This is a genomic window from Acidimicrobiales bacterium (genome assembly GCA_041394265.1).
Taxonomy (GTDB): domain Bacteria; phylum Actinomycetota; class Acidimicrobiia; order Acidimicrobiales; family SZUA-35; genus JBBQUN01.
In genome coordinates this window covers 342,603-457,945 of record JAWKIO010000005.1, presented here as the reverse complement: position 1 = coordinate 457,945, position 115,343 = coordinate 342,603, and the positions used below count along the sequence as shown (strand labels likewise).

102 protein-coding genes, 1 tRNA gene and 2 pseudogenes (2 of these 105 cut by a window edge) are annotated in these 115,343 nt (G+C 66.5%); 66 read left to right on the top strand and 39 right to left on the bottom strand.

Annotation, left to right across the window (positions count from 1 at the left end):
- The 6 genes from R2733_02265 to R2733_02240 all read left to right on the top strand — a co-directional run.
- On the top strand, positions 1–352 hold the 3' end of the coding sequence (locus R2733_02265) for a hypothetical protein (GenBank protein ID MEZ5375305.1). Its footprint begins 374 nt before the window's first position; 352 of the gene's 726 nt are visible here — the last part of the coding sequence; its start codon lies beyond the left edge, outside the window; it ends in the stop codon at positions 350–352.
- Between the two features lie 120 nt (positions 353–472).
- Entirely contained in the window at positions 473–958 is a 486-nt protein-coding gene (locus tag R2733_02260; GenBank protein ID MEZ5375304.1) for a hypothetical protein, read from the top strand.
- A 326-nt stretch (positions 959–1,284) separates the two neighbouring features.
- On the top strand, positions 1,285–4,452 hold the full coding sequence (gene mfd, locus R2733_02255; protein ID MEZ5375303.1) for a transcription-repair coupling factor: 3,168 nt from the start codon (positions 1,285–1,287) through the stop codon (positions 4,450–4,452).
- 89 nt (positions 4,453–4,541) lie between these two features.
- Entirely contained in the window at positions 4,542–5,777 is a 1,236-nt protein-coding gene (locus tag R2733_02250) for an acyl-CoA dehydrogenase family protein (GenBank protein ID MEZ5375302.1), read from the top strand.
- A gap of 2 nt (positions 5,778–5,779) precedes the next feature.
- Positions 5,780–7,300: an AMP-binding protein gene (locus R2733_02245; GenBank protein MEZ5375301.1), complete on the top strand. Its 1,521-nt coding sequence runs from the start codon at positions 5,780–5,782 to the stop codon at positions 7,298–7,300.
- Positions 7,297–8,136, top strand: a complete 840-nt coding sequence (locus R2733_02240; GenBank protein ID MEZ5375300.1) for an enoyl-CoA hydratase-related protein — start codon at positions 7,297–7,299, stop codon at positions 8,134–8,136. The genes R2733_02245 and R2733_02240 overlap by 4 nt, the downstream gene beginning before the upstream one ends.
- A 25-nt stretch (positions 8,137–8,161) precedes the next feature.
- Here the strand turns inward: R2733_02240 and R2733_02235 are convergent, their stop codons facing one another.
- On the bottom strand, positions 8,162–9,325 hold the full coding sequence (locus tag R2733_02235) for an ROK family protein (protein MEZ5375299.1): 1,164 nt from the start codon (positions 9,323–9,325) through the stop codon (positions 8,162–8,164).
- A 20-nt stretch (positions 9,326–9,345) separates the two neighbouring features.
- On the bottom strand, positions 9,346–10,518 hold the full coding sequence (locus R2733_02230) for an ROK family protein (protein ID MEZ5375298.1): 1,173 nt from the start codon (positions 10,516–10,518) through the stop codon (positions 9,346–9,348).
- 73 nt (positions 10,519–10,591) lie between these two features.
- On the opposite strand from R2733_02230, the gene R2733_02225 reads away from it, so the two are divergent.
- The 3 genes from R2733_02225 to R2733_02215 are packed head-to-tail and all read left to right on the top strand — an operon-like array spanning position 10,592 to position 14,227.
- Positions 10,592–11,689, top strand: coding sequence for a nitronate monooxygenase (locus R2733_02225; GenBank protein ID MEZ5375297.1), 1,098 nt, complete (start codon positions 10,592–10,594; stop codon positions 11,687–11,689).
- The gene (locus R2733_02220; protein MEZ5375296.1) at positions 11,689–12,981 is read left to right on the top strand and encodes a CoA transferase; all 1,293 of its coding nucleotides are present in this window, start codon (positions 11,689–11,691) and stop codon (positions 12,979–12,981) included. The genes R2733_02225 and R2733_02220 overlap by 1 nt, the downstream gene beginning before the upstream one ends.
- A gap of 34 nt (positions 12,982–13,015) precedes the next feature.
- Positions 13,016–14,227 carry an acyl-CoA dehydrogenase family protein gene (locus tag R2733_02215; GenBank protein ID MEZ5375295.1) on the top strand — a complete coding sequence of 404 codons (1,212 nt, stop codon included), beginning with the start codon at positions 13,016–13,018 and terminating at the stop codon, positions 14,225–14,227.
- 18 nt (positions 14,228–14,245) lie between these two features.
- Here R2733_02215 and R2733_02210 read toward each other — a convergent pair whose 3' ends face one another.
- Together R2733_02210 and R2733_02205 are read right to left on the bottom strand one after the other, a co-directional pair.
- Positions 14,246–15,055, bottom strand: coding sequence for a hypothetical protein (locus R2733_02210; protein ID MEZ5375294.1), 810 nt, complete (start codon positions 15,053–15,055; stop codon positions 14,246–14,248).
- Positions 15,056–15,059: 4 nt separating this feature from the next.
- Complete coding sequence (locus tag R2733_02205; protein MEZ5375293.1) at positions 15,060–15,500, bottom strand: hypothetical protein; 441 nt, start codon at positions 15,498–15,500, stop codon at positions 15,060–15,062.
- 75 nt (positions 15,501–15,575) lie between these two features.
- On the opposite strand from R2733_02205, the gene R2733_02200 reads away from it, so the two are divergent.
- Both R2733_02200 and R2733_02195 read left to right on the top strand, forming a co-directional pair.
- Positions 15,576–16,376 carry a DUF169 domain-containing protein gene (locus R2733_02200; protein MEZ5375292.1) on the top strand — a complete coding sequence of 267 codons (801 nt, stop codon included), beginning with the start codon at positions 15,576–15,578 and terminating at the stop codon, positions 16,374–16,376.
- Complete coding sequence (locus R2733_02195) at positions 16,369–17,208, top strand: glucose 1-dehydrogenase (protein MEZ5375291.1); 840 nt, start codon at positions 16,369–16,371, stop codon at positions 17,206–17,208. Before R2733_02200 ends, R2733_02195 begins: the two co-directional genes overlap by 8 nt.
- Before the next feature lie 65 nt (positions 17,209–17,273).
- Here the strand turns inward: R2733_02195 and R2733_02190 are convergent, their stop codons facing one another.
- Genes R2733_02190 through R2733_02180 form a run of 3 tightly spaced genes read right to left on the bottom strand, consistent with a single transcriptional unit; the run spans position 17,274 to position 19,874 of the window.
- On the bottom strand, positions 17,274–18,128 hold the full coding sequence (locus R2733_02190; GenBank protein MEZ5375290.1) for an SDR family NAD(P)-dependent oxidoreductase: 855 nt from the start codon (positions 18,126–18,128) through the stop codon (positions 17,274–17,276).
- A gap of 10 nt (positions 18,129–18,138) precedes the next feature.
- The gene (locus R2733_02185) at positions 18,139–18,780 is read right to left on the bottom strand and encodes a GNAT family N-acetyltransferase (protein ID MEZ5375289.1); all 642 of its coding nucleotides are present in this window, start codon (positions 18,778–18,780) and stop codon (positions 18,139–18,141) included.
- A gap of 5 nt (positions 18,781–18,785) precedes the next feature.
- Positions 18,786–19,874 carry a C45 family peptidase gene (locus R2733_02180; GenBank protein ID MEZ5375288.1) on the bottom strand — a complete coding sequence of 363 codons (1,089 nt, stop codon included), beginning with the start codon at positions 19,872–19,874 and terminating at the stop codon, positions 18,786–18,788.
- A gap of 93 nt (positions 19,875–19,967) precedes the next feature.
- Here R2733_02180 and R2733_02175 point away from each other — a divergent pair, with 93 nt between their 5' ends.
- Genes R2733_02175 through R2733_02160 form a run of 4 tightly spaced genes read left to right on the top strand, consistent with a single transcriptional unit; the run spans position 19,968 to position 23,040 of the window.
- Complete coding sequence (locus R2733_02175; protein ID MEZ5375287.1) at positions 19,968–21,140, top strand: chemotaxis protein CheB; 1,173 nt, start codon at positions 19,968–19,970, stop codon at positions 21,138–21,140.
- Entirely contained in the window at positions 21,133–22,188 is a 1,056-nt protein-coding gene (locus tag R2733_02170; GenBank protein MEZ5375286.1) for a CheR family methyltransferase, read from the top strand. Before R2733_02175 ends, R2733_02170 begins: the two co-directional genes overlap by 8 nt.
- 15 nt (positions 22,189–22,203) lie before the next feature.
- Entirely contained in the window at positions 22,204–22,563 is a 360-nt protein-coding gene (locus tag R2733_02165) for a response regulator (GenBank protein ID MEZ5375285.1), read from the top strand.
- Between the two features lie 30 nt (positions 22,564–22,593).
- Positions 22,594–23,040, top strand: a complete 447-nt coding sequence (locus R2733_02160; GenBank protein ID MEZ5375284.1) for a hypothetical protein — start codon at positions 22,594–22,596, stop codon at positions 23,038–23,040.
- Between the two features lie 67 nt (positions 23,041–23,107).
- Here the strand turns inward: R2733_02160 and R2733_02155 are convergent, their stop codons facing one another.
- The gene (locus tag R2733_02155) at positions 23,108–24,289 is read right to left on the bottom strand and encodes an HNH endonuclease signature motif containing protein (protein MEZ5375283.1); all 1,182 of its coding nucleotides are present in this window, start codon (positions 24,287–24,289) and stop codon (positions 23,108–23,110) included.
- Between the two features lie 270 nt (positions 24,290–24,559).
- Between R2733_02155 and R2733_02150 the strand changes: the two genes are divergently transcribed.
- Positions 24,560–25,177, top strand: coding sequence for an HAD family phosphatase (locus tag R2733_02150; GenBank protein ID MEZ5375282.1), 618 nt, complete (start codon positions 24,560–24,562; stop codon positions 25,175–25,177).
- A gap of 9 nt (positions 25,178–25,186) precedes the next feature.
- Here R2733_02150 and R2733_02145 read toward each other — a convergent pair whose 3' ends face one another.
- Positions 25,187–26,833 (bottom strand): PEP-utilizing enzyme, encoded by a 1,647-nt coding sequence (locus R2733_02145; GenBank protein ID MEZ5375281.1) that lies wholly within the window; start codon positions 26,831–26,833, stop codon positions 25,187–25,189.
- Positions 26,834–26,945: 112 nt separating this feature from the next.
- Between R2733_02145 and R2733_02140 the strand changes: the two genes are divergently transcribed.
- Complete coding sequence (locus R2733_02140; GenBank protein ID MEZ5375280.1) at positions 26,946–28,748, top strand: hypothetical protein; 1,803 nt, start codon at positions 26,946–26,948, stop codon at positions 28,746–28,748.
- Here R2733_02140 and R2733_02135 read toward each other — a convergent pair.
- Both R2733_02135 and R2733_02130 read right to left on the bottom strand, forming a co-directional pair.
- The gene (locus tag R2733_02135; protein ID MEZ5375279.1) at positions 28,702–29,463 is read right to left on the bottom strand and encodes a nitrilase-related carbon-nitrogen hydrolase; all 762 of its coding nucleotides are present in this window, start codon (positions 29,461–29,463) and stop codon (positions 28,702–28,704) included. The two genes, R2733_02140 and R2733_02135, sit on opposite strands and share 47 nt — an antisense overlap.
- A 59-nt stretch (positions 29,464–29,522) precedes the next feature.
- Positions 29,523–30,704, bottom strand: coding sequence for a pyridoxal phosphate-dependent aminotransferase (locus R2733_02130; protein MEZ5375278.1), 1,182 nt, complete (start codon positions 30,702–30,704; stop codon positions 29,523–29,525).
- A 63-nt stretch (positions 30,705–30,767) separates the two neighbouring features.
- Here R2733_02130 and R2733_02125 point away from each other — a divergent pair, with 63 nt between their 5' ends.
- From R2733_02125 to R2733_02105, 5 genes are all read left to right on the top strand, one after another.
- Entirely contained in the window at positions 30,768–31,232 is a 465-nt protein-coding gene (locus R2733_02125) for a GNAT family N-acetyltransferase (protein MEZ5375277.1), read from the top strand.
- 206 nt (positions 31,233–31,438) lie between these two features.
- Positions 31,439–33,343 carry a 2-oxoacid:acceptor oxidoreductase subunit alpha gene (locus R2733_02120; protein ID MEZ5375276.1) on the top strand — a complete coding sequence of 635 codons (1,905 nt, stop codon included), beginning with the start codon at positions 31,439–31,441 and terminating at the stop codon, positions 33,341–33,343.
- Positions 33,340–34,392, top strand: a complete 1,053-nt coding sequence (locus R2733_02115) for a 2-oxoacid:ferredoxin oxidoreductase subunit beta (protein ID MEZ5375275.1) — start codon at positions 33,340–33,342, stop codon at positions 34,390–34,392. Before R2733_02120 ends, R2733_02115 begins: the two co-directional genes overlap by 4 nt.
- A 536-nt stretch (positions 34,393–34,928) precedes the next feature.
- Positions 34,929–35,366, top strand: a complete 438-nt coding sequence (locus R2733_02110) for a peptidylprolyl isomerase (GenBank protein ID MEZ5375274.1) — start codon at positions 34,929–34,931, stop codon at positions 35,364–35,366.
- Positions 35,363–36,733: a MazG family protein gene (locus tag R2733_02105; GenBank protein MEZ5375273.1), complete on the top strand. Its 1,371-nt coding sequence runs from the start codon at positions 35,363–35,365 to the stop codon at positions 36,731–36,733. Before R2733_02110 ends, R2733_02105 begins: the two co-directional genes overlap by 4 nt.
- A gap of 18 nt (positions 36,734–36,751) precedes the next feature.
- Here R2733_02105 and R2733_02100 read toward each other — a convergent pair whose 3' ends face one another.
- Positions 36,752–38,575 (bottom strand): hypothetical protein, encoded by a 1,824-nt coding sequence (locus tag R2733_02100; protein MEZ5375272.1) that lies wholly within the window; start codon positions 38,573–38,575, stop codon positions 36,752–36,754.
- 173 nt (positions 38,576–38,748) lie between these two features.
- Here R2733_02100 and R2733_02095 point away from each other — a divergent pair, with 173 nt between their 5' ends.
- From R2733_02095 to R2733_02025, 15 genes are all read left to right on the top strand, one after another.
- A complete protein-coding gene (locus tag R2733_02095; protein ID MEZ5375271.1) occupies positions 38,749–41,844 on the top strand; it encodes a glycoside hydrolase family 2 TIM barrel-domain containing protein in 3,096 nt (1,031 codons plus the stop codon).
- 158 nt (positions 41,845–42,002) lie between these two features.
- Positions 42,003–44,429 (top strand): fibronectin type III domain-containing protein, encoded by a 2,427-nt coding sequence (locus tag R2733_02090; protein MEZ5375270.1) that lies wholly within the window; start codon positions 42,003–42,005, stop codon positions 44,427–44,429.
- A gap of 51 nt (positions 44,430–44,480) precedes the next feature.
- Positions 44,481–45,776, top strand: coding sequence for a phosphopyruvate hydratase (gene eno, locus R2733_02085; GenBank protein ID MEZ5375269.1), 1,296 nt, complete (start codon positions 44,481–44,483; stop codon positions 45,774–45,776).
- A 5-nt stretch (positions 45,777–45,781) separates the two neighbouring features.
- Positions 45,782–46,159 carry a septum formation initiator family protein gene (locus tag R2733_02080; GenBank protein ID MEZ5375268.1) on the top strand — a complete coding sequence of 126 codons (378 nt, stop codon included), beginning with the start codon at positions 45,782–45,784 and terminating at the stop codon, positions 46,157–46,159.
- A 239-nt stretch (positions 46,160–46,398) separates the two neighbouring features.
- Positions 46,399–46,860 carry a (2Fe-2S)-binding protein gene (locus R2733_02075; protein ID MEZ5375267.1) on the top strand — a complete coding sequence of 154 codons (462 nt, stop codon included), beginning with the start codon at positions 46,399–46,401 and terminating at the stop codon, positions 46,858–46,860.
- Positions 46,857–47,684, top strand: a complete 828-nt coding sequence (locus R2733_02070) for a xanthine dehydrogenase family protein subunit M (protein MEZ5375266.1) — start codon at positions 46,857–46,859, stop codon at positions 47,682–47,684. The genes R2733_02075 and R2733_02070 overlap by 4 nt, the downstream gene beginning before the upstream one ends.
- A gap of 44 nt (positions 47,685–47,728) precedes the next feature.
- On the top strand, positions 47,729–48,043 hold the full coding sequence (locus R2733_02065; GenBank protein ID MEZ5375265.1) for an XdhC family protein: 315 nt from the start codon (positions 47,729–47,731) through the stop codon (positions 48,041–48,043).
- Positions 48,044–48,046: 3 nt separating this feature from the next.
- On the top strand, positions 48,047–48,859 hold the full coding sequence (locus tag R2733_02060) for an XdhC/CoxI family protein (protein MEZ5375264.1): 813 nt from the start codon (positions 48,047–48,049) through the stop codon (positions 48,857–48,859).
- 97 nt (positions 48,860–48,956) lie between these two features.
- On the top strand, positions 48,957–51,395 hold the full coding sequence (locus tag R2733_02055; protein MEZ5375263.1) for an EAL domain-containing protein: 2,439 nt from the start codon (positions 48,957–48,959) through the stop codon (positions 51,393–51,395).
- A 360-nt stretch (positions 51,396–51,755) separates the two neighbouring features.
- On the top strand, positions 51,756–52,922 hold the full coding sequence (locus tag R2733_02050; GenBank protein MEZ5375262.1) for an acyl-CoA dehydrogenase family protein: 1,167 nt from the start codon (positions 51,756–51,758) through the stop codon (positions 52,920–52,922).
- A 28-nt stretch (positions 52,923–52,950) separates the two neighbouring features.
- A complete protein-coding gene (locus R2733_02045) occupies positions 52,951–53,508 on the top strand; it encodes a nucleotidyltransferase family protein (protein MEZ5375261.1) in 558 nt (185 codons plus the stop codon).
- The gene (locus tag R2733_02040) at positions 53,499–54,263 is read left to right on the top strand and encodes an SRPBCC family protein (protein MEZ5375260.1); all 765 of its coding nucleotides are present in this window, start codon (positions 53,499–53,501) and stop codon (positions 54,261–54,263) included. The genes R2733_02045 and R2733_02040 overlap by 10 nt, the downstream gene beginning before the upstream one ends.
- A gap of 21 nt (positions 54,264–54,284) precedes the next feature.
- A complete protein-coding gene (locus tag R2733_02035; protein ID MEZ5375259.1) occupies positions 54,285–54,791 on the top strand; it encodes a DUF501 domain-containing protein in 507 nt (168 codons plus the stop codon).
- Entirely contained in the window at positions 54,788–55,741 is a 954-nt protein-coding gene (locus tag R2733_02030; GenBank protein ID MEZ5375258.1) for a hypothetical protein, read from the top strand. Before R2733_02035 ends, R2733_02030 begins: the two co-directional genes overlap by 4 nt.
- On the top strand, positions 55,735–56,334 hold the full coding sequence (locus tag R2733_02025) for a GNAT family protein (protein ID MEZ5375257.1): 600 nt from the start codon (positions 55,735–55,737) through the stop codon (positions 56,332–56,334). Before R2733_02030 ends, R2733_02025 begins: the two co-directional genes overlap by 7 nt.
- Positions 56,335–56,337: 3 nt before the next feature.
- Here R2733_02025 and R2733_02020 read toward each other — a convergent pair whose 3' ends face one another.
- Positions 56,338–57,093, bottom strand: coding sequence for an enoyl-CoA hydratase (locus R2733_02020; GenBank protein MEZ5375256.1), 756 nt, complete (start codon positions 57,091–57,093; stop codon positions 56,338–56,340).
- Positions 57,094–57,208: 115 nt separating this feature from the next.
- Positions 57,209–57,742 (bottom strand): hypothetical protein, encoded by a 534-nt coding sequence (locus tag R2733_02015; protein MEZ5375255.1) that lies wholly within the window; start codon positions 57,740–57,742, stop codon positions 57,209–57,211.
- Between the two features lie 116 nt (positions 57,743–57,858).
- Between R2733_02015 and R2733_02010 the strand changes: the two genes are divergently transcribed.
- Both R2733_02010 and R2733_02005 read left to right on the top strand, forming a co-directional pair.
- Positions 57,859–58,476 (top strand): Maf family protein, encoded by a 618-nt coding sequence (locus tag R2733_02010; GenBank protein MEZ5375254.1) that lies wholly within the window; start codon positions 57,859–57,861, stop codon positions 58,474–58,476.
- Positions 58,476–59,552: a lysylphosphatidylglycerol synthase transmembrane domain-containing protein gene (locus R2733_02005; protein MEZ5375253.1), complete on the top strand. Its 1,077-nt coding sequence runs from the start codon at positions 58,476–58,478 to the stop codon at positions 59,550–59,552. Before R2733_02010 ends, R2733_02005 begins: the two co-directional genes overlap by 1 nt.
- A gap of 118 nt (positions 59,553–59,670) precedes the next feature.
- On the opposite strand, the gene R2733_02000 is transcribed toward R2733_02005, so the two are convergent.
- Positions 59,671–60,771, bottom strand: coding sequence for an IS5 family transposase (locus R2733_02000; protein ID MEZ5375252.1), 1,101 nt, complete (start codon positions 60,769–60,771; stop codon positions 59,671–59,673).
- 81 nt (positions 60,772–60,852) lie between these two features.
- Between R2733_02000 and R2733_01995 the strand changes: the two genes are divergently transcribed.
- The gene (locus tag R2733_01995; GenBank protein MEZ5375251.1) at positions 60,853–61,578 is read left to right on the top strand and encodes an MOSC N-terminal beta barrel domain-containing protein; all 726 of its coding nucleotides are present in this window, start codon (positions 60,853–60,855) and stop codon (positions 61,576–61,578) included.
- A 31-nt stretch (positions 61,579–61,609) separates the two neighbouring features.
- Positions 61,610–63,238, top strand: a complete 1,629-nt coding sequence (locus R2733_01990) for an AMP-binding protein (protein ID MEZ5375250.1) — start codon at positions 61,610–61,612, stop codon at positions 63,236–63,238.
- Between the two features lie 201 nt (positions 63,239–63,439).
- Here R2733_01990 and R2733_01985 read toward each other — a convergent pair whose 3' ends face one another.
- A complete protein-coding gene (locus R2733_01985; GenBank protein ID MEZ5375249.1) occupies positions 63,440–64,393 on the bottom strand; it encodes a PD-(D/E)XK nuclease family protein in 954 nt (317 codons plus the stop codon).
- Complete coding sequence (locus tag R2733_01980; GenBank protein MEZ5375248.1) at positions 64,390–65,217, bottom strand: gamma-glutamyl-gamma-aminobutyrate hydrolase family protein; 828 nt, start codon at positions 65,215–65,217, stop codon at positions 64,390–64,392. Before R2733_01980 ends, R2733_01985 begins: the two co-directional genes overlap by 4 nt.
- A gap of 33 nt (positions 65,218–65,250) precedes the next feature.
- On the opposite strand from R2733_01980, the gene R2733_01975 reads away from it, so the two are divergent.
- From R2733_01975 to purB, 5 genes are all read left to right on the top strand, one after another.
- A complete protein-coding gene (locus R2733_01975; protein ID MEZ5375247.1) occupies positions 65,251–66,000 on the top strand; it encodes an enoyl-CoA hydratase/isomerase family protein in 750 nt (249 codons plus the stop codon).
- Positions 66,001–66,211: 211 nt separating this feature from the next.
- On the top strand, positions 66,212–66,553 hold the full coding sequence (locus tag R2733_01970) for a hypothetical protein (GenBank protein MEZ5375246.1): 342 nt from the start codon (positions 66,212–66,214) through the stop codon (positions 66,551–66,553).
- Between the two features lie 23 nt (positions 66,554–66,576).
- Complete coding sequence (locus R2733_01965) at positions 66,577–66,810, top strand: hypothetical protein (GenBank protein ID MEZ5375245.1); 234 nt, start codon at positions 66,577–66,579, stop codon at positions 66,808–66,810.
- Complete coding sequence (locus R2733_01960) at positions 66,804–67,121, top strand: type II toxin-antitoxin system PemK/MazF family toxin (GenBank protein MEZ5375244.1); 318 nt, start codon at positions 66,804–66,806, stop codon at positions 67,119–67,121. The genes R2733_01965 and R2733_01960 overlap by 7 nt, the downstream gene beginning before the upstream one ends.
- An 85-nt stretch (positions 67,122–67,206) precedes the next feature.
- On the top strand, positions 67,207–68,592 hold the full coding sequence (purB, locus tag R2733_01955) for an adenylosuccinate lyase (protein MEZ5375243.1): 1,386 nt from the start codon (positions 67,207–67,209) through the stop codon (positions 68,590–68,592).
- A gap of 15 nt (positions 68,593–68,607) precedes the next feature.
- On the opposite strand, the gene R2733_01950 is transcribed toward purB, so the two are convergent.
- The 7 genes from R2733_01950 to R2733_01920 are packed head-to-tail and all read right to left on the bottom strand — an operon-like array spanning position 68,608 to position 76,166.
- Positions 68,608–69,354 carry a hypothetical protein gene (locus R2733_01950; GenBank protein MEZ5375242.1) on the bottom strand — a complete coding sequence of 249 codons (747 nt, stop codon included), beginning with the start codon at positions 69,352–69,354 and terminating at the stop codon, positions 68,608–68,610.
- On the bottom strand, positions 69,351–70,640 hold the full coding sequence (locus tag R2733_01945) for an FHA domain-containing protein (GenBank protein MEZ5375241.1): 1,290 nt from the start codon (positions 70,638–70,640) through the stop codon (positions 69,351–69,353). Before R2733_01945 ends, R2733_01950 begins: the two co-directional genes overlap by 4 nt.
- Complete coding sequence (locus tag R2733_01940) at positions 70,633–71,379, bottom strand: protein phosphatase 2C domain-containing protein (protein ID MEZ5375240.1); 747 nt, start codon at positions 71,377–71,379, stop codon at positions 70,633–70,635. The genes R2733_01945 and R2733_01940 overlap by 8 nt, the downstream gene beginning before the upstream one ends.
- Positions 71,376–71,726 (bottom strand): hypothetical protein, encoded by a 351-nt coding sequence (locus R2733_01935; GenBank protein ID MEZ5375239.1) that lies wholly within the window; start codon positions 71,724–71,726, stop codon positions 71,376–71,378. Before R2733_01935 ends, R2733_01940 begins: the two co-directional genes overlap by 4 nt.
- A 1-nt stretch (position 71,727) precedes the next feature.
- Positions 71,728–73,950, bottom strand: coding sequence for a transglutaminaseTgpA domain-containing protein (locus R2733_01930; GenBank protein ID MEZ5375238.1), 2,223 nt, complete (start codon positions 73,948–73,950; stop codon positions 71,728–71,730).
- Complete coding sequence (locus R2733_01925; GenBank protein ID MEZ5375237.1) at positions 73,950–75,131, bottom strand: DUF58 domain-containing protein; 1,182 nt, start codon at positions 75,129–75,131, stop codon at positions 73,950–73,952. Before R2733_01925 ends, R2733_01930 begins: the two co-directional genes overlap by 1 nt.
- Before the next feature lie 3 nt (positions 75,132–75,134).
- Positions 75,135–76,166, bottom strand: coding sequence for a MoxR family ATPase (locus tag R2733_01920; protein ID MEZ5375236.1), 1,032 nt, complete (start codon positions 76,164–76,166; stop codon positions 75,135–75,137).
- A gap of 59 nt (positions 76,167–76,225) precedes the next feature.
- Here R2733_01920 and R2733_01915 point away from each other — a divergent pair, with 59 nt between their 5' ends.
- Positions 76,226–76,693, top strand: a complete 468-nt coding sequence (locus R2733_01915) for a pyridoxamine 5'-phosphate oxidase family protein (protein ID MEZ5375235.1) — start codon at positions 76,226–76,228, stop codon at positions 76,691–76,693.
- Positions 76,694–76,805: 112 nt separating this feature from the next.
- On the opposite strand, the gene R2733_01910 is transcribed toward R2733_01915, so the two are convergent.
- The 4 genes from R2733_01910 to R2733_01895 all read right to left on the bottom strand — a co-directional run bounded on the left by R2733_01910 (position 76,806) and on the right by R2733_01895 (position 85,661).
- The gene (locus R2733_01910; protein MEZ5375234.1) at positions 76,806–77,150 is read right to left on the bottom strand and encodes an HNH endonuclease signature motif containing protein; all 345 of its coding nucleotides are present in this window, start codon (positions 77,148–77,150) and stop codon (positions 76,806–76,808) included.
- The gene (locus R2733_01905; GenBank protein ID MEZ5375233.1) at positions 77,036–78,559 is read right to left on the bottom strand and encodes a hypothetical protein; all 1,524 of its coding nucleotides are present in this window, start codon (positions 78,557–78,559) and stop codon (positions 77,036–77,038) included. The genes R2733_01910 and R2733_01905 overlap by 115 nt, the downstream gene beginning before the upstream one ends.
- Before the next feature lie 45 nt (positions 78,560–78,604).
- The gene (locus R2733_01900) at positions 78,605–79,351 is read right to left on the bottom strand and encodes an SDR family NAD(P)-dependent oxidoreductase (GenBank protein MEZ5375232.1); all 747 of its coding nucleotides are present in this window, start codon (positions 79,349–79,351) and stop codon (positions 78,605–78,607) included.
- Positions 79,352–79,430: 79 nt separating this feature from the next.
- Entirely contained in the window at positions 79,431–85,661 is a 6,231-nt protein-coding gene (locus R2733_01895; protein ID MEZ5375231.1) for an Ig-like domain-containing protein, read from the bottom strand.
- A gap of 89 nt (positions 85,662–85,750) precedes the next feature.
- On the opposite strand from R2733_01895, the gene R2733_01890 reads away from it, so the two are divergent.
- Entirely contained in the window at positions 85,751–87,148 is a 1,398-nt protein-coding gene (locus tag R2733_01890; GenBank protein MEZ5375230.1) for a serine/threonine-protein kinase, read from the top strand.
- A gap of 6 nt (positions 87,149–87,154) precedes the next feature.
- Here the strand turns inward: R2733_01890 and R2733_01885 are convergent, their stop codons facing one another.
- Entirely contained in the window at positions 87,155–88,831 is a 1,677-nt protein-coding gene (locus tag R2733_01885) for a thiamine pyrophosphate-binding protein (GenBank protein MEZ5375229.1), read from the bottom strand.
- Positions 88,832–88,922: 91 nt separating this feature from the next.
- Between R2733_01885 and R2733_01880 the strand changes: the two genes are divergently transcribed.
- Both R2733_01880 and R2733_01875 read left to right on the top strand, forming a co-directional pair.
- Positions 88,923–89,006: transfer RNA gene (locus tag R2733_01880), tRNA-Leu, on the top strand.
- Between the two features lie 94 nt (positions 89,007–89,100).
- The gene (locus R2733_01875) at positions 89,101–90,219 is read left to right on the top strand and encodes a site-specific integrase (GenBank protein ID MEZ5375228.1); all 1,119 of its coding nucleotides are present in this window, start codon (positions 89,101–89,103) and stop codon (positions 90,217–90,219) included.
- Here the strand turns inward: R2733_01875 and R2733_01870 are convergent.
- The 5 genes from R2733_01870 to R2733_01850 form a co-directional block, all read right to left on the bottom strand.
- Positions 90,198–90,455, bottom strand: a complete 258-nt coding sequence (locus R2733_01870) for a helix-turn-helix domain-containing protein (protein ID MEZ5375227.1) — start codon at positions 90,453–90,455, stop codon at positions 90,198–90,200. The two genes, R2733_01875 and R2733_01870, sit on opposite strands and share 22 nt — an antisense overlap.
- Positions 90,456–92,187: 1,732 nt before the next feature.
- A complete protein-coding gene (locus R2733_01865; GenBank protein ID MEZ5375226.1) occupies positions 92,188–92,664 on the bottom strand; it encodes a hypothetical protein in 477 nt (158 codons plus the stop codon).
- A gap of 12 nt (positions 92,665–92,676) precedes the next feature.
- Entirely contained in the window at positions 92,677–92,895 is a 219-nt protein-coding gene (locus R2733_01860) for a hypothetical protein (protein ID MEZ5375225.1), read from the bottom strand.
- A 260-nt stretch (positions 92,896–93,155) separates the two neighbouring features.
- Positions 93,156–93,605, bottom strand: coding sequence for a hypothetical protein (locus tag R2733_01855; protein MEZ5375224.1), 450 nt, complete (start codon positions 93,603–93,605; stop codon positions 93,156–93,158).
- Positions 93,606–93,759: 154 nt separating this feature from the next.
- Complete coding sequence (locus tag R2733_01850; GenBank protein ID MEZ5375223.1) at positions 93,760–94,281, bottom strand: hypothetical protein; 522 nt, start codon at positions 94,279–94,281, stop codon at positions 93,760–93,762.
- A gap of 666 nt (positions 94,282–94,947) precedes the next feature.
- Here R2733_01850 and R2733_01845 point away from each other — a divergent pair.
- The 9 genes and pseudogenes from R2733_01845 to R2733_01805 all read left to right on the top strand — a co-directional run bounded on the left by R2733_01845 (position 94,948) and on the right by R2733_01805 (position 101,515).
- A complete protein-coding gene (locus tag R2733_01845) occupies positions 94,948–95,184 on the top strand; it encodes a hypothetical protein (protein MEZ5375222.1) in 237 nt (78 codons plus the stop codon).
- 30 nt (positions 95,185–95,214) lie between these two features.
- Positions 95,215–96,243 (top strand): IS3 family transposase, encoded by a 1,029-nt coding sequence (locus R2733_01840; GenBank protein MEZ5375221.1) that lies wholly within the window; start codon positions 95,215–95,217, stop codon positions 96,241–96,243.
- Positions 96,244–96,314: 71 nt separating this feature from the next.
- Positions 96,315–97,400 carry a tyrosine-type recombinase/integrase gene (locus R2733_01835; protein MEZ5375220.1) on the top strand — a complete coding sequence of 362 codons (1,086 nt, stop codon included), beginning with the start codon at positions 96,315–96,317 and terminating at the stop codon, positions 97,398–97,400.
- Positions 97,366–98,034, top strand: a complete 669-nt coding sequence (locus R2733_01830; protein MEZ5375219.1) for a hypothetical protein — start codon at positions 97,366–97,368, stop codon at positions 98,032–98,034. Before R2733_01835 ends, R2733_01830 begins: the two co-directional genes overlap by 35 nt.
- On the top strand, positions 98,034–98,552 hold the full coding sequence (locus R2733_01825; protein ID MEZ5375218.1) for a hypothetical protein: 519 nt from the start codon (positions 98,034–98,036) through the stop codon (positions 98,550–98,552). The genes R2733_01830 and R2733_01825 overlap by 1 nt, the downstream gene beginning before the upstream one ends.
- Positions 98,545–99,303, top strand: coding sequence for a tyrosine-type recombinase/integrase (locus R2733_01820; protein MEZ5375217.1), 759 nt, complete (start codon positions 98,545–98,547; stop codon positions 99,301–99,303). Before R2733_01825 ends, R2733_01820 begins: the two co-directional genes overlap by 8 nt.
- Positions 99,300–99,605 (top strand): DUF6262 family protein, encoded by a 306-nt coding sequence (locus R2733_01815; GenBank protein ID MEZ5375216.1) that lies wholly within the window; start codon positions 99,300–99,302, stop codon positions 99,603–99,605. Before R2733_01820 ends, R2733_01815 begins: the two co-directional genes overlap by 4 nt.
- A gap of 171 nt (positions 99,606–99,776) precedes the next feature.
- A pseudogene (locus R2733_01810) lies at positions 99,777–101,072 on the top strand (IS1380 family transposase).
- A 236-nt stretch (positions 101,073–101,308) separates the two neighbouring features.
- Positions 101,309–101,515: pseudogene (locus R2733_01805) on the top strand (integrase core domain-containing protein).
- Between the two features lie 18 nt (positions 101,516–101,533).
- Here R2733_01805 and R2733_01800 read toward each other — a convergent pair.
- The 3 genes from R2733_01800 to R2733_01790 all read right to left on the bottom strand — a co-directional run bounded on the left by R2733_01800 (position 101,534) and on the right by R2733_01790 (position 104,500).
- Positions 101,534–102,232 carry a multicopper oxidase domain-containing protein gene (locus tag R2733_01800; protein MEZ5375215.1) on the bottom strand — a complete coding sequence of 233 codons (699 nt, stop codon included), beginning with the start codon at positions 102,230–102,232 and terminating at the stop codon, positions 101,534–101,536.
- 112 nt (positions 102,233–102,344) lie between these two features.
- The gene (locus R2733_01795; protein ID MEZ5375214.1) at positions 102,345–103,811 is read right to left on the bottom strand and encodes a hypothetical protein; all 1,467 of its coding nucleotides are present in this window, start codon (positions 103,809–103,811) and stop codon (positions 102,345–102,347) included.
- 8 nt (positions 103,812–103,819) lie between these two features.
- On the bottom strand, positions 103,820–104,500 hold the full coding sequence (locus tag R2733_01790; protein MEZ5375213.1) for an ABC transporter ATP-binding protein: 681 nt from the start codon (positions 104,498–104,500) through the stop codon (positions 103,820–103,822).
- Positions 104,501–104,628: 128 nt separating this feature from the next.
- Between R2733_01790 and R2733_01785 the strand changes: the two genes are divergently transcribed.
- On the top strand, positions 104,629–107,430 hold the full coding sequence (locus tag R2733_01785) for a heavy metal translocating P-type ATPase (protein MEZ5375212.1): 2,802 nt from the start codon (positions 104,629–104,631) through the stop codon (positions 107,428–107,430).
- Between the two features lie 14 nt (positions 107,431–107,444).
- On the top strand, positions 107,445–107,726 hold the full coding sequence (locus tag R2733_01780; GenBank protein MEZ5375211.1) for a metal-sensitive transcriptional regulator: 282 nt from the start codon (positions 107,445–107,447) through the stop codon (positions 107,724–107,726).
- Positions 107,727–107,792: 66 nt separating this feature from the next.
- Here R2733_01780 and R2733_01775 read toward each other — a convergent pair whose 3' ends face one another.
- A complete protein-coding gene (locus R2733_01775; protein MEZ5375210.1) occupies positions 107,793–108,347 on the bottom strand; it encodes a hypothetical protein in 555 nt (184 codons plus the stop codon).
- A gap of 505 nt (positions 108,348–108,852) precedes the next feature.
- Between R2733_01775 and lgt the strand changes: the two genes are divergently transcribed.
- From lgt to R2733_01750, 5 genes are all read left to right on the top strand, one after another.
- Positions 108,853–109,746, top strand: coding sequence for a prolipoprotein diacylglyceryl transferase (gene lgt, locus R2733_01770; GenBank protein ID MEZ5375209.1), 894 nt, complete (start codon positions 108,853–108,855; stop codon positions 109,744–109,746).
- 87 nt (positions 109,747–109,833) lie between these two features.
- On the top strand, positions 109,834–110,310 hold the full coding sequence (locus tag R2733_01765) for a rhodanese-like domain-containing protein (GenBank protein ID MEZ5375208.1): 477 nt from the start codon (positions 109,834–109,836) through the stop codon (positions 110,308–110,310).
- Between the two features lie 91 nt (positions 110,311–110,401).
- The gene (locus R2733_01760) at positions 110,402–111,028 is read left to right on the top strand and encodes a DUF305 domain-containing protein (GenBank protein MEZ5375207.1); all 627 of its coding nucleotides are present in this window, start codon (positions 110,402–110,404) and stop codon (positions 111,026–111,028) included.
- 5 nt (positions 111,029–111,033) lie between these two features.
- On the top strand, positions 111,034–113,091 hold the full coding sequence (locus R2733_01755) for a copper-translocating P-type ATPase (GenBank protein ID MEZ5375206.1): 2,058 nt from the start codon (positions 111,034–111,036) through the stop codon (positions 113,089–113,091).
- A 122-nt stretch (positions 113,092–113,213) separates the two neighbouring features.
- Positions 113,214–114,770, top strand: coding sequence for a CopD family protein (locus tag R2733_01750; GenBank protein MEZ5375205.1), 1,557 nt, complete (start codon positions 113,214–113,216; stop codon positions 114,768–114,770).
- Positions 114,771–114,790: 20 nt separating this feature from the next.
- On the opposite strand, the gene R2733_01745 is transcribed toward R2733_01750, so the two are convergent.
- Positions 114,791–115,343 carry the 3' portion of an alpha/beta fold hydrolase gene (locus tag R2733_01745; GenBank protein MEZ5375204.1) on the bottom strand. Its footprint extends 209 nt past the window's final position, so only the last 553 of its 762 coding nucleotides appear in the window; its start codon lies off the right edge, out of view; its stop codon occupies positions 114,791–114,793.

Genomic DNA, 115,343 nt, shown 5'->3' with positions numbered 1-115,343 from the left:
GAGCGGCCAGCAGCTCAGTGAGGCCCGCCAACTCATCGACCACGATCGCATCGTGCGCGAGCTCGCGTCGCTGCAGGCCGGCGCTGTTCCGCCCGAGGGTTCGGCACGGGCCCAGGCCGTCGCTGCGCTCCAATCGCAGCTTGCGACCGCTCGCCGCTTGGACGACACCATCGGGTCCACGCGAGCCCAGTTGTTGCTGCTCGATGCTCGCCTCGACGAGTTGGTGACCCGCTCGATCGAGCTGTCGGTCACCGGCGGTGACGCCGAATCGCTGGGCAGTGTCGAGCGTGATCTCCAAGACGTCGTCGATGAGCTCGAAGCCGTGCGCTTGGCGGTCGAGGAGACCGGCTGACCCGAGGACGCCGTCGAGCGAGGGCGAGGGAGGCCGGACGGCGGGCGCGGATGTGTGGGTCATGTGGAGATCCGGGTTGCCGAAGCTGTCCGCATGGCTCCTCGGAGTACCGTTTCGGATGTGTATCTGCGTCGTCACGCCACAGCGGTGATCGCAAAGCTTGCGGCTATTCCGTTCATGGTCGCGCTCACGCTGCTGCTGCTCAGCGATCGTGCACCGGGGCTGACCCGGAACGAAGTCCGCAAAGGCCTCCTCGTGGGGCGCAGGGTCGAAAGGCGCACCGGAATCGACATCATCGATCATGGCGATCTCCCCTTCAGCTGGGAGCAGCTCGGCCATGCCGGCCTGTGGGCGATTGCCATGGTGCTGGCCGCGGCCGTGTTCGCTCGCCGGGCGTCGATCGTGCAGATCGCCAGCGGAGTGATCGCCGCCTCGGCGTCGTTCGAACTCGCCCAGTTCTTCTTCACCGCGAGCCGGCACCTCGAGTTCGCCGATCTCGAGGCGAATGTCGTCGGTGTCGCCATTGGTGCCCTGGTGGCAGGAGTCCTGTCGATCGTCGGGGGCAGTCGCCGACGTCGGGGTTTCGCAGCGAGCGGGGAACGCTGACAGCTCGGAGCCGCGGCTGTGGCCCGTAGCATCACGGGGTGAGCTTCGCCGCACTGCCACGTCTGGTCGCCGACGATCCAGCGATCAACCGGATCATCGGACGCGCTTCCACGGTGCTGGCCGTCCCCGACCCCGCTCGCGCCATCGCGCTGGCGGCGATCGCAGTCGGCTCCGAGCGGCGTCCGTTGGTCGTCGCCGTGCCCACCTCGGCCGATGCCGACCGCCTGGTCAACGACCTCCGGGCGTTCGTCGGTGCCACCGACGTTCTGTACTTCCCGGCCTGGGAGACGCTTCCGTTCGAGCGGGTGAGCCCGTCGATCGAGGCGATGGGCCACCGGCTCCGCACACTGTGGTACCTCCGCCATCCCGAGCGCAGCCCACGGATCGTCGTCGCTCCGGTGCGCGCACTGGTGCAGCGGCTGTCACCGCACGTCGACGAGGTCGAGCCGGTCGTCATCGCGCCGGGCATGCAGCTCGATCCGCAGGACCTGGTCGAGCAGTTGGTCGGCGCCGGCTATCGACGCGAGGCCCAGGTGGAACACCGAGGCGAGGTCGCGATTCGCGGCTCGATCGTCGACGTCTTCCCCTCGACCGCCGACGGTCCCGTTCGTGTCGACCTGTGGGGCGACGAGGTCGAGCGCCTCAGCCGGTTCACCGTTGCCGACCAGCGTTCCACCGACGATCTCGAGCGGGTCGAGATCTTCCCGTGCCGCGAACTGCTCCTGACCGACGAGGTTCGCGCTCGGGCCGAGGAGCTGATCTCGTCGGAGCCGTGGGGCCGCGAGCAGTGGGAGCGCCTGTCCCAGGGCCTCGTCTTCGACGGCATGGAATCGTGGTTGCCGTGGCTCACCGACGACGACCGGGTGCTCCCCGATCTCCTCGACGGTGATGCGATGGTGGCGCTCGTCGAGCCTCGTCGCATGCGTGATCGAGGTGCGGACCTGCTCGCAGAAGAGGCCGACCTCGCCGACTCGCTCGCTCGGACCTGGGGCGCTCTCGATGCCGATGAGCACCACGACTTTCTTCGCCTCCATCTCGACTTCGATCGGATCCTGGCCAAGACGGCCGCGCCGGTCATCACCGTGACCGCCATCCCCGAGAGCCCCGAGGTGGCGGTGCTCGAGGCATCGGGGTGGGACGCACCCGGCGACGCCCTTGCCGGTCGACTGCACAAGGTGCTGAGCGACGGTGCCAGTGTGATCATGACCGCCGACGGCGCCGGTTCGGCTGATCGGCTCGTCGACCTCCTCGGCGGTTGGGGGTTGCATCCGAAGCGTCACGCCACGACCGACGAGCGTCCCCGATCCACGCCACTCGGTCCCGGCGGCCATCTGGTGATTGCGTCGCTCGAACGAGGGTTCTTCCTGCCGTCCGTCGGCCTCGGTGTCATCACCGAGAACGAACTCACCGGACGCCGTCGAGCGCACCGCAAAGCTCGACCCAAGAAGCGCCAGACGGATGGCTTCTTCGACGACCTGACCCCCGGCGACTACGTCGTTCACCACCAGCACGGGGTCGGTCGGTTCGCCGGCATGGTCAAGCGGGCCATCGGTGGGCACGAGCGTGACTACCTGCTGCTCGAGTACCGCGGCGACGACAAGCTCTACGTGCCCAGCGATCAGATCGATCTGATCCGTCACTACACCGGCGGTGATTCGCCGTCGCTGCACAAGTTGGGTGGCAGCGACTTCGCGAAGTCGAAGGCCAAGGTTCGGTCCGAGGTTGCCGAGATCGCCCAGGAGCTGGTGGTGCTCTACCAGCGCCGGATGGCGGCCGACGGCATCGTGAGCCAGCCCGACACCCCGTGGCAGGCCGAGCTGGCCGAGGCGTTCCCCTACGAGCTGACCCCGGACCAGGCCGCCGCCATCGCCGATGTCAAGGCCGACATGGAGCGGCCGGTTCCCATGGACCGCCTGGTCGTCGGTGACGTCGGCTTCGGCAAGACCGAGATCGCCATCCACGCCGCGTTCAAGGCCGTGCAGTCCGGGCACCAGGTAGCGGTGCTCGTGCCGACCACGTTGCTTGCACAGCAGCACTTCCAGACCTTCACCGAGCGCTATGCGCCGTACCCGGTCCGGGTCGAGGTGCTCAGCCGATTCCTCACCAACAAGCAGGCCAAGGAGGTCATGGCCGCCACCGCTGCCGGCGAGGTCGACGTGCTCATCGGCACCCATCGCATGCTGTCGTCAGAGCTGAAGATGCCCAAGCTCGGGCTTCTGATCGTCGATGAGGAACAGCGCTTCGGCGTGAACCACAAGGAGTCCATCAAGCAGCTCAAGACCGACGTCGATGTGCTCACGTTGTCGGCCACCCCGATCCCTCGAACGCTCGAGATGAGCCTCACTGGCATCCGCGACCTCTCACTGCTCAACACGCCCCCGGCCGATCGCCAACCGATCCTCACCTACGTCGGCGAGGAAGACGAGCGTGCGGTCACCGAGGCGATCCGGCGCGAGCTTCTCCGTGACGGCCAGGTGTTCTACGTCCACAACCGAGTGCAGAGCATCGAGAAGGTGGCGAACGACATTCGCAATCTGGTGCCCGAGGCTCGGGTGGCCGTGGCCCACGGACAGATGGACGAGGGAACACTCGAGAAAGTCGTCTACGACTTCTGGGAGAACCACTACGACGTCCTGGTCTGCACCACCATCATCGAGTCCGGCATCGACATGCCGACCGTCAACACACTGGTGGTCGATCGGGCCGAGCTGCTCGGTCTCGGCCAGCTGCACCAGCTTCGAGGCCGCGTCGGTCGGTCGGGCCAGCGGGCGTACGCCTACCTCTTCACCCGGCGAGATGCGTCGCTGTCCGAGGAGGCCTACGAACGGTTGAAGACGATCGGTGAGGCGACCGAGCTCGGCTCCGGCTTCAAGATTGCGATGCGCGATCTCGAGATTCGAGGCGCGGGCAACCTGCTCGGCAGCGGCCAGTCCGGCCATATCGCCGCAGTCGGGTACGACCTGTACTGCCAGCTGGTCACCGAAGCCGTCGCTGAGCTGAACGGAAACCCGGTGCAGGGCCCGGTCGAGATCAAGCTCGATCTGCCGATCGATGCCCACCTGCCGAACGAGTACGTCGCCAACGAAGCCCAGCGGCTCGAGGCGTATCGCAAGCTGGCCGCCGTCGGCGCCGAGACCGAGGTCGATGACATCCGCGCGGAATGGGAAGACCGGTATGGCCCCATCCCGCTGCCCGCCGAGCGGCTGCTCGACGTGGCCAACCTCCGCGCCGCCTGCCTGCGGGTCGGGGCGCGTGATGTCGTCGTCGTCAAGGGGCCCGGCTTCGGCGCGCCCGAGTGGATCGCCAAGCTCGGTCCGGTCCGACTCAAGGCGTCGCAGGAAGTCCGCTTCAAGCGGCTCTTCCCCAAGGGCACCTGGAAGCCGAACGAGTACGGCACCGATGGCGGTCAGCTGCAGGTCGGCCTGATGCGCAAGAACGACACCGCCACCGATCTGGTGACCTTCCTGGAGACGATGTTCCCCGTCGAAGCATGACTCGGTGCCGGTGCCGGTGCCGGTGCATGGCCGGCAGGGCTCGATCCGGGTGATTTGAAGACCCGTTTCACAACCCGTAGCGTGCGGTTGTGAGCGACTCAGCAGCGACCCAGACGCCAGCGACCGAGATCAGCGACCCTGCGGCCTTCCGCCAGGCGGTGCGCTCGTTCTTCGACACCACCGTGCCGGCGGTCCTCGACGGTGTCAGCGGCGACGTCGCCCGGGGCAAGGCGTATCGGGCGGCGTTGTTCGACGCCGGGCTCGCCGGGCTCGACTACCCGAAGGAGTTCGGCGGGCAGGGAGCGACGCCGGAGCAGCAGTCGATCTTCGCCGAGGAGAGCGAAGGGCGGGTGCCGACGGAGCACTCGGTCTTCGGGATCGGCACGGGCATGGCGCTGCCGGTGCTACGAGACCACGGCACCGACGAGGTGAAGCGACGGTTCCTGGCCCCCGGTCTGCGAGGCGACGAGATTTGGTGCCAGCTCTACTCCGAGCCGGGTGCCGGGTCCGACCTGGCGTCGCTGTCGACCAAGGCGATCCGCGACGGCGATGAATGGGTCGTCACCGGTCAGAAGGTGTGGACCTCCGGCGCCCAGAACGCCGACATCGCCATCATGCTCGTCCGCACCGATCCCACCGCTCCCAAGCACCGTGGCATCTCGATGCTCATCATGCCGATGCGTCAGGACGGCGTCACGGTTCGTCCGCTACGCCAGATGACCGGCCACGCCGAATTCAACGAGGTCTTCTTCGACGAGGCGCGGGTCCCGGCGGATTGGGTGGTGGGTGAGATCAACGATGGCTGGCGGATGGGTGTTGCGCTCCTGGCCCACGAGCGGGTGCAGACCGGCGTGGCGTCGATGAGCAACGCCGGAATGGAGCGACTGTGGTCACGGGTCCCGATTCCGGTCGTCCAACTCATCGACCTGGCTCGCCAACGCGGCCGACTCGCCGACCCTCTGGTGCGTCAGGAACTCACCCAACTCTGGATCAACGAACAGATCGTGGGCTTCCTGCGAGAACGCAACAACGATCCGGCAGTGGCCGTCAGCCCGTCCATCGGCAAGCTGTGGCGAACCATCCAGGGCCGGGCGGCGGCCGACTTCGCCGCCCGTATCGAGTTCCCGGCGTCGCCAGCCTGGGTCGACGGCGACGCCGATGCCGAGTTCTTCGCCTTCCAGTTCCTCAACTGCCGGGGAATGAGCCTGGGTGGCGGCACCGACGAGATCCAGAAGAACACCCTGGGCGAGCGGGTGCTGGGGCTGCCGCGAGAACCTCAGGTCGACAAGAACGTGCCCTTCAACGAGATGCTGAAGGGAATCTGACCATGCTGCAGCCCTTCGACGTGCTGCCGAGGACGACCGCAGAGCCCGATGCCGAGGCGATCTGGACCGACGACCGAACGCTGTCGTGGGCTGAGCTCGAGGAGCGGTCCCGCCGATTCGCACAGGGATTGCGCTCAGTGGGCGTGGACGCCGGCGACCATTGGGCGCTGTTGGCCCGCAATCGATTCGAATGGGCCGAGCTCTCCATCGGCAACGGCAGGGCTGGTGCTCGCTCCGTGCCGCTCAACTGGCACCTGACGGCGAGGGAGATCGCCGAACTGCTCGAGGATTCGGGGTCGAAGCTGTTGGTGGTGGCCGACGAGCTCGCCGACGTCGGCCGGGCAGCAGCGGCCATCGTCGGTCTCGACCAGATCCTCGTACTCGGTGACGACTATGAGGCGTGGCTCATGCGCCAATCGAGCGACCCGCTAGAGGACGGCCCGCTCGGTTCGCCGCTCCAGTACACCGGGGGCACCACCGGTCGCTCGAAAGGCGTGATCCGCTCGGACCAGGCGGGGCGTGCGTCATCGCTGGCCGAGACCTACAGCCGCTGGGGAACGCTCACCGGGATGCCCCGGGGTCAGCAGATGCTGTTGTGCACCCCGGCGTACCACGCACTCGGTGGTGCGGTGCTCCGCACGGCGCTCGCCCGAGGCTGCCCGGTGGCGATCCTGGATGCGTGGGATCCCGAGCGAACCCTCGCCGTCATCGCCGAGCGCCAAGTGGTCGGCACCGCCATGGTGCCGACCCAGTTCATCCGACTGTTGAAGCTCGAGGAGTCGATCCGCAATCGCTTCGACGTCTCGTCGCTTCGATGGGTGCTCCACACCGCGGCGCCGTGCCCGAAGTGGGTGAAGCAGGCGATGATCGAGTGGTTCGGCCCGGTCATCACCGAGCTGTACGGGTCGAGTGAAGGTGTCGGCCCGGTCATCGCCACCGCGCCGGAGTGGCTGGAGCGGCCGGGCACGGTCGGGCGAGCCACGGCCGTGCTCGAGCTGTCCATCCTCGATGACGACGGGGACGATCTGCCGCCCGGCGAGGTCGGGACGATCTATGCCCGCCGCACCGACGGCGCGCCGTCGTACCACGATGATCCCGACAAGACGGCGGCCATGGTGCGGCCTGACGGAAGGTTCACCGTCGGCGACGTCGGATGGCTCGATGCCGAGGGCTACCTCTATCTCGCCGATCGCCGGGTCGACCTGATCCTCGTGGCAGGCTCGAACATCTACCCCGCCGAGGTCGAAGCCGTGCTGAGCCAGCATCCCGGTGTCGCCGACGTCGCCGTGTTCGGCATCCCGCACCCCGACATGGGGCAGGAGGTGAAAGCCGTCGTCGAGCCGGCCCAAGGTGTCGAACTCGACGTCGACGACCTGCTCACCTTCGCTCGATCGCAGTTGGCGTCGTTCAAGGTGCCGAAGTCGGTCGACGTCGTCGACGCCTTGCCACGCGAAGCGAGCGGGAAGCTGAAGAAGCACAAGTTGCGAGATCCCTACTGGGCGACCGAGGAGCCGAGCCGATGACCGATGACCTGACCATCGAGCGTCGAGACGCCACGGCGATCATCACACTGGACCGACCTGACAGTCTCAACTCCCTCTCGCCGGCCATGATCGAGGGATTGCCGGCCGCCGTCGCAGCGGCGGCTGCCGATCGCAGTTGTCGAGCCATCGTCATCACCGCCTCGGGGGAGCGGGCGTTCTGTGCCGGGATCGACGTGAAGTCGGTCGCGGCACGCGACGCCGCCGGTGCCGACGGTGGCCTCGATCCGGTGGTGGCCGCGTTCGAGAACCTCGATGCCGGGCTGGGCAACATCGTCCGCATGATCCACCGCGTGCCCGTCCCGGTCATCGCTGCCGTGAACGGCCATGCCGTCGGTGCAGGGCTTGCCATCGCGGCGGCCAGCGACCTGCGGCTGGCAAGTACGGCCGCGACGTTTGCCGACGGGTTCGTCAAGCGGGGCATCTCCGGCTGCGAGATGGGCCTGTCGTACTTCCTGCCCAAGCTGATCGGTCCGGCGCTGGCGTTCGACCTGATGCTGAGCGGTCGGCGAATGCTGGCCGACGAGGCACTACGAGCCGGCCTCGTGAGTACCGTCACCGAGCCCGGCGAACTGCTCGACCGGGCCTGCGAGCTGGCGGAGCAACTCGCCGAGAACGCGCCGATGGCGCTCTCGACGACCAAGGAGGTGATGTGGACGAACCTCCACGCCCCCAGCCTCGATGCCGCGCTGGCGCTCGAGGCACGGAATCAGGTGCTGATCCGTAGTACCGCCGACGCGGCCGAGGCCCGCCAGTCCTTTCTCGAGAAGCGACCGCCGTCGTTTGGCGTGCCGACGGGGCAACGACCGCTGACCTGAACCATCTGGGGTCGAGCGGTGCCGCTCAGCCCAGCAGCACCGAGGCGAGTGACTCGTCGATGGTGCCGAACTCGGGTTGGACGACGTGGATCGGTACGCAGCGAAGATCGTCGTCGAGATGGGAACGCAACGTTTCGACGAGCGCCGCCGCCCCGCGGCTTCCCTCGCGCCCGACTGCTCCGGTGACGATCAGCCGGTCCGGCTGCACCATCCGGAGGAGGGGCCCCAGTGCACGACTGAGCCACTCGGTCGAGCGGCGGGCTGCTTCGATCGCATCCGGATCGCCTCGATGCACACGATCGATGACATCGACGCCTGCGTCGAGCTGGATGTCGGTGAGCTCGCGGTAGACCCGCACGACGGCCGCCCCGCTCGACACGGTGCCGAGGCAGCCTGTCCGTCCGCATTCGCACGGCCGGTCGTTGCCCTCGACCGGCAGGTGCGCGAGCCGACCGCTGCTCCCGAGGCGGTTGTCGATGACCTCGCCGTCGACGGCGAGCATCAGACGGGACTGGTTGCTGATCTGGATGATGGCGACGAGGTCCGAAGCCGGTGGCTGGATCACGTCGAGCGCCCGTGCGGCGAGCGCTCGTTCCGCGCTCGTCGTGGATACCTGGATCTCCGGGCCGAGATGCTTCGCGAACAGGGGAGCGAGGGCAACGTCGGTGGCGCGCCACGCCGGCGTCTGCAGTACCAGCTGCCGTGACTCGTCGACGATGCCTTCGATGGTGATGGCGAGGGTGGTTGCGGCCCCGACTTCGGCCCCCTGGTCGGTGACCATCGTGCGAACGGTGGTGGCAAGCGACCGAACGAGACGGGCGGGTCCCGGTCCAGCCACGTGCCGCTGACGTCGGAACTGCAACAGCCCACCGAGCGCATCACGCACGACGACGTGATGACCGGCGAAGCGGATCACGACCTCGACATGCAAGCTGCCCAGCGGGTCGAGCCGATACTCCGAGGGTCGGCGGCCAGGACCCGGGCGTTCGCTCGGCGCCTCGATGACCTGTGCTGCGTTGACAAGATCGCCGAGGATCGGGCCCAGCGCCTGCGGGGTGAGTGAGGTCCGTTCGGCAAGCTCGGATCGTGTGGCCGCCCGGCCGTCCGCCAGGGATTGCAGCACCAGCTCGGCGTTCGCGGCGCGAATGCCCGCCGGTCGAACCGCAACGTGTCGCTCTCGATCTGCCACCGTGGCAAGGCTAGGCCTGATCAGCCGCCTGGTGACACCAACGGTTGCGGAGCATCGACCACGAACGAGGGAGCGACGACGCAGATCGGTCGATCCGTGAGGCGGTCGCCGAGCTGGGCCCGCAGGGCGTCGACGAGGCGCATCGCTCCCGGACTTTCCGGACGGCCGACGCCGCCACCGGCGCAGACGATGCGGTCGGGTCGCAGCATGGCGAGGATCGGGGTCACGCCGCGGGCCAACCAGTCGATCGAGACCTGTGCGGCCTCGATGGCCCGTTGATCGCCTTGGCCGATGCGATCGATGATCTCGGCCGGCGTGGACACGCTGGTGTCGCCGGCCGCTCGGTAGTGGGCGACCACGGAGCGGCCGCCCGACACGGTGCCGAGGCAGCCGGTCTCGCCGCACTCGCAGCGCAGCTCGTTCCCTGGCACAGGGAAGTGGGTGAGGAGGCCGCCGTCACCGAAACGGTTGCCGACCAACTCCGAACCCTTGGCGAGCATGAGGCGCGTCTCGAAGCCCACGTGGAGGATGGCGACGAGATCATTCGGCCCGTGCTCGATCTGCGTCAGGGCATGCATCGCCTGGGCCCGATCGACGCTGGTGGCCGTGACCTCGATCGGCCGGCCGAGTTCATCGACGATGGCGTCGACGACGTCGACATCGCGCTCGTCCCACGCCGGCGTGGTGCCCACGATCCTTCCGTGCTCGCCGATGGTGCCCTGGACGGCGAACTCCAGGTGGGCGAGCCGAGCCATGTCGAGACCGAACTCGTCGGTCGTGCGGCGCAGCACCGAGACGATCGCTGCGATCAACGGAGCGGCGAGGGGGCCGGCCTCATATCGGTGGCGCACCGTGGCGACACGTCGGCGCAACGCATCGTCGATCAGGACGAAGAAGTCGACTTGCCGTACCACGATCGACGCCGTGAAGGATCCGGTGGGATGCAGCGCATACTCGATGGGTGGTCGGCCGGGCGTCGAGGTTTCTCGCGTCTGCTCGGCCACGAGACCTGAGGAGACCAGGTCGGCGAGGATCGCGCCCAGCGCCTGCGGGCTGAGCGAGGTCCGCTCTGCGAGTTCGGCACGAGATGCCGGCCGCCCGTCGGCGAGCCGATCGAGGACGAGGGCGGCGTTGGCCAAACGAAGCGAGGCCGGGCGCATGGCCTCATGGGCATCGTTCATCTGACTCGGCATGAAGCAGCAGCCTAGGGTGTGACGCAGCCCGGATCCGAGTTGAGAGAAACAAGGCGCACGAACGATGACCCAGGTGACCAGCAAGCGACTCCGCAACCAGCTCTGTGAGCGTCTTGGTGCCCAGGTGCCGATCTTCGGTTTCACCCATTCGCTCGACGCCGCCATCGCCGTTTCGCGATCCGGTGGCATCGGCATCTGGGGAGCAACCCGGTCGACGCCGGGTGAGATCGAGGAAGGCGTCAGCCGGATGGCCGCCGAGCTTGGCGATCTGCCCTACGGACTCGATCTCGTGATCCCACCGGGAATGCCCGAGCGCGACAACCGCGACGAGATCGAGGCGGCGATCCCCGATGCGCACCGTGCGTTCATCGGTGCCATGCGCGAGAAGTACGGCGTGCCCGACGACGACACGCCGGGGATGCGGTCTCGCTTCGTCCGCAGCGAGCAGATGGCGCGCGAACAGGTCGATGTGGTGATGGACTCCTCGATCAGCGTGCTGGCGTTGGGCATCGGAAGCCCCGAATGGGTGATCGGTCCGGCGAAGGAGCGAGGCAAGACCCTCGTCAGCCTGGTTGGCCAACCCAAGCATGCGTTGAAGGCGCTGCAGGCCGGCGCCGACATCCTGGTCGCCCAGGGCACCGACGCCGGCGCCCACACCGGTCCCGTCGGCACGTTCTCGCTGGTTCCTCAGATCGTCGATGTCGCCGGTGATGTGCCCGTGGTGGCGGCGGGCGGGGTCGCCACCGGCCGCCACATCGCTGCGGCCATGGCCATGGGGGCGGTCGGGGTGTGGCTGGGGACGGCCTGGTTGTTCTGCGAAGAGGAGCACCTCGAGCCGCAGGTCCTCGACAAACTCATCGCCGGTGGGTCGGCCGATGCGATCATCTCCCGGGCCGACTCGGGCAAGACCCTGCGTCAGATCCGTACGGCGTGGACCGACGAGTGGTCGGCGCCGGGCGCGCCCGAGCCGCTCAAGATGCCATACCAGGACATCCTGGTGGGCGACATCCTCGGCCAGATCGAGCGCCACGAGATCCAGCCCCTCATGCATTCGCCGGCGGGGCAGAGCGTCGCCTTCTTCGATCGTCGCACGACCGTGCACGAGGTCATGAGCGACCTCGTTGCCGACACCGAGGCGGCGCTCGACGCGCTCGCCGATCGCACTCGTTGATGGACGAGCCGCTCGACGACCTGGTGGGGCTCTTCGATGGCGTTCGCGTGCTCGAGATCGGCCAGTTCGTCGCCGCACCGATCGCCGCCGAACTGTTCGCCCACGGCGGAGCCGATGTCGTGAAGCTCGAACCGGTGACCGGCGATCAGACACGACAGACCGATCCGCTGCGGACGGCCGATGGTTCGGCTTGGGGCGACGGCCGCCAGTACGTGGTCAAGGCCAGGGGGAAGCGGGCGATCCCCCTCGATCTGTCGTCCGTCGAGGGTCGGGACCTTGCCAGGTCCTTCGCCCTTCGAGCCGACGTGTTGATCACCAATCTGCGTCCGGGGACCGCGTCTCGGTTGGGGCTGGACTTCGACACATTGCGCAAGGACAACCCGCGCCTCGTCTACGGCGAGATCAATGGCTATGGCGACACCGGGCCGTTGGCCGATCGGCCGAGTCTCGATCTGATCGCTGCGTCGTGGAGCGGATTGCGGCTCTCGACCAACACCGACGACGAGGGACGTCCGGGACACTACGAGGCGTACCTGTGCGACTACATTGCCGGCCTGCTGCTCGCCTTCGGTGTCGCTGCTGCGCTTCGCCATCGTGAGATCACCGGTGTCGGCCAACGTGTCGGCACCTCCCTCGCACACGCAGCGCTGTTCGCCCAACACCGTTCGGCCAGCGTGTTCGAGTCGACCGACGGATGGAAGCGCGAGCTGGCGGCACGACGGGAGTCCGGCGAAGGCTTCGCCTCGCTGCACCGCGACCGCGTGCTGCGGACCTCACCCGTCGTGTTCTTCATGACCACCTACGACACCAGTGACGGCGCCGTCTCGGTCGGGGCCACCGGCGCCATGGGCCAGCGACTGTGCGACTTGTTCGGACTCGTGGATCCCCGCACCACGCCGGCTTGGGCCGACCGCGACAGGCGTCCCGTCCTGCTCGAATCGATCCGCCGGCAGCTCGCGGCGGCGATGTCGGCGGCGACGACCGACGATGTCCTCGCTCGGCTCGACGCCGCCGGGATCCCCGCAAGTCCGGTCCGGACCCTGGAACAGGTGCTGCTCGACGACGACGCCCACGCCGCAGGTCTGATCTATACCGCCGACCATCCAACGCTCGGTCGCTACACCATGCCGTCGGCCCCGATCACCTTGAGCGGTACCGACTACCGTGCCCGCAGCATGGTCGCGGCACACGGTGAACACACCGAAGAGTTGCTGGCGGAGTTGGGCTACGACCAAACGACGATCGAGCGCCTCGTCGCCGATGGCATCGTCGCCCGGCAGTCGGCACCGTGAACCTCCCGTCACGGCCGATGAGAAGGAGCAGCCGATGAACTTCGATCACGATGATGCAACGCTTGCCAGGGTTGCGGCACTCAGTGCCTTCATCGAGAACCGAGTGCGACCGGCGGAAGCCGATGTCGCCGGCGAACGCACGGCCGACCCGACTCGGCAGCCGCCGACCGTCGAACGCCTGAAAGCCGAGGCGAAGGACGCGGGGCTGTGGAATCTCTGCGTTCGTGATCCTCGCTATGGCCCCGGACTGTCGATGGTCGAATACGCACCGCTCGCCGAAGTCCTGGGAACGTGCGCGCTCGCCCAAGAGGTCACGAACAGTGACGCCCCGAGCAGCGTGAACGGTGACGCGTTGGCCATCTATGCCTCCGACGAACAACGTGAGCGGTGGCTCGAGCCCCAGCTCGACGGCGCAATCCGCTCGGGCTTTGCGATGACCGAGCCGCATGTGCCGTCGTCGGACGCCGCCAACATCTCGATGTCCGCCGTCCGGAACGGTGACGACTGGATCCTCAACGGTCGGAAGTGGTGGATCAGCGGGGTGCTGCACCCGAACTGCGCCTTCGTGATCGCCGTGGCGTGCACGGATCCGGACGCTCCCCGCCATCACCGTCAGAGCCAGTTCATCGTGCCGCTCGATACACCTGGCCTCACGATCGTCCGCAACCTGCCCAAGTTCGGCTACCTCGACGACCATGGCCACTGCGAGCTCGAGTTCGACAACGTCCGGGTCCCCGGCGATGCGCTCCTCGGTGAGATCGGCGGAGGGTTCGCCATCGGTCAAGCTCGACTCGGACCGGCGCGTGTGCAGCACTGCATGCGAACGATCGGTCTGGCTGAGGTCGCCCTGTCGCTCATGTGTGAGCGGGCCGAGGACCGCTCGACCTTCGGTCAGACCGTGGCGAGTCGAGCGAACGTACAGGACTGGATCGCCGAAGCGCGGATCCAGATCGATGCCGCGCGTCTGCTGACGTTGCGCACTGCGGCGCTCATGGATCGCGACGGCGACAAGGCGGCAGCCCCCGAGATGTCGGTCATCAAGGTGCAGGTGATGCAGACGGCGACGACGGTCGTCGATCGGGCCATCCAGGTGTTCGGTGCGGCGGGCGTCTCCGACGATGTCCCACTCGCTCGAATGTACGCCCAGCTGCGGTCGCTGAGGATCGCCGACGGACCGGACGAGGTCCACCTGATGGCCATCGCCCGGCGCGAGCTACGCCGTCAAGCCGAACGGCGTCGCCACTGAACGCCTCACGGGATCAAGTCAGTCGACCAACACGTGTAGCGGAGCGTGCAACTGTTGAGGTCCATCACCGTCGATCGTGTACGTGACCACGATGTCGAGTTCGTAGTCACCGGGCTCGATGTTCGACGGATCGAGCCAGAACCGCGCGACGTCGCGCTCGTCCTCCATCAGGACCGCATCGTGATGCAGGCTCGTGAACGATCGTTGCGGGTAGTAGACCGGCAGCTCGCCCTGGACCGACACGCTGAAGTCCCGGATGTCGTCCCGGAGGCCCAGGAAGCTGAGCGACACCCAGTTCCGGGCGCCGTCACCCAGCGCCGGCACTCGGGCGCTGTCGGTCAGCAGCAGGAACGGGCCGTCGCCCGGAGTCCGTTGCTCGACGTGGATCGTCTGGGTCCCGGTCTGGAGCTCGCCATCGAGGCGCCACGACACGATCAGCTCGAGATCGAATGCCTCGCCGGCATCGGCGCCAGGATCGAGGAAGAACATGGTGGCGTCGATCTCGTTCGCCGAGAGTTCCGATCCGCCAACCAGCTCGGCATGGCCGAGCGACGGGTCCTCGTACGCAACGGCGACATCGGCCGAACTCGGCACGACCGTGACGGAGAAGTCGTCGAGGTCGGCCTGTGAGGTCCAGCTCAGCGAGACCCACCGATCCAATCCCTCGATCCAGGGCAGTGACATGTCGGAGAGCAGGATCGGCTGGGACACGTGCACACGATCGGCCGGCGGCTCCTGGGCGTCGGCGGTCGGCACCTGACCCGTGAGGCTCACTGCCGCGGCGGCAGCGACGACCAGCGCACGGCGGAGCAGGGCCATGTCACTCACCGACTCACGGTCGGCACGTCTCCTGGTAGCTGTACAGGATCGAGTCGCGAAGGTCTTGATCGCTGTTCACTCGAGCTCGGAACTCGTGGTACTCGTCCTCGGTCAGACCGGAGTCGGTCAGTTTCTCGCGGAGGGCTTCCTCGCGACCGTCCTGCGTCTGGAACGTGCGTCGCTGCAGCTCACAGATCCAGGTGGCTTCGAAGCGCACCATGGCGCCGTCAGCCTCGCTGAGGAGCACGTCGGGGGCGGCGGCGATCAGGGTGGTCGACGTGGTGGCGGCAGCGAACTCGTCATCGACGAAGGCCAGGTTCGTGACATTCGACGACTCGTCATCGGCCACCGCCTCGCTCCCGCCACACGACGCGAGGAGCAGCGCCGATGCCCCGAGCAGGAGGGAGAGGCGGGCGAACGGTGTGGTACGAAAATGGGAGTGCGAGGCCTTCACACCCTCTGTATCGGGCGATTCGAGGTGCAATTGAGAACTACTTGCTCCTCTCGCCTGGCTACTAACGTGGCCGCTATGACGAATGACACACATGATCAGGCCGTGCATCTCGATGGTGCCCCTCTGGATCTGGCGTCGCTGGTCGACGATCTCAACCGACTCCTGCGGCTTCGGACCACTCCGATCGGCATGAAGATGTTCACCACGGTCGAGGAGATGGCGGCGATCCCGAAGATCCGTCGCCCATCGTCGATCCACACGACCGACCAGATCGTCGGCATGGCCGCCCGGCTCAACTGGACCGTGGGGATCACCAACGACGACCTCGTCGGCGCCCAGTGCGGGGCCGTCATCGGTCTCCACCCACGTGACGACGAGTGGCTGTCGGGGGACCGGATGGCGGGCGTGTGGTTCGAGACCCTCGAGGATTCGTCGTCGCATCAGCATGCGATGCATACGGTGCCGTTCGGGACCTATCAGGCCATGGCCGTCTCGCCGTTGGCGACCGGGCGCCTCAACCCGCCCGACATCGCCCTGATCTACGCCACACCGGCCCAGATGATCCTCTTGATCAACGGGCTGCAGTGGTCCGGCTACCAGAACTTCGAATGGGGGTGCGTCGGGGAGTCCTCGTGCAGCGACTCGTGGGGGCGAGCCCTGTCGACCGGCCAGCCGAGCGTGTCGATCCCGTGTTTCGCCGAACGGCGCTATGGCGGGGTGCAAGACGACGAGCTCCTGATGGCGATGCCGCCGGCCTTCCTGCCGAAGGCGATCGCCGGGCTCGAGGCGCTGTCTCGCAATGGTCTGCGCTACCCGATCCCGAGCTACGGCGTCCAGATCGACGCTCGCGCCGGACTGGGGGCCTCCTATGGATGAGCAACGACTTGCCGGCACGGTCGCCGTGATCACCGGCGGCGCCTCGGGGATCGGGGCAGGAACGGCCCACCGGTTCGTGGCCGAGGGCGCGTCGGTCCTGATCGCCGATCTGAACGCAGAAGCCGGCCAAGCTCTCGCCGACGAACTCGGCGACCGGGCGGCCTTTCTCCAGACCAATGTCGCCGTCGAGGCCGACATGGCGGCGACGGTGGCCGAAGCGCTCGACCTGTTCGGCCGCCTCGACACCTATGTCAACAATGCCGGATTCGGCGGGGCGCTCGGCCCGATCGCTTCGACCAGCGTCGACGACTTCGATCTCACCTTCGACGTGCTGGTGAAGTCGGTCTTCCTCGGGATCAAGCACGCTGCGCCCGTGCTGTGTGAGCAGGGGAGTGGGTCGATCATCAACACCGCGTCCGTGGCGGGCCTCAGCGCCGGGTTCGCACCGCATCTGTACACCGCAGCGAAGACCGCCGTGATCGCCCTCACGGAGACCGTGGCGCTCGAACTGGCCGAGTCGAACGTGCGCTGCAATGCCGTTGCGCCGGGCATGATCATCACCCCGCTGGCCTTCGGACGACCCGACGCCACCGCCGAGCAGCTGGCGGCGCTCCGTCAGGCCTCGGCCGGCGGTCAGCCGATGCCTCGACCCGGTGAACCGCGAGACATCGCGGCGATGATCGCGTTCCTCGCCTCGGCCGACGCCGAGTGGATCACCGGTCAGACCATGGTGGTCGACGGTGGCATCTCGGTCGGCCCGAAGTGGGAGAACCTCCCGGAACCCTTCCGCACGCACCGCCCGATCCGCCACCACCGACCTCCCGGTCGCTGACACTGCTCACCCGACGCCGACGCTCCTCACCCGACGCTGCCGCCCAGCCCACAGTCGCCGGTTCGTCAGAGGAGGAACCCGGGCGGGTTGGTGTGCTTCAGCACGGCGTCGAAGCGTGGGGCGAGCGACGCCACCATGTCGTCGTGGGTGAAGATCCAGAACTCCTCACCGAGGATCGCCTTGACAACGAGGTCGGCCACACCCTCGGGCGGAAGCCCGGAGGCCAGCGCGTCGAGAACGAACTGGTGCCGTGCCTCGGCCTCGGGGTCGGGCTCGGTCAGCGCGTTCGGGGCCGCCCACTCGGGACGGTTGCGAGCCGACTGTCCGATGTCGGTGTTGATCCACCCCGGACACAGGCACGAAACGCCGAGGCTCGAACCCGAAGCCCGCAGCGAGTTGTAGAGACCCTCGGTGATCCCGACCACCGCCCACTTCGACGCCGAGTAGGCGCTGTGGCCGGGGAAGTGTCCGGCCATCGACGCCGTGTTGACCACGTGGCCGTCGCCGTGTTCGAGCATGTGGGGAAGGAACGCCTCGTGCCCGTGGACGACACCCCAGAAGTTCACGCCCATCACCCAGGTCCAATCAGGCAGGTGCACGTTGCCGGGCGCCGCCGAGAGGCTCCCGCCGCCGACGCCGGCATTGTTGCACAAGACGTTGACCTGGCCGTAGGTACCGATGGCGGCCGCGGCCAGCCGATGCACTGCGTCGGCATCGGCGACATCGGTGACGATGCCGATCGCGCTCGCCCCCTCGGAGGTGAGCGCGTCGATCTCGGCCACCGTCGCATCGAGGCGAGGCGCCTCGACATCGGCAAGTACGACGTTCATGCCCTCCTGTGCGAAGCGGGTGGCGAAGGCTTTGCCCATGCCGCTGGCGGCTCCGGTGACGACGGCGGTTTTACCTTCGAGTGTCTGCATGGCGCAGAACTTAGGCGACCGACTCGTCGACTCTCCAGACGATCAGCGATGCCTTGTTGTCGATGGCCGGGTCGGCGAAGTAGTTCTGGATGACGCCGGCCACTTCGAACCCGTTGGAGAGCTGAAAGCTGAGGGTGGCATCGGATCGACGACCGGCGACCACGTCGGCGACGTACTCCTCGGCGGTCATCATGTGCTTCACGTCGGCGAACCCCGGGAGGTGCCCACCGGCGATGATGCCGCGCCGCCCGAGCCGGCGCACCACGTCTTTGCGATGCTCGTACAGGCGCCGCCCGATGCCGTGCCCCCGATACTCGGGGAGGACCGTGATGTCGGTGCCGTAGTACCAATCGCCGTTCGGGTCGTGATTGCCGCACTGATGCTCGCCCGCGACCTCCCAGATGGTGTGTTCGATGTGGTCGAAATCGAAGTTGACGAGAATGCCGGCGCCGACACCGACGACCGACGGCCCATCGAGCGTGTCGTCGTCGATGACCACGAAGACACCTTCGGGAAACACGTCGAGGTAGGCAGCGAAGTCCTCGGCGCCGAGCAAGTCGCCGGGCTCGGCGGTCGGGAACGCGACTCGCTCACAATGGGCGGCGCCCTCGATCCACTCCGACGTGAGGTTCTGGTAGCGGAGGCTGACCACGTCGATCAGGCAACGACGGAGGCGAGCGAGAACCGCTGATACGGGTTCTCCGACGGGAGGCCCCAGCACGCCCAGAAGTCGCCGGTGGCCGGGCGCATGATGGCCGCGCCGCAGGTCTCGACGTGGAAGGGCGGGCCGCCTCGGTACGAGATGGTCGGATGTTGGGTGAGCGCCTCGACCCGGGCGTAGTCGATGGTGCCGTCGGCGAGCGTGTCGAGCGCGGTGGCCAGGCGGACCTCGGACGACTCCTGGAGCTGGGTGGGCTTGTCCTGACTGACGGCCAGGGTCTGCGGTGCCAGACAGTGGTTGGTGTGGCCGATGACGTCCCCGTCGAGGCGGTCGACATGGGTGGCGGTGCTGAACGCCTCGACGTTGTAGCCGTTGCCGAGCGAGTCGAACAGCAGGTAGTTGTGGGCGCCAGCCAGGTCGGCATCGGTGATGCAGGCGAGTGCCGCCTCGATCGTGGTCTGCTGCAACGCTTTGCGCACGACGAAAGGCCAGGTGACGCCAACCTTGCCATCACCGCCGGGCAGGTTGTTGATGCCGATCGCGATGCCGGCGGCATTCATCCCGATCTGACCGATGCAGCCGGTGGTCGTGAGCAGGAGCGAGCGAGGCTCGTCGGCACCGTTGACATCGAGCAGGATGACGTGATCGGTCGCCGTGTCATGCATGTCCCAGGTCTGGGCGAGGAACCCGGAGCCATCGGAGCGACGGTCGGGGACGATCACGGCGGTGCAGTCGTCCTCGCTCGCCGACTCGTGGGCATAGGTGGCGTAGACGGTGTCGACGAAATCGGTGAACCCGTTGACGATGAGCATCTCGGGGAGCGACGTGCCGGTTGCCTCGGCGATGCCGGCCATCTCCTCGACCAGATCGGGGGCGTACGCTCGATGCGGTTCCAGGCAGGCCTCGGCCAGCTCGATGACCGCAGGACGCTCCAGCGGATGGTGGCTCCACGCCCCGGCGCAGACGAGGTCGACCCGGTCGACGGCGTAGGCACGGATCTCGTCTCGGTAGGCCGCGCCGTGGGCCCGGCCCCGCTCTCGCGGGGAACCGTGGACAGTGACGACTCGCATGGGGCCTCGTGACATGGCCGTGAGGCTAGCTCACGCGCTCGATCAGCTCATACCGCTTCGGCCAGCGTCGACACTCACCACCATGCCGTCCGAGAGCGTCCCCGAGTGATGGCCCGCCCCGGCGGCGCCGTCATCATCGGACTTTCGAAATCGATCGACCGTCAACAGGCCCGGGACCTCGTCGAGGTTCGCAGTGGTTGGACGCTTGTTGCCGCGCTCGCATCGGGCCGCGTCATGAGTGAGAAGGTCAATCGGGCGGACCTGCTGATCTTCGAGGACACGCTCGCACATGTCGACCTCGTCATGGCGGCCGTGCAGGCCCTCGAGCACCCGCCGACGCTGGCAATCCTCTCGACTCGTTCGGCCGGCGTCGTCGCGCGCGAACTCCACTGCCTTCCCCAAGACGTGATCACCCTCTCGCCGGGTGTTTCGCTGAATGCGGCACTTCTCCGAGTGCTGGCATCGTTCGAGTCCAAGCCGCCGAGTGAACGAGCGACGGCTGCCGGCGTCACTCCGGCGACCGGGCCGGGTGTCGGTCGCTCGTCGGCACCACCCCCCTCGGCACCACTCACCGGTCGGGCCATGCAGACCCCTGGCGCTCGGCCCACGCCCACCGGCAACGCTCCCGTCACTCCGACGCCACGAGTCCGGATCGCCGGGCCACCAGCGAAGCGCGAGTTGCTCGTCATCGGTGCCTCCACCGGCGGCCCCGACGCGCTCGGCGTGGTTCTCGCCGGCTTGCCTCGTGACTTCTCCGCTCCGATCCTCATCACCCAACACATGCCGAGCACCTTCACCGAACTGCTGGCCGCCACCCTCGACCGGGCAACGCCGTTCACGGTGCGAGAGGCCAAGCACGGAGATGTGGCCAAGTCGGGGTGTGCCTACATCGCTCCCGGCGGCAGCCACATGGTCATCACCGATCGTCTCGGCACCATCGGTTTGAACGACGATCCTCCCGAGCACAACTGCCGTCCGTCGGTCGACGTGCTGTTCCGAAGTGCGGCCGCCACGTTCGGCCGAGCGTGTGTCGCCGTCGTTCTCACCGGTATGGGCTCCGACGGCGCACTCGGCGCTGCGGGCCTGGCCGACCTCGGCGCCCACGTCATCGCACAGGATCGCGACACCAGCGTGGTGTGGGGGATGCCGGGCGCCGTCGCCCAACGCGATGCCGCCGATCAGATTCTGCCGCTGAAGGAGATCGCCACGGCGATCAGCCTCCAGTTCAAGCGAAATGTCCCATCGTCTACTGCCTCAAGGAGGGCGCCTTCGAGTGTTTGAACCTCGCCAGTTCGGCTTTCTCAAAGACTTCTTGAAGCGTGAAGCCGGGATCGTTGTCGATACCACCAAGGAATACCTCGCGGTCTCCCGTCTCGCGCCCATCGCGCGAGATGAAGGTCTCGCCGACGTCAACCAACTGATCGAACAGCTCCGTCGACCGAACGCCCGGCTCCATCGACTCGTACTCGACGCGATGACCGTGAACGAGACCTCGTTCTTTCGCGACCCCGGCGTCTGGCGGGCCATGCGTGACACGGTCCTGCCCGAGATGATCGAAGCCCGAGCCGAGAGCCGGACGCTGTCGATCTGGTCGGCCGCGTCCTCCAGCGGTCAGGAACCGCTCAGCCTGGCGATGACCTTGCTCGAGTTGCTCGGCCCGGAGGCCGCACGGTGGAGGATCGAGATCATCGCCACCGACCTGTCGACCGAGATGGTCCAGCGGACCAACGACGCCTCCTACAACCAGTTCGAAGCGTCACGCGGACTCGAACCGCAACTGCGAGCGAAGTACTTCGAGCAGCAGGGCGATCGATGGGTGGCCAAACCGATCCTCAAGCGGGTTGTCACGGCACGGGTGCTGAACCTCAATTCGGCGGCATGGAACCTGCGTGGTCCCTTCGACATGATCCTGATCCGCAACGTGTTGATCTACTTCGACAACGACTCGCGGCTCACCATCCTGCGGCGATGCGCCCCGCTGCTAGCGAAGAACGCCCCGCTGATCGTGGGAGCCAGCGAGGGCACCGCAGGAATTCCGGAGATGTTCTCCCAACACCGGCTCCCAGGCCTCATGACGTACCGAGTCGGTGCCGACGCTGTGCCACCGGTGATCGGTCGACCCGTTGCGGCGAGCCCTCCCTCACCACCCAGCCGACGTTTCGTTCCACCCGAACGACCGCCGGTGACTGCACCACCAACACGTGCCCCACGGCCCGTCGCTGCGACCGGTTCGATCAACGCTGCGGTGTCCAAATCACCTCCACCCACCAAACCCGTCCAACCCACCTCAGCCCAACGAAGCACTCGAACGACTTCGGGCACCTCGTAAGGAGCATCCTTCATCATGAGCATCCTCGTCGTTGACGACAGCCCCATCATGCGAAAGCTGGTGATCCGAAGCCTCCGCCAGGCTGGCTATGGCGACCACGAAGTCGTCGAAGCCGAAGACGGCGCCGACGCGTTGGCCAAGATCGAGGACCAGCGACCCAAGGTCGTCCTCTCGGACTGGAACATGCCGAACATGAACGGCCTCGAGCTCATCAAAGCCCTGCGGGGCAAGGAGATCCAGGTCCCCTTCGGCTTCATCACCTCGGAATCGACCGCCGATCAGAAGGCGGCGGCCGTCTCGGCCGGTGCGTCGTTCCTGCTGTCGAAGCCCTTCACCGCCGATGAGCTCGGCGCTCAGCTCGCCCGCTTCCTGTAAGCCAGATTTCGCCCGTACGAGGAGATTCCCATGACCACCCGCACCCTGCCGTCACCGGCACAGCTCCGCCCGCTGCTCGCGAACCTGCTCGGGAAGGACGTCGAGATCACCGCCGGCGGCTCGATCGACCGAGCTGCGGCCCGGATCGACAACTACGTCGGCGACGACAACGCCGTCTGCTACGTCGTTGGATCGTCCAAGGAGTTCAGCGCCTACAGCGGCGCTGCGTTGGCCATGCTGCCCCCGGGCCGGGCCGCCGAAGCCATCAAGGATGGCGGCGACGAGATGCTCGACATGGCCTACCAAGAGGTCCTCAACGTCCTCACTCGGGCCATCAACGATCTCGGCGGGGATCATGTCCGACTGCCGGTTGGTGAGTCGTTCGAGACCCCGGATCTCAGCGCCGTCGAGCCGACGACCTACACCATCGACGTCTCAGGCTACGGCTCGGGCGTCATTGCCTTCTGGATCAACTAGACCCAGCAGCGACACGACACTCTCCAGGTGCAGACGAAGCCGGGGCCTCGGCCCCGGCTTTGTCGCGTCAGGTGCGGTGGCGTGCTCGGTGGCAGGGGGCGCAGCGTGGTTCGAGTTCGGTGGTGATGGTGCGCCCGGTCTGGTGATACGGCGGCTGGTGGTCGAGTTCGAGCAGTTCGGTCGATTGACAGTCCACGCATTCGTGCCGGTGGGCTTCGAGCACGACACGTCGCTGCCGGATCGTGGGGTGACGCCGCCGGTTCGACGCGTTGATCGGCCGTCGCTGACTGTCGTGGACCATGACTCGAATGAACGACTGGTCGAGGCGTTGACACACGGCGTTGTCGGTGATCGGGGTGCCGTCATCGAACGTGGTGCCGTCACCGCGAACATGGATGATGACCTCGGTGACCAGTCGGACGTCGCGACCGAGGAACAACAGCACGAACGCGTCGGCCCGTTGCTGAGCGAGCGTGGGAACGAAGAAGTCGTCGGCGTCGGCGGGCTGCCACTGGGCCTTCAACGCTCGCAACTGTTCAACCATCGACCGACCATCCGCCACCGCGACCGTGCCCGACACGTCCTCGGATGCGTCTCGGCCACCCGACGTGGCGACACTCACCGGTAGTAGCGGGGAAGCATCCGCGGATGCATCCTGGCCACCCGACGTGGCGACACTCACCGGCGGTGACGGGAGCGCCTCCGCGGACGCATCCATCGGGGTGGCGGCGACCTGTTGGATGATCGTGTTCAGCGTCTCGGCGACGGCCTTGCCGATGTTGGGCGGGAGCACCGCTCGAATCACGATCATGCCGTCACCGTCAGTGTGGACGGTGACGCTGCGACCGTCGTGATGACGGCGATCGCGTTCGTCGGGGGTTTCCTCGCCGGCGAGATGGTTGGCGATCGCCGTGGTGAGCCGGCCCGCGGTCCGGTCATGGGCCAGCATCAGTAGTTCGTGTTCGTTGTCGGGGGTGGCCCAGCGGGTCAGGATCCGCACCTTCGCATACGACAGCTCGTTGTCGGCGATCGCGGGGAGGTCGTCGAGGGCGTGACCGACCCGGATCCATTCCCGTGCGGTCGCGGTGTGGATGTCGAGGGCCCGGGCGATGGCGGCTGCCGGGCTCGGGAAGCCGCGGTGGAACCATTCCAGGCCGGTGTCGTAGGCCGCGGCCAGGCACACGATCCGATGATGGTGGGCGTTGAGTTCACGGCCGAGCGAAATGATCTGGTCGATCGTCGATGACATCACGGTTCCTCACAGACGACGACACCCCACACACACCTGACGGGCCGGTGTGGGGTGCCGATTCGTGTTGTTCGGACAGCAGCCACCCGAGTCGCGAAGACCCTGGTGCTCGAGGGCGAGCCATCGATCCGCCCTGCCGGACCACCGAAGCACCAGCAACACCACCCTAACCACGGCATGTGACACAACTCTGACCTGCGAAAATGTCGAAGTTGCGGCGTCATGCGAGGCGGCGTTCCCCTGCTGTCGAGGAGCCACTAGCTTGCCGGGATGCAGAACGAGCCGATCGGTGCCGTGGTCTTCGACATGGGAGGCGTGCTGGTCGAACTCGGTCCGCTGACCGAGATCCTCGGCGACGATCCGCTACCGGTCGACGAGTTCTGGGCCCGCTGGTTGCAGAGCCCGACCGTGCGGGCCTTCGAGATGGGGCAGTGCGATGTCGCGACCTTCGGAGACCGGCTGGTGGCCGAACTCGGACTGAGCTTCGGCGGCGCCGAGTTGGTCGACCGATTCGCACAGTGGCCGAAGGGTCTGTTCGACGGGGCAGTCGCGATGATGGACGAACTGCGCGGCAGCGAGCAGGCGCCCATCGTCGCGGTGCTGTCGAACACCAACGAGCTGCACTGGCGTGAGCAGGTCGACAGCGGTCGCATCCCCGATCTGTTCGATCGCCACTACCTGTCGTACCGACTCGGACTGGCGAAGCCTGACGCCGACATCTTCGAGCACGTGATCGCCGACCTGAACATGCCAGCGGAGCGAATCATGTTCCTCGACGACAACCAGCCCAACGTCGACACCGCCCGCCGGCTCGGCATCGATGCCCACCTCACGCGCGGCGTCACCGAGGCTCGCGAGGCCCTCATCGAGCGAGGTCTGCTCGCGTGAGCCTTCCGCTCAGGGAAGCTCGATCACGGTGACGATGCCGGTATTCCCGTCGACCTCGATGGTGGCGCCGTCGGGGATGCTGCGGGTGGCGCCGACCGCCGACACCACGCACGGAATGCCAAGTTCACGCGACACGATGATGGCGTGGCTCATCGTGGCCCCCACGTCGACGACGACCGCCTCGGCTGCCAGGAACAGTGGGGTCCACGATGGGTCGGTGATCGGGGCGACGAGCACGTCGCCTGGCCCGAGCTGGCGGGGATCGCCAGGATCGAGCACGACGACGGCGGTGCCGCGAGCAACGCCCGGGCAACCGGCGATGCCCTTGAGTTGTTGACCGACGCTGACGGTGTCGGCCGGAGCACCCCGCTGCTCCCAGGTCTCGATCGGCGGGATCTCGCCGTCGAGGATGAACGGAGGGATCAGTCCCGCCAGTTGCTCGTAGCGAGTCTGCCGTTCGGCGATCACCGACAGCCACGGGGTTGGGTTCTCGAGGTATTGGCGGAACTCGTCGAACTCGAGCAGACATGACGCTTTGGGGTCGGCGACCCCACCTCGCTCGGCGGCGCGCCGGGCCAGTTCGCGCTGTGCTTCCCGCACCGAGTGGATGGCACGGATGATCGTGGTCTTGGAACGCTCCCGGGCCTGCGAGTAGAGCGTCGTGGCTCGCAACGCCTTGTCGAACACGACTCGGTCGATGCGATTGAGTTCTCCCCGGGCTTGGTGGATGGCGGCTTCGCGCTCGGAGGCCAGGCGGGTGCTCTGGGCCGAAGGGTCGTGGCTCTCATCGGCCGCAGCCATCCGATCGATGGCAGCGAGCGCCAGTTGGGGACGATACGCCCACGGGTCGGAGCCAAGGTCCCACTCGTTGGGCCCCCGGCTGCCGAACTCGGCGAGGAACGCCGCGAACTCACGCTGCCACTCGTCGGAGGCACGATCGTGGGGCGAGTGGGCCAACTTCCACATGGCCGCAGACGGGGCAGCCGACTCGACATCGCCGATGCCGCCCAGGATCGACACGAGCTGGTCGCCCCGGCCGATCTTGACGAGGAGGTCTTGCAGCGCTCCTGACACCAGCGCGACGCCGAACGTGTTGTCGATGTGGCGACCGAACAAGTGACGGAAGAGTGGCTTGAACCCCTCGATGTAGTCCATGAGGACGTCGTCGGGCGCGTCGGCCGCCGGATATTGGGCGATCCAGGCGGCAACCCGTCGTTTGTCTTCCTCGAGCGCCGGCAGCGATTTGGTGCCGAGGAGCTGGAGTACCGACTTGCCGAGTTTCGCCGAGGCCTTGCGGTTCTTGTCGCCCGGACGCTCGGTGTACGGCGGTGCATCGGATTCGCCGAAGAACTGCTGATCGATGACCTCGACCTTGCCGCCGGGCGCTCGGACTCCGAGGAGGCGGACGTAGCTGGCGTTGATGTAGCAGTAGCCCCCGAACACGCCGAGGATGATCATGTTCTCGTCGTCGGGGAAGTCACCGTCGGCGATCAGGCCGAGCCGCTGATAGGAGTCCCTCCAGCCGTTCTCGGCCTCCTGCCCATAGACGCTCCACGTGAAGGGAAGGACCACCTCCGGGAACACCTCACCGACGTTGCCGCGGGTGTAGAGCGGCCAGCGCGTGCTGAGTGGGTTGTCGGCAAGCCAGATGGGCATGAGGGTCCTTCGGGTTTCGATGGTCGGGCAGGTCATGGACGGCGGGGCCCGGCCGAAAGGTACTCGATATGAGCGCTACGGTCGCAGACGTGGGTGGGCCATGGAGTCAACGATGAGCACCGACGCCGCGTCGGCGCTCGACGTCCGTGCGCTGCTGCAGCGTCACGCCCCGATCCTGCGGTTCGACGATCGCGAGCTGTTCTTCCCGACCGAGATCGAGCCGTATGTGGCCTCGGCCGGACTGTGGGTCGACGGGGCAGAAGTGGCTTCGCCGGGCACGATCTCGGCCGCCGATCTCGACCACCGGTGGGGCAATCGGGCGTCGCTGCGGTGGGTCGACGACGACGACCTCAAGGCGGTCGTCAAGGAAGAGGCCAGCCGTCTCGCCCGCAAGCTCCTCAGCCCCCGACTCGGCCGGGTCGGTCTGTTCGGGCGTGTGCTCGACGCGCTGTTCCTCCTCAGTGTGTTCGTCCGCCCCACTACGCCTCGGCGCACCACACCTGCGGCCGCGCTCAAGGCCGAGCGCCTCGGGCTCCACCGCACGCCGGTCTGCTATGCCCGGGCGCAATCGGCGGGGGAGTGGTTGGTGTTGCACTACTCCTACTTCTACGTGATGAACGACTGGCGCACCGGGTACCGCGGGCTCAACGACCACGAGGCCGACTGGGAACAGGCCTGGATCTTCGTCGACCCGGCCAACCTCGAGCCCCGCTGGGTTGCCGCTTCCAGTCACGATCACGCCGGGGCCGACCTTCGACGGCACTGGAACGATCCCGAGGTCATCAAGGAGGGCGGACACCCGGTGTTGCACGCCGGAGCCGGGTCGCATGCGCTGTTCTTCCGTCCCGGTGACTACGTGACCCGTCTCGACGTGCCCGCGTTGCGGTGGTTGCTCCGACTGCAACGTTGGGCGAGGTCGGTGTTGCGTATCCACGACGAGGCGACCGAGCGAGGCCTGGGTCCGGCGCTCGGTGCGCCGTTCGTCGAGTCGGCCGTCGGCGACGGTCGGTCGATCGAGCATTGGGATCTCCGCATGATCGGCGACGACACGCCGTGGATCTCGGACTTCCGGGGGCTGTGGGGCCTCGATACCGGCGACCCCATGGAGGGTGAGCGCGGACCCTCAGGACCCAAGTTCGACCGCCAAGGTGACGTCCGGGCGTCGTGGGCCGACCCCGTCGGTTTCGTCGGCCTCCACGGCACACCGCCACCATCGGCGACCCCCGAGCGGGTGAACCGGGAGAAGTTGGCGCGGGCCCTCGTCGACATCGACGAGCAGATCCGTCGCCGTGGTCGCCTGCTACCCCTCGCTCAGCAGACGGGCAACCCGGGAGAGATGGCCGAGGAATCGGCTCGGCTCACCGAGCTCCTGCGCCAGCGGAGCGAACTGGTCGACCTCGGTCGGCGCCTGGGTTCGGGACGCCCGGTCGACGACGACATTCGCGCCCACCTGCGACACCCCGCCGTCCCGCTGCCGCCACCCGCTGGATCGGGCTGGATCCTCGCCTTCTGGGCGGCAGCGAGCGTGCCGATGCTGCTCGCCGCCATCGCCGCCATCTTCTTCTTCGACACGGTGCGATTCGGTGGTGTCTTCCTCATCGCCGGGGCCGTGGCCACGATCGGCGAACAGTTGGCCCGCCGTCACTTCCAGGCCGCCATACGGATCATCGGCCTCTACGCGGTGATCGCCGCGGTCTTCCTGTTCGCCATCGGCGATGTGCTGACCATCAGCCGCTATGCACTCGGCGCGCTGCTGGTCACCGGTGCCGGTTTGCTGTTCTTCGTGAACCTCGGCGAGCTCGGTGCCGCACAACGGTTCCGGCAGCGAGCGGCCCGCCTGAACCAGGCGGCCGACGAAGCGCCGGTGCTCAGCGACGATCCGCCTGAAACGGAAATCGAGTCCGTACTTCGGTGACGATGGCAGGGTCGACATCGCCGACGATGACGGTCTCGCTGCCGGCCGCCGTGGCGAGCAACTCGCCGAGCGGATCGATGAGCATCGAATCACCGGTGTAGAGCAGGCGCTGTTCGTCGCCGTCGTTGCCGTCGAGCCCGACCCGGTTGACGCCCAGCACGTACGCCTGGTTCTCGATGGCGCGGGCGCGCAGCAGCGTCTGCCAGTGCAACCGCCGACCGCCTGGCCAGTTGGCGACGATCACGTAGAGATCGGTCGCCGCGGCGTTCACCCAGAACTCGTCGGCGAAGCGCAGGTCGTAGCAGACGAAGAACGTGCAACGGACCCCATGCAGATCGAGCGTGAGGAAGGAGTTCCCGGCCGAGTAGTGCTGGTCCTCACCGGAGAAGCTGAAGGGATGGATCTTCGCGTACTCGGCGACGAGCCCATTCCCGTCGACGACGACGAGGCGGTTGATCGGTAGGGGATGGTCGGGGTGGTTCGTCGAGATCGAGCCGACCAAGATCACGCCGTGTCGGCCGGCCTGGCCGACGAGGAACTCGAGACTCGGTCCTTCCATCGGTTCGGCGACGACTGCGGTGTTCATCGAGAATCCGTTGGCGAACATCTCGCTCACGGCGATCAGATCGGCGCCCGTGCCGGCGGCAGCGGCGATCTGGGGTTCGAGACGGCGGCGTGTCGCCTCACCCTGTTCCCAGACGATGTCGTGTTGCACCCCGGCAACCCTCATGGCGACGCTCCCTTTCGTGATGGTGATGGTCGTGGCGGGCAGGTTCAGGCCAATGCGTCGACCAGTTGGTTGCCAGCCTGCTCGAGCATCGCATCGTTCTTCGCGAAGCAGAAGCGGATCAGGCTCTCGCCATCTCGTCGGTCCTGATAGAACACCGCGCTCGGGATGGCGACGACACCGCCGGTCTTCGGGAGCTCGAGGCAGAACTCGATGCCGTCGGTCCGGCCCAGAGGGCGGATGTCGGCCGTGATGAAGTAGGTGCCCTCCGGCGGGTGCACAGCGAAACCGGCGGCCGTGAGGGCAGCGGCGAGTCGATCGCGCTTGCCCTGATGCGCCGCGACGAAGTCGGTGAAGTACGAATCGGGCAGGCGCAGACCAGTGGCGATGGCGGGCTGGAACGGGGCACCGTTGACGAAGGTGAGGAACTGCTTCGCCGTTCGCACCGCCGCCACCAGATCGGATGGTCCACATACCCAACCGATCTTCCACCCGGTGAACGAGAAGGTCTTGCCGCCCGACGACACGGTGAGCGTGCGATCGGCCATCCCGGGGTAGGAGGCGAGGCAGCGATGCTGAAGGCCGTCGAAGACGAGGTGTTCATAGACCTCATCGGTGATCGCCAACACGTCGTGCTCGACGCACAGTGCAGCGATCAGTCGCAACTCGTCATCGTCGAAGACCTTGCCCGTGGGATTGTGCGGGGTGTTCACCAGGATCAGCCGGGTGCGGGCGGTGAAGGCGCGCCGCAGGACGTCGGGGTCGAACCAGAACCGATCGTGTGCGGCGTCGGGGGCATGGAGGAGCACCGGACGGATGACGGCGCCGGCCATGTTGATGCCGGCCGCGTAGGAGTCGTAGGTCGGGTCGAACACGACCACCTCATCGCCGGTCTCGCACAGCGCCATCAGAGCAGCGGCGAGCGCCTCGGTGGCCCCGGCGGTGGCCAGCACCTCGGTGGCCGGATCGAACTCGAGCCCCCAGAAGCGTCGCTGATGTTCGGCGACGGCGTTGCGCAGTTCTGGTGTTCCGATCACCGGTGGGTACTGGTTGATCCCGCCACGAATGGCGGCGACCGCCGCCTCGGACACCTCGCTCGGACCGTCGGTGTCGGGGAACCCCTGCCCCAGGTTCAGCGCGCCGGTCTCGAGGGCGAGCGCCGACATCTGGGCGAAGATGGTCGTGCCGAAACCCTGGAGTCGGCTGGACAGATGAGGAGCGCGAGTCACGGCGACAAGCTACTTCGCCGTCGACCCATCCCGTGCCGTGCCGCCCGCTACCGTGCGGGAGCGATGAGCATCTCCGACCCCGACATGGTCGAGTTCCGCGACGCGGTCGCCGCCGACCTGCCGGCCGTTGTCGAATTGCTGCGCGACGACATCCTCGGGCGAGACCGCGAGACCGATGACCTCGAGCCCTACCGCCGCGCCTTCGAGCGGATCGAGGCGGATCCGCACCATCGGCTCGTCGTCGGCATCTTTCATCGCGAGCCGGTCTGTTGCGCCCAGCTGTCGATCCTGCCCGGACTCGGACACGGCGGTGCGACCGTCGCCCAAATCGAAGGGGTGCGCGTGATGTCGGCGATGCGAGGTCGCGGCATCGGCTACGTGTTGGTCGACCATCTCATGTCCGAGGCCCGGAAGGCGGGAGCGGATCAGGTGCAGCTGATGAGCAGCAACGAGCGCACGGGGGCCCAACGGTTCTACGCCCGTCTCGGCTTCGAGCCCAGTCACGTCGGGATGAAGCGCTCGCTCTGACCGTCCGCGGGCTCGGGCAATCAGGGTACGAAGTCCCCTTGACGGATGGCTTGAGTGCACTAGGTTGGCAACGTTTCACCAGCAATGGCGACACACCAGCAACGGGGCTGGTGGGGTCAGCATCGGCCGGTAGGGCCGATGCTGCGAGAACCTCCGGCTCCGTTCCGCAGGGCGCACCGTGCGTCCGGCGCAGGACAGGAGGCAGAGTGACCGACATCGTCGACCGGGTCGAAGTGGAAACACTCGATCACGTGGTCATCCGATTCGCAGGGGACTCTGGGGATGGCATGCAGCTCACGGGTGACCGGTTCACCTCGGCGAGCGCTATCGCGGGCAACGACCTTGCCACGCTCCCCGATTTCCCGGCCGAGATCAGAGCACCTCAGGGGACCGAGGCGGGTGTGTCTGCCTTCCAGGTGCACATCTCCGACCACAGCATCCACACGCCGGGTGATCAGCCCGACGTGTTGGTGGCCATGAATCCTGCGGCCCTCAAGAGCCAGCTGCAACGGCTCAAGCCCCACGGCACCCTGATCCTCAACACCGACGCGTTCGACGAACGCAACTTCGAAAAGTGCGGCTACACCGTTGATCCGCGCACCGACGGCAGCCTCGACGGCTATGTCGTGCATGAGGTCCCGATGAGCGAACTCACGCTCGGTGCCACCGAAGACCTCGACGTCAAGAAGCGCGACGCCGAACGCTCGAAGAACTTCTTCGCCCTCGGCCTCGTCAGCTGGATGTTCTCCCGTCCGCTCGAACCCACTCTCGACTGGATCGACGCCAAGTTCGGCAAGAACCCCACGGTCGTCGCTGCCAACAAGGCCGCCTTCCACGCCGGTCACGCCTATGGCGAGACCACCGAGATGTTCGGCAACCAGTACCAGGTCAAGTCGGCGCCGCAGCGGCCGGGGACCTACACGAACATCACCGGCAACACCGCCACCGCATGGGGCATGATCGCTGCCGGTCAGCTGGCCAAGCTTCCGGTCTTCCTCGGCAGCTACCCGATCACCCCGGCGTCCGACATCCTTCACGAGCTATCGGCCCACAAGAACTTCGGTGTTCGCACCTTCCAGGCCGAAGACGAGATCGCCGGCATCGGATCGGCACTCGGCGCTGCCTTCGGCGGCCATCTCGCCTTCACCACCACCTCCGGCCCGGGTGTGGCACTCAAGGGCGAGACCATCGGGCTCGCCGTGTCGATCGAGCTGCCCCTCGTCATCATCGACGTGCAACGTGGCGGACCCTCCACCGGTCTGCCCACCAAGACCGAGGCCAGCGATCTACTCATGGCGCTCTACGGTCGTCACGGCGAGTCGCCGATGCCGGTGGTGGCGGCCTATGGCCCCGCCCAGTGTTTCGACGCCGCCATCGAGGCCTCCCGCATCGCCCTGAAGTACCGCACCCCGGTGCTGCTGTTGACCGATGGCTATCTGGCCAACGGTGCCGAGCCGTGGCTCCTGCCCGACGTCGAGTCGTTGCCCGACATCAGCGTCGACTTCGCCACCGGACCGAACGACGTCGACGCCGACGGCAATGACGTCTTCCATCCCTACAAGCGTGACCCCGAGACCCTCGCCCGTCCCTGGGCGCTGCCGGGCACACCCGGCCTGGAGCACCGTGTCGGCGGTCTCGAGAAGGCCGACGTCACCGGCAACGTCAACTACGACCCGTCGAACCACTCCCGCATGACCGACCTGCGTCAGGCGAAGGTCGATGGCATTGCGAAGGACATCCCGCTTGCCGAAGTGCAGGGCGACGGGACGGCCAACATCCTCCTCGTCGGCTGGGGCTCCACCCACGGCGCGATCACCTCGGCCAGGGAAGTCCTCGCCGACGAAGGCATCGCTGCCGACCACGTGCACATCACGCACCTGCACCCCTTCCCGCCGAACCTCGGCGACATCGTTCGCAGCTACGACCACGTGTTCGTGCCCGAACTCAACAAGGGGCAGCTCGTGAAGGTGTTGCGTAGCGAGTTCCTGGTCGACGCCAAGCCGATCAGCAAGGTCATGGGTCTGCCGTTCACGGCGAACGAACTGGCCACCAATATCAAGGCGCTCCTCGGCGCCGATCAGAACGACAACCAGAACGGAGCCTCCGCATGACCGACGTCACGCTCGATCCCACCCAACGGGGCCACTGGTCGTCCGACCAAGAAGTCCGCTGGTGTCCCGGCTGCGGGGATTACGGCATTCTTGCCGCAATGCAGTTCCTGCACACCGAGCTGGCCGAGGCGGGTGCCACCACCTCGACCGGGCATCCGATCAAGCGAGAGAACACCGTGTTCATCTCCGGCATCGGTTGCGCCGCTCGGTTCCCGTACTACATGTCGACCTACGGCATGCACTCGATCCACGGTCGTTCACCGGCCATCGCCACGGGCCTGGCCGTTGCCCGTCCCGACCTCGACATCTGGGTCGTCGGCGGCGATGGCGACATGCTGTCCATCGGCGGCAACCATCTGATCCATGCGCTGCGCCGCAACGTGAACCTCACGATCTTGTTGTTCAACAACCAGATCTACGGCCTCACCAAGGGTCAGTATTCGCCCACCAGCGAGATCGGGAAGGTGACCAAGTCGACCCCGATGGGCTCGATCGACACCCCGTTCAACCCGCTCAGCCTGGCGGCCGGCGCCGGCGCCACGTTCATCGCCCGCACCCACGACCTCGATCGCAAGCACATGATCGACACGTTCCGCCGGGCGCACGAACACCGTGGCGCGTCGATCATCGAGATCTACCAGAACTGCAACGTCTTCAACGATGGCGCGTTCGATGAGGTCACCAAGCGCAGCAACCGGGCGAAGATGATGATCGACCTGGTCGACGGCCAGCCGATCCGCTTCGGTGAGGACAACGAACTCGGTGTCGTGATCGACGCCGATGGTGCCCACATCAAGGCGGTGGCCGATGTCGGCGAGGCCGCCATTGCCGTCCACAACGAAGCCCACCCGAACCCCGCGGTGGCCTTCGCTCTGTCCCAGCTGGCCAACGACCGGCACTCGCCCACGCCGTTCGGTGTGTTCCGTGCCGTCGACCGTCCCGAGTACGTGAGCGCAGTGAGCCAGCAGCTCATCGACGCCAACGACGCCAAGGGTCCCGGCGACCTGGCCGCCCTCCTGCGTTCCGGCGCCACCTGGGACGTCAGCTGACCCAACGAGTGGCCGGGAGCCGTCGCGCCGTCAGGCTCGGCGGTTCCCGGTAACCTCCAGCCGTGACTTCTTTCGTCCCTCGTCATCGCATGCTCGCCCTCGTCGGGGCCGCCACCTTCGCCCTGGCTGGGTGCGGCGTCTCGATGGGGGCCGACGCACCCCTCGCCACGGTGTCGGTCGACTCGAAGCAGACCGCCGAGATCAGCCGATCCGACGTCCAGGCGGCCATCGACGACATCTCCAACAGTGAGCGGTTCGTCCAGGTCATCTACAACGGTGGACTGACCAACGCCGACGAGCAGGGCGTGCTCACCCAGTTGATCCGTGGTGAGGTCCTCCGAGCCGAAGCGGCCGGCCTCGGGGTGAGCCCCTCCGCCGACGACATTGCCGCAGCCCAGGTCACGCTCGAGCAACAGCTCGTGCAGGTGGCGTCCAGCGTCGATCCCGGCGATTCCGAGACTGCGGCGGCCGAGATTCGGGCCGAGCTCGGCGACTACTTCGATCTGATCGCCGAGAACCTGGCCACCAACACCTCGCTGCGGGAACGTTACGCCGCCGAGACCGAAGGCGGGGTCCCCTGTGTCAGCCACATCCTCGTCGGTCCCGAAGACGAGGAACTGGCCAACGATCTCCTGGCCCAGCTCGAAGATGGTGCCGACTTCCCGGCGCTGGCCGAGCAGAACTCGATCGATCCCGGGAGCGCCGTCGCGGGCGGCGACCTCGGGTGCGCCGACCCCCAGCAGTACGTGCCCGAGTTCCGCGATGCTGTGATCGCCGCCGAGGTCGATGAGCTCGTCGGCCCGGTCGAAACCGATTTCGGTTTCCACATCATCAAGGTCACCGGCTACGAGAACTCCGCAGCCATCGAGGAGCGGTTCACCTCGATGTTCGACAACGTCGAAGTCTTCGTCGATCCCGCATTCGGCACCTGGAACGTGGACACCCAAGCGGTTGTCGACACGGCCACGCCGTGATCGAGCAGAGGGCGCAGATCACGATCTGCGGCCTCGGACCCGGTGCCATCGGTGACCTGACCGATCAGACCCGCTCGGTCCTCGCTGCCGATCGCCGGGTCTTCTTGCGAACGTCTCGACACCCGAGCGCGACACTGGCGGCCGGCGCCGAGACCTTCGATCACATCTACGACCGCGCCGACCGGCTCGATGCGGTGTACGCCGCCATCGCCGATGCGTTGGTCGAGGCAGCGCTGGCCGGCGACGACGTGGTCTACGCCGTTCCTGGCTCACCGCTCGTCCTCGAGCGTTCGGTACGCCACCTCCGCAACGATGACCGGATCGATGTCGAGCTGATTCCTGCGATCTCGTTCCTCGACACCACCTGGGCTCGACTCGGTATCGACCCGGTCGAGGAGAGCGTCCGACTCATCGACGGTCACACGTTCGCCCGTGACGCTGCCGGCGAACGAGGGCCACTCCTGGTCGCCCATGCCCATGCGTCGTGGGTCCTGTCCGACATCAAGTTGGCGATCGACGCCGGGCCGGAGCAGAAGGTGCTCGTCCTTCAGCGCCTCGGCACGCCCGACGAGCTGATCACCGAGGTGGCCTGGCCCGACCTCGACCGCGTGGTCGACGCCGATCACCTCACCTCGTTGTACCTGCCTGAGGTGACGGCACCGGTGGCCCGAGAGCTCCACCAGAGCGTCGAGCTCGTCCATCGGCTCCGCCAGGACTGCCCATGGGATCAAGACCAGACGCACGCGTCGCTGCGCAAGTATCTGGTCGAGGAGTCCTACGAGGTGCTCGACGCGATCGACCAATTGGTCGACGCCGACGACGACGATGTCTCGGCGGCCTATGCCGATCTCGAAGAAGAGCTGGGCGACCTGCTGTTCCAGGTGCTGTTCCACGCCGAGCTGGCGGCGGAGGCCGGCGAGTTCGGCATTGCCGACGTCGCTCGCACGATGCACGACAAGCTGGTCGGTCGCCACCCGCACGTCTTCGGTGACGTCGTCGCCAACGATGCAGCGGCGGTCGTGGCCAACTGGGAGGCGATCAAGAAGGTCGAAAAGCAGCGCTCCTCGATCATGGACGGCATCCCCTCGGCCCTGCCGGCGCTGTTGCTGGCCGAGAAGGTGTTGAAGAAGGCCGACCGCAGCGGCTACGCAGCCAGCGCCGAGTGGGTCGACACCACCCTGGGTTCGCCACTCGAGCCGAGCGACGAGGCGTCGGTGGGCCGATACTTGCTGGCGATTGTCGAGGCGGCGCGCCGCCACGGCCTCGACCCCGAGGCGGCGTTGCGTCAGGAGACCGTGGCCGCTCGTCGTCGTTACGAAGCGGCCGAGGCCGCCGAGCGTCTCGATCAGCGCTGGATCACCGGCTGAGCGGTTCGACCCGGTTCATCACGCCGACGGTGGCGGCCCCAACGGTTCCGAGCGCGGCGGTTCGGTGTCGGGCTTGGCCGGCTCGTTGTCGTCGCTCTGCCCGACATCGCTCAGGGCGTCGTCGAACCCGTTGGACGGCTGGGCGCTCGGCGGCGGCATGGGTGGCCCGGCGCTGAAACCACCACCGGGCGGGGGAGGCATCGGTGGACCCCCGGCCGCGGGACCGCCAGGGGGCGGAGGCATCGGCGGGAACCCGGTCGACGGTGGCGGCATGGGCGGCAGGGCACCGGATCCGGGCGGTGGAGGAAACGCTCCGGAGCCAGGTGGCGGAGGGACCGCGCCAGTCCCCGGGGCGGGTGGTGGCATCGTGCCGGAGCCAGGTGGTGGTGGCATCGTGCCGGAGCCAGGTGGTGGTGGCATCGCGCCCGATTCCGGAGCGGGTGGCGGCACTGCGCCAGTCCCCGGTGGTGGTGGCATCGCGCCGGATCCCGGAGCGGGTGGTGCAACGCTGGGCCCAGGCGGCGGGGGCAACGTGCCGGCACTCGACGGTGGTGGCATGGGCGGCAGGGCGCCGGATTCGGGTGGTGGAGAAAGCGCGTCAGACCCAGGGAGCGGCGGGAGTTCCGTTGCTGCAGGAGGAGGCGGCGTGTCGACGGCCGGTGGCGGTGGGGTTGTGTCAGCCATGGGGGGCGGCATCGGTGGCAGGCCACTCGCGGGCGCTGGCATCGGTGGGAGGTCGGGGGGCGGCATCTCGGGAGACGCCGCAGCCGTCGGCGGCGGCGGAAGCGGAGGTGGCGTCTCCATCGCTGCGGGAACGGGCGGTGGCGTCGTCGGTAGGTCGGCCGTCGCTGTGGTTGTCGGCAACGGCGGCGGATGGTCGACGGGAGGTGCACCGACGGGTGGCGTCTCGACGGGCGGCGGCATCGGCGGGAGATCCGCCTGCAGTGGCGCGGCCGTCGGCGGAGGCGGCGTGGGTGTTGGCGGCGGGGGTGACGGCGCAGGAATCGGGGGAGGAGTCAGTGATTCGGGGGCCACATCCACCGGGGCGTCGGTCTCGGCACGTTCATCGGAAGGTGCCTCCGCTTCGAGCGCCTCGACCGGCTCTGGCACGGCCTCCGGCTCTGGCACCGCCTCCGGCTCCGAGGCTTCGGCCGGCTCTTGCTCAGCTTCTGGCTCAGACGTTGCGACCGGCTCGGCAACGGTTGGTTCCGGGGCAGCTGCGGGCGCCGGTGACGGTGCAGGCACGGGCGGCGGTGGGACCGCGGCGTCAGATGGCGGTGGTGGCGGTGGGGCGACGGCACCCGGCATCGGCGGGCGGGCGGCGGCTGCCGGCGGGGCTGGCGCCGCCTGGGCGGCCACGGGCACCTGAGAGGCCCCGGTGACCTCGACGATCGCGCCCGCACCGGGTAGACGGCCGGAGCGGAGCTCGATCTCCTCGGACGGGCTGCTGTAGGGGACCGACGCCAACCGGAGCTCGATCGGCGACGACGGCACCAGTTCGACGGTCCAGCCTTCGCGTCCACGTCCCTTGAAGGACTGTTCGCCGCATCGGGCCTCGGCCTGATCGAAGACGAAGACGAACGAGTCATCGCCCTCGGCGTCGAGGACGGCGGCCACGCCCGAGGGACGGAATTCGATCACCAATTGTTGGAGGGTGGAGGCCACCTCGTCGAAGCCCCACGACCGGTTGTCGGCCAGGACGTCGGCCGCGGCCAGCGTTGCGTGCCCGGTGACCGAGCTACCACCGATCACGACGGTGAGCGGGCCGTTCTTGACCACGGATCCGTGGCCGAGAATGACCTGGGCTCCAGGCGACGACGAAGACGACGAGAGTGCACTCATGCCGTCATCGTTGCATGCTCGGGCGGAGCGTGCGTGGTGCGTGACGGAATGCCCACCGGTTCTACTCTGTGGTGGTGACCGATCGTTCCTCGCAAGGCTCAGCATTCCCCCGTCGATGGCACCGCGACCCGACTCATGTGGCGTCCGGACGCCTGCCGGCACACGGTCGCCCGGTGCCGGTCGACGCAGTTTCGCTCGACGGGCCCTGGCAGTTCCGTATGTGGACCGGCGATGCGCCTGACGACGCCTGGCTCGAGGCTGACGTCGACGCCGCCGACTTCGGCGAGCTCGCGGTGCCGGGCTCGTGGGTACTCCAGGGGCACTCGATTCCGATCTACACGAATGTCGTCTATCCATTCGATGCATCGGACTACCCGAACATCCCCCAGCCCGACGAGGGCGGCGATCATCGACGCACCGTCGTCGTGCCCGCCGACTGGGCCGGTGATCGCGTCGTCCTGCGCATCGGTGCGGCCGAGTCCGCGGTCGAGGTCTACGTCAACGGTCGACCGATCGGCACCGCTACCGACTCCCGCCTGCCGAGCGAGTTCGACATCACCGAGGCCGTGACGCCCGGTGCCGAGGCGGTGATCGCGCTGCGAGTGCATCGCTGGTCGGCCTCCACCTGGACCGAGGATCAGGACATGTGGTGGATGGCGGGGTTGCACCGCTCGGTCAAGCTGTATGCCCGGTCGACGTCGTCGATCGCCGACCTGCACTTCCGAACGACCGAGCAGCGGGGCGCCGACGACGACGTCGCGCTGACCGTCTGGGTCGACGGCGCCGATGCAGCGATGACCGTCGCCGCCGTGTTGCATGACCCAGATGGCAATGTCGTCGCCGACCTGAGCAGCGGTATCGACGCGGCAGCAGGATTGGTGGAACTGACCGCAACGGTCGCGAACTGCCGGCGGTGGTCGGCCGAGACCCCCGAGCTGCACGACCTCGTCGTCACCCTCACCGACGCAACGGGAACGACGCTCGACTGCACCCGCATGTCGGTCGGCATCCGCAGGGTCACGATCGAAGCTGGTCGGCTGTGCGTGAACGGCGCGCCGATCACGATCTACGGCGTCAACCGCCATGAGCACTCGCCCGACGAGGGCCGTTGGCAGAGCGACGCACTCCTCGAAGCCGACCTGGCGCTCATCGCCGCCAGCAACATCAATGCGATCCGCACAGCCCACTATCCGAACGACGAGCGCTTCTACGAACTGTGCGATCGGTTCGGGCTGTACGTCATGGACGAGGCGAACGTCGAAGCCCACGGTCAGGTCCACCACGAGCAGCACGCGTCCGAGGCCGGCGTGATCCCGGCCAACGATCCACGCTTCACCGATGCGTTCGTCGCCCGAGGCGAGCGCATGGCCCGCCGTGACCGCAACCACGCCTGCGTGATCGCCTGGTCACTCGGCAACGAGTCGAGCTTCGGCCCCAATCATCGAGCGATGGCGACGGCGATCCGATCGGTCGACCCCGACCGGCCGGTGGCGTACCACCCGGCCGAGACCGATCCGCTGGTCGACATCATCGGTCAGATGTACCCGACCCTCTACGAGTTCGATGACCTCGCCGACGACACCGACGAACGTCCGTCGATCATGTGCGAGTACAGCCATGCCATGGGCAACTCGAACGGCGGCATCGAGGACTACTGGGAGCGGATCCATCGGTCGCCACGACTCGGGGGCGGGTTCATCTGGGACTGGGTGGATCAGGGGATCGCCCAGGTCGACGCCGACGGCACCCGGTGGTGGGCGTATGGCGGTGACTTCGGCGACACCCCGAACGATCGGAACTTCAACTGCAACGGGCTGGTCGACGCCGATCGCCGGCCACACCCAGGCCTTGCCCATGTCCGGTGGGTCTATCAGCCGATCTCGACGGGCTGGGGCACGGCCGATCCCTCCACGGGAGCGCGGAAGCTTGCAGTCACGAACCGTCGCTCGTTCACCGATACCAGCGATGTGCGGCTCGATCTCGACCTGTTGCTCGACGGGGCGCTGGTCGGCCAGTGGTCCGATCTCTCCGTGACCGCCGTTCCGCCCGGGGCGACGCTCGAGGTGCCGCTTGATCCTGGGATCGACGACGTCATCGATCAGCTCGCGGCCGACCCGAGGATGGCGGCCGGCAGCGAACTGCAGTTGAGCGTTCGCTGGTCACTGCGCAGCGATCGCCGGAGCACCGGACTTGGTGGGCGTGACCTGATCGTGTTGCCGGCCGACCACGAACTCGCCTTCGATCAACTCCCGATTGCCGCGGGCCGGTTCCCGACCAACATCAGCGTGGCGCCGGAGCGGGTGGTCGACCCGACGTCCCTCGGCGCCGACGTGCAGTGTATGATCGACGACCAGGACGTCGTTCACCTTGCCGCCGGTGGCAGCCGCCTCGCCATCGGGCCCGACGGTGCCCTGCTCGAACTCGTCCTGCACGGCGACGACGTTCCGCTGGCCACCAGCGCACTGTCGTGTTGGCGACCGCCGACCGACAACGACCAGGCCACCTTCGGTGACGAGCGTTTGGTCTATCGGTGGGACCGTCGGGGGCGTCCGATCCCGTCGGCGACCGGCGAGCGTCCACCCCGCATCGAGGCCCGGGATTCCGGGGTCGTTGCTGCGACGTTCAGGATCGCTGCCGGTGCCGGGCTGACGTTGCGAGTCACCTGGCTCGTCGGACCCGACGGCGACGTCGGTTTCGACATCGTCCCTGACATCGACCTGGATCTTCCGTCGCTCCTACGGATTGGGCTCGACCTCGAGCTCCCGCTTGCCTACGACACGGTCACCTGGTTCGGACCGGGGCCCGAGGAGTCGTATCCGGATCGCTGGCACGGACTCGAGGTTGCCCACTACACACGATCGGTCGCCGACCAGTTCTTCCCGTTCGCTCGTCCGCAGGAGACCGGCAACCACACCCAGCTGCGGTGGTTCGCCGTCAGTTCCGGGGCGGGCGCCGGCGGGGGCGTGCCGACGATCCTTGCCGTCGGCGATCCCCGATTCGACGCCGCCGCACTGCCGTACCGGGCCGCTGCGATCGAAGCTGCCGAACACCTCAACGAGCTGCCGGTGCCCGACTGCACCGCCCTTCGCCTCGACATCGCCCACGCCGGCCTCGGCACCGCCAGCTGCGGGCCGGGGATCGACGGTCGGTTCCGGGTGGGCGGTCACCGGGTCGGGAACCGGATCATCCTGCGCAACGGTGGCAACGACCCGGCCGACGAGGCTCGTCGCCCCAGTTCTCTGGGCCGCCACCGGCGCTGGCACTACTGAGCGTGGCTGCACGCCTACCTGACGCTGTCGCCGAGGTTTGGTTCAACGTAGGGGCAACTCTGCCCACCGGGGTGGTCTGAGCCCCGGACCTGGGGCAGGATGGTGCTTCCGTGGAGTGCGCTGGAGGCCCGATGGTCGAGTGGAGTGAGCAACAACCGGTGGGCCGAACCACCGCGGAGCGTGGTCGTCGAGGTCGGCATGCCGCCGTCGTCGCCGTCACCGCCACCCTGATGCTCCTGGTCGGCCTGGTCAGCCCCGTCGCCGCTGTTGCGCCTGACGCTCCGACGGGCAGCGCCATTCCGCAACCAGCCGCACTCACGGCAAATATTGCCTGGACCCCTGCGGCCACTGGAGATCCAGCCACGAGCTTCGTTCTGACGTATACACCTGCGGTTGCTGGTGCTCCTGCCGAGGTCGCCGCGTCACCCGTGAGTATCTCGGGACTCGCCCCGGGCACGACCTACACGGTCGATGTGGCAGCCAAGAACGCCGACGGCACCTCGGCGCCGCTCTCCCGAACGTTCACAACACACAACGTCCCTGGTGCCCCGACCATCGGAACGGCCACCCGCGTCGGGACCACCACTTCTGCCACGGTCGCATTCAGTGCACCGGCCAACAACGGCGGCTCTGCGATCACCGACTACGAGGTCAGCGTCGATGCTGGCGGTTGGACGTCATCCGGATCGACGAGCTCGCCGATCACCGTCAATGGACTCGCAGTCGGCGCGCATACCTTCCGAGTCCGGGCGGTGAACGCCATCGGTACCGGTGCTGCCTCGGCCGCATCGAACTCCGTTGACATCACTGCGCCGCCGTCCGCGCCGGCTGCGCCGAACCTCACGTCTGCGACGGGTGGCGAGAATCAGGCGACGATCGTGTTCACCGCTGGTGCGACGAATGGTGCGACGGTGTCGGGCTATCAGGTGAGTTTCGTCGCCACAGGTGGCGGTGCGGTGTCGAAGACGGTGCAGGTCGGTGCGGCGGGGAGTCATACGGTTCCGGCGTTGGTTGCTGGTACGTACAGCGTGGCGGTGACGGCGCTGGCGACGCCGGCGAACAGCCCAGCGTCGAACTCGCGCTCGATCACCGTGACCGCCCCGCTGGCCAAACCAGGCACGCCGGGCACACCGAACGTCACCAACTCCGGGTCGACGATCAACGTGTCGTGGACAGCGGCCTCGGGCACGGTCGACAACTACTTCGTCGAGCTCGATCGCTCCGGACAGGCAACGCAGACCCGAACCGTGGCCGGGACCAGCGCGTCGTTCGCCAACCAGAGTCCGGGTGACTACACGATCACCGTCACCGCCCGAAACGCCGCGGGCGACGGCCTTCCCTCGAACAAGCAGTTCACGCTGACGCTGGCCGCCTCGGCCGTTCGGAACGTGAACGCCGCAGTCAACTCGTCGAACACGGTCACGATCACTTGGGATCCGCCGGCTGACGATGGTGGTGGTATCGGTGAGTACCGGATCAGCCTGTCGCCGGCGAACGCCAGCGCCAAGACCGTGGCGGGTAACGTCGAGTCCACCTCGTTCTCCGGCCTTCCCTCCGGCAACTACACGGTCTCGGTCGTCGCAGTGAATGCTGCCGGCAACGGCGCAGCGGGCACCGACACCTTCAGCATCGTGGTCGCGCCTGGGTCGCCGTTGAACGTCAAGACCAGTACGGCCTCCACGACGACGGGGACGGTCACGATCACGTGGGATCCGCCGTCGAACAACGGCAACGGCACCATCTCGTCCTACAAGGTCTCGATCGGTGGTCAGACCAAGAATGTGCCCGCTACGAGCGCACGGACTGCGACGTTCAACGGACTCCCGATCGGCACGCTCACTGCCACCGTGATCGCCGTCAACGCTCAAGGTGACAGCCCCGCCGGTTCGTCCGCCGAGTTCCGTTCGCTGCGGCCCGTGCATCCGTTCAGCACCCGAGAGGCGTTTGCTCGCCAGATCTGGCCCGATCTCTTCGGCGTGGCGGCCACGCCGGGTCAGGTCACCGACGTCGCGGCGGGAACCGCTGCTGACGGGTCGAATGCTCCGGCGGTGATCACCGGGCTGATGCAGAGCCCGTCGTTCGAGACCCGCCGTCAGGTGTCCCGCCTCTACTTCGCCTACTTCCTCCGGGTACCCGACGCCTCAGGACAAAAGTACTGGGCCGATCTCATGGACCGAGGGATTCTCGACCTCCAGGGTGTGTCCGACGAGTTCGCGAAGTCGGCCGAGTTCACCAACACCTATGGCGGGCTGAACGACGCCGAGTTCGTGGTGGTCGTCTACAACAACGTGCTCTTGCGCACACCCGACCTCGCCGGTTTCAACTACTGGCTCGGTGAACGCAATCGGGGACTCACCCGGGGTGGTGTGATGACCTGGTTCACCGAGGGCAACGAGTTCAAGGCGCTCAGCCTGCCGGCCATCGACACGTCGCTGGCCCACATCTCGCTCCTCGGTCGGTCGCCGACGCAAGGGGAGTACGCGTTGTGGTTCACCCGGATTCGTGACACCAATGACTCGCTCGAGACGCTGGTCGCCTCGATCTGGGCGTCTGACGAATACGCGGCGCGCATCAAGCCCGACTGAGCGCGAAACCGAGTACTCTTCCCACAACCCGCGGCAAGAGGAGCACCTAGCGTGAGTGTCATCGAGCAGATCCTTGGACGAGAAGTTCTGGATTCCCGAGGAAACCCCACGGTCGAAGTGGAAGTCCTGCTGGAATCGGGGGCCTACGGACGGGCGATCGTGCCGTCTGGTGCCTCCACCGGGCAGTTCGAGGCGGTCGAGCTGCGTGATGGCGGTGATCGCTACATGGGCAAGGGTGTGCTCACGGCGGTGGGCAATGTCAACGCGGCGATCACCAATGCGCTCGTCGGTGTCGATGCGTACAACCAGCGTGAGATCGACGCCATCCTCAACGAACTCGACGGCACGCCGAACAAAGCGAACCTCGGCGCCAATGCCATCCTCGGCGTCTCACTCGCCGTTGCCACTGCGGCGGCCGATGATCTCGATCTTCCGCTCTACCGCTATGTCGGCGGTGCCAACGCCCACGTGTTGCCGGTGCCGATGATGAACGTGCTCAACGGTGGTGAGCACGCCGACAACAACATCGACTTCCAAGAGTTCATGATCATGCCGGTCGGCGCAGCCTCGTTCTCCGAGGCACTGCGCTGGGGCGTCGAGACCTACCACCAGTTGAAGAAGGTGCTCCACGACCGGGGCCTCTCCACCGCCATCGGCGACGAGGGCGGCTTCGCCCCCAACCTCGGCTCCAACGAGGAGGCCCTGCAGCTGTTGATGCACGCCATCGAAGCCGCCGGCCTCACCCCGGGCACCGACATGGCGCTGGCCATGGACGTCGCCTCCACCGAGTTCTACAACGGCTCGGTCTACAACCTCGCGGGCGAGGGTCGTGAGCTGTCGTCGCAGGGGATGGCCGAGCTGCTCCAGGAGCTGGTCAGCAAGTACCCGATCGTCTCGATCGAAGACGGCATGTCCGAGGAAGACTGGGACGGCTGGGCCATTCACACCGCCCTCACGGGCGACCACTGCCAGCTCGTTGGCGACGACCTGTTCGTCACCAACACCGAGCGTCTCCAGCGCGGCATCGACGCCGGCGTCGCCAACGCCATTCTCGTCAAGGTCAACCAGATCGGCTCGCTCACCGAGACCCTCGATGCCGTCTCCCTGGCCACCGCCAGCCGGTACGGCTCGGTCATGTCACACCGCTCGGGCGAGACGGAAGACACCACGATCGCCGACCTCGCCGTGGCCACCAACTGCGGTCAGATCAAGACTGGCGCCCCCGCCCGCTCGGATCGTGTGGCGAAATACAACCAGCTGCTGCGCATCGAGGCCGACCTCGGTGACGCTGCTCGGTATCTCGGAGCCAAGGCCCTTTCTCGGGTCGCCGCCACCACCACCAAGTAGGCGTCGTGGCGAGCAAGCCCACACGCACGGCCGGCAAGCGAGAGCCGCGGTCCGGCACGTCCCGCAACCCGCTCGCGAGCATTGGTGAGCACGTGCCGCCCCGAGTGCGCCGGATGGCTGCGGTCGGCACCGTCTTCGGTGTCTCGGTGATCGTGATCGGAGCGCTCGCCGTGCTGCCCACCCGCACCTGGATGGACCAGCAAAACGAGCGCGAGGCCGTCCAGACCGAACTCGACGAAGTCAACGCCGACCTCGAGCAGCTCGACGCCATGCTCGACCTGCTCGAGACCGACGCCGAGATCGAGCGCCGGGCCCGGGAGAACTTCGACCTCGTCTACCCGGGCGAGGAGAGCTATCGCATTCTCGAGAAGGTCGAAGACTGACCAAGACCTGAGTTAGGCGATACCGATCCGCTCCGGCGCTGTCGCCGCGCTCGTTGCCGGGGATCGGTACCGCCCACGCTGTGGAGGCACCGAGGGCACCAAAACTGACGCTGTCAGGCGCGAGAAGTCGCGAGATTTCTGCAATGTCGTTGCCAAGTCCTCGAACGACTTGGGCAATCGCGTGAAATTCGTGCCACACTCGCCCGGTACATCGAACTCGAACCTATTTGGGGGTTGCCGTGGAGATAACGGTGGAGGTCAACGGAACGAGTCACACCAGTGACGTCGAGCCGCGCACGTTGCTCGTGCACTACATCCGAGACGTCGTGGGCCTGACCGGCACCAACATCGGCTGCGACACGTCCTCGTGCGGCGCCTGCACGTTGCACCTCAACGGCGAAGCCGTGAAGTCCTGCACCGTGCTCGCCGTCCAGGCCGACGGCCAGTCGATCACCACGATCGAGGGTCTGGCGAACGGCGACGAACTCCACCCGATGCAGCAGGCCTTCATGGAGTGCCACGGCCTCCAGTGCGGCTACTGCACACCGGGCATGGTGATGGCATCGGTGTCGCTCCTCGAAGAGGTGCCGAACCCGACCGAGGCCCAGGTCCGTGAGGGCCTGGAAGGCAACTTGTGTCGCTGCACCGGCTATCACAACATCGTGAAGGCCGTCCTCACCGCTGCCGGAGGTGAGAAGTGATTCCCGTCGCTTTCGACTACGAGCGTGCCGGATCGGTCGACGAGGCCCTCGCCCTTCTCGCCGAGCACGGCGACGAAGCCAAGCTCCTCGCCGGTGGCCACTCCTTGCTGCCGATCATGAAGCTGCGTCTCGCCTATCCGTCGGTGCTGGTCGACATCGGCCGGCTCAGCGACCTCTCCTACGTGCGTGACGCCGGCGATCACCTCGCCATCGGTGCCCTCACTCGCCACCGCGACGTCGAGATCAACGACCTCATTCTCGAGCACGCACCGCTGCTGGCCCACGCCACCAGCTTCGTGGGCGACCCGCAGATACGTCACCGCGGCACCCTCGGCGGCTCGCTTGCGCACTCCGACGCCTCCGGCGACCACCCCTCCACCCTCCTCGCCCTCGGCGGGTCGGTGGTGGCCCGCAGCACCGACGGCGAGCGGGTGATCGAAGCCGGTGACCTGTTCGCCGGGTTCCTCGAGTCGAGCCTCGAGCCGACCGAGATGATCACCGAGATCCGCATCCCGAAGCACACCGGCGCCGGCTGGGGTTTCGAGAAGTTCAACCGCCGGGCCCAGGACTGGGCCATCGTGGGTGTGTCGGCGCAAAAGACCGACGACGGCGCCAAGGTCGCCCTCGTCAGCATGCACCCCACGCCCGTACGAGCCACGGCCGTGGAAGCGGCGCTGGCCGGAGGTGCTTCGGCTGCCGAGGCGGCCGAACTCGCAGCCGAAGGCGTCGAGCCGTCGGCCGACCTCAATGCGAGCATCGAGTACCGCCAGCATCTGGCCCGTGTGCTCACCCGCCGGGCGCTCACCAGCGCCGGCATCGCCTGACACCTGCCAACGCCGGTCGGGTCGGGGAGGAGTAGCCTTGCGGTATGCGTGAGATCCTCTCCGACCTCGATCGATGGAAGCGACAGGGCAAGCGCGTCGCCGTTGCCCGAGTCGTCGACATCGAGGGTTCGGGCCCTCGTCTTCCCGGCGCGGCGATGGCGGTCAACGAAGACGGCGACGTCGCCGGATCTGTCAGCGGCGGATGCGTCGAGGGCGCGGTCGTGGTCGAGGCACTGCAGTCGCTCGAAGACGGCTCGCGTCGCATCGTCACGTTCGGCTACTCCGACGACGAGGCCTTCGCCGTCGGGCTCACCTGTGGCGGCACCATCCACCTCTTCATCGAAGAACTGGATTGGTGAGCCATGGCTGACGACGCCCCCATCGACCAGCCGGTATCGCTCTACGACGTACTGCGCACCGCGATCAACAATGAGGACCCGATCGCACTCGCCACGGTCGTGGCCGGTGCCGGCGTGGGGAACAAGATCCTCATGCGACCCGACGAGTCGGCGCTCGGTTCGCTGGGCAACGACGACCTCGATCGGGTGGTCAGTCGAGACCTGCTGGGCGAACTGGCGGCCGGCACCTCGGGAATCCGTCACTACGGCGAACACGGCGAGGCCCGGGAAGAAGCCGTTTCGGTCTTCATCGAGACCTTTGCGCCGCCACCCCACATGCTGATCTTCGGTGCAGTCGACTTCACCGCGTCGCTGTGTCGAGTGGCGAAGGTGCTCGGCTACCGAGTCACCGTGTGTGATGCCCGGGCCGTCTTCGCCACCCGTCAGCGCTTTCCCTACGCCGACGAGGTCGTGGTCGATTGGCCGCATCGTCTGCTCGAGAAGGTCGGCCCCACGCTCGGCCAGCGAGATGCCGTGTGCGTGCTCACCCACGACGCGAAGTTCGACGTGCCGGCGGTGATCGAAGCGCTCAAGACCGATGTCGGCTACCTCGGTGCGATGGGATCGCGACGCACCACCGAGGACCGCAACTCGAGGCTCCGGGCCGAAGGTGTCACCGACGAACAGATCGCACGCATCATGGCGCCGATCGGGCTCGATCTCGGGGCCCGCACCCCCGAGGAGACCGCCATCTCCATCTGTGGGGAGATCATCGCCAAGCGCTCGGGTCGTCTCGCTCCCTCGCTACGAGACACCGAGGGCGACATCCACCGCTGAGCCTCGGGGCGCGGCGGTGCAGTCGGTCCGTTTGGCCCAAGTATTCGGATTCTGACCAAAAACCTTTCGGGCCAGGCTCGATGGCCGATGGACAGGGGTGAGTTCCGCGTCTGGGTCCGGCGGCCCCTTCCAATTCGTGCACCATCTGCGCCTCGGCCAGAAGGTCACGTTGACGATGTTGGCGTCGTGTCTCCCGCTCGTGATCCTCGGCATCCAGGTGGCGAACATCGCCGGCGGCCTGGTCAAGGGCGAGACTCTGAAGGCGGTCGAACTCGCCGCCGAGGTCGAAGCGAACCGGATCGATTCCGAGATCTCGCGGGCCGCTGGTGTGCTGCAGGCTGCAGGATCCGACGCCGAGTTCGTGAAGAACGTCGCCGCTCTCTCCGGAGCTGGACGCAACGAAGCGAACCGAGCCATCCGTGAACGACTCGATCAGCTGCGCCAGCAGACCGATCCCGAGGGCAGCACGGGGATCGCGCTCGCCATCAACTCCACGCTGATCTATCCCGACGCCATCAGCTACTTGTCGCCCGAGTCGACCGATGCCGGCCAGTCCTCGTCGATCGATACCGCCGTCTGGGTCTCACCGCCGTTCGCCGACGACGAGCGGGGCTACCGAGTGTCGATCATCGTCACCGTCAACCAGGGTGCGGCCAATTTCCGGCTCGTCTCGGAGTGGAAGCTCGAGACCCTGCTCTACACGAACAGCGCCACCGATGCGCTGAACCGTGACGCCGATCGCAATCTGCTGCTGTCGAATCCGAACGGCACCAACACCGTGTTGTGGTCTGATGACCCGGCCTACATCGGGCAGCTCATGCCGCTCGACGCCAACCCGACCGCCGGCAACCCGCAGGTGTCGGAGACGGCGAAACCCGACGGCGCCGCCGTCGTTCGGGCCACCGCTCGCTCGGCCAACATCGGCTGGATCGTGGTGATCGACACCGACCCCAGCGTGCTGTTCGCCAAGCTCGGTCGGGTTCGCCTCGGCATCATCGGCGTGTTCATCTCGGCCGGTCTCGTGATCATCTCGGTGATCGCCGTCCTGCTCCGCTCGTTCGTCCAGCGTCTCGCTCGCATGACCGAGCTTGCCGAAGCCGTGGCCGACGGCGATCTGACCGTCCGCACCGGCGATGAGCGCTTCGATGAACTGGGTCGTCTCTCCATGGCGTTCGACGACATGACCGAAGCCCTGGCCCAGGACATCGCCCGCCGGGAACGAGTCGAAGCCCAACTCGCGTACCAGGCGACCCACGACGCCCTCACCGGTCTCCCGAACCGTCAGCAGCTGATCGAGGAACTCGATCGGCTCATGGTCGAGTCCGAGGACCTGGTGAGTGTGCTATTCGTCGACCTCGACGGCTTCAAGGCCGTCAACGACCGACTGGGTCACGGCGCCGGCGACGAACTCCTGGTCCGTGTCGGTGACCGACTTCGTGGCGTGCTGCGCCCGAGCGACTTCGTGGCCCGCCTCGGCGGCGACGAATTCGTGGTGGTCCTGCGTGGCCTCGGACTGCTCGAAGCCGAACGTCTGGCCGAACGCATCGTCGCCGCATTGGAGCTGCCCTTCATCGTCAGCAACGACGAAGCGCAGATCTCCGCTTCGATCGGCGTCTCCTCGGCATCCGACGATCGCTCGACCGAACGACTCATCAAAGAGGCCGACATCGCCATGTACCGGGCGAAGGCCATGGGCAAGGGACGAGCCGTGCGAGTCACGAACGAAACGCTCGCCGCCAACGAGGAACACCTGTCGATCCTCAACGAACTGCGCGAAGCCACCTCGAATGGCCAGCTCGAGCTGCTCCTGTGGCCAATCGCCGACCTGCGTGACGGTGCGCTGCGAGGCCTCGAGTCGACCGTTCGCTGGCGTCACCCCGAACGAGGGCTCCTGGCCCCGGCCGAGTTCATGCCGATGGCCAAGGCAACGGGCACGTCGGGCCAGATCGACGAATGGGTCATCACCGCCTCGATCGCCACGTTCGCCAAGTGGGCCGAAGCCGGCCTGCCGGTGTCCGACCTCGAGATGGCCATCAATCTCACCACCGAGATGTTCCTGTCGAGCCGCTCCCGCCAGCTCATCTCCGGTGAACTCGAACGGCACAAGCTCCGTCCGAGTAACTTCCGGATCGAAGTCCCCGAAGACGTGCTTCGTAGCGACGGCACCGTCCTCCGCCAGGTCTTCGACACCTACCGGGCCATGGGCATGCCCGTGACGCTCGACCGCTTCGGCTCCGATTACGCAAACCTCGATCGTCTTCCACGGTTCGCCATCGACGCCGTCAAGGTCGACCTCAACCTCATCGCCGACCTGTCGAACCGCCTCTCGAGTCGGGCCCTCGTCAGCTCGCTCATCACGCTGGCCAAGACCGCCGGCCTCCGAGTCGCCGCCGCCGGCGTCGACGACGACCTGCTGCGGGAAGAGGTCCTCGAACTCGGCTGCACCACCGGCCAGGGGATGTGGCTGTCCCAAGCTGTCAGCCCCGAAGAAGCCGCCGAAATGCTGCGCACCCGCTACCTGATCGAAGCTGGTTAGGCCTTGGGCCTTCGGCCCTGCGGCCTCGGGCCCCTGGGGGCCCGATTGGTACCGGCTCCGCCGGTGCTTCTTCTCGTTCCGGTCGACACATTCCTCGCTTCGCTCGGGCGTCGACCGGGCCTGCGGCGCTCGCTGGACTCCCTCCGCTGCCGCTGGACCCCCGCTCGGGGTGTCCGACACGGTCCTCGCTGCGCTCGGGTGTCGACCGGGCCTGCGGCGCTCGCTGGACTTCCTCCGCTGCCGCTGGACCTGCGCTCGGGTGTCGACCGGGCCTGCGGCGCCCGCTGGGCCTTCTCCGATGCCGCTGGACCTTCGCTCGGCATTCTGGATGGGGGCGGGGGCGGGAAGTAGGTTCGGGGGATGGACTTTGGGGTGGATCCGGATCATGAGGCGATTCGGGAGGGGGTGCGGCGGGTTTGTGCGCAGTTCGACAACAACTACTGGCGTCGCCACGACGCCGACCATGAGTTCCCGTGGGACTTCTACCAGGCCATGGCCGACGGCGGCTGGATCGGTATTGCGATCCCCGAGGCCTACGGCGGGGGAGGGCGAGGCATCACCGAGGCGTCGATCGTGCTCGAAGAGGTGGCGGCGTCCGGCGCGGCGATGAACGGTTGTAGTGCCATCCACATCTCGATGTTCGGGATCAACCCGATCACCAAGCACGGCACCGAGGAACAGAAGCAGACCTATCTCACACAGGTCGCCGACGGCCGACTGCACGTGGCGTTCGGAGTGACCGAGCCCGACGCCGGGACCGACACCACCTCGATCAAGACCCGGGCCTGGAAGGACGGCGACCACTACGTGGTACGAGGGGCCAAGGTGTGGACCTCCAAGGCCGAGTACTGCCAGAAGGTCCTGCTGCTCGTCCGCACCACCCCGATCGAGGAATGCAAGCGTCGCACCGACGGTCTCACACTGTTGCTCGCCGACCTCCAACGGCCCGAGGTCACGATCACCGCCATCCCGAAGGTCGGCCGCAACGCCGTCGTGTCGTGCGAAACGGTCTACGACGATCTGCCGGTGTCGTTCGATGACCGCATCGGTGAGGAGGGCGAGGGCTTCAAGTACCTGCTCGACGGCCTGAACCCCGAACGGGTGCTGATCGCATCAGAGGCGCTCGGCATCGGACGTGTGGCTATCAAGACGGCCGTCGACTATGCCAACGAGCGCGAGATCTTCGGTCGGCCGATCGGCAAGAACCAGGGTCTGGCCTTCCCACTGGCCGAAGCTCACGCGAGGTTGAACGCAGCCGAGCTCGCCATCCGTGAGGCTTCCTGGCGCTACGACAACGGCCTGCCCTGCGGGGAACAGGCCAACATCGCCAAGTACCTCGCAGCCGACGCCGGTTTCCAGGCAGCAGATTGGGCGATGCAGGTGCACGGCGGGTTCGGCTATGCCAGCGAATACCACGTGGAGCGCTACTGGCGCGAAGCCCGCCTCATGCGGATCGCTCCGGTCAGCCAGGAGATGGTGATGAACTACGTCTCCGAACACGTCCTCGGACTGCCACGTTCGTACTGATGGTCGGGGGACGGCGCATACTGTCGCCATGACGGTTGCTGCGATCATCCTCGCCGCCGGTGCCGGATCCCGGTTCGACGGCGACGGCCACAAACTCCGAGCCGACTTCCGGGGTCGACCGGTCTGCACCTGGGTCTTCGACGCAGTCGCCACGGCATCGTTCAACCAGGTCTACGTGGTCACCGGCGCCGTCGACCTGAGCGACCTCGTGCCCGCCGAGTTCGCGATCGTGCACGCCGACGACTGGGCCGACGGACAGGCCCACACCATCCAGGCCGGTTTGCGCCGGGCCGAAGCCGACGGGCATCGGGCGGTCGTCATCGGCCTGGCCGATCAACCCCTCGTGCCGGCCTCGGCGTGGCGGTCGGTCGGCGCGTCGATGGGCGACATCGTCGTGGCGACCTTCGACGGCCAGCGGCGGCCGCCCGTCAAGTTCGAGCGGTCGGCGTGGCCGCTCCTACCGACAAGCGGCGACGAGGGCGCTCGCAGCGTGCTTCGTACTCACCGAGAGCGTGTTTCCGAGGTAGCGTGCACGGGGAACCCGATCGACATCGACACGCAGAAGGACCTCGCCCAATGGAGCTGACCAACGAGTTCAACATCGACCGCCCGATCGACGACACCTGGCGCATCCTGAACGACCTGGAGTTCATCGCTCCCTGCATGCCGGGTGCCCAGCTCCAAGAAATCGAAGGCGACGAGTACCGCGGCATCGTCAAGATCAAGGTCGGCCCCATCACCGCCAAGTACGCGGGCAAGGCCAGCTTCATCGAGCAGAACGAGCCGGCGAAGACCGCCAAGCTGAAGGCCGAGGGGCGCGATCCTCGCCAGGGCAATGCGAACGCCCTGATCACCGCCACCATGGAGTCGGTCTCCGACACGGTCACCACGGTCAAGATCCACACCGACCTCAGCCTCAGCGGCAAGATCGCCAGCTTCGGTCGCGGTGCTATCGAAGACGTCTCGAAGAAGATCCTCACCCAGTTCTCCGACAACCTGCGTGACAAGCTCGAAGCCGGCGAGGCCCCCACCGCCGAGACGACCGACGCCGCTCCCGCTGCGGAAGCCGCGTCAACCGACACCGCCGCGCCTGCCGCCGACGCCTCGGCTGCTGCGCCCGCCGCCGACGCCGCTGCTGGCACGCCGGCCGCTGCTTCCTCGGCTGCGCCAGCCGCCGAGACGCCCGGCGAGAGCAAGGTCCGCAAGATCGAGTCGCCCGAACCCAAGCCGGTCGACATCCTCGCCGTCACCGGCGACTCGGTTGCCAAGCGAGTGGCCCCGGTCATCGGCGCCGTCGTGCTGCTCATCTTGCTGAAGATCCTCCTTGGCCGCCGGGGCTGATCGCACGCACCGCCCGACCGGATGACGGAGCCACTCGACGACATCACTGTGGTGACGCGCCTCATCGGCCGACCGCCGATGGGGGCCTTCGAGGTCGTCGTTCGGCGCGCCGACGGCAGCCCCGTGGTGCTCGAGAACGAACCGTTGCTCGAGTCGGGCCGTCCGATGCCCACCCGGTACTGGTTGGCCGATCGCGCCCTCAACAAGGCGATCGGTCAGCTCGAATCGACCGGGGGCGTGAAGCAGGCCGAGGAAGCGGTCGGATTGGCCGCCATCCGTGTCGCCCATGACGCCTACGAAGCCGCCCGCGACGCCCTGATTCCCGACGACCACACCGGACCCCGCCCCTCGGCCGGAGTCGGCGGCACCCGCGAGGGCGTGAAGTGCCTGCACGCCCACTACGCGAACTTCCTGGTCGACGGCGTCGATCCCGTCGGCCGTTGGGTGCACGAACGGCTCGAGTCGGTCGGCAAGGCGTTCGATCCGGCCAAACCCGGCATCGTGTCGACGTGGGACCAAATCGAATGACCGTTCCGGTCGCCGTGGTCGACCTCGGCACCATCACCACTCGATTGCTCGTCGTCGACGCCAATGGCGTGCCGGTCGTGCGGGAACAACCGGTCACTCGTATGGGTGCCGACCTTCCCGCCACCGGGCGGATCGGTGCCGGCGGTCTCGAGCGGGTCGAGGCCGCGCTCGAACAGCACCGCACCACGATCCGCTCGCATGGCGTCACCGACGTCTGGGCCATCGCCACGTCAGCTGCGCGCGACGCGGCCGACCGGTCAGATCTCGCCGAGCTCGTCGACCGCACGCTCGGTGTCCCACTCGACATCATCGACGGAGCGGCCGAAGGCCGTCTGGCCTTTGCCGGCGCCACGGCGGCTCGTGCCGCAGCCGATCCCACCGCACTGTTCGTGGTCATCGACATCGGTGGGGGATCCACCGAGTTCACCTACGGCAACGCCAGCGACGGTGTGCTCGGCGTGTACTCGATCGACGTGGGAGCCAGTCGCGTCACCTCGACCTACCTCGAGAGCGACCCGCCACACGCTGCTGAACTGTCGGCGGCGCTGTCGGTCGTCCAGCTCCATCTCGACGACGTTGTTCGTGAGATGCCGAGCCTGCTCGCCGCCATCAGTTCGGGGACCGTGGTCGGTGTCGGCGGCACCATCACGACGGTCGGTGCCGTCGAGATCGGTCTACTCGACGACGATCGAAGCGCACTCGAGTGGTTCCCCCTGTCGGTCGAGGCGGTCGAAGACGTGTTTCGCACCCTGGCCACGGAGCCGCGAGACGCCCGGCGCTACAATCCAGGCCTCCCCGAGAACCGGGTGGACCTGATCGTCGGGGGTTGCTGCGTGCTGGTGGAAACAATGCGTCACCTGGGCATCGGTGAGATCGTCGTGACCGAGTTCGACCTGCTCGATGGGGCGGCTGCCGCCCTTCGGGAACGACTCGGGGCCAGCACGTGGTAGCGCTCAACACCACCCTCATCGGCCGTCGGATCGTGCTCCGCCCACTCCGGCCCGAAGACTTCCCCAACTGGCGAGAAGTTCGGCGTCGCAACGCCGAGTGGCTCACCAAGTGGGAGCCGAGCCGCCTCCCCGGTTCGCCCGACGTGATCGAAGACCGGTCGGCGTTCTCGCTCCGCTGCCACGCCCGCGAGCGGGAATGGCAGCTCGGCGCCGGCTACGGGTTCGGGGTCTTCGTCGGTGGGCAGTTCGCCGGCGAAGTGAACCTCAACTCGGTGCAGCGAGGACCCTTCCAGAACGCCTACGTCGGCTATTGGGTCGACGAGGCCCAGGCCGGCCAGGGCTTCATTCCCGAGGGGGTGGCGCTCGTGTGTCGCTTCGCCTTCGAGACGCTCGGCCTGCATCGCCTGCAGATCTCGATCGTGCCCCGCAACGCCGCCTCCCGGCGCGTCGTCGAAAAGCTCAGCATCCGAGCCGAAGGGGTTGCCGAGCGCTACCTCGAGATCAACGGCACGTGGGAAGACCACATCCGCTTCGCGATCACCTCCGAGGAGTGGACCGAGCGCCGCCCCGACTTCGAGAAGTACTGGCTCTAACCCCTACTTCTTGGTGGAGATGCGGGCCTTGAGTTTGGCCAGCTGCGCCTGGAACGCCGGCTGGCGGGTCGACCACGACTGCGGGCCGAGCTCGTAGTTCACCGCAGCATCTTGGGTGCCGAGCGCCACGATGTCGCGCAGGCTCTCCTTGGTGCGCAGCACGAGTTCGCGGGGCACGTCGGCCAGGCGCTCGGCCATCTTCTGCGCCTCGGCCAGCAGCTGATCGTCGGGGAAGCACTTGTAGGCCAGGCCGACTCGCTCGGCCTCGGGGCCGTCGAGGATTTCGCCGAAGATCACCGCAGCCGCCGTGGCCTGAGGGCCGGCGATCCGGTTGTACATCCAGGTGTGGCCACCGCCGGGGTGGATGCCGATCTGGAGGAAGCGGTCGTCGAACTTGGCCGACACACCGGCGAGTCGCACATCACAGATCAGCGCGAGGTTCATACCGGCACCGACCGCGGCCCCGTTGACGGCAGCGATCGTCGGCAGCGGTGAGCGGCCGACCCGGAGGAATCCCTCGTAGATGGCGAGTAGGCCTTCCTCGGCCGACTCGCCGAGATGCGTGAGGTCGGCACCGGCGCAGAACGCAGGGGCGGCGCCAGTCACCACCAGCGACTTGATGCTCTCGTCGGCTTCGAGCTCATCGAGTGCCTCGGCGACTTCATCGCACATCGCAAGCGTGACGGCGTTGCGGCGATCGGGGTCGTTGAGCGTGAGCGTGGCGACGGAGTTGGCAACGGAAACGGTGACGAGACTCATGGGCGATGATTCTGCCAGGTGTTGGCAGCGACGACCCAATGTCGCCGGTGTTGTTGCCAGTCAGTGTCGCCAGTCAGTGTCGCCAGTCAGTGTCGTCAGTCGGCGGCGGTCGGCGTCAGCGCAGGTCGAGCTCGCCGCCGCCGTCGCGATCGGTGTCGCGATCGCTGTCCCGCCTGCTCCCACGCTCGGGTCGGGAGCCGGTCGAGGCCATGGTCGCGGCATGGATGGCGGCGATGGTCGCGTCGCCGATCTCCTTGAGCGTCGACATGAGGGTGTCGAGGTGGCGATGATCCTCGGGCAGGTCGTGGTGGTAGGCCCAGATCGTGATCGCCGACTCGATGGCAGCGGCATCACTCACCCGGATCGAGACGAACCGACGTGATTCTTCGTACGCAAAACCTTGGTCGGCGAGAAAGGCGCGCATCAGCGCAGTCTTGACCGGCTGATCGGCCGGGATCGGGATGTCGATCCACTCGTCATGGGCGGCGCCGCTGGCGGCAAGGGGAGCGGCGACTTGACCGGCGAGGATGGCACCGGGACCGATCTGGAACGGGAAATCGCAGGTCGGACAGGTGGTGAACCACAGTTCTCGAGGGCCGTCACACGATGGACAGAACGCGGCGTCGCCGCTGTCAGGACGGTTCCTCATGGGCGTTGCATCGGCGCGATCGTCCTACTTCTGAAGCAGAAGTCGCAACGATGGGTCGAACGGACCGATTGGGGGCGGCATGGCCAAGCGATGCCGGCCGCCCTAGCCTGATTCCCGTGACCCATCGACTCCGGCCGCTGTTGCTCGCGTCCGGCTCGCCGAGGCGGCGAGAACTGCTCGAATCGGTGCTGGGCACCATCGACATCCAGGCTGCCGACATCGACGAAACGCCTCGTCACGGCGAGGCCGCCGCCGACCTCGTGGTACGTCTGGCGGTCGAGAAGGCCCAGGCCGTCGCGGCCCGCCATCCGTCGCGCACGGTCGTCGCTGCCGACACCGTGGTCGTCGTCGACGAGCTTGTCCTCGGCAAGCCGGTCGATCGCTCCGATGCCGCATCGATGCTGCGTCGCCTCTCGGGACGCACCCACCAGGCGATCACCGGGTTGGCAGTCACCGCCGACGACCGGATCGAATGCGCCACCGAGGTGACCGACGTGGTGTTCCGACCGATTGGCGATGCCGACATCGAGTGGTACCTGGCGTCGGGCGAGGCCGACGACAAAGCCGGGGCCTACGGCATCCAGGGCCGGGCGGCGCTGTTCGTGGAGCGGATCGCCGGCTCGTACCAGAACGTAGTGGGGTTGCCACTGGCGGCCGTCGATGCTGTGATGCGTTCCATGGGCTTTGCCTTGCTCGAGTTCGAGCAGCCCGCTCGATCGGCTCGGGTCGACTGATGCCGAACGGGAGCGACGACACGATCCCGGTGGTCGACGAACCGACCGCCCGGCCTGTCGCCGAGTCTGCCGGTTTCGACATCGGCGGCATCATCAAGCGCGGCGTCTTCCTGGCGCTTGGAGCGTTGTCGCTCTACCTGCTCCACCCGAAGTTCATCGAGGTCGTCTCGTCGGCCGAACGACTCCGCACCATCCACGCCCGGTGGTTCGTGGTCATGTTGGTCATGGAGGCCATCAGCTTCGCCTGCACCTGGTGGCTCATCCGCATCGTGCTGCCCAGCGTCTCCTGGTTCGTCGCTGCCACCAGCCAGCTCTGCGCCAATGCCGTCAGCCGCGTGGTGCCCGGCGCTGCGGCCGTTGGTGGCGCCACCCTGTACCGGATGCTGTCGGTCAGCGGTGTCAGCGCGGCCGAGGCCGGCGGAGCGCTGGCGGCCACCTCGATCCTCTCGACTGCTGCGCTCTTCGCCATCCCTGCCACGGCCCTCTTGATCGCCCTGCTCGGCGCGCCGGTGCCCGAGAGTCTGTGGCCGGCCGCTGTCGCCGGCGGCGTGATGTTCGTCGTGCTGGTTGGTGCCGGCTCGATCGCGGCGGCGTTCGACCGACCGCTCCTCGTACTCGGGCGGGCGATCAATGCCGTCGTGGTCCCGGTCTCCTCCCGCCTGCACCGACCCAGGAGCCTCCATCCCCAGCACTTGCTCGACGAGCGTGACCGGCTCCGTAGCGTGGTCGACGCCGCCTGGGGTCGATCGATCGTCGCCGCTGCCGGGAACTGGGCATTCGACTATCTCGCCCTGATCTCGGCGCTCTACGGCGTCGGGGCCAACCCCCGACTCAGCCTCGTGCTCCTCGCCTACGCCGGCGCCCAAGTGCTGGCGATGATCCCGTTGACGCCCGGTGGGTTCGGGTTCGTCGAGGCCGGGCTGCTGTACCTCCTCGTGATCTCCGGTATTTCGACCCAAGACGCCGCGCTCGCCACCGCGGCCTACCGGGCAGTCTCGTTGCTCTTCCCGATCCTGCTCGGAGCTCCCGCGTTCCTCGCCTATCGCGCTCGGTTCAAACTGCAGCCCGGCGACTAGCAGGGCGCGGAAAATCGGCTTGTAGCGGCGGTTCTGGTCGGGATCGGTAGGGCTGGCTGGTTCTCGTGGCCCTGGGCTGGCCGGAGGACCGGCTCGGGTAGCTGTCGGGGCCCTGGCTTCAGGCTGGTGTGGCGGTGTCGAGGGCGCAGATCCGGATCAGGTTGTAGGTCGCTGCCTCGATCTTGAGCCAGGCCCGGTTCTTGGTCTGGCCGATGTAGCGGAGCTTGCGGCCCGCCCCGACGGTCTTGATCCAACCGAAGGGTTCCTCCACGCGTTTCCGGATCCGCAGCGACGTGCGGTAGCCCTCGTGCCGGGTGGTGCGGCCATCGATCGCGGAGCGACGATTCGAGGTGTTCTGCGCGACATGCGGGGTGAACCCCAACTCCCGGACTCCGGCCACGAAGTCTTTGGTGTCATAGCTCTTGTCCGCCGCCACGGTCCGACGCCGACCCGATGCCGGCAACCGTTTGAGCATCTCGGTCGCGCAGTCCCGCTCGGCGTAACCGGTCGCTTGGGTCAGCTCGACATCGACGATCAGGCCGGACCGGTTCTCGATCAACAGATGCCCCATGTAGGACAGCTCTGCTGCGGCGTTGGAAGACTTCCGGAACAGCATCGCTTCGGGATCGGTCGTGGAGGTGTGGGTCTTGTTCGATCGCCGCTGGCCTTTGAAGTCGACCTCGGCGTTGCGGCCCTTGAACCCGTTCCCGTCGCCGTCGTCGTCGGACCTGTCGTTGGGTTTGAAGCTCTTGTTCGATGCCCACGCCTGCAACAGCGTGCCGTCCACGCTGAAGTGTTCCGAGGAGGTGTAGCGCCGCAACCTGGCCTGGGCGACGACGGCGGCGAAGAACTCGTCCGCGATCGCATGATCCAACAGGCGTTGACGGTTCTTGGTGAACGTGGTCGGATCGAACGCCCGATCATCGATCGCCATGTCGAGGAACCACTTGAACAACATGTCGTAGTTCAACCGTTCACAGAACGCCCGCTCGGAACGGATCGAGTAGAGCGCCATCAACACCGTCGCCTTCAACAGGGTCTCGGGCGGCACGCTGCGGCGGCCCGAGTCCGCGTACATGGCATCGAACCGGTCATCCATGCCAGCCAGGACTTCGTCGACCACAGCCCGGATCCGGCGGATCGGATGATCGGTCGGGATCAGGTCCTCGGTCGAGAGCGACGACAACATCGACAACTGGCGATCAGGCGTTCCACGCATACCCACCAGTATTTTCGATCCCCGCCCAGAACGCGAGCCCCAATCAGACGAACTTCAGCACCCTGCTAGGGTTCGGCCGGTATGGCTGAACTCACGATTGCCCAGATCTGGCGGTACCCGGTCAAGTCGCTCGGCGGCGAGCGCCTCGACGAGGTCGAGATCACCGACACCGGCCTCCACGGGGACCGCGGGTGGGGACTCCTCCACGTGGCCTCCGGCAAGATCCTGACCGCTCGCCGACGGCCGGAGCTGCTGTTCGCGTCGGCGAAGCTCGTCGACGGCCGGCCCGAGATCATACTGCCTGATGGATCGGTGGCCGGCGACGACGCTGCGCTGTCGGCGTGGCTCGGCGAGCCGATCGAGCTGCGCCGCGCCGGCGCCGACACGTCGGGCACCTTCGAGTCGCCGACCGACGCCGAGCACGAAGACGCCGCTCCCTGGGTGTCGTGGTCGGGGCCGACCGGCTCGTTCCACGATTCCACGAAGTCGCGAGTGTCGATGGTCAGCACCACCTCGCTCGGTGAGTGGGACATCCGCCGATTCCGCACCAACCTCGTGCTCGACGGCTCCGGCGAGGACGACCTGGTCGGCAGCAATGTGCGCATCGGCTCGAGCGCAACACTGGTGATGAACAAGCCGATCGATCGATGCGTGATGATCACCCGACCACAGCCGGGCCTCGAACGCGATCTCGACGTGCTGCGGACGATCAATGCCGAACGCGGCTCGAACCTGTCCGTTGGCGGCAACGTGCTCGCCTCTGGCACCATCCGACTCGGCGACGCCGTGACGGCGCAGCCCGCCTGACCCCGGAGGACCCGAGATGAACACTGGCGAGATGAACACTGGCTCGACGAACACGCTGCCCCTCACCATGTCGCACTGGCAGGCCACCGCCGATCTGCCGGTCGAGGAACTGACCGTCGGCGACATGCTGCGCTCGGCGGTGGCCTCGGCCCCGGATCGCACCGCCCTCATGGCCGGCGTCCACGACCCGGCGGCACGACGGAAGTGGACCTACACCGAGTTGCTGGCCGATGCCGAGCGGTGCGCCCGTGCCCTCCTCGCTCGCTTCGAAAAGGGCGAACGGGTGGCGATCTGGGCACCGAACGTTCCCGAATGGGTCGTCCTCGAACTCGGTGCCGGTCTGGCCGGGGTCGTCCTCGTCACCGTCAACCCGGCGTTCCAGGCCCGTGAGGTCGCCTACGTGCTCACGCAGTCGCGAGCGGCAGGGATCTTCGTGCTGCCCGAGTTCCGCGGCAACCCCATGCTCGCCACCCTCGAGTCGGTCCGACCCGAGCTGAGCGAACTGCGGGAGGTGATCCGACTCGACGAGTGGGACGACTTCATGGCCTCGGCCCCCGACGACACCGAACTGCCCGTCATCACTCCCGACGACCCGGCGCAGATCCAATACACCTCGGGCACCACCGGGTTCCCCAAGGGTGCGCTGCTGCACCACCGAGGCATCTGCAACAACGGCAAGCACACCGCGATCCTCGGTGGCGGTCCCAAGGGTTGCGCCTGGGCCAACCCGATGCCCCTGTTCCACACCGGTGGCTGCGTGCTCGGTACCCTTGGCGCCCTGGCACTCGAAGCCACCCACATCCCGGTGCTGATGTTCGACCCGGCCCTCGTGCTCGAGCTCATCGAGTCCGAGAAGGTGGCGATCATGGGCGGGGTACCCACCATGTTGGTGGCGCTGATGGAGCATCCCGACTTCGCCGCACGCGACTTGTCCTCGATGACCACCATCGTGTCGGGCGGCTCGACCGTGCCGGCGCCGCTGGTCCGCCGGATCGAGGAGACGCTCGGGGTCGACTTCGTCATCGTGTTCGGCCAGACCGAGTGTTCACCCGTGGCATCGATGACCCGCCCCTCCGACTCGGCCGAAGACAAGGGCGGCACGATCGGTGTGGCCATGCCACAGACCGAGATCAAGATCGTCGATCCCGAGACCGGCGACGTGGTCCCCATCGGCGAGATCGGTGAGTACCTCACCCGCGGCTATCACGTGATGCACGGCTACTTCGAGATGCCCGAGGCCACCGCCGAGGCGATCGACGCCGACGGCTGGCTCCACACCGGCGACCTCTGCGCCATGGACGAGCGGGGCTACTGCACGGTCGAGGGGCGTCTGAAGGACATGATCATCCGGGGCGGCGAGAACATCTATCCCCGCGAGCTCGAGGATCTGCTCTTCGCTCGCGACGATGTGGCCGAAGTCGCCGTCGTCGGTCTGCCCGACGACCGGTTCGGCGAGGTGGTCGGCGCGTTCATCCGCCCGGCGCCGGGCACCGAGCTCGACAAGGCGGCGTTGTTCGCCCACCTGCGTGAGCACCTCGCTCCCCACAAGACCCCGGCCCACTGGTTCTCGCTCGAGGAGTTCCCGCTCACCGGCTCGGGCAAGATCCAGAAGTTCAAGCTCCGCGATGACTGGACCAAGGGCGAGTACGAGTCCCTCTGACACCGACGGCTAGCGTCGCCCCCGGTTTCTGTGCGTCATTCTCACCGCAAATCCCGTTCTGTGCGTCAAAGTTCCCGCAGCCGGGAAGTGTGACGCACAGATCGGGTGGGGCGACGCGTTTGACGCACAGAACGAGTGTGACCGGGGGGCTGACGGGGCGTGGGCCAGCTTGCCTGACGGGCGGAGCGGCCGCGTGAGGGGTCAGAGATCGTCGTCGTCGAGGGAGCGGAGGAAGGCCTGACCTTCGTCGCACTCGCTGGCGAGTGGGCACCAGCGGCAACTGTGGCTGGGGATCCGGTTGGGCTCGCGGTCGCCGGACTCGATGGCGACATAGCGCTCGACCGCATCGGTGACCCGGCGGACGGTCGACCACAGCAGATCCTCGGTGACGTCTTCGGTCCGGGCCTGTCCGGCGTCGAGGTAGTAATTGACCAGCAGGCGGGGTGGGATCCCGAACCGGAGTGCCTCGAGCAGGGCGTAGAACCGCAGATCCTCCACGTGACTGCTGACGGGCTTGCCGGTCTTGAGGTCGATGATGACCTTGCCCGCCTGGTTGCCCCGCACCCGACCGAGGCTGAGGTCGATGGTGCCGGCGAGCACGATCTGGTCGTCGCACAGGTCGGCCCGCACCCGTGACTCGGCGACGGGCGCCCACTGTCGCTTGAGCGGCGGGAACGTGTCGACGAACGTGACCACGAAGTCGTTGACCCGACCGACCAGCTCCGCCCGTTCGCCTTCTGACAACGACACGAGCCAGTCGGCGATGTTGCGGCCGTCGGCGATCAGACGTTCCATGGCGTCGTCGACCAGGTCGAGCGGGGTCGGCTCGCCCCGCCGAGCCACCCACAGTTCGATGGCCTTGTGGGCGACCGTGCCGCGGGCCGAGGCGACGGTCCACTCGAAGTCCTCGTTCTCGGACGCAATGAAGCGGGACTCGCAGCCATGCAGCATCGAGAGCTTGTGTTTGGAGAGGTAGAGCGGGGGATCGGGGACCTGCTCGGCGAGGGGAGCGAGCACCGCCTCGATCTCGGCTCGCAGGTGATCGCGCAGATCGTCACGGAAGGTCGGCCGATCGGTCGACCCGAGCTGGTCGAGGACCTCCTGCTGCGCCGGGTTGAGCGAGGGAGCGACGGGGATCTGGTGCTGTTCGGTCATCGGTGCCAGCGTTGAGTTCGGCGCAGATCGCGGCGGGCGTCTGCCTGTAGCCGGGAATAGTCGACGAGCCATTCGAACAGCACATGATGTCCTTCGTCGGTCTGACGTTCCGGATGCCACTGAACGGCGACGAGGTTCTCGTCGGCCCATTCCATCGCTTCGACGGACCCGTCGAGCGCTCGACCGACGACCGCCAGCGGCTGGTCCTCGGCATCGACCGCGGCCTGATGGTGCATCGAGTTGGTCTCGATGTGGGTGGCGCCGCCGAAGATCAGCGAGACGGTCGAGTTCTTCTCCAGCTCGACCCGATGGCGGCGGCCGAGGAACTCCTCGGCGTCGGCCACCCGATCGCCGGTGTCGTTGGGCGGACGGTGCCACACCGAGGTGCCATGGATGTGCTGGTGCAGCAGTCCGCCGAGTCCGACGGTGGCGATCTGGAGTCCACGGCAGATGGCGAGAATCGGCTTGTGTTGCTCGAGCGCGGCGTGCAGGAGGGCGGTGTCGGAGTCGTCGGCTCGACGATCCCAATTGCGGGCGCCGTCGGGTTCGTGACCGTAATAGTCGGGGTCGACGTCGTCGCCACCGGTCAGTAGCAACCCGTCGAACTGCGCCATCACCACCCGGGCCCGGGCGAGTCGTTCGTCGTCGTCGGCTCCCTCGACCCACGGGACGAGCGCCGGGATCCCGCCGGCTTCGGTGACGGCATCGAGGTATTCGGGGTCGATCGTGTAGAGGTCGTGCTCGGGATGGATCCAAGTGTCGACGGTTCGGCGCCCGGGGGTGACGGCGATGAGCGGAGGTGCGCCGAGTGGAGCGGAGGTCACCCGCAAAGTGTGCCGGATTGGTAGGTTCGTCCGGTGACCTACACCGAGATCCAGTACGACGTCGCCGATGCGGTGGCGACCATCACCCTCGACCGACCCGATGCGCTCAACGCCATCACGCCGACGATGCTCGCCGAGCTGAATGCGGCCGCCGAGGCCGCCGCCGGCGACGCTTCGGTGCGAGTCGTGGTCTTCACCGGCAACGGCCGTGCCTTCAGCGCCGGTGTCGACCTGAAAGCGCTCGGCGAGCGGGAGCTCGTCGACGGCAAGGTTGGCGACATCCTCGATCTCCCGGCCCGCCAGCTCACGTCGACGCTGTCCACCATGCCCAAGCCGGTCATCGCCGCCGTCAACGGTTTCTGCTTCACCGGGGCCCTCGAACTGGCGCTGGCCTGCGATGTCATCGTTGCCGCCGACGAGGCCAAGTTCGGCGACACCCATGCCAAGTGGGGCCTCCGCCCGACCTGGGGCATGAGCCAGCGGCTCCCGGCGTTGGTCGGCCTGGCCCGGGCCCGCTACCTGTCCTACACCGCCCGCAACTTCACCGGTGCCGAGGCTGCCGCTTGGGGTTTGGCGGCAGTGTCCGTGCCGCGGGACGACCTCCGAGACACCGTGGCCGCTCTGGCCGACGAGATGAAGGAGAACAGCGCCGAGTCATTCGTCGCCTACAAGGACCTCTTCAACGCCGCCGAGCAGCTGGGCATCGAGGCTGGCCTCGCCTACGAGGCCGAGCACGACTACCCGTTCACCGACACCGACCAACGCCTGGCCGGCTTCCGGTAGCCGCTGCCTCGCCCCGCCCGCGAACGGCCGGCGATATTTCGGAGCGGAGCGAGGAAACTCGGGAAGTGAGCCCGTCCGAACGGCCGGCGATGTTTCGGAGCGGAGCGAGGAAACTCGGGAAGTGAGCGAAGCGAACGGCGCTGTCACACCCCATCGTCAGAATGGTGTCTGTGGGAAGCAGACCATTCAGACCAGGGGTAGGAGCATCGCAATGACATCCCTCGAATTCGCCGAGGCCGTCCGGTGCCTTTCGGGGGCCGCTCGTCGTGCGGGGTATCGGGCCCCGTCATTTCGTAGTCGCCCCCGGGGCAGCAATCGGCGGACCATCCGCCGTCGCAGCGACGGCTCGGCCACCGTCGCCGTCGCCCTTCGCCAGCGTCCGATGCCTGCCGTCCTCGGCGATCTCATCGACGGCATCATCGCCACCAACGATCTCACCGGTGAGCCCGCTGGTCTGCTTCGGGATCAGCTCTGGTCTGCCGTTCTGCCGGTCCTCGAGCACAGCAACGAACCGGCATCACTGCCGAGCAACGTCGTGCCGTTCGCCGCCTGAGAATACGTATGTATGATACGTATGTGCCGAACAAAACGATCAGCGTTCCCGACGACGTCCTACCGATCATCGAGACGCTCGGTGTTCCGTTCTCGACCTGGGTGGCCGATCAGTTGCGGCGTCACGCAGCATCGCAGCGTGGGTTGAGCCTTGCGCAACAATTGCTGGTCGACGCCGAGCTTGCGGCCGTCGCACCGCCGACCCGGGCCGAATCGTTGGCATCGTTGGAGCGAATGGACCGATCAGCGCCGTGGTAGTGCGCGGTGGTGTCTACTGGATCGATCTCGACAAGCGGCGGCCATGCGTGGTGGTTTCGGCCAGCGAGGTGCTCGAGGTCGCCGTGTGGCAGACCCATGTCGTGCCGCTCACCTCGAATGTTGCGCGCGCTGGTCTCGCCGGCAACGTGTTCCTTCCGTCGAGTGCCAGCGGGTTGCCCCAGGACTCGGTCGCTGTCCCGCTCGGACTCGAGTTGATCGACCGGTCGCTGCTCGGCGAGCAAGCGGGCCGCCTCGCTGGCGTGTTGCTCGAAGACATCGATGACGGGCTTCGGCTCGTTTTGGGCATCTGAGACCTCTCCACCACACCACCGTGGACGAAGCGATGCGTCGTTCTGGCAGCACATGGGGCGGCACGATCCTGCGTACCCTGTGGGTATGGAGCTCTCGACCCTCACTGCGATCGCGCCCATCGACGGCCGCTACGGCTCGAAGACCGAGGCGCTGCGCCCGATCTTCTCCGAATACGGCCTGATCCGGCATCGGGTGCTGGTCGAGGTGCGATGGCTGCAGGCGCTCGCCGCCTGGGACGCCATCGCCGAGGTGCCACCGTTCAGCCCAGCCACCAACGCCGAGCTCGACGCCATCGTCGACCAGTTCAGCGAGGCCGACGCCCAGCGGGTCAAGGACATCGAGCGAACGACGAACCACGATGTGAAGGCGGTCGAGTACTTCCTCAAGGAGCGCACCGAATCGAATCCTGAGCTGAAGGCGGTGTCGGAGTTCATCCATTTCGCCTGTACCTCGGAAGACATCAACAACCTGTCGTACGCCCTCATGGTGTCGGCCGGTCGAGACTCGGTCCTGCTCCCCGAACTCGATGCGGTCATCGATGGCCTCGCGGCGATGGCCACCGACTTCGCCGATGTCCCGCTGCTGTCACGCACACACGGTCAGGCGGCGTCACCGTCGACCGTTGGCAAGGAACTGGCCAACGTGGTGCACCGGCTCGGGCGCCAGCGGCGCCAGATCGCCGACACCGAGATCCTCGGCAAGATCAACGGCGCCGTCGGCAACTACAACGCCCACCTGGCCGCCTACCCCGACCTCGACTGGGCCGGGTTCGCCGAGGGGTTCGTCACCTCACTCGGCCTCACGTTCAACCCCTTCACCACCCAGATCGAGCCGCACGACTGGATCGCCGAGCTGTTCGACGCCGTCGCCCGGGCCAACACGATCCTGATCGACCTGTCCCGAGACATCTGGGGCTACATCTCCCTCGGCTATTTCCGCCAGCGAGTGGTGGCCGGCGAAGTCGGCTCGTCGACCATGCCGCACAAGGTCAACCCGATCGACTTCGAGAACGCCGAGGGCAATCTGGGGGTGGCCAACGCGTTGTTCGGTCACCTGGCCGCCAAGCTGCCCGTGTCACGATGGCAGCGCGACCTCACCGACTCGACCGTGCTGCGCAACCTTGGCGTCGGCTTCGCCCACACCAGCATTGCGATGTCGTCGCTGCTCAAGGGTCTTGGCAAGCTCGAGCTGAACGAGTCGGTGCTGGCCGACGACCTCGACGCCAACTGGGAAGTACTGGCGGAGCCGATCCAGACCGTGATGCGGCGCTACGGCGTCGACAAGCCCTACGAGAGGCTGAAGGAGCTCACGCGAGGACAACGCCTCGATCGTGCCGGCATGGTTGCCTTCGTCGACACCCTCGACATCCCGGAAGCCGAGAAGGACCGGCTCAAGGCGATGTCCCCGGCGTCCTATGTCGGTAGTGCCGCCGAGCAGACTCGATCGGTCGGCACCCACCTCGGTAGGTAGGACCGGCCGGCCCCGTCAGCGCTCGGCAGACGGGCTGCCGAGCAGGTCGAGATCGGCAAGGGTCACCAGGCCCGAGCTCACGGCGTGCTCGACCAACCGGGTCCGCCGGTCGGCCGCCACGTCGCCGAGTTCGCCGCGGAGTCCGCTGACGCCCGCCTTCGTGAGGCGCTCGCACACGTTGTCGAGCTTGCGGTTGAACCGGGTGATGGTCCAACCCAGCCGGAGCGCCGCCGCTCGATTCGACGGCAGTTCGATGGCGGCCTCGCCGGTCAACAGCGTGGGTTCGGCCATGGCGACGATCAGCTTGCGCTGGTCGACGGTGAGGGGCAGATCGGCGTGGCTGATCGTGGCCCCCTCGTCGCCGTCGCTGACACCGGCTTGGTCGCTCGAGCTCGACACCGTCGGGTCGAACCCGAGAAGCGTCAGTTCGAGCTCGTAGTTGAGCTTGCCGGCCTCGAATTGCACCACGGCTTCGGGGAAGCTGATCGCCAGCGAACGGCCGGGAGCGAGCTGCACTTGCGAGCGACTGGTCAGATCCTTGATCGTCAGCGGGATCCGGCTGCCGGTGTTGATCAACCACCAGGCACCGGAGCGGTGCTCGAACCGGCCGAGCAGGCGATGGAGGTACGGGTTGTCGTCGATCTCGATGGTGGCGGCGCGGCCGAAGTCGATCGAGCTGCTCTCGTCGAGCGCGTACTGCTCGCCGCAGAACTCGACCAGCAGGCTCGCCTGCGCGTTGGGCTCGAGCTCGGTGACGCTCACGACGCCGCCGCCTCGGAGGTCTCGTCGGCGTCGTCACCTCGACCGACGAAGCGGAACGACGAGGAGCCGAAGTACGCCGTCGCCCCGGGCTCGATCAGGTAAGGCGTGCCGGACACCAGGGCAATCGGTTGCGAGCCGTCGGCGGGGACCACCACAGTGCCGTTGTGCGATCCGACATCCTCGACGAACACCTCCCAGGCGCTGCACCGCACGGTGAGATGAGTGCGAGAAATGCGCTCGCCCTCGACAACGGCGGGGATCCACTGGTCGCCGCTGCGAGTCGGATTCCGTCCGATCATGACGTCGCCTGTCAAGGCGACTCGCCGACCGCCGTCGAACACGAGCGTTCCGAGCGACGGCCGGTCCACGAGCGTGACGCCATCGGGCCCGGCCGGCAGAAAGACGTCGCACACCTCACACGTCGTGCGGCTCGGCTGATTGGCATGCCCGGTCTTGCAGACTCGGGCCGGCACCGTCGGCACGCCGGTTGAGGGGTTGGTCGTCGGCACGGGAGCGTCGTCGACGGCAGCGCTCGGCTCCTGGATGTCGTCGCTCACTTGGATGGTCTCGATCGCTACGGACTCGATCAGTTCTGCCGCCTCGGCCGGGTCGAGCGTGTCCAGGGCGCGGTCGTCGTCGTTGTTGCCGTCGCCAAGGTTCGATGCGGACACTGCGTCTTCGAGTTGGTCGACGTAGGACATGAGCGCGCTGTCATCACCGACAGGATCCGCCGTCGTGGCCGGTTCGGCGATGGCGGACCGAGCGGTCGGGATCGAGATGGGGGTAGTCGTCGCCGGCGGCGCAGTACGAGCGAGCGATGTCGAGATGGCACCCCGCTGCTCGACCAACGCCGCTGTGAAGCCGCCGGCGTGCACGACACCGTCGAGCAACGACGTCCGCTCGTCGACACCTTCGGCTGCCGTCGTGATCGAGGCCGATCGGGGATTCCCCGGCGCTCGATGCTCCACCCACGTGCCGGAGCCGGCACCGGAGAGCATCGGCGCCGAGCGAAGGTCGGTGGTGAGTTCGAGGTCGCCGAAGACTCGGATCTCGATGCGCTCGGCCGCCGAGAGACAGGCGAACGCACAGACATCGAACCCTTGGTCGATGACGGCCTCGGCCAGCCGATCCCACGTCTCGTCCACGGGACCTTGGGTGAACGCATCGAGGAGGACCTTGACCCGATCGTCGGGTTCCGGCACGAACAACAGGGTGTGGTCCCGCCTCCCGATGAGACCACTGCCCGAAGCGAGGGCGACGGCGAGGGAAAAGCGTGCATCAGACATGGGACACCTCGGCCGGTTGAGCAGCGAAGTCGATGATCAGCGCGGTGGCGTTGTCGCGCCCCCCGGCTCGATCGGCCTGTGTCACGAGCTCGGACGCGCCCTGGCCGGCCGATCGGCCGTCGAGAGCGTCGACGATCTGGGCGTCGGTCAACTGCTTGAACACGCCATCGGTGAGCATGAGGAGGCGATCGCCAGCTTGGGGAGCGAGGGACGTCACATGAGGCACGTCGTTCCCATCGGCAGCACCTACGTACCTTGTGAGGGCATGCGTTCCAGCCACCGTGTGGTCGGTCGTCAGCTGGGTGAGCTCGCCATCTCGAAGGCGGTACACCCTCGAGTCGCCGACGCCGGCGATCGTGACGACGCCCTGCAACACGCGAGTGATCACCAAGGTCGTCCCGGCGTTCTCGAACCCTCGAGCGCAGGTCTGCATCCGCACCTGTGCGGAGACACTGCGGACCAGATCCGGCAACGATGAGATGCCGGCGGTTCCCGAGGTCGACAACACACCCTGGACTGCCGTGGTTGCCGCCATCCGCCCACCGGCGTGGCCACCCATGCCATCGGCGATCACGAACAGGTGCTGGTCGAGGTGCCCGAACGCATCCTCGTTCTCGGGACGGATGCGTCCGCTCGACGTGGCGGCGCCCCAATCCGACACACCGGTGACGGGTGCGATGGCGTAGCGACGAAGTTCGTCGAGGTCGGTGGCGCCGGTGATGGTGTCGTCGTCGCTCACCCGAACCCCACCAAAACGCCCAGGACCACGCCCAGTGCAATCGTTCCCGCCACCGCGGCGAGCTGCACGGCGCTGAGACCGGCTCGCTGCTCGAAGACGGTCGACGGCACCACCGCCAACGGCGGTGTCCAGCGGTCACCGACTGGAGGCATCGTCCAGCCGCCGGTGGGCGGTGCCTGCGTGATCGTGAGTTCATCGGCTCGATGCCCTCCCGTGGGTTGGCTTGTTCTCGGTAGCAGGGCCCCGGGTTGCAGGGAGTCGAGGATCTGACGGAGGTTCGTGCCGTCGATGGTGAGATCGTCGCTGTTGCTCATGTCGTTGCTCTTGCTCATGTCATCGTCGGTCACGTCATCGCCTGTTCGGTCGTGGTCGCAGGAGTGGGCGGGGGTCGGTCCGCATCGCCAGCCGTTGGCGGCGCGTCCTGGTCTGTCGGAGCGAGCCGAGGACGGTGGCGCATCGCTGCCAGGCATCGTCGGCCGTGTGGTCGTCGGGGCTTCGAGGGTGGAAGTTGGCCCGGTCGAGGTGATTGGCCAGCGCTCGGAGGTCCTCAGCTGCGGCGGCTGCGCTCGGCTCGGTGACCAGCAGCGAGGCAACGACCTCGTCGGGCGTGATCGATGCGGTCGTGCGAATGCCCGCCTCGGCGTAGCCGTCGAGCATCTCTTGCCATGCCCCGACGACCTGCTGTCGGGCCGTCCCTCGACGTCGGCGCTTGGTGCGCCGAACCTTGGCGGCGACGACGATCGATCCGAACAGCGTGAGGAGCGTCATCGGCACGCTGACGACGGTTGTTGCCACCACCGCTGCGGTCGGGATCGACGCGATGAAGCCGGATTGGTCGTCGGCCGCCGGCTCTTCGTCGAGTTCGTCCTCATCGGTCTCGGGACGTGCGACCACCTGATCGTCGGGCGGTGGGGGCGGAGGTGGCGGAGGATTGGGGATGGCGACGTCGGTGATCGTCACGCCCAATGACTCGTCCTGCGGTTCCCGGGCGCGATCGGGGGTCACATCGATCGGCACCCAACCGAACTCGACGGTCCGGATCTCGATCCAGGCAGCGATGTCGTCGGCGACGACCACCGCCGTGCCATCGACGTACCGGTCGGCCGGGATCCGATAGCCGACGACCACCCGGGCTGGCACTTCACCGACAGCAGCGAGGAGACCAGCCGCCGCGGCGTACTGCTCGGTGTACCCGACGACCCGGTCGGGGTCGGCGAGGAACTCGTCGAGTCGGGCAAGGTTGTGGCCGGGCCTGATGTCGTCGCCATGGTCGTAGAAGCCCTGTTGGGTGAAGCGATCCGCAAGCGCCACCGCTCTGGACGGGCCCGGAGCGATGCCTTCGAACAGATCCCCGGCCAGATTTCGCAGCTGCGGCGGCACGAGATCGAGCGTGGCCCCCTCGTCGGCCGGCGGAGCCTCGGCTGACATGAGATCGAGCGGTGCGGGTTCGGTCCGCGGTACCGACTGCAGTTCGACGCTCGACCCCGCGTCGACGCGCAGCGGCGCCGCCACCGTGCCCGTCGCACGGTTGAAGCGGAGTTCGCTCGCACTTGCTGCCTCGATGACTCGACCGGCGACGGGAACCCACAGCGTGGGTTCGGCGAACTCGATCCGGTAGGCGACCGCTTCGCCCTCCACGACCGGGTCGTCGGGATCGGAGGGGAATCGGCGATCGACCGGCTCGAACTCGGCGGGAGCACCCGGGCCTTCGTCGGCGACCGACCAGACCGTGCCGTTGTAGCTGGCGAGGACCGCGGTCGTCCACCGCGTAAGTGGAACGTCGGAGGTGACCGAGAAGACCGGTTGATCGCTGCGTCCCTCCTTGAGCGACGCCTTCACCGTGACCAGCGGGCTGGGCTCGGCCAGCGGATCCCACGGCCGTTCCCGATGGTCACGAAGATCGAAGCGTTCGTTGGCACCGGCGAACGGAAGGCGAGGCCCGAGGAGCGGTGCGGCGACCGCCAGCAACGCCGTCAACCCGACGGCGGACAGTCGTCGTGAGACCGTTCCCGAAGAATCCTCGCCACCCAAAGGCTCGATCACGGTCCAGAGGTGCATGAGGCCGAGCATCAGTGCACCAACAGCCATGACCACGCCCTGGAACAGGCTGAGTCGTGGCGTCTCGACCGACACCAGCGCCGTCGCCACCATCGCCGTGATCGGACCGATGATGGGAAGCATCGGCTGTGCTGCTCGTCTCGACAACTCGCCGCCGATCAGCATCGCCGACCATGCGACGGCGTAGGGCAGCACGGCCAGTTCGTGGGTCAAGGTGGCGGGCGGTGCGCTCGACAGCAGGTCGGCCCACCCGCCGATCAAACCGGCGAAGAAGTCTGGATACGAACCGCCGGTCACGATGACGCCTCCGACGCCGAACAGCACGACCGACAGCGCCACCGACTCCCCGACGTACAGCCGATAGTGCTTCGCCACGAGCAGGGCGATGAGCGCGACGATGGTCCCGGTGCAGGCCGGCAGCAGGAAGCCCCAGCCGTCGAGCGAACCGTGGAAGCCGAGGACGGCGACGATCACAAAGGCCGCGACGACGAGGAGCTGGGGAACTCGTCGCATCAGAGACTCGCGTTCCAGGCGGCCTGGAAGGACTCGAGTCGGTCGACGCTGAACGTCGTCGTCCCGGGGAGCCGCAACCCATCGGCGTCGGCACAACACCGAACGACGATCACGTGTGCTGACCGCTTCGCCTCTTCGACGATGGTCAGTAGCGACGCCGGTGGGCGAGCCCCGGTGACGATGACCAACACCGAGGTTGCCGGCGCGTGAGCGAGCGTGTGCCGAAGTCGTCGCTCGAGTGGGGCGTGGTCGATCGCCACGGTGGTGAGCACGTCGAGCGGAGGTTCGGATGTCCGATCATCGGCACTGCACACCAGACTGACGGGCTGCTGCGCCAGCTGGGTGTTGACGACGAGTGACGCCGCCACCTCGACCGCGAGCTCGAACCCATCGCCCTCAACTGCAGCGTCGACGGTGTCCGCTGTTGTTTCGCTGCGCCCCTCGCGATCGTCGGTCGGCATCAGGTCGTAGACGTCGTCGGTGTCGAGCAGGACGGTGAGCTGCGGCCGTCGGTTGTCCACGTAGTGGCGGACCATGAGCGTTCCGGTCCGAGCGGTCGACATCCAATGGACATGGCGGTGATCGTCGCCGAACGAGTACTCACGGATGGCGTGAAACGACACGTCGCCCGCTGGCGAGGTGTCGCTCGTCGGTCCCTCGAGATCTTTCGCGAACCCCACCGGAACCGGTCGGAGCGACACGACGCGTGGCTGCACCCACAGCTGATCGACCCCCGCCTGCTCGACCTCTCGGCGCATGAGACCGAGCGGATCGGCCTTGGCGATGACCGCTGGACCGACGTCGACGATGCCTCGACGTCGAGTGTCGAGCAGATGATCGACGCTTGTCGTGGCACCCGGCCCGAGGCCGGTGATGTCGATGGTCGTCCAACGCTCGCCGCTACGTTCCTCGACCCGGCGCGGGCCGACCGGCGTGCGGCCGGGGTTGGTGATGGTGAGCGTCGACGTCGCCGCCTCGCCGACGGTCACCCGATCATGGGAGAGCGCTCGCGTCACCTCGACACGATGACGGCCAATGACGAAGCCGACGGCGAACAACAACGCCAGCCCGCAGCCAGCGGCGCAGACCATGAGTTCGTTCCATCCGAGCAGCCACCCGGCCAGATAGCTGGCGAGGGCAAGAAACCCGATCGTCGACCCGGATCGAGTGAGAGGCGCCACGGTCTATCCAGCGCGAGCAGCGGTCGGGGCGTCGACCGATTCGAGAATCTGCTGCACCAGCGCGGCGGGATCGACGCGCTTCAGTTCGGCGTCGGGCGTGAGCAGGAGCCGGTGGGTCATGACGAAGGGAGCGACCGCCTTCACGTCGTCGGTCTTCACGAACTCACGCCCCTGTGATGCGGCGAGGCCTCGGCTGGCCTTCACCAGGGCGATTGCCCCTCGAGTCGACATGCCGAGGCGGAGCTCGCTGCGCTGTCGAGAAGCAGCGGCGAGGCGCACGATGTAGCGATGTAGCGTCTCGTCGACGTGCACTCGACCAGCGACCGCGATCATGTGCCGGACACCCTCAGTATCGAGCACGCTCGCCAGGGCGTCGGGCGTACGGTGCTGCGAGGCCAAGACGGCGACCTCGGCATCCTCGCTGGGGTAGCCGAGCGATGCCCGCATCAGGAATCGATCGAGCTGGGCCTCGGGCAGACGGTAGGTCCCGGCCTGCTCGACGGGATTCTGCGTTGCGATCACGACGAAGGGCCGCGGCACGGCGTGGCTCTCGTTGCCGATCGTGACCTGACGCTCCTCCATGACCTCGAGCAACGCGGCCTGGGTCTTCGGTGACGCTCGGTTGATCTCATCGGCGAGGACGACGTTGGCGAAGACCGGCCCCCGGTGGAGTTCGAAGCCCGAGTCCTGGCGATAGATCAGACCGCCGGTGACGTCCGACGGCAGCAGATCCGGGGTGAACTGGATCCGGCTCATCGACCCGCCGATCGACGCGGCGATCGACTTCGCCAGGACCGTCTTGCCGGTGCCGGGAACGTCCTCCAGGAGAAGGTGGCCCTCGGCGAGAAGGCAGATCAGCGCCATCGCCACCTGATCGCGCTTGCCCTTGATCACGAGCTCGACGTTGGCCAACGTCTGGTTGAACCACTCGGCGTAACCCTCGACCGTCTCGGCGTCGAGCACGTCGGTTGCGTCACCGCGATTCGCGCCGTCGTCGAAGATCCTGTTCTCGTCTTGCTCGTTTGCCGCAGCCACGTCATCTTTGTCGGATCAGTCTTGGACCGCCTGTAGAAAGAATGATCGCTGTGCCCCGTATGAAGCCCGATGACATGATCGACTTTCTCGATCAGCCGCATGTGGGGGTGCTCGCCACGCTGCGCTCCAATGGTCTGCCCTACACGGTGCCGGTGTGGTTCCTCCACGACGATGGATCGTTCTGGATCACCGGGACCTACGAGCGGGTCTGGTGCAAGCAGTTGTTCGCCGATCCTCGCGCCTCGCTCTGTGTCGAGGCGATGGCGCCGGTCGCTGGCCACGTTGGTGTCGACGGCACGGTGGTTCGCCATGAGCTGCCCGACTTCGACATCTGGCCGATCTCGCGACGACTGGTCGACAAATACGTGGCACCCGAGGGTCGGGAGGCCTTCTTCGCCAACATGCAGACGGAGCACCGGCTGCTGTTCGAGCTTCGCCCCGAGGTGACTCGGGCAATCGACATGCGGGTGTACCGCGGCAAGCGGGCCGACCGCGACTATCAAGCCCAGCAACGTGGCGAGAGCTGAACCTCGCTGACCCGCTCATGAGCTCGGGCGCGGCGGTGCCGGCCTCGAACGTCGGTTCGGGTCGGTGTGTGGTGTGGTGTGGCTGGCGTGCTGCTCTGGATGCGCCGGGGGGTTACTCGAGTTTGATGCCGGTGGGGAGGAAGAACCCGATGGTCCCGTCGGGCAGGGGTTCGCAGTAGAACTTGTTGCGGGTTTTGAGGTCGTGGTGGTAGCGGCACAGGCATTGGCCGTTGGTGAGGTCGGTGGGGCCGCCGTCGACGAAGGCTCGGAGGTGGTCGGCTTCGCAGTAGATGGCGTCGCGGTGACAGCCGGGGAACGTGCAGCAGCGGTCACGGAATTTGATCAGTTGTTTCTGGGTGGTGGTGAACAGGCGGCGGGACTGGCCGGCGTTGATGATGATGTTGGGTGCGGTGTAGACGATCCGGCGGATGCGGGCTTCGAACAGGTGTTGGAGCATGATCCGGAACGGGATCGGTGTGCCCGCAAGGTCTCGCAGCGTCGCATCGGATCGACCGCCGCTGCGGTGGACGGGCCGGCAGGAACCGGGTACGGCGGGTCCGGCAGCCGCAGCCCGCCGGACGTGGTGCCAGTCGCAGTGTTGGTGGAGGTCGTGGGGTTGGTGGCGTGCGCGGTGGTGGCAGCGTCGCTTCCGGCAGCGTCGGACCCGGTGGCTGTGTTGGCGCCAGAGGCAGCGTGGTCGTTGCGGGCGGGCGCTGACACCACGGATCTACCACTGTCGGCGCCGGCGTCGTGCGGGGCCGTGTGGCCGCTCGCCCCGCTACCAGCCGCCGATGCGGCAGCTTCTTCCCGGGCGGCGGTGGCCGTGGAACCAGCGGTGCCTTCGTGAGCGGCAGTATTCTTGGAGGCAGCACCGTTCGCAGCAGCAGCGGCCCCGCCGTCGGTGCCCGTGGCGGGGCCGGTGTCGGGGGCCCAGTCGCCGAGGTCGGCATGCAGCATCTGGGCGATGAACTCCGACAGACTCAACACATCGAGGCCGAAGATGATCGACGGCTCCGGGCGTTGCGCCCCCTCGGGCGTGGATGACCCGTCGATCACCAGTGACACCAGCGCATCCAGGCGACGTTGCCGATCACTGCGCCGCAGCATCGACTTGGTGATCACTTCACCCGGCGCTGCTTCCGCCACCGCTTTCGCCCAATCGGCGTCGAAGAACTCCGCTGCCCGCTTCGACACCAGCTGATCGAAGATCTCACCGTTCACCGGATCGAGCCGTCCGGCGAGATGGAAGTTGCCGTCCAGGTCTTTCGACGACTGGTAGAACCGGCGCTCTAGATTCAACAAATACTTCTCGTACGCCCCATCGGGATCGGCGAGCGACAACCATTTCTGGCAGACCAAACCGAACTTCTGCGGCGGCAGACTGCAGGCGGCGTCGCACAGCATCTCCTCGTCCCGATACAGCAGATCTTCGAGCTTGGGATTGTTCCGCCACAACTCCCCGAGATGGTCGAGGTGGTAGCCGGTGATCTTGCCGTCCTCATGCGCCAGATAGAAGCGGGCGAACGCCACCTCAGTCTCGGACCGGCGGATCATCCGATGCGCATGCGCTGGGGTGACCTTCGCCCGATGCGCCAACCATGCCCCCGTCGACCTCGAACCGAGATGGCGGCCCACACCACGCCGATGCGCGGCGAGTGCGAGCTGCCCGGTCTGGGTCTCGAGGTGCTCGGCGGCGTTGGCCATCACCAACAACAGGTCGGCCATCTCATCGGCCGACAGATCCTCCACATTGTTCATGGAGGAGAACGTGAGGAGCTGGTTCGCCAGTTGGGCGACATAGGGCGTGGACGGATCAGCAGTGATCCGCCCGTTCTCACCCGCATCCTTCGCCGACCCGAAACCCATGCAAACAGTATGACGAGGGAGTATGACACGCCTCGACGAGGCCGTTCAGATCTGGAGGCCGCTCGTTGCTCCGCCGTCGACGAGGATGTTGGCTCCGGAAACGAAACTCGCTTGGGGACTGGCGATGAACACGACGACGTTGGCGACCTCCTCGGGACTGCCGAGCCGGCGGAACGGGTTCTCCCGCACGATCGCCTGCCACAGCTTGCCGTCTTCCTCGCGTGCTCGGTCCCAGGTGCCTCCGGGGAAGATGATGTCGCCGGGTGAGACCACGTTCGCCCGGATGCCCCGGCGGGCGACCTCTCGCGACAGCGACTTGATCATGCTCACCGTTGCCGCCTTCACCGCGGCATAGGCGGGGATGCGTGGGGCGGCGACGCTTGCGGCCCGGGAGCCGATGCACACGATGTTGGCGTCGGTGTGGTCGTCCATGTGTTCGAGCGCCGATCGGATGAGTGCGTCGGCGCCGATGAGGTCGACTGCTGCCGAAGCCTTCCAGTCGGGACCGGCGGCGGCCGACACGTTGGAGATCACGATGTCGACGCCGCCGAGGGTGTCGACCGCCCACTGCACGAACTCGGCTGGCGCGCCCTCGTCGCCCGTGTCGGCGACGGCGTGGTGGATCTCGCCGTGGGACGAAAGCTCATCGGCGGCCGCTTGGAGACCCGCGAGATCGCGGGCGCAGATGGCGACCCGAGCTCCCTCGTCAAGGAACGCCCGGGCGATGGCGAAGCCGATGCCCTTGCTCCCGCCGGTGACGATGACACGCTTTCCTGTGAGTCCGAGATCCATGGCGACACGCTAGACGCCGAGTGCTGTGGCAGCCGCTTCCTTGCAGCGGCGGCGAGCGCCGCAGACTGGCCGATGGTGGCTACCAGGTCATGGTGTTGGACAGCGTCTGTCCACGGACCGGGTCGGTGACCGAAGTCCAGACCTGGCGACCGGGATACCCCATGTGGCATGGGTCGGCCGAGAGCGAGCCGCTGCCGTCGGAGGTGAGGCTCACCGTCTTGAACCGACCGTCGACGCTGTCGTAGCAGCTCACGCTCACGCCGGTGTTCGGCGTCAGGTTGCGAGCCTCGACGTGCATGTACTGGCAGTTGCCGCTCACACAGTTCGCTCCGGTGTACGTCCCGCCACGGCTGAGGGCCAGTGTGACCGGGGGTTGGATCGGAGTGAACGTGGTCGAGCCGCTCGGACTGCAACCGACCGCATTGCAGGCCACCACGGCAACGGTGTAGGTGGTGCCGTTGGTGAGGCCGCTGTACGGCTGGCTCCGGACCCCGGCGCCGACGGTCAGCGTCGATCCTGGCGACAGCGTGATCTGGTAGCTCGTGATGGCGGTGCCGCCGGCCGACGATGGCGTCGACCAGTTGACCTGGCCGGTGCCGTCGCCGGCCGAGGCGTTCACTGCGACCGGCGCACTGGGCGGACCCCACGTGGTGGCCGACACGGTGGGACTGTAGGGGCTGCAGCCCACGTCGTTGCAGGCCCGTACCCGTACGTCGTAGGTGGAGCTGTCGGCGAGGCCGGTGATCGTGTGTCCTGTCGCGCCGCCGACGAGCGGTGCGCCGCCGTTCACCGAGATCTCATGGCGAGTGATTGGTGCGCCGTTCGAGTAGGCCCCGCCCCAGGCCGCCGTCAGCTGTCCGATGGCCGTCGGCGTGAGGCTCGAGATGGTGGGTGCGGTGGGCGGTCCAGCGGGCGTGACGGCGGTCGAGGAGCTGCTCCACAGGCCAGGGCCCTCCTCGTTCCATGCCTGGACGTCGAAGCGGTAGCTCGTGCCGTTGCTCAGGCCGGTGAACACGTAGGAGTTCGTGGCGCCGGTGGTTTGGACCAACGTGCCATTGGCTCGTATCGAGTAGCTCGAGATGGCACATCCCTGGTCGGCTGGTGCCGTCCACGACACCGTGACCTGACCATCTCCCCGTACCACCGTCGGCGCCGTGGCCGCATCAGGAACCGAGCAGGGGACGACGGGCGTCGACCATGCACTCCAGGCACCGGGGTCGGGATCGCGGTTCGAGGCACGCACCCGGAACTGTTGGGGCTGGCCGTTGGTGAGGCTGGCCCAGCGGTAGTCGGTCGTGCTGGCTCCGGCGATCGACACGATCTGGTTGGTGCTCTGGATCTGGAGTTCGTAGGTCGAGACCGGGTCGCCGTTGTTGTTCGGTGCCGTCCAGTCCACGTCGAGGTAGCGGTTGCCCCGGGTCACGATGGGCGCCGCCGGCGCAGCGGGCTCGCTGAGTGGATGCTCGCTGGTCGACCAGTTCGACCAGTCGGAGCTGCCCGCGGCGTTCACTGCCGCCACGCGGAACTGGTACTCGGTGCCGTTCGTCAGTCCGCGCCAGGTGTAGGGCGAGGAGCCGACCGAGATGATCTGGTTCGCCCCGCCCCCGATCTCGATCTGATAGACGGTGATCGGACTGCCGGTGTTGGCGGGCGGGGTCCACTCGACCCGGAGTTCACCATTGCCAAACGTGGCGGTCGGTGTTGCCGGTTGGTCGGGAACGGTGTCGGGCCGAACGTTCAGGGACCACGGGCTCCACTCGCCCCATCCCGCTGCGTTGTGCGCCTGCAGGCGGAACTCGTAGTCGATGCCGTTGCGAAGTCCGCTGAACGTGTGGCTGTTCTGTGCACCGAGGTCGATGCTCGACACGCCGTTCGTGCTACGGGCCTCGACACGGTACGCGTCGATGGGAGCACCGTTGGCCGGTGGTGCGGTCCACACGAGGGTGGCGGTGGCGTTGTCGGCGTTGGCTGCCGGGGTCGTCGGTGTCCCCGGTCGACCGACGACGTCGACCGTCACCTGGCCGACGGACTCACGATCGGCCGAACCGGCGGCATCGCGGACGGTGTACGTGAAGCTCGTGGTCCCGAAGAAGCTGGACTGGGGAGTGAAGACCACGGCCCCGTCGGTCAAGGTCGACGTGCCGTTCGGGCCGGCGCCGACCGAGACCACGGTGAGGCCGCGACCCAGAGGGTCGACGTCGTTGGTCAGCAGCTCGATCGTGACCGGTGCGCCTTGGTGGGTCGTGGCGTGATCGGCGATCGCCCGAGGTGGTGCAGCATTCACGGGAGTGACGGTGATCGTGAGACGAGACGACACGGACTCGCCATCGGGGTCGGTCGCCGTGACGTCGAGTTGGTGGGTGGTGCCGGCACCGTCGATCGGAGCCTGCAGGATGACGGTCCCACCGGACAGGGTGGCGCCAAGCGGGTTCGATTGGAGTGAGAACCGGAGGGGATCGCCGTCAGGATCATCCACGAGCGACGACAGATCGAACGGAACGACACTGCCGGCCTCGACCTCGAGCGAGCCCGGTTGCGCGATCGGTGCACGGTTGTCGGGCGGCTCGACGGTGATTCGCACCGATCCGGCGACGAGGTGGCCCGCCCGATCGTCGGCTCGGTAGGAGAAGGTCGCGGTGCCGGTGAAGCCGGTGCTCGGGATGAAGCGGACGTCGAGCGTGTTCGCCGCCGAGCGCACCACTTCGGCGACGCCACCCGTTACGTTCTCACAGCAGACGAAGAAGAGCTCGTCACCGTCCGGATCGCTGGCGCTCGCAGCGAGGCTCAGCACCAGCGGCGTGTCGTGCGGTGTGCTGGTGGCGACGGGAGCAAGCGAGGGCGCCTCGTTGGCGACGACGACAACACTGACGATCGCTTCATCGCTCAGGCCGTCGGCATCGGTGACGCGATACCGCACCTGTGTCGACTGCTGCCCGACGTCGATCGTCAGCTGGCCGGCGACAACCCGCGCCGCGGGGTCGAGCGAGGTGAGCGTCAGGGCAGAGACCTCACCGTCGGGATCACGATCATTCGCAACGACGTCGACCGTGACTCGTTGATTGCCGCGAACCGGGCCGGCGAGATCGTCGACTGCGATCGGCGGCATCGGCTCGGGCTCGGGCCGCACCACGACGATCACCGTGCCGGTGTCGCGGTTGCCGTGTCCGTCGGCGATCTCGTAGACGAACGACAACTCGGTCGGCTGCGTGACGTTCGGCGGGGTGAAGAAGACGGTGGCGCCGCGCTGGTCGATCGTGCCACGCGAGGGCTTGCCGATGAAGGTCAACGTCAGTGTGTCCCCGTCGGGGTCATGGTCGTTGGCGAGGATGTCGAGGGTCGATGGTGCATCCACGTCGAAGCGGTCGTCGTTGGCTGATGGTGGCCGGTTCTGGGTCGCGATCGGGGTGACCCCGACCTGCACCGAACCGATCGAGCGGGCACCGGCGGTGTCCACGATCACGTAGGCGAAGCGGTCGGTGCCGGTGAACCCGTCGGCGGGGGAGTAGACGATGGTCGAACCGTCGACGACGGCAGAGCCGCGCGCCGGCTGCGCCGAGATGCTCTCGATCGTGATCGGATCGCCGTCGGGGTCGCTGTCGTTGACGAGCACACCGAGGGTGATCGGCCGTCCCTCGACCGTGCGCCCGATGTCGGAGCGGGCCGTCGGCGGGCGATTGGGCTCGGTGGGGTCGATGATGCGGACGTCGACGATCGAGGCGGCGGTGGCGCCATCGATGTCGGTGACGTCGTAGCCGAAACGGAATCCCGTGGTCGCCGTCGGAGCGACGGTGATGACGATGGACTGGCTGTCCGGCCCGAGCTCGTAGGTCACGTTCTCGTCCGACGGAGGCAGTCGGATCACCGAAAGCGACCCGCCTTCGGGATCGAAGTCATTGAGTAGCACCGGAATGACGGTGCTGCGGCCCGGTCGCAGCTCGATCATGTCGGGCCGCACGATGGGCGGTTGGTTGGAGACGGCGACATCGGCCACCGAGACGACGACCACCGTTGCGGCGGGCTCGGCGATGCCGTCGGAGATGGCGTACCGGAAGGTCACTCGAGGCGCAGCGTTGGTCTCGACCGTGACGCGAAAGCCGATTCCCGGGACCGGTTCGATGGTGAGCCCGGGCGCGCCGGACCACTCGACGATGTCGACGACGTCGCCGTTCGGGTCGCCGTCGTTGTCGAGTACGTACACGAGGCGGGTGCCGCCCATCGGAATCGACACGTCGTCGCGAATCGCCACCGGCGGCTGGTTCGTTTCGGCCGGGCTGACATCGACCCGGATCTGCGCGGTGTCGTTGTTCTGTCCGTCCGATGCGAGGTAGTCGAACAGGTACGTGCCGGGCTCGTCGGGTACGAAGGAGAACGCTCCGTCGCTCGTCATATGCACGGCGGCCGAAATTGAGTCATCACCGCCATGGCCCTGGGGGCCGCGGGTCTGGGTGGGCTGGCGAGCGACGATGAGCGGATCGTTGTCCGGGTCGGCGTCGTTGTCGAGCACGTTGATCCGGGCCGGGTTGCCAACGCTCGTGACGACCGAGTCGTTGCGAGCGTCCGGAGGGCTGTTCGCACCGGCCAGCCGGATGTTGACGACGATGCGGCCCTCGGCGGTGGCACCGAAGTCGTCGGCGACGACGTAGGTCAGGTCGATCCGACCCTGTTGCGAAGCCGCGTCCGGTGTGAAGGTCACATGACCGGATGGATCGAACACGATCCTTCCGTCGTCGTTGCCGTCGGTGCCGCCCACGCTGATGAGTGTGAGCGCATCACCGTCGGGGTCACGATCGTTGCCGAGTACATCGAGCGAGACAGCTGAGCCGGCACGAGCGGTGGCCACATCGGTCACCGGTTCCGGTGGCTGGTTGGATACCTCGGAGGCGATCGAGACGTCGACGGTGACGAGGGCAGTGGCGACGCCGCCTCGTCCGTCATCGATCGTGTAGCGGAACGAGATTCGGCCGGCGAAACCCGCTCGTGGTGTGACCTGGACGGCATCGCGTGACGGCGTGATCCAGACATGGGCGTCGCTGGTGTCGACCAGCTCGACACCAGCCACGAGGAGCACGTCGCCGTCAGGATCCTCGTCGTTGTCGAGTACCCGCACCACGACCGGCCGGTCGACTCTCGTGTTCGCGGTGTCGTCGCGGGCGACGGGTGGGTCATTCTCGTCGTCATCGTCCTGCTGGTCGGCCTCGATCATCTGGACGTCGTCGGCGTCAGGGTTGAGGCGCACTTCCTCGATGCCGCCGTCGTTCTCGACCGTCGCATCGGACTCCTCGACCTCTTCGTCGGCCAGCGCAGCGCCCCAGTCGTCGATGCGGCTCAACGGTGCGTCGGCGCTGATGATCCAGGCGCCGCCGGTGTCGAGGTCGTTGATCCAGACCCAGCCGTTCACGACTCGCAACCGCAGTTCACCCGTCGCTCCTTCGATCGGCATGGTCTCGGCGCCATCATCGCCGCAGCTTCGGACGAGGGTCGGACCCTCGACGATGGCGAAGACACAGCCGTCGTGATTGACCGGTTCACTCGTTGCGCTCGGCAGGTCGAACGAACGCGTCGACCCGCCATCGCTCAGGACGAAGGCGCGCAGTGTCGTGTCGACGGCGACGATCGAGCCGTCGGGTCCCGGTTGCTGGAGGGTGTACGGGCCAACGCCCGGGCGGTGGGTCTGATCTCGACCGATCACGACGAGGTCGTCGCCGATGGCGGCGATGACGTCGTGCCCGGCAAGGGAGAGTGCGGTCGGACGATCGGCGACGGTCAGCCGATCGGCCTCGACGCCGTCGACATAGCGGGCGATCGACATCGTGTCGGTGTCGAACACGGCGACGATGTCGGGACCGACGGCGACGAGTCCGTTCGAACCCGTGACGAGGGGTGGGACCTCGGCGAGGTCGGTGATCGACGCGAGATCGTCGGTCAAGAGCCGCCAGATCCGCAGCGGTGACCGCTGTGCGACGACGATGCCGCCGTGGATCGCCCGCACGTCTGCACCCGCGGGGACGGCCAGGTCACCTTGCATCTGGTTCGTGCGGCTGTCGAGCAGCATGACCCCACCACGAGATCGGTCGTGGACGACGATCACGTCGCTCGACTGGTCGACATCGATGTCGGTTCCTGGCTCGGCGACGCGTACGGCAGCCGACACCTCGAGCACCTCACGGTTGAGATGGCCGACGGCACCGGCATCCCGTTTCAACAACCACGCGCCGCCGTCATTCGAGGCGGACTCGCTCCCGGTTCGCCCTTCCGCTCGTGTCGCCGCCCACGAAACGCCACTCAGCAAGAGCGCGACGATGAGCAGCACTCCGCCACTCCGCCAATGCCGCGCCGATACGCCCATACCTGCTCATCGGAGGTGGTCGCGACCGGCTTGAGGAACTCAAGGGCCACCCGGTGCGGGTCGAAGTACCCGACGTGAACCTCGCAGTACCAGGCTTCGACATCGTCGAGCGCATCGGATCCGGCGGGTTCAGTCGCGTCTTTCGGGCGACGCAGCGCGACCTCGGTCGTGACGTGGCATTGAAGGTCCTGTCGGTCGACATGGAGACCGCCGCACAGCGAGGTTCGTTCGAGAGGGAATGCAAGGCGATGGGTGCGCTCGCCCATCACCCGTCGATCGTATCGGTCTTTGCTGCGGCCTTCAGCGAGGACGGTCGTCCGTGCATCGTCATGGAGTACTTCGCCGCCGGAACGCTCGCCGATCGGGTCGAGGCCGACGGTCGGCTCGACATCAATGCTGCGCTACAGGCCGGCATCGAGGTGGCGGGCGCACTCCAGACGGCACACGATCACGGCGTCGTGCATCGCGATATCAAGCCGAGCAACCTGTTCGTGTCGGCGTTCGGCGGAGCGGTCCTCGGGGACTTCGGGATCGCAAGCGTCGATGATGAGCGGACGGTCACCGGTGGCGGTGGGCTGACGGTCCATTACGCACCACCCGAACTCATCGAGGGCGAACCGGCGTCGATCGCCTCCGACATCTATTCGCTGGCGGCCACGCTCTTCACGTTGGTGTCGGGTGACAAGCCCTTTCCCAGGGGACCGGGTCAGAGCACGGCCGATCTGGCCCGGCGAATCCTGCTGGAGCCGACACCGGTGCTCGGCGACGATGCGCCACCGCCCCTGGTGTCGTTGTTGGAACGAGCGATGGCCAAGCGTCCCGATCGGCGGCCCTCCTCTGCGGCGGCGTTCGGCTACGAGCTCCAGCAGGTCCAAGTCGATCTCGGGTACCGGCCGACGCCACTGATCGCCGTCGGACACGAGCCGATCGGGCAATTGCGATCGGTCGCCGACCCAACGGACAACGTGATGGGCGGGGGAGTGGTGGGCTTGCCGCCACGTAGGTCGACGTCGTGGCCAGCGGCGTGGTCGGGGTCGGGCAGTCGCCGTCTCACCGCCGCTGCGCTGGCTGCGCTCGCGCTGACCGCTCTCGGGTCGACCGCCGTGGCCCTCGGACGGCGAGACGCCGACGCCGCCGTCGATCGCAACGACGCCACGGCGACCGTCGAACAGCAACTGCCCGACCAGTTCTTCGAACTCCCGAGCGTCCCGACCGACGTACGCGTCGAGGATGATGCCAACGGTCGATCCACCGTCTCGTGGGACGCCGGCGAAGGACGTGTGGCCGTCGCCTACCAGATCGAGATCGTGGGCTCCGGAGCGGTGGTCGAGACGAGCGAGACGAGTGCCGTTCTGGAGACGGACTCGCCATCAGTGTGCGTGGTGGTGCGGGCGGTGGGTGATGGAGGCCGGTTGTCGGCGGACAGCGAACCGGTCTGCCGGGCGGACTGACTGGCGTCAGACGTAGGTGGAACCCTTTGGTGCGCCGACATCGGTGCGCATCATCACATTCACCAAGGCCGGCTTGCCCGACGCGAAGGCCCGCTCGAGCGCCGGGCGAATCTGATCGGGTTCGGTGACGCACTCGCCGTGCCCGCCGAGGGCCTCGACCACGAGGTCATAGCGGGTCGGAGCCAGTTCGGTGGCGACGAGGCGGTCCTGACCGTAGATCATGGCCTGCGGCCGCATCATCTGGCCCCAAGCCGCGTCGTTTCCGACGATGCCGACGATCGGCAATCCGAACCGGACGGCGGTGTCGAACTCGAAGCCGTTGAGTCCGAACGAGCCGTCGCCGTAGATGATCAGCACTCGCTGATCCGGGCACGCCAATTGAGCGGCCAATGCGAACGGCATCCCCACGCCGAGCGTGCCGAGTGGCCCCGGGTCCATCCAGGTGCCGTTCTCCGGCACGCGCAACACCTTCGATGCCTGAGCGACGATGTCGCCACCGTCGCCGATCACGATCATCGAATCGTCGGTGTCGACGAACGACGCGATCTCCGAGCAGAGCCGCAGCGGATCGATCGGCACCTCGTCGCTCGTGAGCTGGAGCGCCAACGCTGCCTCGGCTTCGACTTCGGCCGCACGAAGCGTGGCGGACCACTCGGCGAAGTCGACGCCTCCCCGCTTGGTCAGGCGTTCCTCGAGTGCCGCCAGGTTGGCGCCGAGGTTGCCGACCAGGCCGACGTCGGCGGAGCGGTTCTGGCCGATCAGGGTTTCATCGAGATCGAGCTGGATGATCTTGGTGCCGGCAGGGATCGACGCACCGAACTTCATGCGGAAGTCGAGCGTGGTGCCGGCGAGCACGACCACATCGGACTCGGCGAGCGCTTGCTTGCGACTGCGATTGAAGTACTGCGGGTGGCTCATCGGGAGCTGGCCACGGCCCATGCCGTTGGTGAAGCACGGCATCTGGGTCGACTCGACGAACGAACGCAATCGGGGTCCGCCCTCGGACCACTTGAGTGCGGTGCCGGCCATGATCATCGGTTGGCGGGCGGCGGCGAGGATGGCGGCCGCCTGATCGAGCGCATCGTCGGCGGCGCTGGCGGCGACCCGGTAGTCACGGAAGACGGGGAGCGGCGTGGCGAGATCGACTGGGCCGTGGAGCACGTCCATCGGGATCTCGAGGAAGGCGGGACCGGGCACACCCGACATGGCGTTGCGAATGGCGAGCTCGATGTACTCGCCGATGCGCTTGGTCTCGTAGCACGCGTCGGCCCACTTGGTGATCGGCTTCATGAGCGCAACGTGGTCCATCTCCTGCAACGAACCGCGACGGAGATTGTTGAATGGGCCCTGTCCACCGAAGACGAGGATGGGGGAGTTGGCTCGCCACGCATTGGCCACCCCGGTGACGCCGTCGGTGACGCCGGGGCCGGCGGTGAGGATGGCGACGCCGATCTTGCCGGGGTTGAGCCGGGCCCATGCATCGGCGGCATGGGTGGCGGCCTGTTCGTGGCGGACGTCGATCACCTGGATGCCCTCGTCGAGGCAGCCGTCGTAGATGCCCATCACATGCCCACCCGACAGGGTGAAGACACACTCGACGCCGGCGGCCTTGAGCGCCTTGGCTGCCAGCTGGCCGCCGTGGCCCATCGTCGCGCTGTCTCCCGTCGCTGTACTGCCGGCCATGTCGTTCCTCCAACCTCTGCTGCGTGTCGCCGACACTACTGGGGGTCGCACGCTGCGGCGAAGCGGACGCACTACGCTCGCAAGGCCCCCTGCCCGGGTGGCGGAACTGGCAGACGCAGAGGGCTTAAACCCCTCGATCCTTCGGGATGTACGGGTTCAAATCCCGTCCCGGGCACCGCTGTGAGCTGGGAATTCATGAATTGCTTGCGTGCGGAGCCGACTCCGAGCCAGATTTAGTCGCGAAAATAGTCGCGAACGACGGGGGCGGGATGCGGGGCACGATCGAGAGGTATGGCAAGGGCTGGCGGTATCGGGCCGAAGTCGGGCGTGATCCGGCGACGGGTCGGCGCAAGTTCGTGAGCAAGGGCGGGTTTGCGACCCAGGGCGAGGCTCGGCGAGCCCTGAACAAGAAGCTCGTCGAGATCGACGATGGGACCCATGTCGAGCGTCGGCGAATCACGGTGGCCGACTACCTCGACGAGTGGTTCGAGGGGGCAGAGCATGACCTGCGCCCGACGAGCGCTGCGGGCTACCGGCGGGCGATCGTGAAACTGAAGGCGACCTTGGGTCACCGACAGCTGCAGGAGCTGACGCCGGCAATGGTCGAGGCCTCCTATCGGCAGCATCGAAAGGACGGCCTCGCCCCCAAGACGATTCTCAACACGCACTCGGTCCTGCGGAAGGCATTGAACGATGCGGAGCGTTTGGGCCTGGTGCAGCGCAATGTGGCACGCTCCGCCAAACGCCCGAAGGTGCTCCGGGCCGAGCAGGCAACCTGGTCGGCCGATCAGCTGAGCGAGTTCTTGAACTCCATCCGAGACGATCCCTATTTCGGCGTGTATCTCACTGCTGCGACGACCGGGCTGCGACGTGGCGAGTTGCTCGGGCTCGGTTGGCCGGCCGTCGACCTCGACAGCGGTTCGCTGTCGGTGGTGCGGACTCGAACGATGGCGAGCTCCAAGGAAGTCGAGGGTGAGACGAAGACCGATCGGAGCCGGAGACGAATCTCGCTCGACCCGATGACGGTGGAGATGCTTCGTCGGCTCCATCGAGATCAGCTCGAGCAACGGAAGGTCGCGGGTCCGGCCTGGATCGAGACGGGACTGGTGTTCACCGATGCGATTGGCAGGGGAGTGAGTCCCGACGCTGTCTCGCAACACTTTGCGATCCTGGTGAAGCGATCCTCGCTGCCCTATGTGCGCCTGCACGACTTGCGCCATACGCACGCGACGCTCGCATTGAAGGCCGGCGTACATCCGAAGGTCGTGTCCGAGCGGCTCGGGCATGCTGGCATCGGCATCACGCTCGACCTGTACAGCCACGTGTCGCCAGGCATGGATCGCGATGCTGCCAACGCCGTCGCCGGTCAGCTGTCGATCGATCTCTGATTGCCGAACCCGGATGCATCGGCGCCCGGTGCCTGAAGCTTGGCTGCGTCGAGCATGGCTTCGAGCGATCGCTTCGGAATTCGTAGGCGCCGCCCGAGGCGGATCACGGGAAGTCCCGTGCTCGGGTCCGCTCGGTAGAGCATGGTCAGTTCGTAGGCGGACGATCGGCTGATGCGCAGTGCGCTTGCCGCCTCCTCCACGGTGAGTAGATCAGGTAGATCGTGGATGCCGGGCATTGGTGTCTTCCTCTCGGACGTCGTCGGACGACACAGGAAGGCGGACAACGGACGCCCAACGCGACAGCTCCTGCTCACATTCAACGCCAATCAGATGGGCGAGGCGCGCAGCGTCCGCTCGAGACGTGACCAGTCCGGCCCCGGGTCACGAGAGAGGTACGGGCTTTCGGAGAGCGACGGCGTTGCGGAAGCAGCACTGCGCTCCCGGACCACCGGGGTGGTTGTGTGCTCGTTCGGTTCCACACCGAATGCCACTGCACCGAGAACTGCACCAACCTGTTTGAGCGCTGCACCACCGACACGATCCGCCTCATTGGCCTATGCGCGGCTCGGCATCTGCACGACCGCCGCCGCGCTTGTCGCATCCGCTGTCAGGTCACTGCGAACAGTGAGCGCCGACCTTGCACCCATCAGCGCTTGCCTCGACGATGCCGAGGCGAGCGGCGGGGGAGAGGTCAGCGACAACCCGGTGCTTGCCAGTGGTCAGCCAGCGCTTGGCGGTGCGTCCATGATCGACGTCAGCACTCTCGACAGAACCGGTGACGTAGCTGACCGCTCGACCGGGAGCGCACTGCGACGGTGTGCTGCGGAAGCCTGCTGCCTCGCTGTCAGAACGTCCCTGGGGGTCCCTCGCGGCGTCGAGGATCTGATCGTGGTGTTGTGTCGCTCGGGCGGAACATCGGCGATGTGGCCGGACTCCACGTACTCGTCACGTTGCGGGCACACGGGCGCTGCGACAGCGATCGACGCTGGCGTACACGCCAGCCGCCGCCCCAAGTTGACCGCGTTCCGATCGCATGGTCGATCGCTCACCAGTCAGCACGAACCCTTCTCGGCCGCGACTCGGCCCAGCACGCACTGCACCAGTTCTCGCTCCAATGTTCGGCACAGACTTGCCCCTTCCGCCTGGCGGCGGAAACGGCTTGTCGATCGAGGCTCGCGTTCCCGGCCCGCCGAGCTGGCCAGCTGTCTGACGTCGTGGCGGGTCGCCGCGAACCCCGGTGTATCGGCAGTGGCGATGCGCCCGTTAGCTCCGCCACCGGCGGAAGTAGCAAGTCTGTGCCGGACGTTTTGGGATCTGCTGGAGTCGTCGGCTGTGGCGTGGCGAGCGACGAATTGCGGACGGGCGATGGATGGCGCTTCGAGCGATTCGGAGCATGTTCACGGGGCGCCGTTGTGCTTGAGGGAGGCGACTTCGTGATGGCCGGCCAGGCCTGTGGCCGTGGCCATCGGTCGCCTCCGCACGTCGTGAAGGCGGGGCTGCCTGCGGAGCCACCGGTCATCTTCCCGGTGAAGCTCGGATGACGATCGCTCCACCGGCGATCGCCCCGATGTGCGTTGGCGCGGCCTGGGCTGCACTTCTGCGATGTTGGTGCAGCGGGTGGTGCAGCCGTTGGTTCGCCGCTCGGAGCCGCTGGTGCAGTGGTTGGTGCAGTCGGCGTTGGCTGCGCGCATCCTCGGCTCGGCGGCGGAGCAGCCGGACGTGTCAACACTGTACGGGCGTGATTTGCATGGGCGGAGAGGTGCCGCCTGACTGTTCGCGAGCGGCGATATCGAAGCGTCACCTATCGGCACCCTGGGGGCATGCCCCATCTGGATATTGACCGCGCGTTTGGGGACGGTTGTCGCCGAATTGGCTGGCGCTTGCCGGGGACCGTTCTGGGCGACGAGACGTCGCGCTGACCCGGCGTGACCGAGTGTCGCGGAGTCCTGGGACATTGGGGGTGGTGCGCTACTGCGTGGATGTCTGCCACGCTCGCTCCCGGTCGTGGATGTCGTTGGTGACGATGAAGCGGCTGAGCGGGAAGTCGAGCCGTCCGGCCGAGCCGTGAAGCGTGAGGACCACGACACGATCGATGTGCGGATGGGGCTTCATCCGAAACTCGACGTCTCGAAGGTCGCCATCGATGGCCAGCCGAAACGGGTTGGTGCGGGTCGGCAACACCACGGTGCGTACGAGCGAGTTGCGTGTCCCTTCGAGCTGGATCCCTCGAGTGATCATCATCCAACCGGCGAAGTACGCCATCCAGAACATGCAGAACACGAAGATGAACGCCGAGACCGCCTTCGCTGGCGGCGAGGTGTACACGCTCGGACCGTGACTCGTCGTGATCAGCAAGTAGACGATCAGACAGATGCCGGCGCCGACCGCCTCGGCCGCCAAGAACCGGAAGAACCCGACCCGAACAAGAACGAACCTGTCATCCAAGAGACGCGGCCTCTAGCGGAAAACGGCGGCAAGCCACGGCAGGAGCAGACTCGCCGCACCCGTAACCACGAGCGTGCGGGGAAGTTCCGCCATCTGGTGGTGATAGATCGTGCTGATCGATTGATCTTTCTGCAGACTCGGCAGCGGGGTCGTTCCTCGTCGGGTACCGCGCCAACGGATGAGTCCGGCGGCAAGGAACAGCGCGACCGCGAACGCCGTCGACCATGCCACTTCGCTCCAAACCACGTGCACTGGCCGGTCGTCCTTCCGTCTGCGCTGAGCAGCGACAAGTTCGTGCCGCTCCTCGGACCTCCCAGACCTGTTGCCAGGGTAGATGGCATCTCGCTGCTCGCTTTCGATGATCCGAGCGGCCAAGGGATGCAGCATTGTCGGCGAGAGTCGGTCGGGACCGGTGGGTGGGTCAACGCCGAGGGCCTGAGCGGTGCGGCCTGGGTTGCGGGTTGCGTTGCGCCGATCCGGAGAGTGACGTTCTACGCGTTGATATCGACCATGTGCACGACACCGAAGCCGAACAGGGCCCCGAAGCTGATCATCGCCAACCTTGGCAGGATCCGTTCGGTTCGTTCCTGGTAGCCGGCCATACGCCACAACTGCCGCCAGATCGGAGCGCTCGCGACCATCATCGAGCAATGGTCGTTCCCGACTTCTGTCTGTCGGCCGAGGATCCGGTGCGTCGCAGGCCGGTAGCCGGTGCGTCGGCCGTGATACTCGATCAACTGGGACGCGGCGTTGGCGCTGACGAAGACGACACCCCCAGCAAACAGGCGGTGCAGCTCGAGTCCCGGCACCGGAACCGCGAGCACAGCCATGATGCTGATGTGGGCGATGAGAATCGATGTCCAGAACACGGTCCTGCGTGCGTGGTAGGCAGTGTCGACTCCGGCCGCTGGCTCGAACCTGGCAGGCGTGCTGGTCCCCATAGATGTATTCGAGGCTAGAGCACACTGCACCCAGGCGTTCCACGCCTCCAGCGTGACTGCTCGGGGAAGGACGTGACATGTTCGGTGTATCGGCGATCGCTGGTGTCGTGTTCGCGTGTCGCATCGTTGCTCAGCAACGTGGCCCGCTGGGTCGCTACTGAAGCGTCTTCCAGGCCGCGAAGTTCTCGACGAACCCCGGCTCGACACGTTCCAGAGCAACATCGGCACAGATTGACCCGGCGGAGCCTTGGAACACGAACGTGACCCAGGTCAGCCTCGGTGGTGACACTGCGAACGTGCTGAAATGCTGCTTGAGCAGGGTCGCGAAGGGAACCGGCTCGGGTAGCGGAAGCGGTGGGGACACCAGTTCGACGTCGCGGAGATCACCAGCCAACCGTCGGGTGCGGGGCCAGGGAACGTACTGGTAAACGAGCAGCTCACCTCGCCGGCCGACGATCAAGCTGTTCCGCCGCCAGGCCAGACCGACCAAGGTGATCGTGGCGAAGAACAAGGAGCCGGCCCCGACGACGCGTGCGATCGCGTTGCGGCCAAGGCCGGCCTCGCCGTTCAGACCGAGCCACAGGACGAACGCTGCGAGCGGCAACACGAACAATCCCGCGTACATCCGGGCACGGTTGTAGCGAACAATCACGATCGACACCGCCTGGTCCGCCATGCCCGCCCAGCGTAGAGCGACAGCCACGTGAGGAACCGAGCGTCGGCGAAGCCATGAGTATCTGATCGCTGCTGAAGATCAACTCGCCCGACATCGACAGGGCTGCGTCGCTCAGTGCTGCAGAGATGCTGTGGTCGATCGGAATGGAGCTACGGAGATCACTCTGGCCCGAAGCGCCCCAGAACTCTCTTGTCGCTACCCGCACGAACCGCCGCCGAACGAAGGCCTGGAGACGTTCCTGCGGCTCTACCAGCCGAGCTGTTTGAGCACGCCCAACGCGAGAGCGAAGAGGCCGACGACAACGAGAGTCGGAGGCAGCATGTGAAGCCGGAAATTCAGAACATCGTCATAGGTCCCGCCCCTACGACCAAGCTCCTTGAAGCCAACCCTCGGAACGGCTCGACCAACTCGGCGTAGAACCCAGGCGAGCACCCAGCACACGAGCGCGATGACGATTGGGACAACCACTACTGCCTCCGTCGAATTGTCAGGACTCCAGGAACGATCGTTGCCGGCAGCGACGAAAGACACGATCGATGACACGCGAGTACTGTCGCTTGAACGCACCAACACTTCCGAAGGGGTGTTCGTTCCGTAGCCTGCCGTTGCTCACGGACTGCAGCAAGCTCGACGGTCTGAAGCCGCATCCTCTGGAGCCCGAACGACATGAACACGGCAACGGAGGGATCACCACGGGTCGTGCTGGTCAGGGTGAGTCCGAGAGCGATATCGCTGTTGATGGTCGGCTCGGTCGGACTCTTCATGACCGGTGCCTACTACCTGATCGACATGGGCAACGATCCCGGTTTCGTCCTCACTCAGACCACCGGCATCCGTTGGGCATTTGCCGGCTCTGGTCTGATGGCGGCGTCGGTGTGGAGTGGGGAACGGATTTCGCGGTGAGGGGCTGCCCTGCTGAAGGGAAGTGTCATCGTGCCGAAGGGCATCAAGCCATCGCCTGAGTTCCGTGCTCAGGCTTGTCGTCAAGTCACCGAGTACTCCCGACCGGTGCGTGAGGTCGCCCAAGAACTCGGCATCTCGCATGAGACTCTGCGAACCTGGCTTCGTCGAGCCCGCCAGGAGGAGTCCCGAGTGGCCGAAACCGAAGAATCCGATCTCGCGGCCGAGAACAAGCGTCTCCGCGCCGAACTCAAGCAGGCGAAGGACGACCTGTATTGGGCCGGGCAGGAGAACGAGTTCTTGAAAAAGCGGCGGGCTTCTTCGCAGCCGAACAACGCCCGAAGCGTGGTTCGCAGTGATCGACCAGATCGCTGTTGCTGGGGAGAAGCCCGAGTTCCCGATCGCCCGCATGTGCGGGTGGGCGCAGGTGTCGGAGTCTGGGTTCTACGCCTGGCGCCGCCGCACCCCTCTGCCGCCGCTCGTCGCCGGGTGTGGCTGGCCGGTGAGGTCGCCCGAGTGTTCGGTGCGTCCAATGGTGTGTTCGGCTACCGCAAAGTGCACGCCCAACTTGCGGATGAGGGGATCGTGGTGTGTGACCGGCTGGTCCGGGATCTGATGGCCGAACAGGGCCTGGAGTCGTGTCATCCGGCGCCGTGGCGGCATCTCACCCAACCCGATGGGACCCCGCCGGCCCCTGATCTCATCGGCCGTGACTTCGCCGCCACGCGGCCCGGGGTCCGCCTGGTTGGCGACATCACCCAGATCGACACGTGGGAAGGCCCGGTGTTCTTGGCCACGGTGATCGATCTGTACAACCGTGAAGTGATCGGTTGGGCCATGGCCGAGCATCATCGGGCCGAGCTGGTGTGCGCAGCGATCGTGATGGCCCGCCGGAACCGGCGGGTCCGCCGGCGAGCGATCTTTCATTCTGATCGTGGGAGTGAGTACACCTCGAGGGCGTTCCGGCACTGCCTGCGGGTGAACGGGCGGATCCGCTCGTCGATGGGCCAGGTCGGCTGCTGCCCCTTTACCGGCCAATCGGATCTGGTGTTGGCGGCTTGAGCCCAGATAGTTACTGGGTTTCCTGAGATTCTTCCTTGCGTTTCTCTGGCGTCGGGTTTACATGTTTTGGTGTGCCTGCCGCTGGGTTGATCCTCGAGCAAGACGATGTCGGGGTCTGGTCGATCGGGGGTGCGGGGGCGGAACGGTTCGGGTTGGTCGACGAGTATTTGAGCTATCTGGCCGACCGGAACTATTCGCCTCGAACGATCCGGACGTACGGCTACGGGCTCCTCGCGTTCGTCCGTTGGCTCGATGCTGAGGAGATCGACTTGGCCGAGGTGACGACTGATGTGTTGCTCAGGTTCTTGGCGGCGTGCCGGGTCGAGCGGGTTGCTGGCCGGCCGGGACCGAACGTGGTGTTGATGAACGGTCGTCGTGCTGACGCTTTGTCGCCGTCGACGGTGAACCTCCGGTTGGCGGCGGTGTCGGGCATGTTCACGTTCCGGACGATGCGGTGCCCGGAGTTGGGGAACCCGGTTCCCAAGGGCGCTGAGGCGCGTCGTCGGTCGCCGGCGGAGCGTGGCGGCATGTTGTCGCATGTCGAGCGTCGCCCTCGGCGGCGTTCACCGATACGTGTCCGCGAGGCGAACCGGCTGCCACGGTCGCTCGACGCCGACCAGGTCGTGGCCTTGTTTGGGTCGTTGTTGACGTGGCGTGACCGGGCGATCGCCGGGTTGATGGTGTTCTGTGGTCTGCGCTCGGTCGAGGTTCTCGGCCTCGACGTCACCGATGTCGACATTGGTGGCCGCTGGCTCCGGGTGAACGGCAAGGGCGCTAAGGAACGTCGTGTCCCGCTCGATGTCGATGTTGCCGGGGTGATCCAGACCTACCTGCTGGCGGAGCGGCCCGAGACGGCGAGCGGCCGGTTGTTCATCGTTGCCAAGGGCCCGACCCGCGGGCAGCCGTTGACCACGGCCGGGCTGCGGCGGATCTTCCGGTATCACCGGGAACTGTCTGGTGTTGCGGGCGGGCATCCGCACGCGTTGCGCCACACCTTCGGCACTGCGCTGGCCGAGGCCGGGGTTGATCTGGCGGTGATGCAGGCCCTGCTCGGCCATACCCATATCGACACCACTGCCCGCTATGTCCATCTGGCTCCGACCCATGTCAAAGCTGAGTTCGATGCTGCCCGTCAACGACAACGCCACCAGTCCTGAACCAGCCGGCCCGCTGCCCCAGGGCGACGAGTTGTTCGAGATCTACCGGGAATACATGACCGCCACGGGGCGGGGCAACGTGACTTCGGAACGCGCCGCCCGATTGTTCCTGCGAGCATGGCCTGAGCCGTCGGCCTGGGAGGCCGAACCGTTGGACGTTCGCCTCGCCATCGATCCGTCAGCGACGGCGTTGTTGGCGATGTTGATGATGTCGGGCCGTGTCCGCCCGGGTTGGGATTGGCTGGTGAGACGCAAACTCTCAGCGTTCTGGTCCGCCAGCGCCGGCACGCCGATCGGCGACGACATGGCGGCGTTTGTTACGGCGGCGGTCGAGGTCGGGTTCACCCCGATCCAGGCCCGCCGGGCCGGGTCCCAGTCGATCGGCCGGGTGTTGATCCAAACCGGTCGCCGTCTCGATCAGATCACCGTCGCCGACCTCGACGCGCTGGCCCGGGCATGCACCGATCGTGAGGCGGTTACGGGTCAGGGCTGGCGGCACTATCGCAGCGCGATCGTGTGTGCTCATCAGGTGTTGTTCCATCTCGGCGTGCTCGACACGCAACCACCGCCATCGTTGACACCGTTGCCTCTGACGGACCGGTTCGCCGGTTGCACCCCGAACTCGGCGGGTTGATGGTCGCCTACCTGGAACGCAAGACCGGCACGTGTCGCCCCAAGACCGTGACTGCGTTGGCGACCCGCCTCAACCATTTCGGCCTGTTCCTCACCGACACCGACCCGACGCTCATCTCGTTCAACGGGCTCGACCGGCGCCGCCATATCGAGCCGTATCTGAACTCCGTCGCCGGCGCGTCGTCGTCGAAGACCGGGCTCCCGCTCACGATCGCCGATCAGGACCGTCGGATCCGGGCGGTCGATCACATGCTGGTCGAGATCGGCGAATGGGGCTGGGACGACGCACCGCCACGACGACTGATCTTCCGTTCCGATCATCCCCGGCTCCCCAAACCGTTGCCCGCTACCTTCCCGTCGACGCTGATCGTCGACTCGCTGCCGCGTTGGAAGCATCGCCGTATCGGCTGTCGGCTGACGCCCTGCTCCTTGCCCGGGCGGTCGGGCTCCGTATCGGTGAACTCATCGATCTCGAACTCGACTGCGTGCACGACATCGCCGGGAACGGATCATGGTTGAAAGTCCCACTCGGGAAACTCGACACCGAACGCATGGTCCCCTCGATGACGAAACCGTCGCGCTGATCGACCGGATCGTCGACACCCGCACCCCGGGCCGGCCGATCAACCATCCCCGCGACGGGCGTCCCACCCAGTTCCTGTTCACCCACCACGGCCGCCGGCTCTCACAAACCGCGGTCCGTCACGAACTCAGCCGTTCCGCCGAGGCCGCAGGGATCGGCCCTGTCACCCCACACCAACTCCGTCACACCTACGCCACCGCCATGGTCAACGCCGGTGTTTCTCTCCAAGCGCTCATGGCGCTCCTCGGGCACGTGTCCGCGCAGATGAGCCTGCGCTACGGGCACCTGTTCGACACGACCGTCCGGGCCGAATACGAACGAGCGCTCAACCTCGCGAAGACCAGGATCGGGGCCATGCCCCTCACCCAGACCGGCCGGGACCTGATCCCGGTGAACGCCATCAACACCAGCGGCGACTGGCGGGACGAGCCAGCGATCAAAGCCAGACTCGCCGGCGGCTACTGCCTCCGAGCCCCCGCCCAGGGCGCCTGCGCCTACGCCAACATCTGTGAGCACTGTCCGAACCTGCGCACCGACGCTGCGTCGGTCACCGTCCTCGCTGCCCAACGCGTTGATACCCGTGCCTTGGCTGCTGACGCCGAGCGTCGTGGCTGGATCGACGAAGCCGACCGACACCACCGGCTCCTCGAACGCCTCGATCATCTCATCGAACAGGCCGGCGCATGACCAAACTCGACGGCATCGAACAAGCCTGTCTCGACCTCACTGCCGAACAGATCAGGGTCACGTTCGCCGCGGTCGCTCAACGAACAGGTCTCAGCCGGACCACCCTCTACAACACCCCTGAGCTCCGGGCAGTCATCGACGCCCACCGAAACCAGCCTTCCGATCCCCGAACCCTGACCAGCCTCACCCACGAAATCGGGCACCTCCGCACCGCTCTCGAAGCCATCGCCGACAGAGTCCGCCAACACGAAGAACGCCTCCGCCACCTCGAGGACAGACAACCCCGACAACGAGCGAACTAGACACCGCCACCCGACTCCACACGGGCACATGTGAGCCAAGATTGGCCGGTTAACCCGCCCTGTTCAGTAGCGGTCCGGGGTTGGGGGTGGTGAGTCCGCGGAAGTGCCCTTCTGGTGCGGGAAACTTGTGCTTGTCGAAGGCCAAGTGATCCGAACCCGAAGGGCACTTTCATGGTGAAGCGTAGACCGCGGCGGCCGGCTCTGAAGGTGACCGGTGATGGGAATGGTGTGGCCAATCACGCAGGGGCGCGTCTGCTTGCCGATCTGGCCGACGCGGTGGGGTTGACTGGGGCGTTGTCGGCGGCGATGGCGCCGACCAAGCAGCGTCACCGGGGCCACGACCGTGGCGAAGTGCTGTGCGATCTGGCGGTCGCGATCGCCGATGGGGCTGAGACGATCTCGGATCTCGCGGTGCTTCGCGACCAGCCCGACCTGTTCGGCCCGGTGGCGTCGCACCCCACGACGTGGCGGTCCCTGGCCGCGATCGACGGCGAGGCGCTGGCACGGATCAAGGCCGCTCGTGCGCAGGCTCGAGCGAACGCCTGGGAGGCAGGCGCTGATCCTGGGTTCTATGTGATCGATATCGACGCCACGCTCGTCGGGTCCCATTCGGACAAAGAACATGCGGCGCCGACCTGGAAGCGCGGGTTCGGGTTCCATCCGCTGCTGGCCTATCTCGACGCCACCGGTGAAGCACTCGCCGGTGTGCTGCGACCAGGCAACGCCGGCTCAGGCACCGCCGCCGATCACGTCACCGTGCTCGACGAAGCCCTCGGCCAGCTACCAGTTGACCCGACCCAGGACGAGATGATCGTGCGGGCCGACTCCGCCGGCTGGTCACACGACTTCGTCGAGGCCTGCCGCGGCCGGCACGTACGGTTCGTGATCGGTCACCAACTCACCGTGCAGATCGCATCCGTGCTCGTTGACCTGCCGCAACGGGCGTGGCAGCCAGCGATCTCCGCCGACGGGTCCGACTGGCGCGAATACGCCGAAGTCGCCGAGATCACCCATCTCGTCGCCGACGTCTTCAACGCCACACGACCCTGGCCCCCAGGGCTCCGGATGATCGCCCGCCGCGAACAACCACACCCAGGCGCCCAACTCACCTTCACCGACATCGACGGACACCGCCAAGTGTTTGTCACCGACCTCGCCGACACCGACATCGCCTACCTCGAAGCCCTCTACCGCGGCCGGGGTCGAGCCGAACGACAGATCTGCGACACCAAAGCCACCGGACTGGCCAACCTGCCATCGCACTCATTCGCCATCAACCACGCCTGGCTCCACCTCGTGCTCTGCGCCCACGACCTACTTGCTTGGACCAAGCTCCTCGCACTCAAAGGCACCAGCCTCGCCAACGCCGAACCCAAACGGCTTCGCTACTGCCTCCTGCACACCGCCGCACGCATCGGACGCACCGGACGACAAACCACCTGCCGGCTCGCCGCCAACTGGCCCTGGACCCCGACCTCGTCACCGCGTTCGACCGCGTCCGCCATCTTCCGCTGCGCTGCTGAGCAACACATCGCGGTCCACCGGCGACCGCAGCACCCCGCCAGCCGGCCAACCCCACCACCCCCTCCACACCAACCCCGCACGCCCCGACACCGAACCAGGCCGCCACGAACACCCGACCACGACCCACCCCCTCACCACACCAACACCAACAACCCCTACCGAACAGCCTGGGTTAAGCGTACGACAACGCGGTCGCTGAGTCGTTCTTTGCTGCGTTGAAGAAGGAACTCGTGCATCGCACCGAGTTCCCCACCCGCGCTCACGCTGAGGAAGCGGTTGCCAACTACATCGAGATCTTCTACAACCATCGCAGGCCCCACCAGGCACTCGGGTATGCCACCCCCGCCGCCTACCGGGCCCGACGAGTCAACTCAACCGCAGCCTGACACCGCGCGATCCAGTACTCACTCCATTGCTCCCATATCGGAACCACCACCCATCATCCCGCTCATCCCCCCCATCCCACCGTCTTCGAGTAGCGCAGCGAAGGTCATTTCGGGACTGTTGCCATCGATGTCGTCGAGCCAGTCGTCGAGCACGATGACCGATTCCACGTCGTACTCCCCGGGCTCTGACGGATCCTCCACGATGATCGGGGCATACATGCCGCGATCGAGATCGAGACCCATGTGGGGATGGAACCAATGCGTTCCCGGATCGGGAACGACGAAGCGATACGTGAAGAGCCCACCAGCAGCTGTCGGATCCTGGGTCACATTCGGCACCCCGTCCATGTCGTTCCGGATCGCAAGGCCGTGCCAATGAATCGTCGTCGGGGTCGTGAGTTCGTTCTTGAGGTTGACCGTGAGTTCATCGCCCGCTCGCACACGAATCTCTGGGCCGGGCACCAGCCCGTTGTAGGCGACCGTTCGCACCCTTCGGCCTGCGAGATCCAGCTCGACTGGTCCAGCCGTGAGATCGACGACCTTGCTGCCAGCGCCGCTCACAACTCGCTGTGCCTCCCGGATGGCGATGTCGCTTGCGGAGACACCAACGGTCCCCGCAGTGGACCCGCTGCTGCACCCACCAAGCCAAAGCCCCGCGGCCCCGGCGCTGGTGGAGATGAGGAAACGACGACGACTCCATCCGGAGGTCGAAGACATGGTGAGTTCCTTTCGTATTGGTCGAACCGACAGAGTGTAGTAGTAACTGTCAGAGGTTCGTCGGCAGCCGATCACCCAAGAAGGGCGTGGGCGCTGGCCAACACCACTAGCCCTACGTCACTACGGTGCGTCGAAAGACGGCGAAGGCGCAGGAGCCGAGGGCAATGAGCCAGAGTCCAGCCAGAAGTGCCGAGCCGGACTCATCGAACGTGGGTGTGAACGCACCGTCCATCATGACTCTGACCGCACCATGGGCAGGCAGGTACCGGCCCCAGGTGGGCGGGGCTGCATCGAACATGGCGTTCTGCGCAATCCCAACGTCGATGAATGGCATGACGAGCATTACGTACAGCCCGCCGAGCCGACCGAGTAGTGGTCCGACAATCACACCGATCATGGCGTAGGTCAGGGCAACGAGAAGATTGGCGGCGACGAACTGCGGCCAGCGTCGAGGCTCGAAGCTGAACGCCGTCACGGCAACCGAAACGACCGTCGCCAAGCTCGTTGCGGCAAAGACGACCGCCAACCGGACAGCGAGGATCTCCCAGGCGCCGAATCGGGTGAGTGAGAGCCGCCGGTTGGCCTGCGACGAATCAAGAACGACGAAGAGCCCGACGAGCGAGCTCAGGAATCCGACAGTGATGGGCACCATGATCGCGCCGTGCAATTGAGCCATCGACAACATGGTCAGCCGACTCCGACCGTCTTCAACAAGCTCGACCGGTGTTGGCGAATCGGGTGTGATGGCGATCGAAGTGGTGATGAACGCTGCCGGCAGTCCGAGCAACAGCACCCACATCACCGGAGTGCGCCGGAGTTGACGACTCGCCGACCCGAGGGCGATAGCCACTCGTTGGCGTCGATGGGGCGAACCGTTTGGCCTCGGGGCTCGTCGGCTCGTCGATACCAAAAGGAAGAGCGCCGCAGTCGTCACAGCGAAAGTGGCCCAAAGCAGTGAGATCCCGGTGTCGCCGAGCCGCCAGGCATGGCCCGATGCCAGGCCGGTGATCATCAACGTGGGGTAGTGCAGGGGAAAGACCCGCAGGAATGGCGAGGTTCCACCCATCGCCGGTCCGAAGAAGACGTCGAAGATCCAGAGAAATACGACGATCAGCGATCCGTTCATTTCGGAACGCACCAACGAGCCGACCACGACACCGATTCCGGTGTAGGTCGCCGCAAAGATGAGCACCGACCCGACCAGTTCGGTGTTCATGGCCACATCGCTCCGCGCCCAGACGGCGATCAAAGCGCCAAAGGTGGATGCAATGGCCAGAGCGAAGGTGGAACACAAACGAGACACGGTGATTCGGTAGGGCTGAGCTCCGACGACTGCCAAACGCCGGTCGGCATCACGCGACGCCGAGACGTGAAAGAAGGCCGATACACCAGCCAGCACCGAGGCGGCCCATCCAGCAGTGGCAGCTTCTACGTTGCCGATGTCGGCGACACCGCTCAAGATGTCGCCGAACTCGGCCAGCGTCCCGGCCGACATCGTGACGAAGACGACCGGTACCGCCAACATGAGCACCAGATTGAGTGGCCGACGTGCGTACTCGATCAACCAGAGACGGATCATTCGGCCAGTCATCGTTGCGCCAGTCGTCCGTCACGCAGATCGTAGATTCGGTCGAAACGCTCCTCGTCGGCGATGAAGTGACTGATGACCAGGACGCTGGCGCCGGCTTCGCGTCGTGTCGCCGTCAGTTCCCAGAACCGAAGGTAGGTGTCCCAGTCGAAACCTGCGTATGGCTCGTCGAGTAGCAATACCTGGGGGTCGTGGAGCATGGCGAGGGCGAGGTTGAGCTTTGATCGGGTCCCTCCCGACAGTGCCTCGACGCGAGTGGTGGCGAACCGTTCGAAGTCGAGCTCTCGGTACATCGTGGATCGTGACCGGCTCAGTGCCTGGCCGTCGAGGCCGTAGGCGATCCCGAAGAGGTCGAGGTGTTCATCGCAGGTCAAGCGGTCATAGAGGACCGGCACCTGCGGGCAATACCCGAAACTCCCAAGCTGACTCACCGACCCGCCATCAGCTCGTAAATCGCCGACCAGCACCTTCATCAGGGTGCTCTTGCCTGATCCGTTCTCACCGACAAGCCCGACCATCTCGCCTGCGAACAGGTCGAGCGAGGCGCCTTTGAGTACCTCAACAGTGGAGCGTCGAGGCCACACGCCACGCCGGTATGCCTTGGCGAGCCCGGTTGCGCTGAGCACTGCCGGCTCGACGGGCGGGTGATCCCGGCTGCGTTCTGACTGCTCTGTGGACATTGGCTCGCCTCTTTCCTCTCGGACGGCGACCGCCGCCTCGGCCATGTACGACAATGTGTCGTCGACCCGTTGCGAAGATACCCCATACCCCTATAGGGTATCAACAGAGATCTGCGGAGGTCCCGATCATGAATGTCAACGACGTACTGGTGATCGCCGGGAGTGCGCTGCTCGCAGGGTTCCTGTGGTGGTTCTTCTTCGGCCCGAAGAAGGCTCGGCAGGCCGAGGTGCGGGGAGGCGTTCAAGTAGTCGACGTCACCGTCAAGGGTGGGTACTCGCCCGACCTGATCCGCGTGGAGGCGGGCGTGCCCCTCCGACTCAATTTCGATCGCCAGGAGTCTGGCGACTGCACCTCGCGTGTCGTGTTCGCCGACTTCGGCGTATCGAAGTCCCTTTCCGCTTTCGGCACCACGACGCTGGAGTTCACCCCGGACAAGGTGGGTGAGTTCGACTTCGCCTGCGGCATGAACATGATTCACGGCAAGCTCGTCGTCGAACCGGCCGGAACCCGGTCGGACGACACACCTCCGGTGTCACCGCAGGTGGCGGAGGCAGTTGGCGTCGGGCCGATGACCGAGCAAGGCGTGCAGACCGAACAGGCCGAGTTCAGGGTCAGCGGCATGTCATGCGCATCGTGTGTCGTGAACATCGAGTCGGTCCTGGGCGAAATGCCGGGGGTCGACCGGGTTGATGTGAGTTTCGGGACCGAGCGGGCAACCGTCGATTTCGACCCGTCCAAGACATCACCCGAACAGCTGCAGGCCGCGGTGGCCGACGCCGGCTACCGGCTGGTGCCCCGTTCGTCGGGGGACGCCGGTGGCGCCGACGCCGAGGCGGCCGAACGCCAAGCCGAGATCACCGACCTGGCCCGACGCATGACACTCGGCGCGGTGCTCGCCGCTCCCATCGTGTTCGCGGTCATGGCCATGGATCTGTTCGGGGCCTCCTGGATCCCGGAGTTCCTGATGAACCGTTGGTTCCAGCTCGTCATGATCACGCCGGTCATGGTGTACAGCGGGTGGCCGATCCATCGGACCGGTTGGTTGACGCTGAAGCACCGCACCGCCGACATGAACAGTCTCATCACCATCGGCACGATTGCCGCCTTCAGCTACAGCCTGCTGGTCACCATCGCCCCCACCCTGGTGCCCGAAAGCGTTCGCGAGGTCTACTACGAAGCGGTCGGCGTGATCATCACGCTCATCCTCCTGGGTCGTTTGCTCGAGGTGAAGGCCAAGGCCGGAACCGGTGAAGCCATCCGCAAACTGATCGGGCTCCAGGCCAAGACCGCCACCCTCATCCGTGACGGCGTCGAGATGGAGGTGCCGATCGAACAGGTCGTCCCCGGCGATGTGATCCTCGTCCGCCCCGGCGAGAAGGTCCCCGTCGACGGGATCATCGTCGACGGACGCTCGACGCTGGACGAGTCGATGGTCACCGGCGAATCCCTCCCGGTCTCCAAGACCGTCGGCGACACCGTGATCGGTGCCACGATCAACCAGACCGGTGCGTTCCGCCTCGAAGCCACCAACGTCGGCTCCGACACCATGCTCGCTCAGATCATCAAACTGGTCGAACAAGCCCAGGGATCGAAGGCGCCAATCCAGCGGCTGGCCGACCTGGTGTCGTCCTACTTCGTTCCCGCGGTCATGTTCATCGCCATCGCCACCTTCGCCACGTGGTTCGTCGTCGGTCCCGACCCCGCCTTCACCCTGGCCCTCGTCGCGTCGGTCGCGGTGCTCATCATCGCCTGCCCCTGTGCATTGGGTCTGGCAACACCGCTGTCGATCATGGTCTCCACCGGCAAGGGTGCCGAGAAGGGCATTCTCATCCGGTCAGCCGAGTCGCTCGAAACGGCGCACAAGATCACCACGATCGTGTTGGACAAGACCGGCACCATCACCCGTGGCGAGCCGGCACTGACCGACATCGTCGTCGCCCCCGGTGTCGACGAGAACGACCTGCTCCGACTCGTTGCCTCCGCCGAGCAATCATCGGAACACCCGCTGGCCCAGGCCATCGTCGATGGTGCCCGCGAACGTCAGCTCGGACTCGCTGACCCCAGCGACTTCGAATCGGTGACCGGCAAAGGCATCCGGGCCCGAGTCGAAGGCCGCGACGTGCTGATCGGCAACCAACGGCTCCTCGACGACTCGGCGATTGGCACCGGCACTCTGGGTGCCGAGATGGACCGGCTCGCCGAAGCCGGCCGCACCCCGATGCTCGTCGCCATCGATGGCGAGGCCAGCGGCGTGATCGCTGTTGCCGACACCGTCAAAGAAGACTCGGCTGCTTCGATCGCGGCGTTGAAGGCGCTCGGGATCCAGGTCGCAATGATCACCGGCGACAACGCCCGCACCGCCGCCGCCATCGCCCGCCAGGTCGGCGTCGACCGTGTCCTCGCTGAAGTCCTGCCCGAACACAAAGCGCTCGAAGTCCGGCGCCTGCAGAACGAGGGCGGCGTGGTGGCGATGGTCGGCGACGGCATCAACGATGCCCCCGCCCTCGCCCAGGCCGACGTCGGTTTCGCAATCGGTACCGGCACTGACGTTGCCATCGAAGCATCAGACATCACCCTGATCTCGGGTGCCCTCGACGGTGTGGTCACCGCCATCACGTTGAGCCGCTCCACCATGCGCAACATACGGCAGAACCTGTTCCTCGCGTTCGTCTACAACGGCATCGGTATCCCAATCGCCGCTGGAGTGCTCTATCCCTTCGTCGGCGTCCAACTCAGTCCGATGATTGCTGCAGCGGCGATGGCAGCCTCGAGCCTGTCAGTCGTCGCCAACGCCAGCCGGCTACGGCGTTGGCAACCTCACGCCCCGCAGGGCACTGTTGCAGCGGTCTTGGGTGAGGTCACCATCGAGATCGGCGCCGATCCCACTGCTGTTGAACCCAGCGGGCCAAGTCACCACGCTCATCACTAGAGTCGGGTGCTTCTATGGCTGGATACTCCTTTACCAAAGACGATTACTCGGCACGACTCAGGAAGATCGAGGGTCAAGTTCGGGGCCTGCAACGCTTGATCGACGAGGATGCGTACTGCATCGACGTGATCACTCAGATCGGGTCGGTGACCAAGGCACTGCAGAGCGTCGGGATTGGTCTCATCGACGAACACATCCGGCACTGCGTGCAGGAGGCGCTGGTCGAAAGTGAGGAGGCCGGACGTGTCAAAATCGACGAAGCCACCGCGGCTATCGCACGATTGATGCGATCCTGACCCGACCGGGGAGTGCTCGCCGCTCCGACGGGTGGGCGGCCTCGACGGTGATTGACGACGTTCGCCTCACTGGTCGCCAGGATTGTTGACGTTGTCGGCAACGGGGCTGATCGGTATCTCGGAGCCAGCCGGCGCGAGGGCCAACGTGATGGCCTGGCCATCCTCCTCGAACCGGTAATCGGCAAGGTTGCTCGTGATGATCGTCGGATCGGAATCGAACTTGCCCTTTGGCCACACCGCGAGCTGGAGCACTGCCGGCTCGCCGTCGCACCCTTCGGTGACATCGAGGACGTTCGATGCCTCACCCGGTCCAGGTTCATAGCGGCCGTCGGTCAGGTTCGCACCAACGGTGGACAGGTAGTTCCCCAGCGTGGCATTTGGCCCAGCCGCCTGGGACGAGGTCGGGTGGATATGGATCAAGCCGTCGGCGTGGGCATGAATCCCATCGCCGTGCTGAGGATCCTGTGTCGCTGGGAGAACCTCACCACACGCCGCCACCGCGAACGCACTGTGCCAATGGTCCTTCCCCGCTTCGGGAGCGATCCCGAGCGCCGACGTCCGTTGTGTCGCCAGGAGTCCGACGAGGGCAGCGCCCGACAGGCCGATGGTCACCAATGTCACGGCGAACCAGGGAACACCTCTCGGCTGAGCGGGCCTGGTGAGGGCCTGTGCCCCTTCGTTGGTTCCCTTGTGCCTCGACGCCTTACCCACGGCTGGTTCCTCTCTTGGCAATGAAGCTGCCGTTCCGATGAAGTGCTACGGAGTGTAGGAGTAACTTTGTGCTGCGGGGTAGCGGGTTGAAGTGCTCAAGTATCCATGCGAGATGGACGACTACTTAGTGTAGTAGTAGGTAGTCGATGTGGAGGTCTTCCATGAACGATCGAGAACTCGGTGCTCGCGGCAAGTCACTGTTTGCAGCCCTCTGCGGGATCTGCTGTGGAGTGCCAATGCTTGTCATTTTCGGGGTGTTGAGTCTGGGGACCGTTGCCATGAGCGGCGCATCGCTGGCGTCAGCCACTGCACTCGGCATGGTCGTCTACCTGCTGGTCCGTCGGCGCTCTCATCGCATGACGCATCTCGCTGATCAATAAAATACGACAAGGTGTCGTAGCCTGTGGGTGTGTTGATGACGTCGCTGACCTTCGCCTCCCTCCCATCTCCCTCGAGCAATGGTTTCCAGCTCGGCCCACTCACGTTTCGGTACTACGGGTTGATGATCGCGCTCGGGATCGTCGCAGCAGTCGAGATTGGACGACGGCGATGGGTGGCGCAGGGTGGCGCGGCCGACGATGTCGCAGAGATCGCGAAATGGGCGGTGCCTGCAGGGCTCGTCGGTGCGCGTGTCTACCATGTTGTGACCGACTGGACCCGTTACCAGGGGCGTTGGATTGATGCGCTCAAGATCTGGGAGGGCGGGCTGGGAATTCCCGGTGGTCTGGTGGCTGGAGTCGGAGTTGGCGTGCTGGTGGCCAGATCGCGAGGCTGGTCGGTCCCTGGCTTGCTCACCGCGGTGATTCCTGGGGTTCCCGTCGCACAGGCGATCGGGCGTCTTGGCAACTGGTTCAATCAAGAGATCTACGGGCGGCCCTCGGATCTGCCCTGGGCCGTCCAGATCGACAATCCGAGTGCGGAGTTCGAAGGGTTCACGACCTTCCACCCCACCTTTCTGTACGAGGGGCTTCTGAACTTGGTGATCGCAGCGACGCTGATCGTCCTGGACCGCCGGAAGTTGCTGAAACCTGGCGCGATGTTGCCGTTGTGGATCGCTCTCTACGGGGCTGCGCGCTTCGTTGTCGAAGGAATGCGCACCGACGAAGCGACCCTGATCGCTGGGATTCGCGTCAACCACTGGGTGAGCGGAGCCGCAGTACTCCTTGGAGGACTCTGGTTGGTCGTTGCCCAGCGTCGCGCCGTGCCGCCAACTGTCGACCTCGATGAGAGCGATCAGCGCGTGGTCGTAGGAGCTGCCAATGGCGAAGCTGCGACCGTCGGGGAAAGCTCGAGTGTGAGCCACGGTTAACCTACAGACTGTAGGATCGCCACGAGTTGGCGATCACCTCGTCACGATGAAGTCGCGGCCGTGAGCTGCGAGTGGAGGTAGACGAGCGTGTCTGGTGCAGAATCATTTGGCGGGTATGAACCGATCGGACGGCACTCCCGGCTGCCGTACTTCGTCGTTGCGCTCGCGGCACTGGTAGCGCTGGTCGCGAGTGCCTGCTCGACCGGTAGCTCTGCCGCCGATGAGGTCGAGGACCCGATTCGGCTTCTCGCACCCGCAGACTTCGCCAGCTATATGGACGAGAATCCGACCGTTGATGTCATCAATGTGCACATTCCCTACGAGGGGCACATCGAAGGGACCGACGAGTTCGTGGACTTCACGCAGATTCTCGAATTCGGCGGCCTTCCAGCCAATCTTGACGACCCTGTCGTGGTGTATTGCCGGTCGGGGAGCATGTCAGGCCAGGCCGCAGCCGAGCTCGTTGCCGCTGGCTACACGAACGTCATCGATCTCGATGGTGGCATGAACGGCTGGACGGCATCCGGTCGGGACCTTCTGACCGACGACCCCGCAGCGAGCTGAGCGACTCGCCAACTTCTACAAACGGTAGTTTCAAGGTCGGATCAGCGGGTAGGTCGGGGGCGTTCGATCCCTATCTGAATGGAGCAGGCCCATGGCCGACACACATCACACCGACCTCGCGACCGATTCCGCCACCAGGAGCGATGGTGGCTCGTCGTCCGGAGGCGGTGTTCACATGTCGTACGTTCGCTTCGGCGCAATGATCGCCACTTCGACCACGGTCATGTTCGGCCTCATGTACCTCAACACATTTGCCTGGGGCCACGTTCGGTGGAGTGAGACCCGCTTCTACATGGCGTTGCTCATGGGTGCTGCGATGGCCGTCATCATGCTCGGGTTCATGCTCAGCATGTACCGCAACACCAAGCTCAACATCGGGATCGGTGTTGGCGCTGTCGTCGTCCTTGCCGGTTCGCTGTGGTTGGTTCGCAGCCAGGAGACCGTGCAGGACGAGTCCTGGATGAGTGCCATGATCCCTCACCATTCGATCGCCATCTTGACCAGCGAGCGAGCAGAAATCGAGGACTTGCGGGTCTGCAACCTCGCCGTTGGGATCATCGAAGCCCAGCGACGTGAGATCGACGAAATGGACTGGCTCATCGACGACATCTCCGACAACGGACCTGCTGACACCGTCGAGGAAGCCAACGCACGACCAATCCCCGAATTCACCGGAACAAGCGACCGCACATGTGCCGTCGACTTCGGCAGCGAGTAGGCGAGATGGACACGGCCGACCCCGACCACATGACGCACCAGGAACATGGCGGCAGCGGGGAGCATGGCGGGCACGAGGAACATGGCGGGCATGAGGGGCATGCCGAGATTTTTCGACGGTTGTTCTGGGCCAATCTTGCGCTCGCTGTGCCCGTGTTGGTGTTCTCGGCTCAGATCCAGGAGTGGTTGAACTTCGACCTGTCGTTCCCCGGGTCGAGCTGGATCGCTCCGCTGCTCGGCACCGTCATCTACGTCTATGGCGGTCGACCATTCTTGACCGGCGGTTACGACGAAGCCAAGCAGCGCCAGCCGGGCATGATGCTGCTGATCGCCTTGGCGATCACCGTTGCCTTCGGCGCATCGGTCCTGTCGCTGACCGACATCCTCGATCTCGAATTCTGGTGGGAGCTTGCGAGCCTCATCGTGATCATGCTCCTTGGCCACTGGCAGGAGATGAAGGCGATCGGCCAGGCCAGGGGAGCCCTCGCTGCATTGGCCGAACTGCTCCCCGACAAAGCTGAACGTATCGACGGTGACGGGAGTTTCGCGACGGTTTCGATCGGCGATCTTGTGGTTGGTGACAGGCTGCTGATTCGGTCGGGAAGCCGAGTGCCCGCCGATGGCCGGATCATCGAGGGCAGCGTCGAGGTCGACGAGTCGATGCTCACCGGAGAATCCAATCCGGTGGCGAAGTCCGAAGGCGATCACGTGATCGCTGGCTCGGTCGCAACCGACAACACCATCCGAGTCGAGGTCACAGCCATCGGCGACGACACTGCGCTTGGTGGGATTCAGCGGCTCGTTGGTCAAGCTCAGGAATCGAAGTCGCGGGCTCAGGCGATCGCTGACCGTGCAGCGGCGCTGCTGTTCTACGTCGCCATCGCTTCGGCGGCGATCACCGCAGTCGTCTGGCTGCTCCTGGGAGAACCTGACCAGGCGCTGATCCGGACCGTGACCGTGCTGATCATCGCCTGCCCTCATGCGCTGGGGCTCGCCATCCCTCTTGTCGTTTCCCTGTCGACGGCGATGGCTGCCCGAAACGGCATCCTCGTGAAGGACCGTCTTGCTCTGGAGCGGATGCGCAAGATCGACACGGTGCTGTTCGACAAGACCGGAACCCTCACCGCTGGGGAGCACGCAGTGACCGACGTTTCTGCGGCCGATGGAGACACCAACCGTTTGGTGGCGGTGGCCGCAGCAGTCGAAGCCGACAGTGAGCATCCTCTTGCACGCGCCATCGTGAGGCATGCCGGCAGTCTGTCTGTCGAGGTGCCGCAGGCAAGCGATTTCCGATCGATGACTGGTCGTGGCGTCAGCGCCGCCGTCGATGGCAAGACGATCGCAATCGGCGGTCCGTCGATGCTGCGGACGATGAACCTGAGCCGGCCGAACGGGCTCGTCGCTCAAATCTGTCAGTGGGAAGCACGTGGCGCCGCGGTTCTTCACGTCATCGAGGATGAGCGGATCATCGGATCGATCGCCCTCGAAGACGACATCCGTCCGGAGTCGAAGGTGGCCGTCGACAAACTCCATGAGCGCGGCATCGAGGTCGTCATGATCACAGGTGACTCTCGGGCGGTCGCCGACCACGTTGCCGAGCGGCTTGGGATCGATGAAGTGTTCGCCGAGGTGCTCCCCGAAGACAAAGACCGAACCGTTTCGAAGTTGCAAGAGCGCGGGCGCAAGGTCGCGATGGTCGGCGACGGGGTGAACGACGCTCCTGCTCTTGCTCGCGCCGATGTCGGGCTCGCCATCGGGGCGGGCACCGACGTGGCGATCGAATCTGCTGGCGTCGTTCTCGCTTCGTCGGATCCTCGAAACGTGCTCGGTGTCATTGAGCTCTCGAAGGCCAGCTATCGAAAGATGCTGCAGAATCTCGGCTGGGCAGCCGGCTACAACATCTTCGCGATTCCCTTGGCGGCAGGCGTTCTGGCGCCGATCGGGTTCGTTCTCCCGCCGGCAGTCGGTGCTCTGCTGATGAGCTTCTCCACCATCGTGGTCGCTGCCAACGCCCAACTCCTTCGACGACTCGACCTTCGACCTGCATCACTCGGTTCTCGGTAGAGACGACGTTGTACTACGACACATTGTCGTATATGTTGTCTCCCGGGCACCGGGGGCTCCGCTAGATCGTCGACTTCGAGGTGTCCATGTTCAGAATTCGTCGCTTGGTAGTGGTTTGTGTCGTGGTCATCCTGACGGTTGTTCTCACGGCGCTACCGGCTTCGGCGCATACGGGATTCGAGTCGTCGGATCCTGCCGATGGCGCCACCGTCGATGGTTCGCTCGATCGAATCTCGATCACCTTCACCGGCGACTCAGAGGAGACAGGAGACGGCTTTCAAGTCCTCGACGCCAGCGGCGTCGTTCGACTCCCGACGGCGGTGACCACCGACGATACGAGGACCTTCGTGTTGACGTTCGATCCACCGCTCGCAGCGGGCGCGACCGCAGTGCGCTGGATGGTCAGGGCTGGCGACGCTCACCCCGTCGATGGAAGCTTCAGCTTTACGATTGCCGGAGGAGCGCCCGCAATCGATGGGGCCGGTGACGCTGCGATGGCCGGCGGTTTGGTCGACGGACAAACCCCTGCAACGGCAGTGGGCGAGCCTGGAGCTGCGATGGTGGGCATGGAAGCTGGCAGTTCCACGCCGATGGACATGTCGGAGTTCATGACCTCGACGCAGGGCTCGACCGAAGGTGCTCAGAAGGCGGCAGCTGTCGCCCGGATCCTCGGGCTGGGCGGGACAATGATCGGGCTCGGCGCCCTCGTGTTTGCAGCCACCGTTCTGCGTGGGGCAAGGCGAGACATTCGTTATGTCCTGTTCTGGGTTCGCCGTAGCGGAGTGATCGTCGTTGCGGCAGCTCTCGCCGAGTTGGTCGCCCAAGTCGCGCTCGAGAACGGTGGCAGCTGGGCAGCGCTCTTCTCGCCATCAGCATTGTGGTCGGTGGTGTACGGATCCACCGGCATCGCCATCGGCCTCCGGGTGACCGGCGGCGTCGTGCTGACCTCGGGCGCCCAACTGTTCACCGTCGTTGCCGACGAGGTGCTCGATCCCGTCGTTGCGCTGCGCGAGTTGGTCGGTGTCGGTGCTCATGCCGCACCAGAGCAGGGAATCCGGGATTCGAGAGGGATGGGCGAGATGGCGCCACCATCGTCTCATGAACACTTTGTCCGCCACGGCGACGAGGCCTGGGATGCCTCGTCGGACTCGGCCGGTGCCTTCATTGGAGCAGCCCTGCTGATCGTGTCGTACCTCTTCGACGGGCACACCGTGTCAAAGGGAGATCGACTGCTTACCGGTCTGATCGACGTGGTCCACGTTGCGGCCGGAGCGGTGTGGGCCGGCGGCGTCATCATGTTGGTCGCAGTGCTCTGGCGACGTCACCTGCGAGGTGACGACATGCGTGCTCTGCAACTGGCCGTTCGATTCTCGGTCGTTGCGAGCGTCGCACTGGTCGCCGTCGCCGTCGCTGGAACCGCACTCGCGGTCATCGTGCTCGACAGTCCATCGGAGCTCTGGTCGACGCCGTGGGGTCGACTTCTGATGGCCAAGCTGGTCGTCGTCGGTGTCGCTGCGGCGGGGGGCGGATACAACCACCAGGTCGTCATCCCAGAGATGAACGAGGTGGGCGACAGCGACGCCCTTGCGAGCCATTTTCGGACCGTCGTTTCGATTGAGGCGGCGGCCCTGCTGCTCGTGATCGTCATTACGGCCTTCCTCGTGGGTGCCGCCTCCTGACGGAGCCAGGTGGGCAGTCCTCACATCGACCTCTTCTCGACGAGGTGGCCGACACAGACCGCTGGATGTGAGAGCGGTAGATGATGGTCGACGCCCGGCACCGTGGTGATCGTGGCGTTGCGGCACGACGTGAGAATCTCCCGAGCTGCGCGACGATCACCGACGTGGTCTTCGGTGCCCCACACAAGGCTGATCTCGACGCCGCGCTCATCGAGCTCGAGGATCAGCTCGCGCCATGGGGTCTCGATGACGAGTTCACGCATGGCATCTCGATACGCCGGCCAGGTGTGAAGGCTGGCTGCTCTCGCCACTGCGACGGGCAGGCGCGGCTCGGCGAGTGAACTCATCCAACCTGCGGCGGCGCGGTGACGACAGCTGATGGCGCACGCCTGTTCGGCGAGCCCGTCATCGAGGGCAAAAAGGCGTGCCATCGAACTGCCCCCGATCTGTCGTCGGGCTTGGACCGGTGACTGGTGAATCGGGGCACCCCAGCAAACGATCCGATCGACCCGCTCGGCATGTCGTGTGGCCCAGTGCAGCGCCAACGACGATCCCATCGAGTGGGCGCCAATC

Excerpts from the sequence above, each read along its gene's own strand:
- mfd (MEZ5375303.1), top strand. The coding sequence starts at position 1,285 with ATGGGCCACCGGCTCCGCACACTGTGGTACCTCCGCCATCCCGAGCGC.
- R2733_02245 (MEZ5375301.1), top strand. The coding sequence starts at position 5,780 with ATGCTGCAGCCCTTCGACGTGCTGCCGAGGACGACCGCAGAGCCCGAT.
- R2733_02240 (MEZ5375300.1), top strand. The coding sequence starts at position 7,297 with ATGACCGATGACCTGACCATCGAGCGTCGAGACGCCACGGCGATCATC.
- R2733_02230 (MEZ5375298.1), bottom strand. The coding sequence starts at position 10,518 with ATGCCGAGTCAGATGAACGATGCCCATGAGGCCATGCGCCCGGCCTCG.
- R2733_02220 (MEZ5375296.1), top strand. The coding sequence starts at position 11,689 with ATGGACGAGCCGCTCGACGACCTGGTGGGGCTCTTCGATGGCGTTCGC.
- R2733_02215 (MEZ5375295.1), top strand. The coding sequence starts at position 13,016 with ATGAACTTCGATCACGATGATGCAACGCTTGCCAGGGTTGCGGCACTC.
- R2733_02200 (MEZ5375292.1), top strand. The coding sequence starts at position 15,576 with ATGACGAATGACACACATGATCAGGCCGTGCATCTCGATGGTGCCCCT.
- R2733_02195 (MEZ5375291.1), top strand. The coding sequence starts at position 16,369 with ATGGATGAGCAACGACTTGCCGGCACGGTCGCCGTGATCACCGGCGGC.
- R2733_02190 (MEZ5375290.1), bottom strand. The coding sequence starts at position 18,128 with ATGCAGACACTCGAAGGTAAAACCGCCGTCGTCACCGGAGCCGCCAGC.
- R2733_02180 (MEZ5375288.1), bottom strand. The coding sequence starts at position 19,874 with ATGTCACGAGGCCCCATGCGAGTCGTCACTGTCCACGGTTCCCCGCGA.
- R2733_02175 (MEZ5375287.1), top strand. The coding sequence starts at position 19,968 with ATGGCCCGCCCCGGCGGCGCCGTCATCATCGGACTTTCGAAATCGATC.
- R2733_02165 (MEZ5375285.1), top strand. The coding sequence starts at position 22,204 with ATGAGCATCCTCGTCGTTGACGACAGCCCCATCATGCGAAAGCTGGTG.
- R2733_02160 (MEZ5375284.1), top strand. The coding sequence starts at position 22,594 with ATGACCACCCGCACCCTGCCGTCACCGGCACAGCTCCGCCCGCTGCTC.
- R2733_02155 (MEZ5375283.1), bottom strand. The coding sequence starts at position 24,289 with ATGTCATCGACGATCGACCAGATCATTTCGCTCGGCCGTGAACTCAAC.
- R2733_02150 (MEZ5375282.1), top strand. The coding sequence starts at position 24,560 with ATGCAGAACGAGCCGATCGGTGCCGTGGTCTTCGACATGGGAGGCGTG.
- R2733_02145 (MEZ5375281.1), bottom strand. The coding sequence starts at position 26,833 with ATGCCCATCTGGCTTGCCGACAACCCACTCAGCACGCGCTGGCCGCTC.
- R2733_02140 (MEZ5375280.1), top strand. The coding sequence starts at position 26,946 with ATGAGCACCGACGCCGCGTCGGCGCTCGACGTCCGTGCGCTGCTGCAG.
- R2733_02125 (MEZ5375277.1), top strand. The coding sequence starts at position 30,768 with ATGAGCATCTCCGACCCCGACATGGTCGAGTTCCGCGACGCGGTCGCC.
- R2733_02115 (MEZ5375275.1), top strand. The coding sequence starts at position 33,340 with ATGACCGACGTCACGCTCGATCCCACCCAACGGGGCCACTGGTCGTCC.
- R2733_02100 (MEZ5375272.1), bottom strand. The coding sequence starts at position 38,575 with ATGAGTGCACTCTCGTCGTCTTCGTCGTCGCCTGGAGCCCAGGTCATT.
- R2733_02065 (MEZ5375265.1), top strand. The coding sequence starts at position 47,729 with ATGCGTGAGATCCTCTCCGACCTCGATCGATGGAAGCGACAGGGCAAG.
- R2733_02060 (MEZ5375264.1), top strand. The coding sequence starts at position 48,047 with ATGGCTGACGACGCCCCCATCGACCAGCCGGTATCGCTCTACGACGTA.
- R2733_02050 (MEZ5375262.1), top strand. The coding sequence starts at position 51,756 with ATGGACTTTGGGGTGGATCCGGATCATGAGGCGATTCGGGAGGGGGTG.
- R2733_02045 (MEZ5375261.1), top strand. The coding sequence starts at position 52,951 with ATGACGGTTGCTGCGATCATCCTCGCCGCCGGTGCCGGATCCCGGTTC.
- R2733_02040 (MEZ5375260.1), top strand. The coding sequence starts at position 53,499 with ATGGAGCTGACCAACGAGTTCAACATCGACCGCCCGATCGACGACACC.
- R2733_02035 (MEZ5375259.1), top strand. The coding sequence starts at position 54,285 with ATGACGGAGCCACTCGACGACATCACTGTGGTGACGCGCCTCATCGGC.
- R2733_02030 (MEZ5375258.1), top strand. The coding sequence starts at position 54,788 with ATGACCGTTCCGGTCGCCGTGGTCGACCTCGGCACCATCACCACTCGA.
- R2733_02020 (MEZ5375256.1), bottom strand. The coding sequence starts at position 57,093 with ATGAGTCTCGTCACCGTTTCCGTTGCCAACTCCGTCGCCACGCTCACG.
- R2733_02015 (MEZ5375255.1), bottom strand. The coding sequence starts at position 57,742 with ATGAGGAACCGTCCTGACAGCGGCGACGCCGCGTTCTGTCCATCGTGT.
- R2733_02005 (MEZ5375253.1), top strand. The coding sequence starts at position 58,476 with ATGCCGAACGGGAGCGACGACACGATCCCGGTGGTCGACGAACCGACC.
- R2733_02000 (MEZ5375252.1), bottom strand. The coding sequence starts at position 60,771 with ATGCGTGGAACGCCTGATCGCCAGTTGTCGATGTTGTCGTCGCTCTCG.
- R2733_01995 (MEZ5375251.1), top strand. The coding sequence starts at position 60,853 with ATGGCTGAACTCACGATTGCCCAGATCTGGCGGTACCCGGTCAAGTCG.
- R2733_01990 (MEZ5375250.1), top strand. The coding sequence starts at position 61,610 with ATGAACACTGGCTCGACGAACACGCTGCCCCTCACCATGTCGCACTGG.
- R2733_01985 (MEZ5375249.1), bottom strand. The coding sequence starts at position 64,393 with ATGACCGAACAGCACCAGATCCCCGTCGCTCCCTCGCTCAACCCGGCG.
- R2733_01970 (MEZ5375246.1), top strand. The coding sequence starts at position 66,212 with ATGACATCCCTCGAATTCGCCGAGGCCGTCCGGTGCCTTTCGGGGGCC.
- purB (MEZ5375243.1), top strand. The coding sequence starts at position 67,207 with ATGGAGCTCTCGACCCTCACTGCGATCGCGCCCATCGACGGCCGCTAC.
- R2733_01945 (MEZ5375241.1), bottom strand. The coding sequence starts at position 70,640 with ATGTCTGATGCACGCTTTTCCCTCGCCGTCGCCCTCGCTTCGGGCAGT.
- R2733_01930 (MEZ5375238.1), bottom strand. The coding sequence starts at position 73,950 with ATGCGACGAGTTCCCCAGCTCCTCGTCGTCGCGGCCTTTGTGATCGTC.
- R2733_01915 (MEZ5375235.1), top strand. The coding sequence starts at position 76,226 with ATGAAGCCCGATGACATGATCGACTTTCTCGATCAGCCGCATGTGGGG.
- R2733_01910 (MEZ5375234.1), bottom strand. The coding sequence starts at position 77,150 with ATGCTCCAACACCTGTTCGAAGCCCGCATCCGCCGGATCGTCTACACC.
- R2733_01905 (MEZ5375233.1), bottom strand. The coding sequence starts at position 78,559 with ATGGGTTTCGGGTCGGCGAAGGATGCGGGTGAGAACGGGCGGATCACT.
- R2733_01900 (MEZ5375232.1), bottom strand. The coding sequence starts at position 79,351 with ATGGATCTCGGACTCACAGGAAAGCGTGTCATCGTCACCGGCGGGAGC.
- R2733_01885 (MEZ5375229.1), bottom strand. The coding sequence starts at position 88,831 with ATGGCCGGCAGTACAGCGACGGGAGACAGCGCGACGATGGGCCACGGC.
- R2733_01875 (MEZ5375228.1), top strand. The coding sequence starts at position 89,101 with ATGCGGGGCACGATCGAGAGGTATGGCAAGGGCTGGCGGTATCGGGCC.
- R2733_01870 (MEZ5375227.1), bottom strand. The coding sequence starts at position 90,455 with ATGCCCGGCATCCACGATCTACCTGATCTACTCACCGTGGAGGAGGCG.
- R2733_01855 (MEZ5375224.1), bottom strand. The coding sequence starts at position 93,605 with ATGGGGACCAGCACGCCTGCCAGGTTCGAGCCAGCGGCCGGAGTCGAC.
- R2733_01850 (MEZ5375223.1), bottom strand. The coding sequence starts at position 94,281 with ATGGCGGACCAGGCGGTGTCGATCGTGATTGTTCGCTACAACCGTGCC.
- R2733_01845 (MEZ5375222.1), top strand. The coding sequence starts at position 94,948 with ATGAACACGGCAACGGAGGGATCACCACGGGTCGTGCTGGTCAGGGTG.
- R2733_01830 (MEZ5375219.1), top strand. The coding sequence starts at position 97,366 with ATGCTGCCCGTCAACGACAACGCCACCAGTCCTGAACCAGCCGGCCCG.
- R2733_01825 (MEZ5375218.1), top strand. The coding sequence starts at position 98,034 with ATGGTCGCCTACCTGGAACGCAAGACCGGCACGTGTCGCCCCAAGACC.
- R2733_01820 (MEZ5375217.1), top strand. The coding sequence starts at position 98,545 with ATGGTTGAAAGTCCCACTCGGGAAACTCGACACCGAACGCATGGTCCC.
- R2733_01815 (MEZ5375216.1), top strand. The coding sequence starts at position 99,300 with ATGACCAAACTCGACGGCATCGAACAAGCCTGTCTCGACCTCACTGCC.
- R2733_01800 (MEZ5375215.1), bottom strand. The coding sequence starts at position 102,232 with ATGTCTTCGACCTCCGGATGGAGTCGTCGTCGTTTCCTCATCTCCACC.
- R2733_01795 (MEZ5375214.1), bottom strand. The coding sequence starts at position 103,811 with ATGATCCGTCTCTGGTTGATCGAGTACGCACGTCGGCCACTCAATCTG.
- R2733_01790 (MEZ5375213.1), bottom strand. The coding sequence starts at position 104,500 with ATGTCCACAGAGCAGTCAGAACGCAGCCGGGATCACCCGCCCGTCGAG.
- R2733_01785 (MEZ5375212.1), top strand. The coding sequence starts at position 104,629 with ATGAATGTCAACGACGTACTGGTGATCGCCGGGAGTGCGCTGCTCGCA.
- R2733_01780 (MEZ5375211.1), top strand. The coding sequence starts at position 107,445 with ATGGCTGGATACTCCTTTACCAAAGACGATTACTCGGCACGACTCAGG.
- lgt (MEZ5375209.1), top strand. The coding sequence starts at position 108,853 with ATGACGTCGCTGACCTTCGCCTCCCTCCCATCTCCCTCGAGCAATGGT.
- R2733_01760 (MEZ5375207.1), top strand. The coding sequence starts at position 110,402 with ATGGCCGACACACATCACACCGACCTCGCGACCGATTCCGCCACCAGG.
- R2733_01755 (MEZ5375206.1), top strand. The coding sequence starts at position 111,034 with ATGGACACGGCCGACCCCGACCACATGACGCACCAGGAACATGGCGGC.